The 115,343-nt window shown below is 71.8% G+C and carries 70 protein-coding genes and 1 pseudogene (2 of these 71 only partly in view); 31 read left to right on the top strand and 40 right to left on the bottom strand.

Annotated elements, in window-relative coordinates; genetic code table 11:
• On the top strand, window positions 1-2,248 hold the 3' portion of the coding sequence (locus tag WME89_RS28780) for a cyclic nucleotide-binding domain-containing protein (protein WP_438002890.1). 2 nt of this gene lie to the left of the window's left edge; the window shows 2,248 of its 2,250 coding nt (coding positions 3-2,250); only part of the start codon is in view: it crosses the left edge, with 1 base visible at window position 1; its stop codon occupies window positions 2,246-2,248.
• A 126-nt stretch (window positions 2,249-2,374) separates the two neighbouring features.
• On the opposite strand, the gene WME89_RS28775 is transcribed toward WME89_RS28780, so the two are convergent.
• Together WME89_RS28775 and WME89_RS28770 are read right to left on the bottom strand one after the other, a co-directional pair.
• Complete coding sequence (locus tag WME89_RS28775) at window positions 2,375-11,374, bottom strand: beta-ketoacyl synthase N-terminal-like domain-containing protein (protein ID WP_438002889.1); 9,000 nt, start codon at window positions 11,372-11,374, stop codon at window positions 2,375-2,377.
• Window positions 11,371-18,315 (bottom strand): SDR family oxidoreductase, encoded by a 6,945-nt coding sequence (locus WME89_RS28770; protein WP_438002888.1) that lies wholly within the window; start codon window positions 18,313-18,315, stop codon window positions 11,371-11,373. The genes WME89_RS28775 and WME89_RS28770 overlap by 4 nt, the downstream gene beginning before the upstream one ends.
• 865 nt (window positions 18,316-19,180) lie before the next feature.
• Here WME89_RS28770 and WME89_RS28765 point away from each other — a divergent pair.
• The 3 genes from WME89_RS28765 to WME89_RS28755 all read left to right on the top strand — a co-directional run bounded on the left by WME89_RS28765 (window position 19,181) and on the right by WME89_RS28755 (window position 25,157).
• Complete coding sequence (locus tag WME89_RS28765) at window positions 19,181-21,718, top strand: lipase maturation factor family protein (RefSeq protein WP_438002887.1); 2,538 nt, start codon at window positions 19,181-19,183, stop codon at window positions 21,716-21,718.
• Window positions 21,719-22,062: 344 nt separating this feature from the next.
• The gene (locus tag WME89_RS28760) at window positions 22,063-23,706 is read left to right on the top strand and encodes a lipoxygenase family protein (RefSeq protein WP_438002886.1); all 1,644 of its coding nucleotides are present in this window, start codon (window positions 22,063-22,065) and stop codon (window positions 23,704-23,706) included.
• 20 nt (window positions 23,707-23,726) lie between these two features.
• Window positions 23,727-25,157, top strand: coding sequence for a cytochrome P450 (locus tag WME89_RS28755; RefSeq protein ID WP_438002885.1), 1,431 nt, complete (start codon window positions 23,727-23,729; stop codon window positions 25,155-25,157).
• A 71-nt stretch (window positions 25,158-25,228) separates the two neighbouring features.
• Here WME89_RS28755 and WME89_RS28750 read toward each other — a convergent pair whose 3' ends face one another.
• The 7 genes from WME89_RS28750 to WME89_RS28720 all read right to left on the bottom strand — a co-directional run bounded on the left by WME89_RS28750 (window position 25,229) and on the right by WME89_RS28720 (window position 35,132).
• Window positions 25,229-27,478 carry a cyclic nucleotide-binding domain-containing protein gene (locus tag WME89_RS28750; RefSeq protein WP_438002884.1) on the bottom strand — a complete coding sequence of 750 codons (2,250 nt, stop codon included), beginning with the start codon at window positions 27,476-27,478 and terminating at the stop codon, window positions 25,229-25,231.
• Between the two features lie 412 nt (window positions 27,479-27,890).
• Window positions 27,891-29,015: an alpha/beta hydrolase family protein gene (locus tag WME89_RS28745; protein WP_438002883.1), complete on the bottom strand. Its 1,125-nt coding sequence runs from the start codon at window positions 29,013-29,015 to the stop codon at window positions 27,891-27,893.
• Window positions 29,016-29,131: 116 nt separating this feature from the next.
• Window positions 29,132-30,154 carry an alpha/beta hydrolase family protein gene (locus tag WME89_RS28740; RefSeq protein ID WP_438002882.1) on the bottom strand — a complete coding sequence of 341 codons (1,023 nt, stop codon included), beginning with the start codon at window positions 30,152-30,154 and terminating at the stop codon, window positions 29,132-29,134.
• A 112-nt stretch (window positions 30,155-30,266) separates the two neighbouring features.
• Window positions 30,267-30,683, bottom strand: coding sequence for an Mpo1-like protein (locus WME89_RS28735; RefSeq protein ID WP_438002881.1), 417 nt, complete (start codon window positions 30,681-30,683; stop codon window positions 30,267-30,269).
• Window positions 30,684-30,865: 182 nt separating this feature from the next.
• Window positions 30,866-33,115 (bottom strand): cyclic nucleotide-binding domain-containing protein, encoded by a 2,250-nt coding sequence (locus WME89_RS28730; RefSeq protein WP_438002880.1) that lies wholly within the window; start codon window positions 33,113-33,115, stop codon window positions 30,866-30,868.
• 359 nt (window positions 33,116-33,474) lie between these two features.
• Complete coding sequence (locus WME89_RS28725; protein ID WP_438002879.1) at window positions 33,475-34,275, bottom strand: crotonase/enoyl-CoA hydratase family protein; 801 nt, start codon at window positions 34,273-34,275, stop codon at window positions 33,475-33,477.
• An 89-nt stretch (window positions 34,276-34,364) separates the two neighbouring features.
• Window positions 34,365-35,132, bottom strand: coding sequence for a patatin-like phospholipase family protein (locus tag WME89_RS28720; protein WP_438002878.1), 768 nt, complete (start codon window positions 35,130-35,132; stop codon window positions 34,365-34,367).
• A gap of 435 nt (window positions 35,133-35,567) precedes the next feature.
• Between WME89_RS28720 and WME89_RS28715 the strand changes: the two genes are divergently transcribed.
• The 5 genes from WME89_RS28715 to WME89_RS28695 all read left to right on the top strand — a co-directional run bounded on the left by WME89_RS28715 (window position 35,568) and on the right by WME89_RS28695 (window position 40,500).
• Entirely contained in the window at window positions 35,568-36,356 is a 789-nt protein-coding gene (locus tag WME89_RS28715) for a 1-acyl-sn-glycerol-3-phosphate acyltransferase (RefSeq protein ID WP_438002877.1), read from the top strand.
• 91 nt (window positions 36,357-36,447) lie between these two features.
• Window positions 36,448-37,488: a zinc-dependent alcohol dehydrogenase gene (locus WME89_RS28710; RefSeq protein WP_438002876.1), complete on the top strand. Its 1,041-nt coding sequence runs from the start codon at window positions 36,448-36,450 to the stop codon at window positions 37,486-37,488.
• 388 nt (window positions 37,489-37,876) lie between these two features.
• Complete coding sequence (locus tag WME89_RS28705) at window positions 37,877-38,770, top strand: ferritin-like domain-containing protein (RefSeq protein ID WP_438002875.1); 894 nt, start codon at window positions 37,877-37,879, stop codon at window positions 38,768-38,770.
• Between the two features lie 65 nt (window positions 38,771-38,835).
• Complete coding sequence (locus tag WME89_RS28700; protein ID WP_438002874.1) at window positions 38,836-39,501, top strand: hypothetical protein; 666 nt, start codon at window positions 38,836-38,838, stop codon at window positions 39,499-39,501.
• Between the two features lie 87 nt (window positions 39,502-39,588).
• Window positions 39,589-40,500 (top strand): fatty acid desaturase, encoded by a 912-nt coding sequence (locus WME89_RS28695; protein WP_438002873.1) that lies wholly within the window; start codon window positions 39,589-39,591, stop codon window positions 40,498-40,500.
• Between the two features lie 56 nt (window positions 40,501-40,556).
• On the opposite strand, the gene WME89_RS28690 is transcribed toward WME89_RS28695, so the two are convergent.
• The gene (locus tag WME89_RS28690; RefSeq protein WP_438002872.1) at window positions 40,557-42,119 is read right to left on the bottom strand and encodes a serine/threonine-protein kinase; all 1,563 of its coding nucleotides are present in this window, start codon (window positions 42,117-42,119) and stop codon (window positions 40,557-40,559) included.
• Window positions 42,120-42,480: 361 nt separating this feature from the next.
• On the opposite strand from WME89_RS28690, the gene rpsO reads away from it, so the two are divergent.
• The 5 genes from rpsO (at window position 42,481) to WME89_RS28665 (ending at window position 50,352) form a co-directional block, all read left to right on the top strand.
• Window positions 42,481-42,747 (top strand): 30S ribosomal protein S15, encoded by a 267-nt coding sequence (rpsO, locus tag WME89_RS28685; protein WP_438002871.1) that lies wholly within the window; start codon window positions 42,481-42,483, stop codon window positions 42,745-42,747.
• A 569-nt stretch (window positions 42,748-43,316) separates the two neighbouring features.
• Window positions 43,317-45,587 carry a polyribonucleotide nucleotidyltransferase gene (gene pnp, locus WME89_RS28680; protein ID WP_438002870.1) on the top strand — a complete coding sequence of 757 codons (2,271 nt, stop codon included), beginning with the start codon at window positions 43,317-43,319 and terminating at the stop codon, window positions 45,585-45,587.
• A gap of 295 nt (window positions 45,588-45,882) precedes the next feature.
• Window positions 45,883-47,310: a pyruvate kinase gene (gene pyk / locus WME89_RS28675; RefSeq protein WP_437617803.1), complete on the top strand. Its 1,428-nt coding sequence runs from the start codon at window positions 45,883-45,885 to the stop codon at window positions 47,308-47,310.
• Window positions 47,307-49,202, top strand: a complete 1,896-nt coding sequence (locus WME89_RS28670) for a serine/threonine-protein kinase (RefSeq protein WP_438002869.1) — start codon at window positions 47,307-47,309, stop codon at window positions 49,200-49,202. The genes pyk and WME89_RS28670 overlap by 4 nt, the downstream gene beginning before the upstream one ends.
• Window positions 49,203-49,287: 85 nt before the next feature.
• Window positions 49,288-50,352: a hypothetical protein gene (locus WME89_RS28665; protein ID WP_438002868.1), complete on the top strand. Its 1,065-nt coding sequence runs from the start codon at window positions 49,288-49,290 to the stop codon at window positions 50,350-50,352.
• Between the two features lie 19 nt (window positions 50,353-50,371).
• On the opposite strand, the gene WME89_RS28660 is transcribed toward WME89_RS28665, so the two are convergent.
• A complete protein-coding gene (locus WME89_RS28660) occupies window positions 50,372-51,130 on the bottom strand; it encodes a class I SAM-dependent methyltransferase (RefSeq protein WP_437662713.1) in 759 nt (252 codons plus the stop codon).
• A 78-nt stretch (window positions 51,131-51,208) separates the two neighbouring features.
• On the opposite strand from WME89_RS28660, the gene WME89_RS28655 reads away from it, so the two are divergent.
• Window positions 51,209-51,706, top strand: coding sequence for a hypothetical protein (locus WME89_RS28655; RefSeq protein ID WP_438002867.1), 498 nt, complete (start codon window positions 51,209-51,211; stop codon window positions 51,704-51,706).
• A gap of 23 nt (window positions 51,707-51,729) precedes the next feature.
• Here WME89_RS28655 and WME89_RS28650 read toward each other — a convergent pair whose 3' ends face one another.
• Together WME89_RS28650 and WME89_RS28645 are read right to left on the bottom strand one after the other, a co-directional pair.
• Window positions 51,730-56,811, bottom strand: coding sequence for a translocation/assembly module TamB domain-containing protein (locus tag WME89_RS28650; RefSeq protein WP_438002866.1), 5,082 nt, complete (start codon window positions 56,809-56,811; stop codon window positions 51,730-51,732).
• Between the two features lie 133 nt (window positions 56,812-56,944).
• A complete protein-coding gene (locus tag WME89_RS28645; protein ID WP_438002865.1) occupies window positions 56,945-58,651 on the bottom strand; it encodes a protein kinase domain-containing protein in 1,707 nt (568 codons plus the stop codon).
• Window positions 58,652-58,819: 168 nt separating this feature from the next.
• Between WME89_RS28645 and WME89_RS28640 the strand changes: the two genes are divergently transcribed.
• Window positions 58,820-60,370 carry a phytoene desaturase family protein gene (locus WME89_RS28640; RefSeq protein ID WP_438002864.1) on the top strand — a complete coding sequence of 517 codons (1,551 nt, stop codon included), beginning with the start codon at window positions 58,820-58,822 and terminating at the stop codon, window positions 60,368-60,370.
• Between the two features lie 52 nt (window positions 60,371-60,422).
• Here the strand turns inward: WME89_RS28640 and WME89_RS28635 are convergent, their stop codons facing one another.
• Together WME89_RS28635 and WME89_RS28630 are read right to left on the bottom strand one after the other, a co-directional pair.
• A complete protein-coding gene (locus WME89_RS28635; RefSeq protein ID WP_438002863.1) occupies window positions 60,423-61,658 on the bottom strand; it encodes a hypothetical protein in 1,236 nt (411 codons plus the stop codon).
• A 562-nt stretch (window positions 61,659-62,220) separates the two neighbouring features.
• Window positions 62,221-62,814: a hypothetical protein gene (locus tag WME89_RS28630; RefSeq protein WP_437617794.1), complete on the bottom strand. Its 594-nt coding sequence runs from the start codon at window positions 62,812-62,814 to the stop codon at window positions 62,221-62,223.
• A 520-nt stretch (window positions 62,815-63,334) separates the two neighbouring features.
• Here WME89_RS28630 and WME89_RS28625 point away from each other — a divergent pair.
• The 3 genes from WME89_RS28625 to WME89_RS28615 all read left to right on the top strand — a co-directional run bounded on the left by WME89_RS28625 (window position 63,335) and on the right by WME89_RS28615 (window position 65,655).
• Window positions 63,335-63,844 carry a GNAT family N-acetyltransferase gene (locus WME89_RS28625; RefSeq protein ID WP_438002862.1) on the top strand — a complete coding sequence of 170 codons (510 nt, stop codon included), beginning with the start codon at window positions 63,335-63,337 and terminating at the stop codon, window positions 63,842-63,844.
• Between the two features lie 103 nt (window positions 63,845-63,947).
• A complete protein-coding gene (locus tag WME89_RS28620; RefSeq protein ID WP_438002861.1) occupies window positions 63,948-64,556 on the top strand; it encodes a TetR family transcriptional regulator in 609 nt (202 codons plus the stop codon).
• A gap of 91 nt (window positions 64,557-64,647) precedes the next feature.
• Complete coding sequence (locus WME89_RS28615) at window positions 64,648-65,655, top strand: Rieske 2Fe-2S domain-containing protein (protein ID WP_438002860.1); 1,008 nt, start codon at window positions 64,648-64,650, stop codon at window positions 65,653-65,655.
• A gap of 69 nt (window positions 65,656-65,724) precedes the next feature.
• On the opposite strand, the gene WME89_RS28610 is transcribed toward WME89_RS28615, so the two are convergent.
• From WME89_RS28610 to WME89_RS28515, 20 genes are all read right to left on the bottom strand, one after another.
• Window positions 65,725-66,141 carry a RidA family protein gene (locus WME89_RS28610; RefSeq protein ID WP_438002859.1) on the bottom strand — a complete coding sequence of 139 codons (417 nt, stop codon included), beginning with the start codon at window positions 66,139-66,141 and terminating at the stop codon, window positions 65,725-65,727.
• Entirely contained in the window at window positions 66,122-67,096 is a 975-nt protein-coding gene (locus WME89_RS28605; RefSeq protein WP_438002858.1) for a DMT family transporter, read from the bottom strand. The genes WME89_RS28610 and WME89_RS28605 overlap by 20 nt, the downstream gene beginning before the upstream one ends.
• A complete protein-coding gene (locus WME89_RS28600) occupies window positions 67,093-68,028 on the bottom strand; it encodes an ATP-grasp domain-containing protein (protein WP_438002857.1) in 936 nt (311 codons plus the stop codon). The genes WME89_RS28605 and WME89_RS28600 overlap by 4 nt, the downstream gene beginning before the upstream one ends.
• A 362-nt stretch (window positions 68,029-68,390) precedes the next feature.
• On the bottom strand, window positions 68,391-69,938 hold the full coding sequence (asnB, locus tag WME89_RS28595) for an asparagine synthase (glutamine-hydrolyzing) (RefSeq protein WP_438002856.1): 1,548 nt from the start codon (window positions 69,936-69,938) through the stop codon (window positions 68,391-68,393).
• Window positions 69,938-71,131: a hypothetical protein gene (locus WME89_RS28590; protein ID WP_438002855.1), complete on the bottom strand. Its 1,194-nt coding sequence runs from the start codon at window positions 71,129-71,131 to the stop codon at window positions 69,938-69,940. Before WME89_RS28590 ends, asnB begins: the two co-directional genes overlap by 1 nt.
• A 655-nt stretch (window positions 71,132-71,786) precedes the next feature.
• Entirely contained in the window at window positions 71,787-72,599 is an 813-nt protein-coding gene (locus WME89_RS28585) for a ferritin-like domain-containing protein (protein ID WP_438002854.1), read from the bottom strand.
• A gap of 120 nt (window positions 72,600-72,719) precedes the next feature.
• Complete coding sequence (locus tag WME89_RS28580; protein WP_438002853.1) at window positions 72,720-73,622, bottom strand: hypothetical protein; 903 nt, start codon at window positions 73,620-73,622, stop codon at window positions 72,720-72,722.
• 224 nt (window positions 73,623-73,846) lie between these two features.
• A complete protein-coding gene (locus WME89_RS28575) occupies window positions 73,847-74,554 on the bottom strand; it encodes a hypothetical protein (RefSeq protein WP_438002852.1) in 708 nt (235 codons plus the stop codon).
• A 318-nt stretch (window positions 74,555-74,872) separates the two neighbouring features.
• Window positions 74,873-75,208, bottom strand: a complete 336-nt coding sequence (locus WME89_RS28570) for a cytochrome C oxidase subunit IV family protein (RefSeq protein WP_437662731.1) — start codon at window positions 75,206-75,208, stop codon at window positions 74,873-74,875.
• 15 nt (window positions 75,209-75,223) lie between these two features.
• Window positions 75,224-75,904 (bottom strand): cytochrome c oxidase subunit 3 family protein, encoded by a 681-nt coding sequence (locus WME89_RS28565; RefSeq protein WP_437617785.1) that lies wholly within the window; start codon window positions 75,902-75,904, stop codon window positions 75,224-75,226.
• Window positions 75,876-77,564, bottom strand: coding sequence for a cytochrome c oxidase subunit I (locus tag WME89_RS28560; protein WP_438002851.1), 1,689 nt, complete (start codon window positions 77,562-77,564; stop codon window positions 75,876-75,878). The genes WME89_RS28565 and WME89_RS28560 overlap by 29 nt, the downstream gene beginning before the upstream one ends.
• A complete protein-coding gene (gene coxB / locus WME89_RS28555) occupies window positions 77,561-78,652 on the bottom strand; it encodes a cytochrome c oxidase subunit II (protein ID WP_438002850.1) in 1,092 nt (363 codons plus the stop codon). Before coxB ends, WME89_RS28560 begins: the two co-directional genes overlap by 4 nt.
• Window positions 78,649-79,494 carry an SCO family protein gene (locus tag WME89_RS28550; protein ID WP_438002849.1) on the bottom strand — a complete coding sequence of 282 codons (846 nt, stop codon included), beginning with the start codon at window positions 79,492-79,494 and terminating at the stop codon, window positions 78,649-78,651. Before WME89_RS28550 ends, coxB begins: the two co-directional genes overlap by 4 nt.
• Entirely contained in the window at window positions 79,494-79,886 is a 393-nt protein-coding gene (locus tag WME89_RS28545; RefSeq protein WP_438002848.1) for a hypothetical protein, read from the bottom strand. Before WME89_RS28545 ends, WME89_RS28550 begins: the two co-directional genes overlap by 1 nt.
• Complete coding sequence (locus tag WME89_RS28540; protein ID WP_438002847.1) at window positions 79,883-81,070, bottom strand: hypothetical protein; 1,188 nt, start codon at window positions 81,068-81,070, stop codon at window positions 79,883-79,885. The genes WME89_RS28545 and WME89_RS28540 overlap by 4 nt, the downstream gene beginning before the upstream one ends.
• Complete coding sequence (locus WME89_RS28535) at window positions 81,067-81,717, bottom strand: c-type cytochrome (protein WP_438002846.1); 651 nt, start codon at window positions 81,715-81,717, stop codon at window positions 81,067-81,069. The genes WME89_RS28540 and WME89_RS28535 overlap by 4 nt, the downstream gene beginning before the upstream one ends.
• The gene (locus WME89_RS28530; protein WP_437617778.1) at window positions 81,714-82,247 is read right to left on the bottom strand and encodes a DUF3341 domain-containing protein; all 534 of its coding nucleotides are present in this window, start codon (window positions 82,245-82,247) and stop codon (window positions 81,714-81,716) included. The genes WME89_RS28535 and WME89_RS28530 overlap by 4 nt, the downstream gene beginning before the upstream one ends.
• A gap of 1 nt (window position 82,248) precedes the next feature.
• Window positions 82,249-83,592: an NrfD/PsrC family molybdoenzyme membrane anchor subunit gene (gene nrfD / locus WME89_RS28525; RefSeq protein ID WP_438002845.1), complete on the bottom strand. Its 1,344-nt coding sequence runs from the start codon at window positions 83,590-83,592 to the stop codon at window positions 82,249-82,251.
• Complete coding sequence (locus WME89_RS28520; protein ID WP_438002844.1) at window positions 83,589-86,633, bottom strand: TAT-variant-translocated molybdopterin oxidoreductase; 3,045 nt, start codon at window positions 86,631-86,633, stop codon at window positions 83,589-83,591. The genes nrfD and WME89_RS28520 overlap by 4 nt, the downstream gene beginning before the upstream one ends.
• Window positions 86,634-86,714: 81 nt before the next feature.
• Window positions 86,715-87,365 carry a cytochrome c3 family protein gene (locus tag WME89_RS28515; protein WP_438002843.1) on the bottom strand — a complete coding sequence of 217 codons (651 nt, stop codon included), beginning with the start codon at window positions 87,363-87,365 and terminating at the stop codon, window positions 86,715-86,717.
• A 354-nt stretch (window positions 87,366-87,719) separates the two neighbouring features.
• On the opposite strand from WME89_RS28515, the gene WME89_RS28510 reads away from it, so the two are divergent.
• Window positions 87,720-89,093 (top strand): PQQ-dependent sugar dehydrogenase, encoded by a 1,374-nt coding sequence (locus WME89_RS28510; RefSeq protein ID WP_438002842.1) that lies wholly within the window; start codon window positions 87,720-87,722, stop codon window positions 89,091-89,093.
• A 40-nt stretch (window positions 89,094-89,133) separates the two neighbouring features.
• On the opposite strand, the gene WME89_RS28505 is transcribed toward WME89_RS28510, so the two are convergent.
• Window positions 89,134-90,249, bottom strand: coding sequence for a hypothetical protein (locus WME89_RS28505; protein ID WP_438002841.1), 1,116 nt, complete (start codon window positions 90,247-90,249; stop codon window positions 89,134-89,136).
• 10 nt (window positions 90,250-90,259) lie between these two features.
• Window positions 90,260-91,762, bottom strand: a complete 1,503-nt coding sequence (locus WME89_RS28500; RefSeq protein ID WP_438002840.1) for a serine/threonine-protein kinase — start codon at window positions 91,760-91,762, stop codon at window positions 90,260-90,262.
• 332 nt (window positions 91,763-92,094) lie between these two features.
• Between WME89_RS28500 and WME89_RS28495 the strand changes: the two genes are divergently transcribed.
• The 3 genes from WME89_RS28495 (at window position 92,095) to WME89_RS28485 (ending at window position 99,821) form a co-directional block, all read left to right on the top strand.
• Entirely contained in the window at window positions 92,095-92,718 is a 624-nt protein-coding gene (locus tag WME89_RS28495; protein ID WP_438002839.1) for a TetR/AcrR family transcriptional regulator, read from the top strand.
• Window positions 92,719-93,095: 377 nt separating this feature from the next.
• Complete coding sequence (locus WME89_RS28490; RefSeq protein ID WP_438011984.1) at window positions 93,096-98,438, top strand: trifunctional serine/threonine-protein kinase/ATP-binding protein/sensor histidine kinase; 5,343 nt, start codon at window positions 93,096-93,098, stop codon at window positions 98,436-98,438.
• A 90-nt stretch (window positions 98,439-98,528) separates the two neighbouring features.
• Window positions 98,529-99,821, top strand: coding sequence for a response regulator (locus WME89_RS28485; RefSeq protein ID WP_438002838.1), 1,293 nt, complete (start codon window positions 98,529-98,531; stop codon window positions 99,819-99,821).
• Between the two features lie 472 nt (window positions 99,822-100,293).
• Here the strand turns inward: WME89_RS28485 and WME89_RS28480 are convergent, their stop codons facing one another.
• Window positions 100,294-100,797, bottom strand: a complete 504-nt coding sequence (locus tag WME89_RS28480) for a hypothetical protein (protein ID WP_438002837.1) — start codon at window positions 100,795-100,797, stop codon at window positions 100,294-100,296.
• Between the two features lie 498 nt (window positions 100,798-101,295).
• Between WME89_RS28480 and WME89_RS28475 the strand changes: the two genes are divergently transcribed.
• The 4 genes from WME89_RS28475 (at window position 101,296) to lon (ending at window position 107,218) form a co-directional block, all read left to right on the top strand.
• Window positions 101,296-101,898, top strand: coding sequence for an RNA polymerase sigma factor (locus tag WME89_RS28475; protein WP_437617764.1), 603 nt, complete (start codon window positions 101,296-101,298; stop codon window positions 101,896-101,898).
• Window positions 101,895-102,767: a tetratricopeptide repeat protein gene (locus tag WME89_RS28470; RefSeq protein WP_438002836.1), complete on the top strand. Its 873-nt coding sequence runs from the start codon at window positions 101,895-101,897 to the stop codon at window positions 102,765-102,767. Before WME89_RS28475 ends, WME89_RS28470 begins: the two co-directional genes overlap by 4 nt.
• A gap of 47 nt (window positions 102,768-102,814) precedes the next feature.
• On the top strand, window positions 102,815-104,539 hold the full coding sequence (locus WME89_RS28465; protein WP_438002835.1) for an LA_2272 family surface repeat-containing protein: 1,725 nt from the start codon (window positions 102,815-102,817) through the stop codon (window positions 104,537-104,539).
• A gap of 276 nt (window positions 104,540-104,815) precedes the next feature.
• Entirely contained in the window at window positions 104,816-107,218 is a 2,403-nt protein-coding gene (gene lon, locus WME89_RS28460) for an endopeptidase La (protein ID WP_438002834.1), read from the top strand.
• 879 nt (window positions 107,219-108,097) lie between these two features.
• Here the strand turns inward: lon and WME89_RS28455 are convergent.
• A complete protein-coding gene (locus WME89_RS28455; protein WP_438002833.1) occupies window positions 108,098-108,349 on the bottom strand; it encodes a hypothetical protein in 252 nt (83 codons plus the stop codon).
• 544 nt (window positions 108,350-108,893) lie between these two features.
• Here WME89_RS28455 and WME89_RS28450 point away from each other — a divergent pair.
• The 4 genes and pseudogenes from WME89_RS28450 to WME89_RS28435 all read left to right on the top strand — a co-directional run bounded on the left by WME89_RS28450 (window position 108,894) and on the right by WME89_RS28435 (window position 114,479).
• Window positions 108,894-109,901: a DUF2167 domain-containing protein gene (locus tag WME89_RS28450; RefSeq protein ID WP_438002832.1), complete on the top strand. Its 1,008-nt coding sequence runs from the start codon at window positions 108,894-108,896 to the stop codon at window positions 109,899-109,901.
• A 220-nt stretch (window positions 109,902-110,121) separates the two neighbouring features.
• Window positions 110,122-110,550: pseudogene (locus WME89_RS28445) on the top strand (DUF4150 domain-containing protein); the annotation flags it as partial.
• A gap of 79 nt (window positions 110,551-110,629) precedes the next feature.
• Window positions 110,630-111,823, top strand: coding sequence for a DUF6531 domain-containing protein (locus WME89_RS28440; RefSeq protein ID WP_438002831.1), 1,194 nt, complete (start codon window positions 110,630-110,632; stop codon window positions 111,821-111,823).
• Window positions 111,732-114,479 carry an RHS repeat-associated core domain-containing protein gene (locus WME89_RS28435; RefSeq protein ID WP_438011983.1) on the top strand — a complete coding sequence of 916 codons (2,748 nt, stop codon included), beginning with the start codon at window positions 111,732-111,734 and terminating at the stop codon, window positions 114,477-114,479. The genes WME89_RS28440 and WME89_RS28435 overlap by 92 nt, the downstream gene beginning before the upstream one ends.
• Here WME89_RS28435 and WME89_RS28430 read toward each other — a convergent pair.
• Window positions 114,457-115,343, bottom strand: the 3' portion of a protein-coding gene (locus WME89_RS28430) for a hypothetical protein (protein WP_438002830.1). It continues 211 nt past the right edge of the window; the window shows 887 of its 1,098 coding nt (coding positions 212-1,098); the start codon falls outside the window, past its right edge; the stop codon is at window positions 114,457-114,459. The genes WME89_RS28435 and WME89_RS28430 overlap by 23 nt on opposite strands.

Genomic DNA, 115,343 nt, shown 5'->3' with positions numbered 1-115,343 from the left:
GACGCTAAATGCAGCAAGGACGGACGACTCGAAGGGCAACGCCTCCACGTCATCGACGAGCTCGGACGACAGGACCGAGCTCCAGGAGGTGGTAGCGATCGCGCCGAGCCTCCGCGCGTTGAGCGGGCAGTACGTCGATGCGCTGCTTCGAACGGCCCGGATCGAGCGCTTCCCCGCCGAGCACACGATCGGGACCGAGGGGGCGAAGGCCGAGAACCTCTACCTCGTCTTGAAGGGCGAGGTGTGCGCCTATCTGGGGAGCTCGATGCGGGAGGTCTCCGGGATGCTCTCGCGCGGGGGGATCTTCGGCGGCAATTTGCTGGTCGGCGAGCCGAATCTGTTCTCCTACAGCGCCGAGCGGGACACCCTGGTCGCGAGCTGGAGCGACGAGGCGCTCCGCCGCGCCGACGCCGAGGCGCCCGGGCTGCGCAAGCAGCTCTCCGTCCGCCTCTCGAAGGACAGCCGGATCGTCGATCTGGCCGACATCCTGCAGCACGCTCCCCTGCTGCGGAACACGAGCTCGGTGCTCCGTTACCGGCTCCTGCAGGAGACGACGCTGATGCGGTTCTCCGCGGGAGCTTTCCTCTATCGAGACGGGGAACCGTCGACGATGTGTTACATCGTCGTCAGCGGCGAGGTGGAGCTCACCCGCACGACGCCGTCGGGCGAGCGGGAGACGACGGTCGTGCTCGGGCGAGGCGGCATGTTCGGCGAGACCGACCTCCTCGCGTCGACGCCGCGCTCCGAGTCGGCCGAGGCGAAGCTCGAGACGGAGGTCCTGGCCATCGCTCGCATCGACCTCGAGGCGCTGAAGCGCGCCGATGGCGCGTTCCGCCTCGCGGTCGCCGCGCGGCTCGGGTCGAACAAGCCCCTGTCGAAGCCGCAGGACATCATCCTCCTGGTGAACGGCACGCGCTGCGACGCCCGCGCCGCAGCGTCGCTGATCCAGGCTTCGCTCGCCTCGATCGGCGAGAAGCGGGTGGTCGTCCTGGAGGTCGCGCCCGAAGGGGCCGGCGGCGACGCCGGGGACGATCTGCGCCTGCAGGTCCCGAGAGACCCGGCGCGCGGCATGGAGGTACTGGACGAGCGCGTGCGGTCGCTCGGGGCCAGGTATGTGATCCTGTACTCGAGGATCGATGATTCGCTCCGGTGGCTCGCCGAGCCGGTGTGGGACACGATCATCGACAACCGCGTCTCGTCGACCGTCTATTTCACGGAGGACCTGAAGCGCTCGTTCCCGATCGAGACCCCCCAGCTGACGTCGGTGCAGTACGTCGAGCTCCGGCCGGCGGGCAGCAAGGAGGAGCAGCAGACCGTGCGGAGCGGCGCGATCCGCCTGAGGATCGACCAGATCTCCCAGGAGATGCGCTTCGAGTCGCTCACGCAGGCGAACCGGACGGCGCTCCACCGGCTCGCGCGGACGCTCACACACCAGTCGGTCGGGATCGCCCTCGGGGGAGGATCCGCGTGGGGCTTCGCGCACGTGCCGCTCGTGCGCGCGCTCGTCGAGGCGGGCATCCCGATCGACATGCTCTCGGGGACCAGCATGGGGAGCGTGGTCGCCGTTGGCTACGCGAGCCGAGGGCTGGAGGCGCTGGACGAGCTCCTGGAGAGTGGGCCGGAGTTCGCGTGGCGGCTCGCGTTCTCGCCGATCACACGGAAGCCCCTGGGTGCCTTGTGCAATCGCATGGTCCCGCACCGGCGCCTCCAGGACCTGCCGATCCCGGCGTTCCCCGTGGCGGTGGACATCCAGACCGGCCGGGCGTGCGTCTTCCGTCACGGCTCGGTGCTCCGCGCGCTGTATGCGAGCACCGCGGTGCCCGCGGCGATCGTCCCGGAGATCGTGGACGGGATACGCTACGTGGACGGCGGCATCATGAACAACGTGCCGGTGAGCTGCCTCGTCGAGGAAGGGGCTGATTTCATCATCGCGTCGAACGTGATCCCCGCGCCGGCGCGGCTCCCTCGGGAGACGCACAAGTGGTCGGTCACCGAGATCCTGTCGCAGATTTCGCCGCTCGGGCGGTTCCAGGACGCGCTCCGCTCGATGTTCCTCATGATGCGCGACGCGGGCACACGTCAGGCCGCTTCCGCCCAGGTCACGTTCGCGCCCTCGGTGAGGCAGTACAACCTGGTCGAGATCCAGGCCGCGAGGAAGATCGCCGAGGCGGTGGAGCCGGAGATCCCGGCCTTCATCGAGCTCGTGAAGGAGAAGTACAAGGCGTTCTGCCGGAATCGGGATCACTGAGGTCTCGCGCCGGTCACACGAGGTGTGGCCGGCGCGAGATGGGCAGTCCCACCCATCGCTCACCGGTCTTCTGCTGGCGCGCGCGCCCCGCTGCCCTCGGGTACCGGGCAGAGGGCGCGCGCCGGTTCACGGCGCCGGCGGGGCCTCCGGCGCGCCGCCGGCGGCGAGCAGCCACCGCGCGAGGCCTGCGAGCCAGCGCCCCTCGGGGGACGCGTCGCCCGCGATCTGCCCCGCGCGCGCGCCCTCGACGAGCCGCCGCGTCGCTTCGGAGCGGTAGTCGGCCTGCGCGTCCAGCGTGGCGAGCAGCGCGGCGTGCTCGGGGCTCGCCCCGGTGCGCGCCACCCATGCGTCCACGCGCTCCGCGAAGGCCGGATCCGGCGGGGTCGGCTCCTCGTGGAGGGGCGCGGGACCGAGGCCGTTGATCGCGTCGATCACCACCTGCTTCCGCTCCTTCAAGGGCAGCGCGGAGAGCTCTTCCGGGAGCATGGGGCGGCCGATCCAGAAGTCCTGGCGCCCGAAGCCCACGGGGAACTCGAGCCGGCGCGGGAGCTCCTCGACCGGGAGCCCGCCGGCGAACCGGACGGGCACGATCGGCGCGCCGACCGCCAGCGCCATGTCGATGAACGACGAGCTCATCTTCACGACGGGCTTCCGGCACGAGAGCGCGCGCGTGCCCTCGACGTGCACCATCACGTTCTTCCCCCGCTGCGCCATGTCGATCGCGAGGTCGCCGATGATCCGCATCAGCGAGTCGCGGTCCTCCCGGTCGAAGAACGTGATGAGGCCCGGGTCGGTGATCCCCGGATACGTGAAGCTGTGCCGGATGAGCTCGCCCACCCACGTGCCCCGGTGCTCCGCCTTCGCGAGCGTGACCGTCGAGACGCCCGAGAGCGCCGAGACGAGCACCGAGAAGAGGAGGGACTCGACCGCCACCTGGTGGTTGGCGAGGTAGAGGCAGCTCCGCCCGCGCGCTCGGTCCCACGCCTCGGGATCGGCGATCACGACGTCGCCGACGAAGCGCTCGATGAGGCCGTAGTAGAGATCCTCGACGGGCCACGCGCCGATGCCGAACCACGCGCGCCAGTGCGCCTCGACGGGCGAGAGATCCATCGCCGGCGGGCGCGGCTCCGTGACGCGGACCGCGTGCGCGTCGCGCGCGACGCGCAGGGCGTGACGGCGCAGCGGGCGCATGGTCGCCGTGGCGCTCGTGAGGTCCGCGCTCGGGCGCACCGCGCTCGGGTGAACGAAGGCGCGCCGCGCCACGTGGTCGCGCACGGCCACCTCGGCGACGAGGTCCCCGCCGGGCGCGGCGCCGTAGATCCGCGCCACGTTGCCGGGGAGCCAGTCGCTCGGCTTCACGTCCTCGAGCGCGGCCACGGTGGCGTCGTCTTCGACACGCGCGAGGCGCACCCCCGGGACGAACCGGCGGTCGCGGAGGAACGCGCGCCGCTCCGCGCGGCTCGCGCGGCCGATCGGCCCCTTCGGGAGGAGCACGTCGACCAGCGTGAGCGCCGCGCGCACGGCGCCCCCGACGAGGAGCTGGACATCGAACCTGGGGAACCGAGGCTCGCCGTCGAAGCCGGCGAAGCGGACCTCCACCCGAGCCTCCCCCGACACGGGCAGCTCCCCGAAGAAGCGGATCGACGGGATGCGATACGGGTATCCGACGTGATCGTCCGGGATGTCCGGAGACCAGCGCGCGAGATCGTCGTGCGGGATCGCGTGGGTGAGCGCGTCGAGGAGCCCCTGGTGCAGCGCGCCGCGCGGGACGCCGCGCTCCGCCGCGTCGAGGAGCGCGGAGGCCCCGCCCGCGCCGAGGCGCAGCGACCGCACCATCTGGAAGGACGGGCCGTGGAACAGCGCGCCCGACGCGTACGGGTCTTCCATCTCGACCGCGTCGAGGAGCGGCGGGAACGGCGCGGGCGGGGAGGGGAACTGCGCGCCGAGGCGAACGAGCCCCGTCGCGACCGGCTCGAAGCGCGACAGCGCGGCGTCGCGCGCCTCCCGGAAGGCGAGCAGGGTGACGTGCCGGGCGCCGTCGCGCTCGCTCACCTCGGCGCGGAGGCGCTCGGGGCCGCCCGGGAACGGCAGCCATCGCTGCACCTGGACGTCGGTGATCTCGAGGACGCGCTGCGCCGTCCCGGGCGCGGCTTCGCGCGTCGCGGCGCCCGCGAGGCGGTCCAGCATCGACATCATCGGCAGCGCGGGGAGCGTCCACGTCGGGCGATGGTCGCCGAGCCATGTGTCGAGCGCCGGGTCGAGGATCTCCTCGCGCGGCGCCCGCGCGGCCTTCTCGCCGCCAGGCACGATGCGCATCGCGAGCTGACGGGCATGGTAGATGCGCTTCCCGTCCACCCACAGCGAGCCCTCGGCGACGGCGAAGCGGCCGCGCGCGTCCTCGCCTACCTCGAGGATGTCGATCTCGGTGGTGATGCGACGGTTCGCCGGGACGACCTGGCCGCGGTACTTCCAGACCAACGGGCGGTCGATGGCGATGGGCTCGAACCGGGCGCCCGGCACGCCGTCGCCCATGTTCCGCTCGATCATCGCGAACTGCAGCAGCTGGACGAGCGCCTCGATGCCGAGCGAGCCGGGCTGCACGGGGTCCTGGAAGAAGTGCGCCTTGAAGAACCACTCGGCGGGGTCGACGTCCTTCTCGCCGCGCGCCCAGCCGAGCCCCTTCTTGCCGCCGTCCGGCGCCCAGGCCGTGATCCGGTCGAGCATGCAGAGCATGGGCGCGGGCAGCCTCGGCGCGCCGTCGAAGTAGCGCGCGGGCCGGCGCCGGAGATCGAGCAGGAACGACGAGGCGCCGTCGATGCGCGCGCGGTCCTCGGTGCTCACGGGCAGGCCGACCTGGTTGTCGAAGGCCTCCTTGGGGAAGAACCCGAAGACGGTGTTCATCCGGAACACGACCGTCTCGCCGATGAAGCTCTCGACCTCGAACGACTCGATGATCATCCCGGCCGATCGCGAGATGTCGACGATCTTCACGCGCGTGCGCAGCGTGCCCGCGGTGGGGAAGATCTCGGCCGGCATCGTCGCGGTCCCGTCGAGGTTGCGGAACAGGATATCCGTGTCGGTCGTGAGCGCGCTGCCGACGTAGCTCGCGAGCCACCCGCACGGCTGGAGCGTGGCCTCCATGAGCACGCAGCAAGGCATGGAGGGGTGCCCGCTCTCGTCGAAGTACCAGGCCTCCGCGGGGATGTCGTACTCCGCCTCGATCGTGACGCCGACGCGGAACTGCCCCGGCGGCGCGTCCGTGTGCGTGATCCGGGACATGAAGTGATACGGCGGGCCGGGGAGGCGCGCGACCTTGCGCGGCCCGTCGAAGGGCGCGTACATGGGGCCGAACGCGGCGGAGGGGCGCCCCCACGCGCACGCGAGGAGCGAGGGGTAGTCGAAGGGGAACCCCTCGTGCGACGCCGGAGGCTTGCTCGCGGCGAAGCCGCGGAGGCCCCCGAGGCGGCGCAGGTCCAGCGCGGCCGCGTGGTGCGCTGGATCCGCCGCCGAGGCGAGCGGGAGCCGGCTCCACTCCTCGAGCGGCCAGCCGGGGACGAGCTTGAGCCCGGCGCGGCGCGCGTGGAACGCCTTCAGGCCATCCACCGTGCAGAGGAGATCGGCGTAGACGGTGGGCACGGGCCCGGCGACGACCTCCTCGACGAAGACCTCGTAGACGAGCCGCCGCGACGAGGGGATCGCCTGGCCGCGGCAGCGCATCGCGATCTTGTGCCCGGTGACCGGCTCGAACCGCCAGCCGTCGCGGTCGACCGCGAAGCCCATGCCCGCGAGGTAGAAGGCCATCGCCTGCAAGCAGCCCTCGAACATGAGCGTGCCGGGCATGCAGGGGTCGTTGAGGAAGTGGCCGGTGAAGTACCAGTCGTCGGGCGAGATCGGCGCCTCGGCGCGAAGGTAGCCGCGCCCCCACGGGCCCCCGCGCGGGTCGAGCTCCGTGACCTCGCGCAGGAGGAGCATCGGCCCGGACTGGATCCGCGGCGAGCGCACGTGCGTGCGGGCCCTCTCGTAACCCGGCCCGAAGCAGTCGGCGGCGCGGCCGTCGGCGAACGCGCGGACGTCGTCCGCCGTGAACGAGCGCTTCGTGCACGCGATCGCGGGCGGATCGAGCCTGGCCGCGGCGTCGTGCTCCGCCGTCGCGGCGTCCCACAGGACGCCGCCCGAGGCCGCGAGCTCCGCGTCCGTGAAGAAGCCGGCCTGGCCGCTGCGCACCGAGAGCCGCAGCGCCCCGCCGATGCGGCAGTCGTAGTGGAAGAAGAAGAGCCGGATGTTCTCCTGCTTCGCGTGGCCGTCGACGTGGATGTCGTACGCGAGGGTGTCGCCGGGCTCCGGGAGCTCGCCGTGGTAGGTGAGCTCGCAGCCGAGCAACCGGTAGACGCGCTCGCCGCGGTTCAGCCGGTCGGCCCCGAGCCACGAGATGAGCAGGAGATCGGCCTGGCCCGACTCGATCATGATCCCGGCGGGCATGCGGCCCTGGTGCAGGTACCAGCTCTCCTCCGTGACGTCGGTCTCCGTCCAGAGGGCGCCGGTGCCCATCGAGCCCGGCGTGGCGTCGATCCCGGTGACGCGATCCGCGAGCAGGAGCGGCGGCATCGGCATGCGGACCTGACGGTGGAACCCGTCCTGCTCGGCGAACGCCGGCCCGAACACCGAGGAGATCTTCCCCGAGGCGAGGACCTCCAGCTGCGCGCGATCGAGCTTCGGGCCGGGCAGGAGGGGCCGCCCTCCGACCGGGCCGCTGGCCGCCGACACATCTCCTGAGGCCGCCGGAGGGACCGGCGCGGGCTGGAGGAGAGCCATGGCTTCGCCGGCGCCTCCAGGGGGCGGCGCGGCCGGCGGGAGCGAGGGAAGGGGCGGCGCGACCGACGGGAGCGAGAGAAGGGGCGGCGCGGCCGGCGGGAGCGAGGGAAGGGGCGGCGGGGGAGGAGGGCTCGCCTGGTGCTCGTACGCGCGCAAGAAGCGCCCCAGCAGGCCCTGCTGGAGCGCGAGGAACTGCGCGTGCGCGGTGGCCTGCGACGCCAGGAACTCGCGATGCAGCGCGCCGAGGCGCGCCTGCTGCTCCGTGGCGCGCGCGACGATCTCGCCCGCGGGCGAGCTGCTCGAGATCGCCGGCGACCTCGCGGCGAGCCGCGCCTGTGCGGGCGCGGCGGCCTGCACGAAGGCGGGCGCGGCGGCCTGCACGAAGGCGGGCGCGGCGGCCTGCACGAAGGTGGGCGCGGCGGCCTGCACGAAGGCGGGCGCGGCGGCCTGCACGAAGGCGGGCGTGGCGGCCTGCACGAAGGCGGGCGTGGCGGCCTGCACGAAGGCGGGCGTGGCGGCCTGCACCGGCGCGGGCGCCGGCGCCTTCACCGGCGCTGCCGCGGCGTCGCCGAGCACCGGCACGAGGCGCGGCGCGGGCGCCATCCATTGCTCGAGGGGCGGCAGGCGGATCGCCGGCGGATGCGCCGGGATCTTCAGCGTCGCGCGCTGCGGAGCAGGCGGCACGCCGACCGCACCGAGCGACCGCTCGAGGGCGCCGCGGTCCACGGGCACGCCGGCCGCGATGAGCCACGCCGCCGCGTTCGCGAGCTGCTGCACGCCGCTCCGGCCCGCCACGTCGAGCGGCACGGCCACGTGCTCGCGCTCCCCAAGGATGCGCCTGATCCACCCGCTGCACAGCCCGCGCGGCCCGTGCTCCAGGAACACGCGCACGCCGTCCGCCCACGCCCGCTCGATCATCCGCGGGAAATCCAGCGTCCCCAGGGCCTGCGCCGTGATCGCCTCGGCGGCCGCGCCGGACGTCGCCTGGAACGCCGTCGCGCGCCCCGCCGAGTAGTGGCGCACGCCCGGCACCTCCCACGTCGCGCGGTGGTGCAGGTCGTACCACGCCTCTCGGATCTCCTCGATCTCCGGGCAGTGCGCCGCCATCTCGTAGCCGAGCGGCATCGCGCGCCCGCGCCCGAGCCGCTCGACGACCCGCTCGCACGCGGACGCCTCGCCGCCGATCACGCAGTCCTCCGGCGTGTTCACGATCGTGAGGTGCGCGAGCGGCTCGCCGCGCAGCGCCTCGCGCACCGCCTCGACGGGGGCGGCGACGCTCCACGCCTTCCACGCCTCCCGCGCCCCGCCGCCCCCGAGCTTGCGCCAGGCGCGGCGCGCGGCCGCGAACTCGCCGACGAGCTCGGTGGTGAACACCGCGCTCTCCGAGCAGTCCCGGATCATCGCGTCGAGATCGCGCCACGCGCCCGTCGCGAAGAGCGCGTTGCTCTCGCCCGACGAGTAGCCGACCGTCGCGTCGGGTGTGAGCCCGAGCACGCGCCGCGACACCTCGGCGTGGAGCTGGCAGAGGAACGCGCTCGCCCAGAGCTGATCGAGCGGGTGGCTCGGCGCCTCGGGCGGGTCGAAGATCCACCTCGCCGCCTGTTCCATGGAAGCGAACCGCTCGCCGAGGCGCGCCGTCACGTCCGGCATCGCCAGCGCGAGCTCGCGCCCCATGCCCGCGTACGACGCCGCGGCCCCCGTGAACACGAACGCGAGCTGGCCGCCGGCCGGCGCGTCCCGGTACGCCACGCCCTCGGGCGCCGGGCCACCCTGCTCGAGGTGCAGCCGCGCCTGCGCCGCGCGCGCAGCGCGCTGCTCCTCGCTCGTGGCGACCAGCACGAGCCGGGCCGGGCCTCCCTCCGACGGGCGCCCCTCCGCGAGCGCGCGCAGCACGGACGCGCGATCCGCGCCGCCGTACACGAAGAGGCGCGGCGGCGGCTCGAAGCCGAGCGGCGCCGCGGGCCCCCGCGCCGAGAGCCGCACCGACGCGTCCGCGCCCCCGAGCACCCGCGTCCGGGTCTCCGCGGTGCGCGCGCCGAACCAGGGCGCGGCCCCGCGCGCGCCGCCGTGGGGCGCGGGGCGCGCGCCGTGGTGCACGCTCCACGCCGCCGCGGCGACGTGCAGGAGACCCGCCGCCGCGTGCGCCGCGCCGCGCGCGAGGGGGTCGACGGCGCCGTCGCCGTCGCCGACGCGCAGCGCCGGCGCGCCCTCCTCGTCCAGCTCGGCGAGCACGCGATCGCCGTCGCGCCGCGCGTCGTCGAGGCGCTTGAGCACGAGCGCCACGGCCGCGTCGCCCGTCGCCGTCTCGAGCCCCAGCGCCGAGAGCGCCGCGCGGTGCACGGGCTCGTCCGACAGGTCCACGGCCGCCACGACGACAGCGTCGAGCTCGCCCTCGCGCAGCGCGCGCGCCGCGATCTCGAGCGCCACCACGCCGGACGCCTGCTCGGCGGAGACCGTGTACCCCGGCCCCCCGAGATCGAGCTGGCTGCTGATCCGGTTCGCGGGGATGTTCGGCATCGTCCCGAGGACGCCGACCGCCGTGAGCTTCGGCAGCACCGCGTCGCGCGCCCGCCCGAGCCAGTCCGGCGGCGCCTCGTGGCCCCCCCGCGCGCGGGATGATGACCACGCGTCGGCGAGGTCCGCGAGCCGCCAGCGCAGCCCGTAGCGCGCCACCTCGGGGTCGCACCCCATGCCGACGAGCACGCCCGTCCGCTCGCGCGGCACGCTGATCCCCGCGGTGGCCTCGCGCGCGGCCTCGAACACGAGGAGCTGCTGCGGCAGCGTCTGCTCGAGGTCGCGCGGCGGGAAGCGCAGCCCTTCCTGCGCGACGGTCACCTCCGCGCGCCGGGGGTTCCAGGGCTCGCCGCCGAGCACGGCGCGCGCCGCCTCGGGCGCGCCGGTCGTGTCGCCGAGCAGCGCGCCGATCCCGACGATCGCGACGGCCGGCCTCGGCCGCGCCGGCACGAACGACGCCGGCGCGGTCCCCGGGTCGTCCTGCGAGACGAGCAGGTGGGCGTTGTTGCCGCCGAACCCGAACGCGCTGACGGCCGCGACGCGCGGGCGGTCCGAGGGCCAGGGCTCCTCCTCGGCGAGCAGGCGGAAAGGAGAGCCCCGGAGCGCCTCGATCGGCGCTTCCGCGTGCAGCGTGGCGGGGCGCACCCCGGCCTCGAGCGCGCCGAGGACCTTCATCAGGCCCGCGGCGCCGGCGGCGGTGATCAGGTGCCCCAGGTTGGATTTCAGCGAGCCGATCGGGACGTCGCGCTGCCCCTCGAAGACCGCCGCCGTCGAGCGCACCTCGGTGGCGTCCCCCACGAGCGTGCCCGTCGCGTGGCACTCGATCAGCGACACGTCCGCCGGCGTCAGCCCCGCCGCCGCGTACGCGAGGCGCATCGCGCGGATCTGGCCCTCCTCCGAGGGCGAGAGGAGCCCCCGCCCGCGGCCGTCGTTCGAGAGCCCGACCCCCCGGATCACGCCGAGGACGCGATCACCCGCCGCGCGCGCGTCCGCGAGGCGCTTGAGCGCGACGATCGCCGCGCCCTCGGCGGGGACGAGCCCGTCCGCGTCCCGGTGGAACGGGCGGCTCGTCCCGGAGCGGCTCATGGCGGCGAGCGCGCAGAACCCCATGTGCAAGAAGAGGGGATCCGCGGCGTTCACGGCGCCCGCGAGCATCAGATCGGCCGTGCGATCGTGGAGCCTGTCGCAGGCGAGCTTGATCGCGTACAGGGAGGAAGCGCACGCCGCGTCGAGCGCGAAGCCGCCCCCGCCGAGGCCGAGCGCCTCGGCCGCGAGCGACGCGGGCAGCCCCGACATGAAGCGGCTCCGCGGATCCGGGCGCCCGGACGCCGCCATCCCGCGCGCGGCGCCGTCGAGGAACGCCGCGCCCTGGGCGTCGAGCCAGACGCTCTCGGCGTAGCGCGCCATCGCCGGCGTCGGGAACGAGAGGTTCCCGAGCACGAGGCCCGCGCGCGCCGACGTCCGGTCGTGGCCCAGCGGTCGCAGCGCCTCGCGCGCTGCGTGCAGCACCCACTGCAGCGATGGATCCAGCGCGCGCACGGCGCCTTCGTCGAGCCGGAACCCCGCCGGGTCGAACGCGGGATCGAAGCCCTCGACGTAGCCGCCGGCGTCGCTCCACATGCGGTCGCCGGCCTGATCGGCCGGGCCCATCGCGTGCGCGGCCGAGAGCCGGAGGCGGCCCTCCGGCGCGCCCGTCACCGCGCAACGACGCGCGCGGACGGCCTCGTGGAGCGCCCGGGGCGAGAGCGCGCCGGGCAGGACGCAGCCTTGCCCGACGATCGCGATCGGCTCGAACCTCACGACGCGACGCCCGCCTGCGCGCCGTTCCGGGCGGCTGCCTCGCCCGGGCGGAGGATCGTCTCGACGCCGCGGAGCGCCGCGATCGGGCGGCCCGAGGCGTCCTCGAGCGTCATGTCGCACACAGCGCGCGCCTCGAGCACCTGCCGCCCGTGCACGACGCAGCGGATGGGGCCCTCGGGGAGCACGTCGACGAAGCTCTCGAGCGCCGCGATCGACATGGGCAGCGAGGCCCCGCCGAGGACGTCCCGCGACCACAGGAGCGCGAGCTGCAGCGCGCCGTCGAGCGCCGCCGCGTCGACGCGCCACGCCTCGGGCCAGCCCCGCTCGCGCGTGCCCGTGAGGCTCCCGACGATCCCCTCCCGCGAGACGCCATCGACGCGCCGGACCACCTGGAAGCTCGGGCCGTGGAAGAGCACGTGGCCGTCGTACACCTGCCCGTGGCGCCACGCGCCGAGCGAGGGGTCGGGCGCGCGCTCGGGCAGGCGCCGCGGGCGGGAGGAGACGTCGGCGGTGGCGCTGTAGTGCAGCGCCCCGTCGCGCCCGCGCAGCTCGACCGAGAGCTCGTCCCCGCCGTCGCTCACGCGCGGCGTGCAGAGCACCGTGAGGCGGTCGCCGCCGTTCTCGAAGTGCTCCAGCTTGATCCCGCGCAGCACCTTCAGGTCGCGCAGCACGAGCGGGCCGGCGTCGTGGCGGAACGACCGCGTCGCGCGGGCGAACCACTCGATGGCCATCGCCACCGGCACGACGGGCCTGCCGCCCACGCGGTGGTCGCCGAGGTACGGGTGCGACCGCCCGTTCACGGCGACCTCGACGGACATCGCGGCCGCGGAGGCGGCGCCGAGCGGGCCGCCTTCCATCGCCCCGCCGATGACGGTCTCCACCTCGTCCGGCGAGCCTTCGATCTCGTCGACGAAGCGCCGCGCGCCCTCCTCGATCGGGAGGAGCGCGACGCTCATCTGGTCGAAGCGCGCCTTGAGCTCGGGCGTCACCATCCCGCCCTCCCACGGTCCCCACCCGATCGCCTTGGCGACGAGCTGCCCGCCGCGCGCGCGCCGCGCCGCTGCCGCCACCTTGTTGAGCACCTCGTTCGCCATCGCGTAATCGCACTGGCCGAGGTTGCCGGCGCGCGCGGCGACCGAGGAGAACAGCGCGATCCACCGCAGCGGGTCGCCCTCCGTGGCGTCGAGGAGCGCGCGCAGGCCCGCGACCTTGGTGTCGAACACGCGATCGAACTGCTCGGGCGTCTTCTCCGCGATGAGCTTGTCCGCGAGGACCCCGGCGCCGTGGACGATCCCGGTGATCGGGCCCCAGCTCTCTCGCACCTCGTCGAGCGCCTCGCGCAGGCGGCCCGCGTCCTTCACGTCGACCGGCACGTAGCGCACCTCGGAGCCCGCGGCGCGGATCGCGTCGAGCGTCGCGCGGATCTCGCGGTTCGCGAGGACGCGCGCGACCATGGCGCCGAGCTCCGCGGGCGACGGCGCGCTCCCTCGCGCCCTGGCCTCGGCGAGCAGCGCTCGCTTCAGGCCCGCGTCGCCCTCGACGCCGCGGCACGCGGGCGGCTCGTCCTCGAGGCGCGAGCGGCCGAGCAGGACGATGCGCTGGGGCGCGCGGCGCGCCAGCGCGACGATCGAGGCGGCCGTCACGCCGCGGCCGCCGCCGGAGACGACGACGACGTCGCCGGGCGCCGCGATGGCGCCGCCGGGAGCGACCTCCCGCGGGACGCAGCGCAGCGTGGTGCGCGACCCGTCCGCGTGGAGCCCCACCTCGCGCGTCGCGCCGCCGGTGAAGAGCTCGTCGACGATCGCGCGCGCGATCTCCTCCGGGCCGCGCTCGCCGCGCTCGACGTCGATCGATTTCACCGAGGCGCTCGGCCACTCGAGCGCCGCCGTCCGCGCCAGCGCCGAGACGCCTGCGAGCCACGCGCGCCGCGCGTCGCGCCCCGACAGGCCGAAGTCGCCGCCCGTGTCCTGCACGGTCACGAAGACGCCGCCCTCCGCCGTGAAGCGCGGCGCGATCGCGCGGGCGGTCATGAAGGCCTCGCGGTTCACGGCCACGGCGTCGTCGACGGTCGGCGCCCGGCGGAGCCCGCCGAGGAAGATCACGGCGTCCGGCTCGCCGGAGACCGACGCCACGACGTCGGCGGCGACGCCGCGCTCGGAGAGCGCGAGCGCGACGTGCGGCGCGACGCCCCCGCCGTCGTCGGTGACCACGACGCGGCGCGCGCCGAGGAGCCCGGACATCGTGAGCCCCGGGGCCGGCGCGGGCTCCTCGATCAAGACGAACCGCTCGATCGCGGCGTGCTTCGGTGGTGCGGGTGCCTCGGCCCGGGGCGCGGGTGGAGCGCCCGAGCGCTTCCGCAGGTAGTCGACGGTCTGTCCGAGGGTGCGCAGGGCGGCCATCTCGGCGGGGTTGACCTCGGGCAGGCCGGGGGCGCGCTCGCGGACGGCGGAGAGGATCTCGACGCGCTTGATGGAGTCGACGCCGAGGTCTGCCTCGAGCTCCATGTGGAGCGCGAGCATCTCGGCGGGGTAGCCTGTCTTCTCGGCGACGACGGCGAGCATGAGCGCCTCGAGCTGCGCCGGGGCGAGCGCGGGGGCCGCGGCGGGAGCTGCCGCTGCTGCTGCGGTGGGCGCTGGCGCCGGAGCGGCCTGCGGGGCGCGGGAGCGGAGGTAGTCGACGGTCTGTCCGAGGGTGCGCAGGGCGGCCATCTCGGCGGGGTTGACCTCGGGCAGGCCGGGGGCGCGCTCGCGGACGGCGGAGAGGATCTCGACGCGCTTGATGGAGTCGACGCCGAGGTCTGCCTCGAGCTCCATGTGGAGCGCGAGCATCTCGGCGGGGTAGCCTGTCTTCTCGGCGACGACGGCGAGCATGAGCGCCTCGAGCTGCGCCGGGGCGAGCGCGGGGGCCGCGGCGGGAGCTGCCGCTGCTGCTGCGGTGGGCGCTGGCGCCGGAGCGGCCTGCGGGGCGCGGGAGCGGAGGTAGTCGACGGTCTGTCCGAGGGTGCGCAGGGCGGCCATCTCGGCGGGGTTGACCTCGGGCAAGCCGGGGGCGCGCTCGCGGACGGCGGAGAGGATCTCGACGCGCTTGATGGAGTCGACGCCGAGGTCTGCCTCGAGCTCCATGTGGAGCGCGAGCATCTCGGCGGGGTAGCCTGTCTTCTCGGCGACGACGGCGAGCATGAGCGCCTCGAGCTGCGCCGGGGCGAGCGCGGGGGCCGCGGCGGGAGCTGCCGCTGCTGCTGCGGTGGGCGCTGGCGCCGGAGCGGCCTGCGGGGCGCGGGAGCGGAGGTAGTCGACGGTCTGTCCGAGGGTGCGCAGGGCGGCCATCTCGGCGGGGTTGACCTCGGGCAAGCCGGGGGCGCGCTCGCGGACGGCGGAGAGGATCTCGACGCGCTTGATGGAGTCGACGCCGAGGTCTGCCTCGAGCTCCATGTGGAGCGCGAGCATCTCGGCGGGGTAGCCTGTCTTCTCGGCGACGACGGCGAGCATCAGCGCCTCGAGCCGCGCCGCCGCTGCGGGAGCAGGCGTCTCTGCGACGGCGGCGGCGAGGGGAGGGGGCGCAGGCGCCGCGAGGGGCTGGAGCGATGCGGGCGCCGCTGCGGCCGGGTGCGGCACGGGAGCGGCGAGCGGCACGGGAGCGGCGAGCGGCGCGGGAGCGGCGAGCGGAACGGGAGCGGCGAGCGGCGCGAGGGCGTGCGCCGGCGGCGCGAACGATGGAGCGCCGAGCAGCGGCTGTCCGCCGACCAGCGCGCTCAGATCCGAGAACGACGTCTCCACGGTTCGCAGGAAGGTCGCGTGGGTGTCGGCCACCGACTTGAGGTAGGCCGCGTGCGTCTCCGCCGCGTGGCGCTGGTACTCCTCGTAGGCGCGCACCCACGGCGGGAGCGCGTCGCTCGCAGCGGCCTGCGTGTGCGCAGCAGCGGGCGCGGCCGTGTACGCCGCCGCGGGTGCAGCCGCGTGCGTGGCCGTGTACGCCGCCGCGGGCGCAGCCGCGTGCGCGGCCATGTGCGCAGCAGCCGGCGCCGCCGCGTGCGCCGCAGCGGGCGCGACCACCTGCGCCGAGCTCGTCGCGGCCGGCGGCGCGGCGGGCGTCTCCTTCGGGCGGGGCGGGTTCGGTCTCGGCAGCGCCGCGGCGCCGCCGGGGGGCGGATACGGCTTGGCGTAGTTCGCCCCGTTGATGGGGACGGTCATGGCGGGCTTCTTCTTCGGCGCCGCCTCGGGCGCGTAGCCGTCCCACAGCGGCGCGAAGTCGACCGCGACGCCCGCCACGGCGAGCCGACCGAGGCCCTCCTGCAAGCTCGTGACCCCGTGCTTGCCCTTGCGATCGAGCGCGATGGCCGCGTGCGGGCGGTCCTGCAGGATGCGGCCGACGAGCTCGGTGAGCACCGACCCCGGACCGACCTCCACGAACGTCCGCGCGCCGCGGGCCCACATCCCCTCGATCTCCTCGACGAAGCGCACGGGCCGCGCGATCTGCTCGGCGAGCAGCGCGCGCATCGACGCGGCGTCCGTCGGATAAGGCGCCGCCTCGGCGTTCGACCAGACCGGCGTGGCCGGCGTCGCGAAGGGCACCCCCGCCAGGAACTCCGCGAAGCGCCCGCTCGACGGCGCGACCAGCGGGCTGTGGAACGCGGTCGCCACCGGCAGGCGCTTCGCGGTCACCCCCTTCGCGGCGAGGTGCCGCTCGACGCGCGCGATCTCTTCCTCGCCGCCGGAGAGCACGACCTGCGCGGGGTGGTTGTGGTTCGCCACGACGACGGGGCTCTCGAGCTCGACGAGCAGCGCGCGCACCTCGTCGATCGGCCGCGCGACGGCGGTCATCGCGCCGGGCGTCGTCGACGCGTCGCGCATGAGCTCGCCGCGCCGCCGCGCGATCCCGACGAGGTCCGACGCGGCGAGGGCGCCCGCCGCGCACAGCGCCGTGATCTCCCCGAAGCTATGGCCGCCCACGTGCTCGGGGCTCACGCCGGCCCCGCGCAGGACGGCGAGCAGCGCGAGGCTGGTCAGGCCGATCGAGGGTTGCGCCCACTCGGTCGACGTCAGCCGCTGCGCCTGCGCCTGCCCGTCCGCGTCCGTGAAGCCGGGGCGCGGGAAGACGACGTCGTGGACGCCCTGGCCCTCGAATCGCGTCGCGGCGGCCTCGTCCCACACCGCGCGCGCGGCGTCGAAGCCCATGGCCACGTCCGCGCCCATGCCGACGTACTGGCTGCCCTGCCCCGGGAAGAGGAACGCAACGGAGCCCGCCGGCGCGCCCGCGCCGTAGTGGATCCCCGTCGGCGTCGAGAACGCGGCGTCCGGCTGCGCGGCGGCGCGGGCGCGCGCCTGCTCGAGCTTCACGCGGAGGTCGTCGGCGTCGCTCGCCACCACCGCGAGGCGCGCCGGATCCGACGCGCGGAACGCCGCCTGCGACGCGCGCGCCGCCGCGGCGAGCCCCGCGTCCGCCGCCTTCCGGGCGGCCTCTTCGCACCTCGCCGCGAGGCCCGCCGCGCTCTCGGCCGAGAGCACCACGAGCTCCGTCGGGCTCGTCCGCAGGCGGAACGCGCGCGCGCCCGGCCCCGTGTACTCCTCCAGCGTCACGTGGAAGTTGCTCCCGCCGAACCCGAAGCTCGACACCGACGCGCGCCGCGGGTGCGACGCGCCGCGGATCCACGGCCGCGACCGTGTGTTGAGGTAGAAAGGGCTCTTCTCGATATCGAGCTTGGCGTTCGGGCGATCCACCTTGATGGTCGGCGGGAGCACCTTGTGATGGAGCGCCATGACCGCCTTGAAGAGCCCCGCCGCGCCCGCGGCGGACTTCGTGTGTCCGATCTGCGATTTCACCGACCCGAGCGCGCACCACTGGCGGTCCGCCCGGCCGCTCTCGCCGAACGCGATCTGGAGCCCCTCGAACTCCGCCACGTCGCCGGCCTTCGTGGCCGTGCCGTGCGCCTCGACGAGCTCCACCGTGTCGGGCCCGTAGCCCGCGGCCTCGTAGGCGCGCCGGAGCGCGCGCGCCTGGCCTTCCGGCAGCGGCGCGTAGACGCTCTTGCTCCTGCCGTCCGACGACGACCCGATCCCGCGGATCACGGCATAGACGCGATCGCCGTCGCGCTCGGCGTCCGCGAGGCGCTTGAGCGCCACCATCGCCATCCCCTCGCCGAGCAGCGTCCCGTCGGCCGCGTCGGCGAACGGGCGGCAGTCGCCTGACTTCGAGAGCGCGGGCGTCTTGCTGAAGCACATGTACATGAAGATGTCGTTCATGGTGTCGACGCCCCCGGCGATCACCAGATCCGACTGCCCCGTGGCGAGCTCCGCGAGCCCCATCGAGAGCGCGGACAGCGTGCTCGCGCAGGCCGCGTCGGTCACGCAGTTCGTGCCGCGCAGGTCGAAGCGGTTGGCGATCCTGCCGGCGACCACGTTGCCGAGGAGGCCGGGGAACGTCGATTCCTGCCAGGGCACGTACTCGCGTCCGATCCGGTCGCAGATGCCCTTCGCCTCGTCCTCGGGGATGCCCGACTCGCGCAGCGCCTTGAGCCATATCGGCCGCTGCAGCCGGCTCACCATCGTGCTGAGCAGCTCCTGCCCCGAGGTCACGCCGAGGATCACGCTCGCGCGCTCCCGGTTCATCGCCGCGAACTGCCCCTGCGTCGCGTCGTCGAGCACCCGCTGGGCGACGATCAGCGCGAGCAGCTGCGACGTGTCCGTGGCCGGCAGGATGCTCGGCGGGACGCCGAACTCCATCGGATCGAACGGCACGTGCGACAGGAACGCTCCGCGCTTCGCGTAGGTCTTGTCGGGCGCCGAGGGATCGGGATCGTAGTAGTCCTCCACGAGCCAGTGCGAGGGCGGCACATCGGTGATGAGGTCGCGCCCTGCGAGGATGTCTCGCCAGAATCCCACGGAGTCCGTGGAGCCGGGGAAAAGGGCGCTTGCGCCCACGATGGCAACGGGAGTGTGCGGCATGTGGTACCCAACGAGCGGTTTATGAGGAAAAACGAGGCTCGAGATCGTCACGGAGCGCGCCGGGAGATCATGGCTGTCCGCGCGCCCGCCCGAGCCGCCTCGATTGCGCCGTCTTTCGCCCGTGGCGCGCGCGGCGCGCGCTCGACCTCGGTGCCCGCGCGCAGCTCGCCCTCGCCTCCGCCCTCACCCGCGCGCGGAGCATCACGCCGGCAGCCCCCGAGGGCTCTCGACTTCCAGCGACTCCGTCGTCAGGCCGCCTCGCGACGCCGTGGCGCCACCCAGCGGCAGGGACGTGGCCTGAGCTTGTAAAGAGCACGGCCTCGTCGGTTAGCCAACCATTCCGCCTACGACAATCAGATCCGTCAGAGGCTTACAAAAATATGACATAAGGTAGATGGTTGTAATATAATTCACAACCCAGATCGCGCTCTGGCTGGAAATATTACGTTTGGGACGTTAATTGTACGCACTGGGTGAGACCTTCCGCGGGAGATCGCCCCGTAAGGTCATCGGGTAGATCCGGAGAGATCGAGCGCGATATCCCGGAGCCTGGAGCGACGTGCAGCGCGCCCGCGCCGGCCCGTCGAGACGTGGCGCGCTGCGCGGCATTTCGACGGGAAATGTGGCTTCGGGAGAGCAGGGCGCGCTCCCGCACCGGGGCCATGCGGCACCGCCAGCGCGCCCGGCGGTCCCGCGGCGCGAGCGCCCTGCGCGCCGGGCCTCTTTGCAGCATCGATCGCGAGCTGAATCATCAGAGGCGTGATTTTCCGCAAAATCCTGTAATGTCTCGCCGCTGGCCGGTGGCGATTGCCGGCCCTTCGGATCGTCTCGGGGCCCGTGGCTCCCGTGGATACGTGAGGGAAACATGATGGTGTATGAGCACCTGACATCCGACGACGGGCTGCGCGTGCTATGGGGCTGCGTCACGCGCGGCGTCGGGCTCGTCTATCTCGCTTGCTTCGTGTCGATGTACATGCAGGCGATCCCCTTCGTGGGGTCTCGCGGGATCGCGCCGATCACGGCGCAGCTCGATCGGATGCGGCGCGATCTCCCCTGGTATCGCTGCCTGCAGCTCAACCCCAGCCTCCTCTGGCTCGCGCGCAGCGACACGGCGATCCGCGCCTTCGTGCTCTCCGGGATGGCGGCGTCGGTCGCGGTGATGATCGGAGGCCCCGCCACGCCCTTCGCCCTCCTCGTGTGCTGGGCTGTCCAGCTGTCGTTCCAGCTCCCGCTGCGGCTGCATTACCCCTGGGACGCTTCGATCCTGGAGCTGGGCTTCCTCGCCATGTTCCTGCCGCCGCTCTCGCTGCTGCCGGAGGTCTCGGCCGCGGCGGTGCCGCACCCGCTCCTCAGGTTCGCGTTCCACTTCCTGCTCTTCCGCATCGTCTTCGGCTTCGGGAAGGAGAAGTTCGCCAGGTTCAACCTCCGGATGACGCTGTATACCCGCTTCTTCCTGATCAGCCTGCCGAGCACGAGCCCGATCGGGTGGTGGGCCAGCAAGCTGCCGAATTTCATGCACCGCTCGATGATCGGGTTCGTCGCTTTCGCCGAGCTGCTCTGCCCGCTGCTCGTGCTGGTGCCGGGGCCGACGCGCCTCGTGGGCGCGGCGGGCATCATCGGGCAGATGCTCGCGATCCAGATCACGAGCAGCTTCGGCTTCTTCAACATGCTCACGATCGTCCTCTGCGTGGCCGCGTTCGATCACTCGTCGAGCCTCTCCGCAGCGCTGGCGCGCCCGGACCTCCTCAGCCCCGAGCACCTCCCCTTCACGCTCGTCTTCCCGATCCTGTTCTTCGGGGCATTCCTCTACATCCCCTTCGACAGCTGGATCTCGGCCGGCTACCTGTACTGGCCGGCGTTCCGCCGGGTCCCTTGGCGGCCGCTCCGCGCGCTGCTCGCGCTGCTCCGGTTCATCGCGCCGGCGCGCGTGCTGAGCTCCTACGGCGTGTTCGGCGCGCACCCGGCGCCGCCGCTGCGCTGGCTCCCGGTGATCGAGGGGAGCCTCGACGGACAGGAGTGGCGCACGTACCGCTTCCGGTTCCAGATGACCACGGAGGACGACGCGCCGCAGTTCGTCGCGCCGCACCACCCGCGCCTCGAGGGCCTCTCGTTCTACGAGGTATTCGGCGTGGAGGCGTGCGGCTACCTCTCCAGCGTCAACTTCAACAACCCCTACTGGTTCACGCCTTCCTCGATGATGCTCGACCGCATGGCGCAGCGGCTCCTCGAGCGGGACTCGGCGGTGCTGCCGCTCCTCAAGAACAACCCGTTCCCCGACGAGCCGCCGCGCCAGATCCGGGTCGCGCTCTACCGCGTCTCCTCCACGACCATCGAGGAGAAGATGCGCACCGGGAACTGGTGGCGCCGCCAGCACGTCGGGTATCACATCCCGGCGACCGGCCGGGATGACACCGTGTGGACCGAGTGGCTCCCCACGCCGGAGCTCTTCCATTTCGATGCGACGGTGTTCCGGCGCGCCGCCCGCCACTGCACCGGCGTCTCCAGCGAGGAGTACGAGCAGCTCTGGGAGACCTTCCTCCCCTTCGTCCGCGACGCCGCCGCGGCGGCCGCCGCGGCCGGCGATCGCGGCGGCGATCCCCATCAATGGAAGAACCTGCCGGACGTGGCGCTGGCGGTTCGGCGCCGGTTCAGCCGCGACGAGGTCCGCGGCTTCCAGCTCACGCTCGCCCGCCTCACCGTGCACCTCCTCGTCCGCTGGGAGGCGGTGTTCGAGCGGCCGGCGAGCCACTTCCTGCGCGACGTCGTCGGCGTCGGGTCGAGCTCCGACCCGGCGCCCGATCCCCGCGCGCTCCCCGACGGCGCCGACCCCGAGACGGTGCTCCAGGCGCTCGCGGCCTTCCCGCGCGGCCCGCTGCGGTCGCCGTTCCAGCTCGGCCTCGCGGTGCACCGGCTCATGCTGATCGAGGGCCGCGAAGCGTGGGAGCGCATGACGGCGGGGAGCTTCGTGCCCGGCGCGCCGATCCCGACGCGCTTCGCCCTCTCCCGGCGCGGGCGGCGCTCGATGGCCGCGGCGGCGGAGGAGGTCGGCCTCGACATCGCCGTACTGCGCCGGATCGCGCAGGATCTGACGCTGGAGAACGGGCTCTTCCTCGAGGGCGCCGTCAACTACGGCGTGGTCGCGCGCCACGCCAACCGGTTCCACGTGCTCTTCTCGTTTCCGAAGGTGGTCGACCCGCCGAACCTCGGCATCATCCCGCCCGTCTTCTCCCTCGCCCGCGAGCTCGCGAACCACCCGGAGCTCCGCCTCATCAGCGGGTGGGGCGAAGAGACGCGCCTCGCGCCGCAGCTCCGCCTCCCGCGCATGGTGTTCGGCGAGGACGGTATATGGCGAGAGGAAGGCGAGGCGCTCGTCAGCGACGACGCTCGCGTACCCTCATCCTAGAGCCCCGATCAGCTTGAAACGCCCGGGAATGAAGAGATTTGAACCACAGAGGCACAGAGGACACAGAGGAACAACAACAAAACTCTGTGCCCTCTGTGCCCTCTGTGCCTCTGTGGCTCATTTTCTCGGGGTTTCAACCTGTTCGGTGTCCTGGGAAGGTCCTCGAGCCGCGCCCACTCGAGGCGGCTGAGCGCGTCAATGGGTCAAGCACGACCACTGCTGATTTGTGACACGAGTGTTTCTACAGCAGCGCTCCGCGCGCAGCAGCGTCCGCTCGCGTCCGGCGGTGCAATGGATGCTTGACGGTCCGAGCGGCTGAAATGTAGGCTTCGCATCCAATCGTCATGGTTTCCGTACCCTGCCTTCCGCGAGCGGATAAAGCTCCCGCCCAGCGCGCCGCGGCGATTCAAGCGGCTCGGAAGACCTACGAATGGACCCACGACCTCCTGCCGGGCGTCGCGCTGTCCACGGTCGTCCCTCCCCGGAACCGGCCGCGCCTGCGCTGGATCCTCGCGCACGTCTTCCACTTCTACCTGACGAAGCTCAATCAGCTCCTCGGCTGGCTCGTCGGCGCGCCGCGGGTCGGCCAGGCCTCGTCGATCAGCGATTACGAGCGGATGTTCGTGTGTCTGCCGGTGCCTCCCATCGCCAGGACGTTCCGGGATGACGCGACCTTCTCGCGCCTGCGCGTCGCCGGGCTCAACCCCATGATCATCCGGCGCGTGACCGCGCCGAATCCGAGCTTCCCGGTGACCGACGCGCACCTCCGCGCGGTGCCCGGCTTCGAGGCCGACAGCCTCGCGGCCGCCCGCGCGGAAGGGCGCCTCTACCTCGCCGACTACAGCATGGTGGCGCCCAAGAACGCGGACGACTGGCCCGATCCCGGCAAGTTCTCGCACGCCCCGCTGGCCCTCTTCGCGGTGCCCAGGGGGTCGGGCTCGCTCCGCGCCATCGCCATCCAGTGCGAGCAGCAGAGCAGCCCCGATGCGCCCATCTTCACGCCGGCGGACGGGTACGCCTGGATGATGGCGCGGACCATCGTGGAAGTCGCGGACGTGGCGCACCACCAGCCGGCATACCATGGCATCACGCACCTCGTCGCAGGGGCCTTCAACGTCGCGATGTACCGGAACATGTCCGAGCGACATCCCCTGTACGTCCTGCTCGATCCGCACTTCGCCGGGACGCTCTACATCAACGACATGGCCGTCGACGGCCTGCTCGCGCCGGGGACGCTCGTCGACGACATCATGTCGGGGTCGATCCGGGCCACGCGACGGATCGCCGCCGAGACGGTTCACGGGACATCGCTCCGCGACCTCATGCTCCCGCGCGCCTTCGCGCTGCGCGGCGTGGACGACGCCGCCGCCCTCCCGGATTACCCGTACCGCGACGACTCGCTCCTCGTCTGGGGGGCGATCCGGCAGTGGGTGTGCTCGTACCTCGCGCTCTATTACCGGAGCGCGGCGGACGTGCTCCTCGACGGCGAGCTCCGCGCATGGCTCGCCGACGCGACCTCGTGGGAAGGGGGCCGGCTGCGCTACGAGCCCGAGAGCCTCGCGACCGTCGAGGATCTCTGCGACCTTGTCACGTTGATCATCTTCAACAGCAGCGCTCAGCACGCGGCGCTCAATTACCCGCAGGGCCCGATCATGAGCTTCGTGCCCGCGTCCCCGATGGCGGCATACCTCCCCGCGCCCACGACGAAGGAGGACGTCACCGAGGCGGAGTGGCTCGCGATGCTGCCGCCCTTCGAGCGCGCGGAGCAGCAGCTCGAGCTCGGCTACCGGCTGGCCGCCGTCGGCCACACGCGGCTCGGGTACTACCCGCGCCGGCACTTCCGCGACCCGCGCGTGGCGCCGCTCCTGGGCGAGTTCCAGGCCCGCCTCCGGGACGTCGAGTCCGCGATCCACGAGCGAAACGCGACGCGCGACGTGCCGTACGAGTTCCTCCTGCCGTCGAAGATCCCGCAGAGCGTCGATATCTGACATCGCCGCGAGGACCACCCATGTTGACCACCGTACCTCCCGCCGCGCCAGGCCCGCTCGGGCGGCTCTTCCGGTTCTTCTTCGCGCGCAAGGCGTCGATGCTCGCCGGGCTCCCGGGGCCGTCGCCGACGTTCCCCTTCGGCAACACCCTCGAGCTGGCCCGGGGGGAGCCTCATCACGTGTTCGCCCGGTGGCACCGCGAGTACGGCGACTACCTCGTCTGGTGGTTCTTCGGCAAGCCGAGCCTCCTCGTCAACGACCCGGCCCTGATCCGCGAGATCCTCGTCTCGAACGCCGACGACTACCACAAGAACGTCCCGCGCGGCGCGACGGCGCCCATCATGGGCCGCTCGGTGTTCCGCGCGATCGGCGGCGCGGACTGGCAGCGCAAGCGCGCGCACCACCCGTTCGAGGGGCCCAATATCGATGACTGGTACGAGGGGATCCTGCCGATGATCGGCGATGTGGTCGCCGCGCACATGGAGGCGCTGCTCTGCGGCTCGGACTCCGTGGAGACGGATCTGTTCGAGGACTGCGTCCAGATGGCCTTCCAGGTCTTCGGCCGCGCGGTGCTCGGGACCGGCCTCACCTCCCGCCAGTATGTGCATCACCAGGCCATGTTGAAGGAGATCTCCCGGCGCGGCGGGTTGCCTGTCCCGTTCTCGCCCGATCCGGTCTTCTGGTACCACCGCCACCGCTGGCTCTCGTTCGTGGCGCAGCGCGTCCGCGACGCCATGCGCTTCGGAGGCGATGGGCCGGATCTCCTCTCGTACATGGCGAAGCACCGGATGTTCCGGATGCCTTTCAAGAACATCCGGGACGAGGTCTCCAACGTCTTCTTCGCGGGCATGCGGAACGTCGGCATCTCTGCCTCGCTCTTCCTTTTCTCGTCGTGCAAGCACCCGGACGTCGGGCAGCGCCTGCGGAGCGAGATCGACGCGCTCACGGCCGAGGTAGGCTCCAGGATCGATCTGGCCCGGCTCCGCGGGCTCACGGTGCTGGATCGCGTGGTCAAGGAGGCCATGCGGCTCTACTCGGTCGTCCCCGGCTTCGTCCGCGAGGTGAAGCCGGACCGGACGGTGATGCTCGGGGGCCACCGCCTGCCGGCGTCGACGCAGATCTTCATCCTCCCCTTCACGGTGCACCGGAACCCGAGGGTGTGGCCGGATCCGCTGCGCTTCGACCCTGATCGCTTCCTCGTGGAGCCGCCGCCGGGCCACTACATCCCCTTCGGCTTCGGCCCGCGCACGTGCGTCGGCGACGCGTTCACCCTGATCTGCTCGAAGATGATCTCGGCGAGCATCCTCGCGAGCTACGACGTCGAGCTGCTCCCGCCGGCCGAGTACGCCACCAAGGTGACCGCGGGCACGATGGCCCCCCGCAACGGCATTCGGGCGCGCGTCACCCGGCGGTGGCGCAGGCTGAGCATGCCTGCACGAGAGGCTTCGTAGCTCTCCTCCCCGGTGCCGCGCCTCGGGTGGATCTGCGCCACCCTCGACGCTGTCGACGCTGGCATCAAGCCTCAGAAATCGCGGTTCCGGCAGAACGCCGTGTACTTGTTCTTCACGGACTCGATGAAGGGCGGCAGCGTCGGCTGCACGTGCTCCACGATCTTGGCCGCGAGGTGGCTGTCCACCATGGTGAACTTTCCCATCGAGGGAGCCCACGTGATCTGGGCGGCGGTGGCCTGGCGATTGCCCGCCTCATGCATCAACAGGAACATCGCGCGCAGGCCGTCCTTCGTCCGCCCGAGCGGCGAGAGCTGGGAAAGGATCCGCGTGAGGCCTGACTTGTGGAGCTCGCGCGCCTGCCGGTTCGGCGGCGGGATCACGTTCGACGCGATGATGAAGTCGGCCCCTTCCTCGACGAGCGCGCTGACCGGCACGTTGTTGGCGATGCCTCCGTCCACGTACCGGGCCCCGTCCTGGATCTCGGGGATGATGAACGTCGGTATCGCGGTGCTGGCGAACATCGCGTGGACCGCCCGGCCGTGACGAAAGACCCGCGCCCTGCCCCGCTGGATATCGACCGCGACGGGGAGCGTCGGCAACGGCATGTCCTGAAGGTACTTGTGCGCGATGAGCTTCTTCTCGACCAGGCCTTCAAGGGGCTTTCGTGTGATCGGCGCGATCGCGTGCCAGATCGCGAAATCTTTCCCGAGCTTGACCATCGAGTCCAGCCCATCGAGCCCTCGGCTCGCGTAGGCGCAGGCGACCACGGCCCCGATGCTGGTCCCCGCGACCATATCGATCGGGATCCCCGCGTCGTGGAGCGCGCGCAGGAGCGCCACGTGCGCGTAGCCCCAGGCGGCGCCGCCGCCGAGGGCCACACCCACGACCTGGCGCGAGAGCGTCCGCGCGAGGCGCTGCAGCGCGGTGCGGTTCTGCGCTGGCAGCGACGTGTACAGCAGATCCGAGCCGGGCTTGCCGTCGACGACGAGCCGGATCGAGCCGCTCCGCACCATGTGCACGTCCTTCTCGCTGCCCGGCGAGCGCACCTCGATGTATTGCACCGGGGAGAGCTGGGGCGTCTCGATGGGGAACGGCTGCCGCAGGTCGTCGGTGAAGTAGACGGCCGAAGAGATGCGGTTGTCGATGATCTTGTCCCAGACGGGCTCCGCCAGCCAATCGAGCGCGCCCGGGGTGGTGGTGTACAGGACCAGGTACCTGTGGCCCATCCGCCGCGCGGCATCGTCCAGCACCTGGAGCGCGCGGGTCGGATCGCTCGGGATCCTGAGCACATTGTCCGTCGCGGTATCGGCCTTCTCGGGGGCGACCTCCAGGATGGCGACGTTCCTGTCCCCGGCGTCCGCGAACGCGGCCGGAATCAGGGCGGCGACGGAGCGGGTGGGGTACGGCGTGCGGTTCACCACGAGGACCAGATCCTGCGGCCTCGTCGCGGCCGCGGACGACCCCGATCGCGCCACGACGGCGCGGCGGAACGAGCCGCAGGCGCGGCGAAGCGCCTCGATGTCGATACGATTGATGGCGAGCGCCTCGGTGTCGCTCAGCGCCACGGCCGACTCCGTGCGCTTGCTCGAGGTGAGGAGATCCGAGTCGCCGAACACGGCACCTCGCCCGATGACGGTGATCTTCTCCACCTGGTCCTCTGGCACCAGGTGCTTCGCCTCCACCTCCCCGCTGACGACGAGGTAGCAGGTGTCCGCCGGCTCGCCCGCCTGATAGATCGTCGTCCCGGAGGGGAATTCGAGCAGCGTCATCTCCTGGAGGAGCCGATGACGGAGGACGGAGCTCGAGTTGCGGAACAGGGGAGCGTGCTGCAGGAGCTCGGCGAACTCCGCCAATCGCGCGCCGATCGAGAGGCGCTTGAGGAGCTGAGCGTGGAGCCCGGGTGCCTTGAGCTCCGCGCGTTGGAGCGCGTCCTTGTCCCAGCTCGCCACGAGCGTCTCGCGGCTCGTGGCGAACGAGTACATGTTCTCCTCGTCGAGGAGCACGCCGCCGCCGAAGACGCCCCCGCGGTTGTAGTTGAGCATGACCTCGCGCAGCGCCTCGCCCCAGAAGGCGTCCACGTCTCCTTTCAGGACGAGGAAGAGGCGCTCGGACCGCTCGCCTTCCCGCCCGATGAGGGTATCGGCGGCGATCCGCTCGATGCGCGCCGCGCGGAGCAGCGCGTCGACGTGCTGCTGGCTCAGCGCTCGAAAAGACGGAGAGATCGCGAGGACCTCCTGCAGCTCGGCCTGGTCCTTCGCGTCCACCGGTGTCGCTCGGACGCCGGGCTGTCCACCGTTCGCTGTCGTGGTTTGAAGCGTCATTACAGTAACCTCATGGGGTGTCGATTCAGACAAGGAGAGCGAAGGAGATCTCCTGTCGCCATCCGATGCTGCACTGCGTGGTGCACGCTACCGTAGCGCCGCCGACAGCCTCAAGGAAAATATCCTCGTGAGCCGACGTGATCGTCGCGTGTGTGCGACGCCTGGGCAAGTGTGCGAGATCGTGGAGAGTGACGAGCGTTCGAACATGACCGTCATGGACGAACGCGGCATCAGCAGGTACGTTCGTGCGGAAGCTCGGCCCTTCTTCCTTCGCAGATCCGGGCGTGTTCCCGGTGTCGTGGCTGAGGCGGCCGGAAGCGCTGCCCGCCGTGATGGAGGTGCTCTGTGTCTTCCCCGAGGGCACCGAAGGCGATGGCAAGTCCCTGGTGCAGGCGCTGCGCAGGGCTCCTGATCAGCGTCCTTTCTGGCTGCCCGCCCGACGTTCGATGAAGGACCAAAACCCCCGCAGCGCGCCCTCCGTCGCCGTGGGGGCGCGCCGAGCCGGCTGCGGTGCAGCGATCGCCCGGCGCAACCGCGCCATCGCCTCCACCGCGGCCCACCGTAGCGTCGGGCTGTGCTGTATCAGCGCCCCGGCGTGCCCGGTGAGCAGCCACCTGAGCTCGCTGCCCTTCCAGAGCTCGTGGAGCCGCTGCACCTCGTCCGGGACAACATAGCCATCGTGTCGCGCCCCGACGATCACCGCGGCCTCGGGACACCGGGGCACCGGGTGTCGATCGATGTCCAGCATCGCGACGTACTCGCCGATCTTCTGTCGGGCCCCGTCCGCGCCGCCCTCACCGCGCCCGAGGCGCTCGAACTCGACCGAGCGGGACAGGAGATCTCGCGTGAACACCGGCACCGCCGATCGGCCGGCGCAGAGGATCGCCGCGGCGAGCGGCCTCGGCCAGCGGGCCGCCACGAGCGCCGCCACGGTTGCGCCCATGCTGAAGCCGGTGATCCCGAGCTGGGTGTGACCGTTCGCGGCGAGCCACGCGAGCAGGGCCAGGCCTTCCTGCATCATCCCCATGCTCATGAGCATGAGCTCGGCGAACGTCCGGAGAGCGGTGCCCTGCTGGCCTGGAGGGCGACGGAGGCCGTAGAACGGGCTCTCGAGCAGGAGGGCCCCGATCCCCGTGGACTCCACCATCGGCCTGAGGAGGCGCGTGCGCGTGGCGAACCCTTCATCGCCAGACGCGGCGAGCATCACGTACATCGGCTGTTCGGGCGCGGGGCGCCGGACGCGCGGGGAGAGCTCGCGCACATGAGCGACGCGCGACGCCGGAGGGAGCTCGGCGATCGGCGAGCGAAAGGTGCCGTCACGGACCGAGAGATCTCCCACGACCCGCGGCGGCGCAGCCCAGGAGATGGCGATGGGCTGGGGTTGCGCTGCGAACCAAGCATCGGACACGCGCGACGCGATCTGCTCCGCGTCGCCGAACCCTCCCGTGAAGAGCCGGCGCCGGATCGAGGTCAAAGCGTGGAAGTGGTCGATCCAGTGAACAGAGCCCGTGTTCGTCGCAAGCAAGGTTGGCATCATCGTGGGATCCGTCGGAAAAGCACGTGCCGGCGTCGGTTCCATCGACCTCTGGTGGAGCGTGTCCACCAGCGCTCGACAGGGGATCGCCGCTCCTGCGGGGCGTCGGTCGCCTTCTGTCACCGCCGCGCCGATCGCTCTCCGGCGGTCGCCCGACCGAGGCGCTCCATCGCCTCCACCGTGGCCCGCCGCAGCGCCTCCGCGTGCCGCACCACCGCCCCGGCGTGGCCCGTCAAGAGCCACCGGACCTCGCTGCCCCTCCAGTGCTCGTGGAGCCTTTGCACCTCGTCCGCGGAGACATATCCATCGTGCCTCGCCCCGACGATCACGGCAGCGGCGGGGCACCGGGGCAGCGGGTGACGATCGAGATCGATCACCTCGATGTACCGGGCGAGCATTTGCCGGGCCTCCTCCGCGCCGCCATGGCCGCGGCCGAGCTGCTCGAAATCGACCCAGCGGGACAGGAGCCCCCGGACGAACACAGGCACCGACGAAAGGCCGGCGCCGAGGACCGCCGCGGCGAGCGGGCCGGGCCACCGAGCGGCCACGAGCGCCGCGATGGTCGCGCCCATGCTGAAGCCCGTGGTCCCGAGCTGGGTGTGCCCCCGCGCGGCGAGCCACGCGAGCAGGGCTCGGCCCTCGTCGATCATCCCGATCGTCATGAGCATCTGTTCGCCCACCGTCCGGACCACCGTGCCCCTCTGGCCCGGAGGTCGACGGAGGCCGTACAGCGGATTCTCGAGCAGGAGGGCCCCGATACCCGTGGACTCCACCACGGGCCGGAGCAGGTGCGTGCGCGCGGCGAACCCTGCCTCGCCGGTCGCGCCGAACACCACGTACATCGGCTGCTCGGCCGCGGGGCGAGCGACGCGCGGCAGGAGCTCGCGCACATGGGCGACGCGCGCCGCCCCCGGGAGATCTGCGACCGGCGAGCGGAACGTGCCGTCGCGCACCGCGAGGCGACCGACCACGCGCGGCGGCGCAGCCCAGGTGATCTCGACGGGCTGGGGGGCCGCTGCGAACCATTCGTCGGACATGCGCAGATGGATCCGCGCCGCCTCGCCGAAGCCCTCGACGAAGATCCGGCGCCGGCGCGAGGCCACGGCACACACCCGGTCGATCCAGTGGATGGGAGGATCCATTCGTGCGACGACGAAAATAGCTGAGCCGGAGAAGACCGCCAGAGAACAAGGGAGCTACGCCCCCATGGCTCCCTGGCCGTTCACATCGAATTCACGCGGGCAGGGCTCAGCGTCAGTTGACGCTCGCCTGCTCGCGATACGGCTCCGCCGCGACCTCCGTGACGGAGCTCCCGTTCGCGTGCTCCGGGCGTTTGCCGTCGCTGGCCATCGCCCGCTCGACCTCGGCGTCCATGGTTCCGTCGAGCATCTTCATGCACATGATGAAATCCGCCCGGAGCGACCAGAGCGGGTACTTGAAGGTCGCCGGCCGGTTCTTCTCGATGAAGAAGTGAGCGGCCCACGCGGGTCCGTAAGCAGCGAGGGGGACGAGGGGGAGGAGCGAGCGCCTCCGGAAGAGCAGCCCGCCGGCCAGGCACGCCATCGCGACCGTCGACCCGACGAAGTGCAGGGTGCGTGTCGTCTTGTGTGCGTGCTGCCGCACGTAGAACGGCCAGAAATCATCGAACGTCTTGATTCGCTCTTCATTCATCGGGGCGACCTCGCCGGCATAGAATGCCAGACCTTCAGGCAATTCGACAAGCCTGGCCTGCTCCGCCAGGGCGGACCCCGTGCCTCACGGCCGGGCGGGGGAGGGTGAGCTCGGCGCGCCTGGCCCGGGCGCGCCCTCGACGTCTCGCACAAGCTCGAGGCTGTCGACGTTGGCGTCAGGCCTCAGTAATCGCGGTTCCGGCAGAACGCCGTGTACTTGCGCTTCACGGAGTCGATGAAGCGCGGCAGCGTCGGCTGCACATGCTCCACGATCTTGGCCGCGAGGTGGCTGTCCAGCATGCCGAAATTCCCCATCGAGGGAGCCCATGTGATCTGGGCGGCGGTGGCCTGGCGATTGCCTGCCTCGTGCATCAACAGGAACATCGCGCGGAGGCCGTCCTTCGTCCGTCCGAGGGGCGAGAGCTGCGACAGGATCCGCGTGAAGTTGGATTTGTGGAGCTCGCGCGCCAGCCGGCTCGGCGGCGGGATCACGTTCGACGCGATGATGAAGTCGGCCCCTTCCTCGACGAGCGCGCTGACCGGCACGTTGTTGGCGATGCCCCCGTCCACGTACCGGGCCCCGTCCTGGATCTCGGGGATGAACAACGTCGGTATCGCGGTGCTGGCGAACATCGCATGCACCGCCCGGCCGTGACGGAAGACCCGCGCCCTGCCCCGCTGGATATCGACCGCGACGGGGAGCGTCGGCAACGGCATGTCCTGAAGGTAGTTGTGCGCGATGAGCTTCTTCTCGATCAACCCCTCCAGGGGCTTGCGCGTGATCGGCGCGATCGCGTGCCACAGCGCGAAATCGACCCCCAGCCTGATCATCGCGTCCAGCCCATCGAGCCCTCGGCTCCCGTAGGCGCAGGCGACCACGGCCCCGATGCTGGTCCCCGCGACCATGTCGATCGGGATCCCTGCTTCGTGGAGCGCGCGCAGGAGCGCGACGTGCGCGTAGCCCCAGGCGGCGCCGCCGCCGAGGGCCACGCCCACGACCTGGCGCGCGAGCGTCCGCGCGAGGCGCTGCAGCGCCATGCGGTTCTGCGCTGGCAGCGACGTGTACAGCAGCTCCGAGCCGGGCTTGCCGTCGACGACGAGCCGGATCGAACCGCTCCGCACCATGGGAGCGTCCTTCTCGCTGCCCGGCCCGCGCACCTCGATGTATTGCACCGGGGAGAGCTGGGGCGTCTCGATGGGGAACGGCTGCCGAAGGTCCTTCGTGAAATAGACGGCCGACGAGATGCGGTTGTCGATGATCTTGTCCCAGACGGGATCCCCCAGCCATGCGAGCGCGCCCGGGGTGGTGGTGTACAGGACCAGATACCGGTGGCCCATGCGCCGCGCGGCGTCGTCCAGCGCCTGGATGGCGCGCGTCGCATCGCTCGGGATCCTGAGCACGTCGTCCGCCGCGGCATCGGCCTTCTCGGGGGCGACCTCCAGGAGGGCGACGTCCTTCTCCGCGGCGTCCGCGAACGCAGACTGTATCAGGGACGCGACGGAGCGGGTGGGGTACGGCGTGCGGTTGACCACGAGGATCAGGTCCTGCGGCCTCTCCGCGATGGCGGACGACCCTGCCCGCGCTCCGACGGCGCGGCGGAACGAGCCGCAGGCGCGCCGGAGGGCCTCGATGTCGATGCGATCGATGGCGAGCACCTCGGTGTCGCTCTGCGCCACGGCCGTCTCCGTGCGCTTGCTCGAGGTGAGGAGATCCGAGTCGCCGAACACGGCACCTCGCCCGATGACGGTGATCTTCTCCACCTGGTCCTCCGGCGCCAGGTGCTTCGCCTCCACCTCGCCGTCGACGACGAGGTAGCAGGTGTTCGCCGGCTCGCCCGCCTGGTAGATCGTCGTCCCGGAGGGGAATTCGAGCAGCGTCATTTCCTGGAGGAGCCGGTGACGAAGGACGGAGCTCGAGTTGCGGAACAGGGGAGCGTGCTGCAGGATCTCGGCGAACTCCGCCAGCCGCACGCCGATCGAGAGGCGCTTGAGGAGCTGAGCGTGGAGCTCGGGCGCCCTGGCCTCGGCGCGTTGGAGCGCGTCCTTGTCCCAGCTCGCGACGAGCGTCTCGCGGCTCGTGGCGTACGAGTACGCGTTCTCCTCGTCGAGGAGCGCGCCGCCGCCGAAGACGCCTCCGCGGTTGTAGTTGAGCAGGACCTCGCGCAGCTTCTCGCCCCAGAAGGCGTCCACGTCTCCCCTCAGGATGAGGAAGAGGCGCTCGGACCTCTCGCCTTCCCGTCCGATGATGGTGTCGGCGGCGATCCGCTCGACGCGCGCCGTGCGGAGCAGCGCGTCGATGTGCTGCTCGCTCAGCGCTCGGAACGTCGGAGAGATCGCGAGGACCTCCTGGAGCTCGGTCTGCTCCTTTGCATCCACCGGCGTCGCTCGAGCGCCGGTCTGTCCACCGTTCACTGTCGTGGTCCGAAGCGTCATTGCAACAACCTCATGCGGGCCGATCACAGGGGAGGGGACCGCACGAGATCCCGTCTCACCAACCGATACTGCGTCGCGTGATTCACACTAACGTGGCGCGGCCGATATCCTCAAGGAAAATGAGCGGATGAGCCGACGCGGACGTCGCGTGTGTGCGCTGACCGGTCACAGGCGCGCGTCGCGCGTTTCGCGCGTTTCGCCTTCGCGTCTGCCGAGATGGACGCCCGCGCGAGCATCGCCGCCGTGGACGAACCTGGAGCCCCAGGCCTGTTCTCGCGCGCTGCTCACGGATGACGGATGACCCATGATCCGGGGGCAGCGCACGGCGCCCTGTACAGCGCCGTGCGGAGGGCTCCCGATCAACGCCCTTTGAAGTTGCCGGCGCGGCGCTCGATGAAGGACGCGAGCCCCTCCTGCGCGTCCTCGGTGGCCATCAGCTGCCGCAGCTCCGGCAGCAGCGCGTTCATCGCGGCGTTCTCGCCCTCGACGACGGCCGTGCGCGCCGAGCGCATCGTCGCCGCCACCGCGAGCGGCGCCTGCGCCGCCACGCGCTCCGCCAGCTCGATGGCCCTCGGCAGCGCCTGGTCCGGCTCCACGACCTCCTGCACGAGCCCGAGGCGGAGCGCCTCCCGCGCGTCGAACTCGTCGCCCGTGAGCAGCCAGCGCATCGCGTTTCCCCAGCCCGCCTCGGCGACGAAGCGCACGGTGGCGCCGCCGAAGGGCACGATGCCGCGCTTCACCTCGATCTGGGCGAACCGGGTGTCCGAGCTGGCCACGCGGATGTCGCAGGCGAGCATCAGCTCGATGCCGAGCGTGAGGCACAGGCCGCGCACGGCCACCACCACGGGCTTCAATCGGCCCTGGCCGTGGGTGCCCCACGGGTCGACCGCCTCCTCGGAGATGATGTGCTGTGCTTGCGCGAGATCCTGCGCGACGCTGAGCAGGTCGAGACCGGCGGTGAAATCGGGGCCGTGCGAGAAGACCACGCCACAGCGCAGCGCCGGGTTCCGCTCCAGCTCGGTGAACGCGTCGGAGAGCGCGACGATCATCTCCCGGTTGAACGCGTTCTTCTTCTTCGCGCGATTGATGCCCATGAGATGGAGCGGGCCGCGCACTTCGCGTGTGATGTAGCTTTCGGCGACGGACGTGGAATCAGACATGGGTACCCCCGGTCGGCTTTCGCCTTCCACTTGCTGAGACGGTTTGTTAAGGGTCCTGGATAAGCTGAGGTCTACGGTGGGCGATGGCCTCAGACCGGCGACTCGAGCGCTCGCCGGGCCATCGCGCGGGCGAGCTCGTAGGCGCGCGGCCCGTGCTCCAGCCGGAACGGCGATACGGGCGGCAGCGCCGGCTCGGTCAGCACGTGGAGGCCGGCGCGGGACGGCGGCTTGCTCTGCGCGCCGTCGATGACCGTCCACGGAGGCCGGACCGGCAGGTGGTGGAAGAGGACGCGCGCGTCGGGGCTGGCCGCGAGGATGCCGGGGCGGTCGGCGATGCCGCCGTCGAGGTAGCGGCGCCCGCCGATCGCGACGGGCTGAAACAGGACGGGCACGGCGCACGAGGCGCGGACCGCGGGCATCAGATCGCCGCCGTCGAGCACCACGCTGCGCCTGTGCGCCATGTCCCAGGCCACGAGCCGCACGGGAAAGCGGCAATCGGCGAAGGAGCGCACGCCTCTCGACGAGAGCGCGTCGTCGAGGAGCCGCTCCAGCAGCCGTCCGCGCAAGAGGCCCGGGCCCGGGCCGCGGCGGGAGAAGATGCCGAAGGTCGGATCGGGATCCCAGAAATCCTCTCGTCGCAGCGCGAACAGGCGAGCGCGCATGTCGTCGGCCGAGAGGCCGGCTCCCCACATCGCGGCGACCATCGCGCCGGCGCTCGAGCCCCCCGCGAGCGAGGGCGAAAGCCCCGCCTCCTCCAGCGCGGCCACGACGCCCACGTGGGCGAAGAAGCCGAAGAAGCCCGATGAGAGGATGAGCTCGAACGGCTCGCTTCTCAAGTGCTCAGCCAGCGTCGTCACGGGGGCATGCTACCGCAGCGCGTCGCGCAGCGCTACAGGTCCCGCCGCGACGCCGCTGGGCCTGTCAATCGGCCTCGCCGCGGCCTCGCCGCGGTCTCGGCGCCGCGCGGACAGCGCGGATAGCGCGGATGGCCAGCAGCCAGCGTGGATCATCGCGCGGATCACGGCTGTGGCATGCTGGCGAGCTGGGCGGCAGCTGAACGCCGCCTGAGCGCCGGCTGAGCGCCGCCTGAGCGCCGGATCGACGGCGAGTCGAGGGGAGGGGAGGTCACCTCCGACAGCTCCTGTCGCTCCGGCGCCTTCAAACCGAGCGTGAATGCGATTGACTTGGTTCTCTCGCAACGATACTGGTAGGGACACTCCCCACATTCCGCAGCGCGAGCGCTTACCTCAAGGAGTCTCTGTAGAATGGATCACACGGGACAAGAAATTACGATGTTCCCCCTGCGGCATCGGAACTTCAAGGCGTTGAAGAAGACGGTGTTCCCCGCGCTGCGATCGCTCATCGACCTGGGGTATTTCTCGCTGAGCGTGGAGGGCGCAGAGCACGTCCCGCGGAGCGGCCCGGTGGTTTACGCAGGAAACCACGCCGGGTGGTTCACGATTGACTCGTTCTTCGCGGCGCTCGCCGTGGCGGATCACGTGAGCTTCGATCGCATCCCCTGGGTCGCCGGCCAGGATCAGATGCTCATGATCCCGGAGCTCGGCCCCTTCTTCGCGGATTCAGGCGTGTTCCCGTCGTCGTGGCTGAGGAAGCCCGAGGCGCTGCCCCCCGGGATGGAAGTCCTCTGCGTCTTCCCCGAGGGGACCGAGGGCAACTGCAAGTCGTTCGTGCACGCGTACCAGATGCGAGAATGGAAGACGGGCTTTCTCCGCCTCGCCCTGGCGCGCGGCGCGAAGGTCCTGCCGGTGGCGGTCCTCGGCAGCGAGGAGTGCTTGCCCTCCATCGCGCCGATCCGCTTCCTGAAGCCCATCGTGGGGACGATCCTGCCGCTGCCGCTCTCCTGGATCCCGCTCCCGTCGCGGTGGAAGTTCATCTTTCATGAGCCCGTGGACGTCCAGGGCGCGCTGCCCGGCTTCGAGAGCGACGACCCCGAGACGCAGAAGCGGCGCCTCCGGGACCTCGCCGCGAGCATCCGGGAGACCGTGCAGCGCACGCTCGATCGAGAGGCAGCGGATCGCGGCCTCGTGCGCCTCTCGAAGCTCCTGAAGCAGTCCGGATGAGCCGCGGACGCCGCTCTGTCCCCGGGCCGCCCGCGACGACCTGAAACAACCCGACGACCATCGCCCGAGCGCGCGGGCACCGAGGAGGGGTATGCGTGTACTGAGCTACGTCAAGGCGGGACTGCTGGAGTGGCGAGAGGCGCCCGAGCCCCGCGTCGACGGCGATGGTGTGGCGATCGTCCGTCCGGTGGCGGCCAGCACCTGTGACGCGGACTGGGCGATCGTGGCCGGCAGGACGCCGCTGCCCGGTCCTTTCGCGCTCGGGCACGAGGCTGTGGCGGAGGTCGTGGCGATCGGCGACGGCGTGACCCGGGTCGCCGTGGGGCAGCTCGTCGTCGTGGCGTGGCAGATCTGCTGCGGCACGTGCGATCGCTGCGCGGCGGGGCTGACGGCCCAGTGCCGCGCGGTGCCGAGGGGCGCGATGTTCGGCTCGCCGCTGGGCGGCGATTTCGGGGGCCTCTTCTCCGATCTGGTGCGTGTGCCGTTCGCGGACGCGATGCTGGTTCCCCTGCCTGCCGGCGTCTCGCCCGAGGCGGTCGCCAGCGCCGGCGACAACCTCACCGACGCGTGGGTCGCGGCCAGCCGGGCGCTCGCGGCATGGCCGGGCGCCAGCGCGCTTGTCGTCGGCGGCTCCGGCGGCCTCGCGCTTTACGCGGTGCAGGCGGCCCTGTGCGCTGGCGCGTCCGCGGTCGATTACGTGGATCGCGACCCGGGACGGCTGGCGCTGGCCGCCTCCCTGGGCGCTCGGCCGATCGCGCGCGCCGAGGCGGCGGACCTCGGTGAATACCCCGTGGTGATCGAGTCCAGCGGAAACCCCGACGAGCTGCAGCGAGCGCTCCGCGCGACAGCGCCGGGGGGCACCTGCCACTCCAGCTCGATCTTCTTCGGCGACGTGCCGATGCCGCTCCTCGACATGTTCATGAAGGACATCTCCTTCCGCATCGGCCGCTGCAGCACGCGCCCCTTCATCCCGTCGGTGCTGCAGCTGGTCGCCGAGGGCAAGCTGCACCCGGAGCGCGTCACGAGCGCCGTGTTCCCCTGGGACGAGGCGCCCGCGGCGCTCTCCCAGCGGAGCACCAAGCCCGTGCTGGTGCGCCCCGCCGTCCTCGGCGGCGCTGCGCAGGGCGCCTGAACAGCGGGACTCCACCATGGGCCGGAGGAGGCGCGTGCGAGGCGGACCCTTCCCGGCCTGACGCCGCGAGCACCACGTACCTCGGCTGATCGGCCGCGGGCGCCGGGCGCGTGTACGTGGTCAATCCAGTGAACAGAGCCCATGGTCGCCGTGAGGTGAGCACCCGGGTGCGATCCCCTGCGTACGTCCATACCGGCACCGCCGGTGCCGCGGCGAAGGGCGACGCCGACGCGGTGCGCTCAGATAGATGGCGGAAAATCGGGCAATCGTGTATAAAAGCGCACCGGGGCGCGGTGCGACACCCCATCGAGAGCGCAGCATCGCACGGGTCGACGCGGCAGTCACCATTTCCTCACGCGGATCGTTGAAGGAGAACATGATGGATCAAGTGGAAACGCCTCTGGTGATGCCCGAGCGCGCCTGGCTGAAGAGCATCGATTTCGGTGCCGTCGATGCTGCGCAGGTCTCGCAGGACCCTCTCCTGTTCTCCCTGCTCGCGACGGCCTCCTTCACGGAGACGACGTCCCACGTCTACACGCGGAACCTGGTCGAGTACTACACGGGCGAGTCGGAGATCGTGCGCTGGCTCAAGGAAGAATGGGAGCCGGAGGAGCTGCAGCACGGGCGCGCGCTCCGGTCGTATGTCCAGACAGTATGGCCCGACTTCGATTGGGAGCGGGCCTACGCCGCGTTCTTCGCCGAATATTCACGGCATTGCAGCATGGATGGGATGCAGCCGACGCGCGCCCTGGAGATGGTCGCTCGCTGCGTGGTGGAGACCGGCACCTCGACCTACTACCGCGCGGTCCACGAGTACGTGGGTGAGCCGGTGCTGCGGCAGATCGCCGCCAACATCAGCCGAGACGAGGCCCGTCACTACAGCCACTTCTACAACTTCTTCCGAGGGCTCGATGAGCGCGAGAAGAACAGCCGGACGGCCATCCTGAGGACGATCTTCCGCCGGCTCGCGATGATCCGCAAGGACGACGGCTACATCGCGTTCCGCCACGTGTTCAAGGTCCGCTTTCCGGAGACCCCGTTCACGAACGCGCACTACATCCGTTTCAACGACCAGATGCGGTCGATGTACCGCACCTTCTATCCGTTCCCGATGGCGAGCCGGATGCTCGTCAGGCCGCTCGGCCTCCCGCCCCGCCTCGAGCGCGCAGCCGCGGCCGCGGTCGCGCGCGGCGGGAACGTGGTGGCGCTCGGGATGGTCGCCTCGACGGCCATCACGTTGATGCTGGAAGGCGAGCCGGACGCGGCGATGGCCGCAGCGTGACATCAGTGACGTCGATCACGTCAGCTACCCTGAAGACAGGAGCCCCGCGAGTGAAAAAGAACGCCATGAACCCTGTCCAGCAGCGACTCCTCTGGGTGGTCCCGTCGCTGCTGATGGCCGTCCATTTCCTTTACTGGCCGCTCGTGCGAGGGACGAGCGTCGCGTTCCCCGTGTTCGTCGCCGTCATCCCGTTCCTGTTCGGGCTGCTCATGGTGGGGACCGCCACGCGGATCTGGCACCTGTGGTCCTGGACGATCCCGATGCCGCACGTGTGCTTCCTCTGGGCGTCCTACACGACGCTTGGCCCCCTGGTCCTCAACGACACCATCTCCATGCCGTTCAGCGCGATGGGCGTCGTGAAGATGAGCCTCCTGACGGGGTTCATCAGCGCGGTGACCGGGACCGTGATCGACACGATCAGCATGGATGAGCGCCTCTTGACGGTGCACAGCCGCGTGGCGGCGCTGGGCGTCGGCACCGTCAAGACGGTCATCTCGTACAGCTTCCTTTTCTTCGGCGCCTTCGGCCTCTTCATCGGGCCGATCACGAAGGTGGGACACTACTACCTGGTGGAGCTCGGCGACACGAGCCGGATCTGGCTGCTCATCGTGCTGACCATCTTGCCGACCTGCGCGATGTTCCTGGCCTACTTCGCCCTCGCGTCGAACCCGCGCGGCGCGCCCGACGCGCTGGCCGCGAAGCAGCAGCCCGACAGCGCCGGCTCCTCCTGAGCGTCGCGCCCGTGTCGTGCAGGTGAGCGCTTCAGGTTCGTCGCGACGTCCCGGAGCAGTGAGACGAGGAGCGACGCTCGGAGGGTTGTGACCACGGCAAAAACGTCCTTCGCACTGGCGCAGTCCCTCTCCCGGGAAGCCGGCGAGCCCTCGGCCCCCGGCGACGGGCCAGGCGAGGCCTCGCTCTTCAAGGTGCCTCGCGTCGCCTGGGGCACGGTCGCGCTGTTCGGCGGCCTGTTCACCGGGTGGAGCGTGGCGCTGATCGGAGGGGTGCTGGGGTGGCTCCCCCCTCCCGCGGCCATGGCGCTCTCGGGCGCGAGCGTCTTCGCCGCGTTCACGGTGATGCACGACGCCTCGCACAGCGCCGTGTCGCGCGTCCGCTGGCTGAACTCTCTGCTCGGCCACGCGAGCGCCAGCCTCCTGTTCCTGACGTTCGTCCACTTCAAGAACGTCCACCTGCGCCACCACCGCTTCACGGGCGATCCGGAGCGGGACCCGGACCGCTTCACCGGCGAGGGGCCCTCGTGGACGCTGCCCCTCCGCTGGGCGACGGCGGACGTGCACTACGCCCTCGCCTACGAGGCGCCCGAGGGCGGCATGTCGAAGCGCGACGCCCGCGAGACATGGCTCTCGCTCGCGGTCGTCGCGGCGATCGCGCTCGGGCTCTGCCTGTCAGGGCACGCGATCGACTTCGTCCTCTTCTGGCTCCTGCCGGCGCGGGTCATGCTGTTCTGGCTCGCCTACAGCTTCGACTACGTGCCCCACCAGCGGCCCCACTGCCGGTCGCGAGACGAGAGCCCTTATCTCGCCTCGTTCGTCGTCGGTGGACGCGCGATGACCGTGCTGATGCTGTGCCAGAACTACCACCTCGTACACCACCTCTACCCGTCGGTGCCGTTCTACAGGTACCCGCAGATCTGGCGGGACCGCCGCGCGGTGCTCCTGGCCCGGGGGGCCCGGCTCGTCCGGCTCTTCGCGCGCCCGCGCCCGGCCCCGTGACCGTCGCGCCGCGCGTCGCGGCGTCGAACCAGCGAATTCGCTCTTGACGCCGCGGCTCAGCGCTGCTCGCTGCGGAGCAGCAGGTACGCGCCGGCGGCCGCGACCGCGCCGATCCCGAACAGCACGACGTCCCACATGGGCCACGCGACGCCGGCCGCGCGCCGGAGCACGACGGCCTCGACGACCCGCACGAGCAGCGACGCGAAGCCGTACGCGCACAGCCCGACGACGACCGGCCGGCGCAGGTTGTCGGAGAGATCGACGGCCTTCATGCTGTTGTTCCACACGCTCCGGCGCACGTGGCGCGCGCCGATCAGCGCGGGGGTGATCAGCGCGAAGCCGATGCCGGACGCGAGCAGGACCGCCTCGAGGCCCGTCAGGTTGTCGGTGACGCCGCCGCCGCGCGAGAGGCGGATGATCGCGGTCACCAGCGTGATCAGGCTGCCGGCGACCCAGAACAGGCCGAGCAGCGAGAGCAGCAGGATGAGCGGCCTCGCCATGCTCACCTGCTGCGCCTGGCGGAGCTGCATCGTCGGCGCGGCGCGCGGCGCCGACGGCAGCGACGTGCGCGGCCCGGCCAGGCCGGGGGAGGTCGGCTCCCTCGGCTCGGGCTCGTTCGAGTCGTAGAGCCCGAGCTCCGCGTCGAACTCCTCCATCGTCTGGTAGCGGTGGTGGGGCTCCTTCGCCATGGCGCGCTGGATGATCATCTCCAGCGGCTCGGGGATGCTCGGCTCGAGCGAGCGCGGGCGCGGCGGGTCCTCGGTGAGCACCGCGGTGAGCGTCGCGGTCGGATCGTTGCGGTCGAACGGGCGGCTGCCGGTGAGCGCGCAGTAGAGGATCGCGCCGACGGCGTAGATGTCCGCGCGGTGATCGACGCGCTCGCCGCGGGCCTGCTCCGGCGCCATGTACGACGGCGTGCCCATGATCATGCCGGTCTGCGTGAGCGCGGCGCCCGGCGCGTCGTCGACCTTGGAGATGCCGAAGTCGATCACCTTGGCCGTGGGCATCGTGAGGTCGCCGGTGAGGAAGACGTTCTCCGGCTTCATGTCGCGGTGCACCACGCCCTTCGCGTGGGCCGCGGAGAGCGCCTTGCAGATCTGCCGCACGATGCGCACGGCGGGCCCGATCTTCATCTTGCCGACCTCGTTGAGGTAGTCGGCGAGCTCCTTGCCCTCGAGGAACTCGTTGACGAGGAACGGCCGCCCCTCCGCGGTGCGGTGGACGTCGAAGACGGTGACCACGTACGGGCTCTGCACTGCAGCCGCGGCCTCGGCCTCGCGCTGGAAGCGCGAGATCACCTGCGGCTGCCGCGCGAACTCCGGGTGCAGCATCTTGATGGCGAAGCGCTTGCTCGCGATCCGGGTGTGGCGCGCCTCGTAGACGCGCCCCATGCCGCCCTCGCCGACGACGCGCACGACCGTGTACGTCTCGTTCAGCGTCTTGCCGACGAGATCGTCGCGGAGCGCGTCGTCCTCCGACTCGTCGAGCGTCGTTGCGTCGCGTGGACACACCCTGAACTCGGCCGGGTACCGGACGCCGCAGGTGGGGCAAACCTTCGGGGTCGCGTTGTCGCTCCCGGGGGTCGGGAGCGAGCTGGCCGAGGTGGAGAGGCTCGTCATCGCGGTCGCGATATGCAGGTCCGACTGCGAGCCGCGTGCGTCCGACTGCGGTCGGGACTGCGGTCGGGAAGCTTCTTCAGGGGGCCGGATGGTGCCGGGCATCGCTGACCGAGGGTAGCCAATCGGCCGTTCTGGGGGTGACAAATCGCGCGGCCATGTCGACTGCGTTGACGGACGCGTTGACGGACCGGTGCGCCTGCGTATACTCGCGCGCTCCTCTGCTCACTGGCCTGAACTTCGTGGGCTCCCGCCGCTCCGGGCGTGGGCTCGCCTTCAGGCGTCGCTTGGCCATTCGCTGGCGCGTCGGACGCGCCGGCCCGGACGCTCGGCAGCGCACCGGAAAGGCCATGGAGAGCCAGCCATGCTGCATTCTGTTCAGAAGACGGACATCATCACGAAGTACGCGATCCACGACGGGGACACCGGGTCGCCCGAGGTCCAGATCGCCCTCCTCAGCGAGCGGATCAACCAGCTGCAGGAGCACTTCCGCACGCACCAGAAGGACCACCACTCCCGCCGGGGCCTGCTGAAGCTGGTGAGCCACCGCCGCCGGCAGCTGGACTACCTGAAGCGCGTCGACATCGAGCGCTACCGCAACCTCATCAACCGCCTCAACCTCCGCAAGTAACGCATCGCCCGGGCCCCGCGCGCCGGTCCCGCCGGCGCGCCGCGCTTCGACGGCGCCTCGCCAGGCCAGCCTCCGAGCAAGCCTCGGGAAAGCCTCCGGAGAGCCTCCGGAAGGGCAGCGCGGCGCTCGACGTGCCCTGCGCATCGCCCCCGACCGCCGGGCTTGCCCGCCCATCCTGCCGCGCTGCCCTGCTGCAACGCGTTGCGGCAGTCCGTTCCAGGTCGCTCCTGGATCCCTCCAACCGCCGTCATTCGCCCTGGGTTGCTCGATTCGTTTGGGCTCCACCGGACCCTTCCGTTCGGGAGGTTTCGCGGCGCGCACCCCTGAACGTCTGCTTTTTGCGCTGGCGAGAGCGGAGCGGACGCTCTAAGGAGGTCGTTCACTGACCATGGAACGGCGGGGCGACCGGCCTCGTGGTTCCCGAGCGCGGGCTCCGCGCGTCTTCGTCTTCGCTTCGTGCGCAGCAGCCCGGCTCCTGCGCAGGGACCGAGGAAGAAGAGCAGCCCCTCGCGCTCGGCGTAGCGCCGCACGCAGCGGCCCTTGCGAACGCGAGAGAGAGCTGAAATCCAATGTTTGTTCGTGAATCCGTCATGGTGGGCGGCCGTGCCCTCACCCTCGAGACCGGCCGCCTGGCCAAACAGGCGCACGGGGCCGTCCTCGTCACCTACGGCGATACCATGGTGCTCGTCACCGCCGTCTCCCAGGACGAGCGGCCGGGCCTCGACTTCTTCCCACTCACCTGTGAGTTCGTCGAGAAGACGTACGCCGCCGGCAAGATCCCCGGCGGCTTCTTCAAGCGCGAGGCGCGCCAGCGCGAGGAGGAGATCCTCTCGAGCCGCCTCATGGACCGCCCGCTCCGCCCGCTCTTCCCCGAGGGCTTCAAGCGGGACACGCAGATCATCGCGACCGTCCTCTCCAGCGACAAGCAGAACAAGGCGGACGTCCTCGCCCTCACGGGCGCGAGCGCCGCGCTGCACATCTCGGACATCCCCTGGCAGGGGCCGGTCGTGGGCGTGCGCGTGGGCCGGCTCGACGGCGAGTTCGTCGCGTACCCGACGGTCGCGGACATCGAGCGCTGCGACATCGATCTCGTCGTCGCCTGCTCGCGCGACGCGATCGTGATGGTCGAGGGCGGCGCCGCGGAGGCGACCGAGGCCGAGATCATCGACGCGCTGATGTTCGCGCACGAGACGGCGCAGCCCGTCATCGATCTGATCGAGAAGATGCGCGCCGCGGTGGGCAAGCCGAAGCGCGAGTTCGTCGCCCCGGCGCTGCCGGACGACGTGAAGCAGCGCGTCGCCCAGATCGTCGACCAGGACCTCAAGGCCGCGACGAAGGTGACCGACAAGAAGGCGCGCTACGACGGCTACAGCGCGCTCAAGAAGAAGCTGACCGAGACGCTGGCCGCCGAGCTCGGCGCCGAGAAGCTCCTGCCGATCCAGGGGCTCGTGAAGGCCGAGTTCGAGGAGCGCAAGGCGCACGTCGTCCGCACCTACGTGATCGAGGAGGGCCGGCGCATCGACGGCCGCGACGGCAAGACCATCCGGCCGATCATGTGCGAGGTGGGCCTGCTCCCGCGCGTGCACGGCAGCGCCCTGTTCCAGCGCGGCGAGACGCAGGCGATCGTCACGACGACGCTCGGCACCTCGACCGACGAGCAGAAGATCGACGGCCTGATGGGCGAGACGTGGAAGCGCTTCTACCTCCACTACAACTTCCCCCCCTTCTCGACCGGCGAGACGAAGCCGCTGCGCGGCCCCGGCCGCCGCGAGATCGGCCACGGCGCGCTCGCCGAGCGCGCGATCTCCCGGATGATCCCGGCGCCGGATCAGTTCCCCTACACGATCCGCATCGTGTCGGAGACGCTGGAGTCGAACGGCTCGTCGTCGATGGCCGCGGTGTGCGGCGGGTGCCTGTCGCTCATGGACGCGGGCGTGCCGATCAAGTCGCCCGTCGCCGGCATCGCGATGGGGCTCATCATGGAGGGCCAGCGCTACGCGGTGCTCTCGGACATCCTCGGCGACGAGGATCACCTCGGGGACATGGACTTCAAGGTCTGCGGCACGGCGCGCGGCGTGACCGCGATCCAGATGGACATCAAGATCGCCGGCCTGAGCCGGCAGATCCTGATGCAGGCGCTGGATCAGGCGCGCGAGGGGCGGATCCACATCCTGAACAAGATGCTGGAGACGCTGCCGACGACGCGGCCCGAGCTCAGCCAGTACGCGCCGCGGATCACCACGGTGCGCGTGAAGCCCGACCAGATCCGGCTCATCATCGGCCCCGGCGGCAAGACCATCAAGGGCATCGTCGACCAGACCGGCGTCGCGATCGACGTCGAGGACGACGGCACGGTGAACGTCGCGTCGGCCGACTCCGAGGCGGTGAGGAAGGCGCTCGACATCATCAAGGGCCTGACGGCGGAGCCCGAGGTCGGGGCGACGTACAAGGGGACCGTCAAGCGCATCACCGACTTCGGCGCCTTCGTCGAGATCCTGCCGAACACCGACGGTCTGCTGCACATCTCCGAGATGGCGCACACGCGCGTCGAGCGCGTGGAGGACGTCCTCAAGGAGGGCGACTCGCTCGACGTGAAGGTGCTGAGCGTCGATCGCGACGGGAAGATCCGGCTGAGCCGGCGCGAGCTGCTCCCGCTCCCCGAGGGCGAGGAGGGCGAGCGGGCGCGCGAGCGCATGGCGCAGTCGCGCGACGCCGGCCCGCCGCCGCGGCGCGATGGGCCCGGCGGAGGGCGCGGCGGCGACCGCGACCGCGGATCGCGGCCCGGCATGGAGCGCGACCGCGGCGGACCGCCGCGGGAGCGCCGCGAGCGGCGGTCCTAGTCACAGGCTCTCCAGGCAGGGGGAGGCGATGCCGCGCTGCGGCGCGCCGCTGGGCCTCCCCCTCGCTCACTCCCGTCACGAAGATCACCTGATCCGCAGCGATTTGCGGCCATTCGCGGCGATCGCTGCCCGCGCGCGGACCTGCGCGCCCGGCTGCTGCGTTGACGCGCGCGGGCGCGCCGCGCGTCGCGCCTGGGCCCTCCATCCAGCCGCTTTGTTGGAATCCGATGAAGTCCGCATGGCTCGTTCACAATCAGGGTAGTGTCGAGACCCCTGCTCGTGGCATGCTCCGCCCGTGCTCGTACGCAGAGCGAAAATCGTCTGTACAATTGGCCCTTCGTGTGACTCTCAAACGACGCTGGAGCAGCTTATCCGCGCCGGTATGGATGTCGCTCGACTCAACTTCTCTCACGGCTCGCATGAGGATCATGGCAAAGCAATCGCCACGGTCCGTGCGGCTGCGGAGGCCTGCGGAAAGCCAGTGGCTATCCTGCAGGACCTCTGCGGCCCGAAGATCCGAGCCGGTCGCTTCCCCGGCAACACCTTCGAGGTCGCTGACGGGGCTTCCGTTTGGCTGGTAGAAGCGAACAAGGACAGCCCTGTCGCGACGCCGGGCGAGATCCCGATCCTCTATGAGGGGCTCGCCTCCGACCTGCAGCCGGGCGACGTTGTCCTGATCGACGACGGCCGCGTCGTCGTCACCGTCACCAAGGTCGACGGGGACCGCGTCCAGGCCGGCGTGACGCAGGGCGGACGCCTGCGCGATCGCGTCGGCGTGCACCTGCCCGCCAGGCGCGTGCGCATCTCCTCCCTCACCGAGAAGGACAAGGCCGACCTGAGCTTTGGCCTCGCGCAGGGTGTCGATTACGTCGCCCTCTCGTTCGTGCGCAACGCGGACGAGGTCCGGCACGTGCGCGACATCTGCGAGGCGTGGGGCAGGCCGACGCCGATCGTCTCCAAGATCGAGACGCCAGGCGCCATCGACAACCTCGAGGCGATCATCCTCGCCTCGGACGGGGTCATGGTGGCGCGCGGCGATCTCGGCGTGGAGTTCAACCCCGAGCGCGTGCCGATCATCCAGCGCGAGATCCTCGGCCTCGCCCGCGTGCACCAGAAGCCGGTCATCGTCGCGACCGAGATGCTCCAGTCGATGGTGACCGCGACGCGCCCGACGCGCGCCGAGGCGAGCGACGTGGCGACGGCCGTCTTCGACGGCACCGACGCGGTGATGCTCTCGCAGGAGACCGCGACCGGCGCGCACCCGCCGCTCGTCGTGCGGATGATGGCGCGCATCGTCACCGAGGCGGAGCAGAGCTCGTTCTACCGCTACCTCTCGAGCGAGCAGCCCGGCCAGCGCGCCAACGTCCCCGAGGCGACCGCGCGCGCCGCGTGCGACATCGCGAAGGACATCGGGGCGAAGCTCATCATCGCGTTCACCGAGAGCGGCCTCACCGCGCGGTACGCGTCGAAGGCGCGCCCCGTGGTGCCGATCGTCGCCTTCTCGCCGAACGACACGACGCGCCGGCGGCTCGCGCTGCTCTGGGGCGTGGTGCCGTTCCCCGTCGACGCGCTCCGGAACTCGGACGAGATGGTCGAGCGGGCCACCGGCCAGCTGCTCGCGAGCGGCCTCGTCTCGCCGGGCGACAAGCTCGTCACCATCTTCGGCGCGCCTGTCGGCGTCTCGGGGTCAACCAACACGATTCGGGTGAAGGTTGTTGAATGAGCCTGCCCGCCCGCGATAGGGGCTCGACGGGCGAGCAGGATCCCACCTCCAGGAACGCGGGCGCAGAAGGCCTCCCGAAGCTCGACAAGTACGAGCTGATCGAGGAGATCGGCCATGGCGGCATGGCCACGGTCTACCGCGCCCGCGATCCGCGGCTTCGACGTGAGGTCGCGGTCAAGATCATCCACAGACACCTCCGGGAGAACGCGGAGGTCGGCACCCGCTTCGTCGCCGAGGCGCGCGCGGCGGCGAAGCTGCGCCACCCCGGCATCGTCGAGGTCTACGACGTCTCCAGCGAGCAGGACCGCGAGCGCTACCTCGTCGTCGAGCTGCTCCGCGGCGCCACGCTGCGCAAGATCCTGAGCGACCACCGCGACATGCCGGCCGAGATCGGCGCCGCCGTGGTGCTCGAGCTCTGCGACGCGCTGGAGCACGCGCACGCGTCGGGGATCATCCACCGCGACGTGAAGCCCGAGAACGTGCTGGTCGAGCTGCCGTGCGATCGCGCGGGCGCCAGCTGGGACGGCGCCGGCGTGGTCATCAAGCTGACCGACTTCGGCATCGCCAAGCTCCTCGATGCCCAGGGCGTCACCTCGACCGGGCAGGTGCTCGGGTCGCCGGCGCACATGGCCCCGGAGCAGATCGAGGGGGGCGAGGTCGACCCGCGCACCGACGTCTTCGCGCTCGGGGTGCTGTTCTACGAGTGCCTCGTCGGGCACCTGCCGTTCGAGGGCAAGAACCCGGCGCAGGTGCTCCGCAAGGTGCTCGAGGGGGCCTACCCGGAGGCCGACCGCGAGCGGCCCGCCGTGGGCGCGCGCTGGAGCCGGATCGTCGCCGGGGCCCTCGCGCACGACATCGCGGCCCGCGCCGCGAGCCCGAGGGCGCTCGCCGAGCTCATCCGGGCCGAGCTCACGGAGCTCGGCGTCGTGGAGCCGCGCGTCGAGCTCGCCGCCTACTTCGCCGACCCGCCGGGCTACACGGAGCGGCACGTGGCGCGGCTCGTCCCGCGGCTCGTGGCGCGCGCGGAGGCCGGGCGCAAGCGCGGCGACGTGCCGGGCGCGGCCGCCGACTACAACCGCGCCCTCGCCCTCGCGCCGGACGATCTCACGATCCTCAAGCGGATCGCGAAGCTCAACGCGAGCCGCAGCCGGCGGGCGCTCGCGCGGCGTGCGCTCGGCGTGGCGCTCGGGTCGGTGGCGCTCGGCGTCGCCGCGTTCGCGATCGCCCGCGCGCTCCGCGAGCCGCCGCCGCAGGTGGACGCGCCCGCGGCGGTCGAGCCGCCCCCGGCGCCGCTCGACGCGCTGATCCCGCTGCCGAACCTGCGCGCTGTCGCGCCCAGCGCCACGGACGCGGCCGTCGCGCCGCGCCCCCGCTCGCGGCCCCAGCCGGCTCCGGTGACGCCCGCCGCGCCGCCGGCCGAGGCCTCGGACGTCCGCGATGTCGCCTTCCAGATCGTCCCGAGCGGCGCCAAGCTGCTGATCGACGGCGTCGAGATCAACTGGTTCGGCGCGAACAAGGTCACGTCGCTCAAGGTCGGCGCCCACAGCGTCCACATCAGCGTGCCGAGCTCGCGGTGCTGCAAGCCGTACTCGGGCGTCATCTCGGTCGTCGCGCCCAAGGCCGGCGTCACCGCGCCGCAGCGGATCGTCCACAAGCTGGAGATCCTGCCCAGCACGGTGGTCCTGAGCGGCGCGCCGCCGAGCGGGCAGTACGCGTGCCCGCAGATCGGGCTCATCGGCTATGCGGGCAGCCCGCAGACCGTGACCTTGAGCGACGTGTTCTGGAGCGGGCGCTGCATGTTCACGCCCCCGACGCCGGGCGCCGCGCCGCGCGTCGGCAACGTGACGCTCGTGGCCGGCGAGTCGAACACCGTTTCCTGGCCGTCGGGGTGAAGGCATCGCCTTCATTCCGGCGTCCGCTCGTGAAATCTCAGCATCCCCGGCGAAACTCCGCTACACAACGGCGCACCCCCTCCGCATGGCTGCGCGAACTCCAGGCGGGAAATCTCCCGGCGCTCGCTTCCCATCGGTCGGGAGCAGCCGCGCCCTGCTCGCGCCGCGGCGCCTCGTCGCGGCGGTGGCGAGCGCCCTCGCGCTCTGCGGCGCGGGCGGCCTCGCGCGGGCCGACGACATGCAGCAGTTCGAGGTGGCCAAGACGCGCTTCGACGCCGGGCACTACGAGGAGGCCGTGACCCGCTTCGCGGCGATGCTCGATCCCGCGAACGCGCCCTGCGAGCGCGGCGCGACCGACGCCGCGAGCAAGCCGTGCAGGCTCTCCGAGCCCGACCTCGTCGAGCGGGCGCGCGGCCTCGCCGCCGCGGCGCTCGTGGCGCTGCGGCGCACGAGCGAGGCGGACGCGTACATCGAGCAGATCCTCCTCGACAACCCGGCGTACGCGCCGAACCCGGCGGTGTTCCAGCCCGAGGTCATCGATCGGTTCTCCTCGGTGCGGGCGCGCATGCGGGCGCGGATCGAGGAGATGACGCGACAGAAGGCCGAGGCGCAGCGCGCGGAGCGGCTGCGGATCGAGCGGAGCCGCGAGGACGAGCGCCGCTGGATCGCCGATCTCCAGCGGCTCGCCGGGCGCGAGCGGGTCGTGGAGCGGAACTCCCGCTGGGTCGCGATGCTGCCGTTCGGGGTCGGGCAGTTCCAGAACGGCGACGCTGGGCTCGGCTGGTTCTTCCTGGTCAGCCAGGCGGTCGCGGGCGGGACGTCGATCGTCTCGGCGCTGGCGCTGTCCAGCTACGAGAACGTCGACGTCACGCCGGCGCCCCCGGCAGACGGCGGCGCCCGTGGGCAGAGCGTCGACATCGAGGCGCTGAACCGCCGGATCGGCACCGCGGCCGCGGTGAACCGCGTGGCCTTCGGGGCGTTCGCCACGCTCGTCGCGGCCGGGATCGCCCACGCGCAGATCACGTTCATCCCGCAGACGGTCGCCTTTCGCTCGCGCCCCGTGCCGCGGCCGCCCCCGGGCTTCACCGCCGCGCCGTCGATCTCCGCGGTCCCCGGCGGCTTCTATGCGGGGCTCGTCGGCCGGTTCTGACCCGGGGGCCTCGCGCGGCTCACGCCTTCTGCGCGGCAGCGATCCAGAACCCGCCGAGCTGCGCGAGCGGCGAGTCGCACAGCGCCCACTCCGCCCTGTGCAGGAGCCGGCCGAGGCCCGGCACGCGCATCGCGGCCGCGAACGGCGTCACGATGCGCACGCCCCGCGAGGCGACGACGCGCACGCTCGCCGGCATCAAGGCGGCGGCGGCGCGCGGCGCGTCGAAGCGCGTGAAGACGGCGCTCTCCCGGGTCCTGTCGCTGATGGCGCCCGCCGGGCCGAGCTTCTTCACGAGCCCGCGCAGGCTGTAGGGGTTGTAGAACTCGGCGATCAAGTGCCCGCCGGGCCGCACCACGCGCGCCATCTCCGCCAGGGCGCGGCGCACGTCCTCGACGTGGGCGAGCACCTTGAACGAGCAGGCCACGTCGAAGCTCTCGTCCGCGAACGGCAGCGCGGTGGCGCTGCCCTCCTCGACGTCGAGGCCGCGCTCGCGGGCGCGCTCGAGCATGCCGGGCGAGAGATCGACGCCGCGCGAGGTGCGCGCGAACTCGCGGATGCGCGCGAGCAGGAGCCCGGTCCCGCACCCGACCTCCAGCACGTCGCGGCCCTCGCCGAAGCGCCGCACGAAGTCGACCTCGAGCGCGTCGACGAGGTCGTGGTAACCCCCTCGGTCGCGCCCGCCGCGCCGGGCCTCGTAGCGCGCCGAGAACTCGTCGTAGTACGCGCGCGTCGCGCGCAGGTGCTCGTCCGCCTTGGCCTCTTCCGTGTGGGCTCCCATGGGCTCGCTATAGTACTCCCTGGCCCGCGCGGCTTGCGCGGCGCCGCGCCGGGCCGCATCTCTCCTGCGAGGTGACCCATGAAGCCCGGCGACCATCCCGATTTCTTCCGGTTCGCGCCGCCCCCCGGAACCTCTCGCGAGAGCTCGATCCGGCTCGATCGCGAGGGCCGCTTCTGGCACGACGGCGCGCGCGTCGACCATCCGGCGCTCGAGCGCGGGCTCCGGTCGTGGATCGCGCGGCACCCGGACGACGGCCGTCCGATCCTCACGAACGGCTATGACTGGTGCTACTTCCAGGTAGACGCCGCCCCGCTCTTCGTCGACGCGCTCCGGATCGGGGACGACGGCGCGGTCACGCTGGTCCTGTTCGACGGCGCGGAGGAGCCGCTCGATCCGGCGACGCTCTCGGTCGGCGACGACGGCGTCGTGTACGCCCGCGCCCGGGGCGGCGCCCTCGAGGCCCGCTTCTCGCGGCACGCGCAGTCGCAGCTCGCCCCGCTGCTCGTCGAGGCCGAGCCGCCCACGCTCCGGATCGGCGGGCGCGAGGTCCGGCTGCCCGCGCGGGAAGCCCGCTAGCCCCGGCGCAGGCCGCCGCCGGCTCAGTAGCGGTACTGCCAGAGCAGGTCGAGCACGCCCGAGGTCGTCTGGCGCTCGTCGACGCCCACCGTGCCCCGGAGCGTCCAGTGCTCGTCGAAGCGCCAGTCGACGGTGACCTCGGTCCGCGTGCCGCGCTCGTTCGCCGTGCCCCCGGGGGTCGCCCCGCCCGCGCTGGTCGTGGCGCTCGGCGCCGCGCCTTCCTGGAACGTGGCCTGCGCCGTGAGGTCGTCGTTCAGCCGGTAGATGAGGCTCGTCCGCAGCGAGCCCTCCGACGTCGTCCCGAACCGCGTCGACAGCCCGCGCAGCGGCGCGATGCCGCTCAGCAGCGCGTTGAACTGCGCCGCCGCGAGCTCGCTGCCGACCGACGCGGCGACGTTGCCCGCCGCCTGCCGCGCGGGCGTCTGGGCGCCCGCCGCCTGCGCCCCCTCGGAGAAATCGGCGCCGAAAAGGAGCCGCGCGAGGATGTCCTGCTGCGAGCTCGGCGGGCTCGAGGTGAAGCGAAGCTTCGTGTTCGTGATCGGCCGGAGCGTGCCGTTGTAGGCGGCGTAGATGCGCGTGCCGTCGGGGGCGTCCCAGCGCGCGGTGACGTTCAGGTGCGGGTTCGACGGCTCCTCCTCGCGCAGGCGCACGCGGCCGCCCTCGATCTCGAACGTCTTGCCGTAGATCTCGAGCTCGCCGCGCTGGATCACGATGCCGCCCGACACCCGCACTTCCTCGGCGATCACGACCCGGGGCGGCGCGTCGCTGGCGCTCGTCAGGCGGAGCCGTAGCCCCCCGCCGGTGACCTGCGCGTCGTCCACGTAGAACGTCATCGCGTAGCGGAGCGCGTCCGACGCGCGCCGCTGCTTCTCCGGGCCGAGCGGCTGGGAGACGGCGATGTCGGGGTTGTCGTCGAGCGGCTGCACGTTCCGGCTGCTCGTCGCCGGCAGCGACAGGCGCAGCCTCGGCACCGTCGCGTACAGCGCGAGCTCGCCCGGCTTCTTCTCCGCGATGAACGACAGCGCCCCGGAGGCCGTCCCGAGCGGCACCCCCTCGAGCGTGAGCGGCAGCGCCTGGTCGTCGGCGATGGTCAGCGCCCCGGCCCCGTCGCGCAGCGCGAGCCCGTCGAGGCGGAGCAGCGCCCAGCCCTGCGCCAGCCCGGTGATGCCCGCCGCGCGGAAGCCCTCGATCCGGACGACGCCGTCGGCGGCCGTGATGCGGGCGCCCACCCCGCGCAGCTCCTGGCCGAACTCCGGGATGTGCACGACGCCGTCGCTGACCTCGAGCTGGGCGCGCAGGCTGCCCGCGCCGGCGCCTGGCTCGCCGCCGAGCTCGACGCGGAGGTCGCCGTCCAGGTAGCCGTCGACCTTGCTGAGCAGCCGTCCGACCAGCGGCTGCAGCGCCGCGAGCCGGAAGCGCTCCGCGGAGATGGCGAGGTCGGTGCGCTCGCCGTCGGGGACCGGGATGAGCCCGCCCTCGAAGCGCACGCTGGCGTAGGCGTTCGCCTGGAGCTTGCCGCCGCTCGGGCCCTCGAGCGCGAGCTCGGTGACGCGCAGGTCCCCGCGCGCGCCGCCGGGCCTGGGGTCGATCCGCAGCGAGAGCACGCCGCGCTTGAAGGCGACGTCGCCCCCGAGCGAGAGGTCGGGGAGCGTGAGGTGCGCCGTGAGCTTCGGCGCGACGTTGAGGTCGCGCATCTCGATCTCGCCGCTCACGTGCCCGTCGATGCCGTTGTCGCCGAGCAGCGGGACGTCGCCGAGCGGCACCTCGCGCAGCGTCGCGCGGAGGGCGCCGGTCCACGCGGGGAGCGGGCGCGCGCCCTTCAGCGCGCGCGGGGACGGGTCCGCGAGCAGGCGGCCGAGCGGCGCGACCACCTCGGCGCGCACGGTCGCGATCTCGGCCGCGCCGCGCGCGACGTGCGCGTCCAGCGTGGCCTTCTCGCTGTCGTACGTGAGCCACGCGTCGACGTCGGTGGGGAACAGGAGATCCCTCATCTCCGGGGCGCCCTCGGGCGCGTACATGAAGCCCCAGAGGAGGGTGCGCGCCGTGAGGACCGGGCGCGCGACGGTGCCGCTCGCGTACGCGTCGACGCGCAGCTCGCCGCCGAGCGGCGGGATCGCGTCGCGCACGAACGAGGGCAGGGTGGAGAGCTCCTCCAGCGAGCGCCGCGGGAGGGAGGCCGTCGCGGTGACGGGCGAGCGCTGGAGCGACGCCCACCGGCCCGCGGGCGGCCCGGCGAGCGCGGCGAGATCGAGGTCGATCGTGCCGGAGGCGTCGGCGAGCAGCCCGCCGTCGTACAGGGTCAGCGCGGCCTCGGCTCTGCCGGTCGTGCCGCTGAGCGAGCCCTTGAGCTGCGCGTCGATGAAGCGCGACTCCCAGGCCGGGCGCTCGGCGCCGAGGCGGTGCGGCCCGGCGAGCGCGAGGCCCTGCGTGCGCACGAGCACGTCGTGCAGCGAGGGGAACGGCTCGCCGGCCGCGCGCGACAGCCGGAAGCGGGTCGTGAGCTTGCCGCGCACCTCGCTCACGATGTGCCCGATCGGCATGAGCTGCGCGAGGCACCCGAGGTCCCAGTCGTCCGCGGCGACCTCGACCTTCCCGATCAGGGCGGTCCACGTGTCCGCGCGCAGGAGCGGCCCCTTCAGCGTGCCCTCGGCGCCCGACACGCGCACGCTCGCGAGCGGGCCAGCGCACCGGGGCGCCACGCCCTCCCGCGCCTGTCCTGCGGCCGCCGGCGGCGCCTTCCCGTCGATGCGCACGAGCGCGTCGGCCTTGACCTGATCGCGGTCGAACGTCGCCGCGAGCTGCGCCGAGACCCCGGAGAGGAACGCGACCTCGCCGCCCGCGAGATCGAGGCGCACGTGGCCCGAGCGCCCGGCCTTGCGGTCGTGAGCGAGGGCGACGTCGACCTTCGCGCGCCCGCGCACGCGGAGCGGGACCCCGAGCATCCGCGCGATGCGGCCGACGTCGATGTCCTCGCCCTGGAGGCGCCCGGTGACGTCGTCGCCGCGCACCGCGAGCTGGCCCTTCAGGGAGCCGAGCTGCGCCGAGGTGAGCTCGAGCCCCTCGACGGCGAGCCCGCCGGCCGAGGGGGTGATCGCCGCGATCTTCCCCGCGATCTCGGCGCCCTCGCGCTTCAGCTGGAGATCGATGTCGCGGAGGCCGCCGGTGGCGGAGCTCAGCCGGGCCGAGGCGCTCAGCGCGTCGTCGCCGTCGGTGACCGTCGCGCGCAGCTGCGGCGAGGCGAGCGGGCCGGTGACGCGCGCGGTGACCTCGTCGAACGTCTGGCCGCCGGCGAGCGCCTCCTGCCCGGAGAGCGAGGCGTCGAGCGCGAGCGCGTCGAGCGGCCCGGAGACCCGCCCGGCGAGGCGCGCGCTGGCGAGGCTGACGTCGGGGCCGACCCGGAGCCCGGCGAACGCGCCCTCGACCCGCGCGTCGAGCGCTCCGTCGCGCCAGGTCCCCTCGACGCGCACGCGGCCGGCCCCGTCGACGGCCCCGGCGAGGCGCGGCGTCGCGGCGATCGCCGCGATGTCGGCCGCCGCCGCGAAGCGGACGCCCTGGCCGCCCGGCAGGAGCGAGATCTCGGCGTCGATCGGCGCGCCCGGCTCGTGGAGGTGCGCGCGCGCGTGGAGCTCGCCGCGGTCGAGCACGAGGTGGACGTCCGCGGCTGGCACCGGCTGGCCGAGCAGCGCGGTGGGCTCGGTCCGCGCCTCGACGACGAGCCTGAGCTCGTCGCCGAGCTCGACGTGCGCCCGGCCCTCGGCCGTGATCAAGGGCGCCTCCTCCGCCGCCTCGCGGCGCTGCTCCAGCGGGGCCTTCGCCCCGGTGGCGCCGATCCGGGCGAGAGAGGCGCCGATCCCGGCGGGCACGGGGGCGGGCGGGGCGCCGATCCGGGTGGTCACGGCGCCGGTCCGGGCGGGCGGGGCGCCGGTCCGGGCGGGCGGGGCGCCGATCCGGGCGGGCGGGGCGCCGATCCGGGCGGGCGGGGCGCCGATCCGGGCGGGCGGGGCGCCGATCCGGGCGGGCGGGGCGCCGGGGTCGCCGCCTGCGTCGGCAGGCGTGAGGTTCACCCCGAAGAGCCGCAGGTCGACGTCGCGCGCCCGCACGTCGGCGTCGAGGCGAACGGGGCCCGTCACGTCGAGCCGCCCTGCGAGCGCGATGTTGCCCCCGGCCGGGCCGGGAGGGTCCGCCGATACAGAGGCCACCACGTCGAGCTGCGGGAGATGGCCGTCGAGGGCCACCCGCACGGAGACCGTCTCGGTGAGGGGGTGATCCGGGAGGAGGCTGCGCAGCTGCTCCGGCGTGGCGCGCGGGACGCTCGCGTGCGCCTCGACGTGCTCCTCGTCGAGCACGGCCCGGGCGGTGATCTCGACGTCGGCGAGCCGGCCGGCGAAGCTGCTCCACATCCGGACCTTGTCCCCGGCGCGGAGGTGGTAGTTCGCGGTGCCCGCGGTCCTGGCCGGCAAGAAGGCGCGGTCGACGAGGCCAGTCTGGTCGACGTCGACCGCGACGCCCTCCGGGCCGACGTGCACCGACCCGACCAGCCGGGTGACGTCGGCGTCCAGCGCGCGGGGCGGCGCGAGCTGCCCGTGGGCCCAGCCGCGCCCGATCTCGATGTGCGACAGGGCCACGACGACGTCGCGCGGCGGCCCCTCGGGCGCGGCCGAGGGCGGGCGGCTCGGCGGTCGCGGCGTGAACGTGTCGCCGAGCGTGACGCCGCCCGCGCCGCTGCTCTGGACCAGCACCTCGATCTGCTCGACCCGGATGTACGGGACCTCGATGCGCAGCGCGCCCGTCCCGAAGAGCGCGCCGCCGAGGATCGGGAGCACGTCGGCCCGCGCCTCGAGGCCACTCGCGCGGATCACCGGGTTCCCCCACGGATCGAGCGCGACAGCGGCGCGGATCCGCACGCCGTCCAGGCCGAGCGCGTCGATCTCGTCGGCGACGATCCGTCCCTGGAAGAGGGAGCCGAGCAGCCGGTTCGTGGCGTCGCGGGCGACGCGGCGCGCGGCGGGCGTGTCGAGGTGGAGCGCGACGCCGACAGCCGCGGCGCCGGAGAACGTCAGCGCCAGCCCGATCGCCGCCGCGGCGGCCGACGCGGCGCGGCGCATGCGTCCCGGCGCGCGCGGCGGCGAGCGCCGTGGCTCTGGTGCGGGGTCGGGCGTCACAGCGGGTAGCTTAGTACGCACGAGGCGCGGCGACCGTGCTGCCGCGATCTCGAATGCAGGCGGTGGAGGTGTGAGCTCAGCCGGCGAGCCGCTCGAGCTCCACGAAGAGCGTCCCGAGCTCCGGCTTCGACCGGAGCGGCGCGCAGAAGCGGCTGGCCAGGTGCAGCAGCTCCGCGTCGAGCTGATCGGCCCGGCGCCCCATCTCGGCGATGCGCTCCTGGGACTCCCGCCGCCGCGCCTCGAGCTGCCGGTCGAGCTCCTCGAGCCGCTCGCGCAGCTTCTTGATCTGCGCGTCCACCTCGGCCACCTCGTGCTCGCGGGCGATCGCCTCGCTCTCCGCCTCGTAGTCCGCCTTCCGCGACGCGTACCAGCCCTCGACGAGCTCGGCGAGCCTCCGGTAGCTGGCGGCGAGCTCGAGGTACGGCTCGGCGAACCCGCTCCGGCCTTCCCAGCGCACGGCCTCCTTGTGCGCGCTCAGCACCGCGGGGATGAACGCCTGCGTCGTCGCGGTGAGCGGCGCCACCCTGGCGCGGAACGAGCGGGCCTCGTCGCGCGTGAGCGAGGCGTCCACCGTGAGCGCATCCATGGCGCGCCCGATCTGCAGCCGGCCGTCGCGCCACTCCTCGGCGACGCCCTCGAGGCGCCGCTGCTCGTCGAGGGCCCGCGAGCGGAGCTCGGCGTGCTCCCGCACGAGGCCGCGCAGCCCCTCGAGCTGCCGCTGGCTCTCCGCCGGCGCCGAGGCGCCGAACGCGCGGGCCGTCATCCGCTCGAACAGGTCGAGCCGGCTGACCCAGGGGTCGCGCCCGGCGCCCCTCGACCGCACCGCCGAGTCGCGGGGCATCGCCTCCGGCGGCGGCGGGAGCGCGATCATGTTCGCGGCCGCGATCTCCTCGAGCTCCGCGAGCACGCGGTAGGCGTCGACGGGGCGCTCCGAGGGCTCCTTCGCCATCAGCGCGCTGACCAGCCGGTCGAGCGCGTCGGGCATCTCCGGGGCGAGCTCCTGGAGGCGCGGCGGCTGCTCGTTCATGTGCTTCAGGATCCAGCTCGCCGGATCGGGCGCGTCGAACGGCAGCCGCTGGGTGATCATCTCGAACATGATGACCCCGAGCGAGTAGAGGTCGGCCGGGGGGCCCGCGTCGATGGTCGTGCTGCGCTCGGGCGCCATGTACTGCGGCGTGCCGAAGATCTCGCCGAGGTTCGTGAGCCGCGCGTCCTGCGCGCACCGGGCGATGCCGAAGTCGAGCAGCTTCACCCAGTCGCCCTTCAGCAGGAACACGTTCTCGGGCTTGAGATCGCGGTGCACGACGTCGAAGTCGTGCGCTCGGCCGAGGGCGCGCGTCATCTGCACCCAGATGGGCAGCGCCCGCGCGAGCGGCACGCGGCTGCGCTCCACCAGGTCGGCGAGGCTCGTCCCCTGGAGCAGCTCCATCACGAGGAAGGGCAGCCCGTCGTCGGTGTCGCCCTGATCGAAGATCTCGATGATGTTCGGGTGCGCGAGCCGCTGCGCGTGCCGCGCCTCGCGACGGAAGCGCTCGCGGGTCGTCGTGTCCTGCGCGAACTCGCGGTTCAGGATCTTGATGGCGCACGGGGTGCCGATGAGCTTGTTGTACGCCCTGTAGACCGTGGCCATCCCGCCGATGCCGAGCGCCTGCTCGATGACGTAGCGGCCCGCGATCGACATCCCGATGCGGGGGTCCTTCTCGGAGACGAGCGACGAGCCGTCGATGAAGCAGAAGGCGCTCTCGGCCGGATAACGCTGATGGCACTGCGGGCAGGTCTTCATAGCGGGCACGTCGGCTGCAAGGCTACACTCTACGGGGGGCCGCTCTCGAGGGTCAACGCTCGGCGCGCGCCGCGGCGCTTTGTCCTCGCCGCCTCGCCGCCTCGCCGCGCTCGTCAGCACGACGCGGCGTCAACATCCGAGCTCGCCGCGTTATGTTCTCGCGACGTCATGGACGAGCTCCCCTTGCGCGCGGTGGTGATCGGCTCGGGCATCGGCGGCGCCGCCGCGGCGCTGCTCCTCTCGCACGCCGGCGTCCCCACCCTGCTCGCGGAGAAGGAGCGTCGCCTGGGCGGCGCCGCCGCGGCGTACGAGAGGGATGGCTTCCGTGTCGATACAGGCACGCACATGCTCTGCCGCGGCGAGGAGGGCCCGCTCGGCGACGTGCTCCGTCGCGTCGGCCAGGGCGACGCGATCACCTTCCGGCAGAGCAGCGAGCCCGCCGCGCTCTGCGTCGCGGACGGCGCGCGCGGGGCCCGCGCCGGGGCCGCGCCGCGCGCGGGCCGCGTCGTCCTTCAGGCGGAGCTCTGGCGGCTCGCCGGCGCCGCGCGGGCGCTCGCGCGCGGCCTCGATCTCACGCCCCTGGAGGCCGCGCGCGCCGCGCGCCTCCTCGCGCACGCGGCGGCGATGCGCGACGTGGACATGGCCGCGTGCGACGACGCGACGGCCGAGGCCTACGCGGCCCGCTTCGTCCCGCGCGCCGCCGCCGCTGCCGGGCTCGGCAGCCTGCTCGGCTTGCCGCTGCTGCTGCCCGGCGCCGAGGCGTCGGCGGGCGAGGCGCTCTTCTGCTGGCGCCGGATCGCCCGCTCCGGGCAGCAGCGCTACCCCGAGGGCGGCGCGTCCCGCGTCCCCGAGGTGTTCTGCCGCCTCGCCCGGGAGCTCGGCGCCGCCGTGTGGACGGGCGCGGGCGTGCGGCGCGTGCTGGTGAGCGATCGGCGCGTGCGCGGCGTGGAGCTCGAGGACGGGACCGCGCTGCCCGCGCGCATCGTGGTGAGCACGGCCGGCCTCCTGCCCACCGTCTCGGGCCTCGTCGGCGAGGCGCACTTCCCCGAGGCGTACCTGGCGCGCGCCCGCGCGCTCGCGCCGCAGCCGCGGCAGGTCCAGGTGAAGATCGGGCTGCGCAGGCGGCTCGTCGCGGCGGGCGCGCTCGCCGGCCTCGGCGGTGAAAGCGCCGGCGACGGCGCGCCGGCCCTGCCGTTCTACTGCCTCGTGCCGACGCGCTTCGACCCGTCGCTCGCGCCGCCCGGGCACGAGCTCCTCTGCGCGTGCGCCGTGTCCGGCGGGCGCGGCGGCGCGTCGCGCGGCGCTCCCCCCGCGTCGGTCGACGGGCTCTTGCGCGCGCTCGCCGGCGCGGTGCCCGGGCTCCTCTCCGACGCGATCTTCGTCGACGGCGCGCCCGCGGACGGGCGCGGCGAAGCTTTCGCTGAGGCGGGCGAGCGCGCGGCGGGGACGGCGCAGACGCCCGGCCAGGTCGGCCGCGCGCGCCCGGCGGTGTACACGCCCGTCCGAGGGCTGTACCTCGCGGGGCGCGCCGCCGGCGGGCGCGGCGCGGGGATGGAGCTCGCCGCCTCGAGCGCGATCGAGTGCGTCGATCGCATCCTCGTCGACATGGGCCGCGATCTCGGCGCGCCCGCGCCCCCCGCGCTGATCGACATCGCCGGCGATCTGCTCGGGCGCGCGGCGGCCTCGACCGTGACGTGGGCCGCGCGCCCGCGCGGCTAGGCTCGTACCCGCCGACGGCGCTGCGCCGCGCGCGCGGCGCAGCGGGGGCGCTTCAGCGCGGCGTCGAGCCCCGGTTGCCGCGCGCCAGCGCGTCGAGCGGCAGGTTCTGATCCTCGAACACGGCGTCGAGCTCCTCGCTGCTCCGCTCTCGCACGCCCGAGCGCGGCGACAGCTCGGGGCGCACCGAGGACGGCGGGGCGAGGCGCGCTGACATCGGCGGCATCGTCCGGATCGAGGGCGGGGGCTCGGTGCCCGAGGGCGTGCCCCGCGGGACGGCGCGCGCCGAGGGAGGCGGGCTCGACAGCGTGCGCATGGAAGGCGGGCTCGGCAGGCTCCGCGCCGAGGGCGGCGGAGGGATCTGCGTGTTCGACGCCGGCATCGGGGTCGTCCGGCGCAGCGGGCCCCCCACCAGCGAGCGCGACGACGGCGGCGGCGTGCTCGGCTGCGCGCGCACCGAGGGGGGAGGGACCGACAGGTGCTCCGCCCGCGTCGAGGAGGGCGCCGCGCGCGTCGACGCGGGCGGCGGGCTCGACAGGGGACCGGTCGCGGCGGCCGCCGGGTGTGCCGGGAAGCCCGAGAGCGGGCGCACGGACGGCGGGGGCACCGAGCGCGGCGCGCCTGGAGCGGCGTGCACGCCCGGGCCTGCCGGCAGGCGCGTCGACGCCGGCGCCGTGGAGCGCAGCGACGGCGGGGACCGGAACGACGGCGGCGCGCTCGACGGAGGCACCGGCGTGGGCGAGCGGCCGCCGGTCATCCATGGCGTCCGGACCGAAGGCGGGGACCCGGAGCGCGACGACGGCGGCGGCATGGTGCTCTGGCTCGACGACGGGTCGCCGCGCCGCGGCGCGAACCGCGGATCGGCGCTCGCGCCCTGCTTCTGCGCGGCGCGCGGGTCGGCGCCCGCGGCCCCCTTGGCCCCCACGGTCTCGCTCCGCTGCGCGCCGATCAGCGTGTAGCGACCGCTGCCCTCGTCCCGCCGCCCGGCGTCGCGCTGCGCGCTCATCTCGCGGGTGTCGCGCAGCGCGCCGTTCAGCATCGCCTCGAGCTCGCGCTCGCTGACCTCCTCGTCGAGCCGCACCAGCGTCGAGCGTACGTCCCGGGCGAGCGCGTCGAACTCGGCCGGATCCATCGCGTAGACGCTGTTGGACATGATGATCGCGAGCGGCCGCCGCTCGGCGGCGATCGTCGCAGCGGTGGCCGCATCGCAGCGGTGCAGGAGCACCCCGCAGCCAGGCGCCACCGTGAGGCACAGGCTGAAGAGCGCCGGCCACGCCGGATCAAGGACCACAAGAATGCTCGGTACGTGAAGCGGGGTTGCAGTGATCTGCGCGCGGCGGTCCATGGCAGATCGAGGATAACTGAAACTGCCGGGTAGATCGTAGTTCTCTTTCTCTAGATCGGTCATTTTCACTCTGGTTATGCGTGCAGCTGTGCGTGCTGCTGTACGTGCAGCTGTGCGTGCTGCGATGAGGACAGCGGCGTAGATCTCCTACAGCTTCATTGTCTGTGCGCCGCGCGTTCCTGCTGCTCCTGCTGTTCGTTTCTACCGCGCGTCTCTCTGCCGCGCGTTCCTGCGGCGCGTTCCAGCCGCGTGTTCCTGCGGCGCGTTCCAGCCGCGCGCGGCGCGCGGCGCGCCGCGCCCCCTCCCGGCCCTCGCGTCCGCCCGGTGCGAGGTGGCGCGCCGGGCGAGGCGCTGCGCGCCGCGCGCCCTCCGCCGGGATGAGCGGCGGAGGGCGCGCGGCGCAGCAACGCGGGTGTCGCGGTGGGCGTCGTGCCCCCGGTGAGCGCCGAGAGATGACGTGGTGCGACGTCCGCGCCGCGCGGGGCCGCTTCCCTCGGCGGCTCGAGGATCACAGCCCGGTGTAGATGGTGGCGAAGGAGGCCGCCTCGCCGCGGAGCAGCAGGTTGAGCCGCGGGTTCGGGACCTTGAAGGTGTGGATTTTTGCGTTCCTCACGTCGAGCACCGCGAAGGCGCCGCCCGGCGTGCTCTCGGCGAGGCCGTTCATGAGCAGGTTCAGCACGACCGAGACGCGCTTCGACGACAGGGGCTCGCCGCGGAAATACATCTTGATCACGTGAGGCGTCCCGTCGATGACCAGCCCGAGCTCCGGATTCACGTTGATCTCGAGATCGCCGAGGCGGTACGTCGACGCGGGCGGCTCGAACCACGTCATCTTCGACGAGGCGAGGAACTTTCGGTAACCGTTCACCACCGCCGGGTAGATCCGGCGGCGCCGCTCGTCGTGCTGCGCGGCGAGGAAGCCGTCGAGCACGCTTGTGGGCTTTGCGCTCCTGTGCATGTCGACGATCGCCTCTCGCACCTGCCTGTAAAAGTCCGTGTGGAGCTCGTCCTTCCGCTCCTTGAACTCCCTGACGCCGGTCAGCTTGGGCGTCCCGGCCTTGAGAACGAAGTCGACAAAGTACGTGAGCGAGATCTTTTCCATGAAGTCTCCTCCAAAACGAAGCATTCTGGCGCGCCATTTACACGCGTCGTGCGAGAGACACGCCGTCGCGCCGCGTTCTTGATGTCTACCATGGATAGCCATCTTGGACCCGTCCGGAAAGGGATCGATCGGACGGACATTGTCCCAACCTGTCAGGGGCGGACGGCGGGGGCGTTGCTCGAGAAAACCTGTGTGATTTCGGGTGCTTGCGCCGGTCGGAAGAGTCCTTCGCGCCCGGCCGCGCCGGGTCCGGGTAGGCTCCGCGGGGCCATGACAGGAGCGAGGCGCGAGCCGCGATGGTAATCGACAGTATCCAGCTGTTATGCGGTGGTTTTCCTGTGGAGAAACGGAGAGGTCGGGGCGACTCGATGCGTCGGCGAGGTCGGACGTGGTCTGTCACAGCCAGGCGCTCGACAGCGCTTGACGCTCCCCGCGCGCGGGCGAAGGCGAAGGCGCCCGTCCCCGCGCAGGCGAATGGGCGAACCGCAGAGGCACGTTGGCGCGGAGAGGAGCGGGGAGAATGAACATCAGGCCTGAGCGCGCGGGCGACGAGGCAGGGATCCGCGCTGTCCACCTCGCGGCGTTCCCCTCGGCGAGCGAGGCCGATCTGGTCGACCGGCTGCGGGACGCGGGGCGCGCGGCCGTCTCGCTCGTCGCGGAGCGCGACGGCGTCGTCGTTGGGCATGTCCTGTTCAGCCCCGTGGCGATCGCCGGCCCCGGCGCGATCGACGGAGGGCTCGGCCTCGCGCCGCTCGCGGTCGCGCCGGAGCTCCAGGGCCGCGGCGTGGGCTCCGGGCTGGCGCGAGCAGGCATCGCGGCGTGCAGGGCCGCCGGCTTCGCCTTTGCCGTCGTCCTCGGGTCGCCGGAGTACTACGCCCGGTTCGGGTTCAAGAAGGCCAGTCTGTTCGGCCTGGGCAACGAGTACGCGGCGGACGAGGCGTTCATGGCCACGGAGCTCGCCCAGGGGGCGCTCGACGACGCCCGAGGCGTCGTGATCTACAGCCCGGAGTTCGGCGTCTTCAAGGGCTGATCTCTCACCGAGGCGAGCCGGGACGACGCCCGCCACGCGGGCGCCCGGCGCGACCTCGACGAACGGGCTTGCATACATACATTCGTGAATGTATAGACGAGGGGTGCGACGGACCAAGGAGGAAGCGGCGGCGACCCGCGAGCAGATCCTCGACGCGGCGCTGCGCGTGTTCAGCCGCAAGGGGTACTCGGCGGCGACGCTGCAGGACGTCGCCGCCGAGGCCGGGCTGACGCGGGGCGCTGTCTACTGGCACTTCAAGGGCAAGGTGGAGCTCTACACGGCGCTCGTCGGCGAGCGCTTCGCCCGGGCGAACGAGGTCTTCGCCGAGGCGCTGTCCCCCCGGTACTCGCCGCTCGAGTCGATCGAGCGCCTGCTCACGCGATCGCTCGAGTACCTGGAGGAAGATCCGGAGTACCGCGCGGTCCTCTCGATCTCGCTGTTCAAGACCGAGCTCACGCCCGAGCTCGAGCCGGGGTTCCAGCAGAAGGTCGCGAGCATGCGCCGCCTCGTCGACGCGGTCGCCGACCTCGTCCGCAAGGGGATCGCGGCCGGCGACATCGACCGCGCCACCGACCCGAGGGCCGCGGCGCTCGCGGCCGTCAGCCTCGTGAACGGCGCGACGGCGCTGCACCTCATGGACCCGAAGGTGCTGGAGTCCAGGGCCGCCGTGCGCCGCATGGTCGCCACGTTCGTCCGCGGCCTCCGGCGCTGAGACAGCCAGTCTTCCTCCGCGGCCGTCTCCGGCCTGTCGGTCTCGTTCGTCGATTTACATACATTCGTGAATGTTTGCTGGAGGTGAAGCCATGTTTCTCAGGCAGTACTGGTATGTTGCCTGTGCGTCCTCGCAGCTCGGGGCGGCGCCCCGCGCGGTCCGGGTCCTCGATCAGGACATCGTCGTGTTCCGCGAGGGCGGCGGCCGTCCGCGCGGGCTGGCCGATCGCTGCTGCCACCGCGGCGTCAAGCTGTCGCTCGGGCGCGTGACCGGGGGAGCGCTCGCGTGCGGATACCACGGCTGGAGGTTCGGCGGCGGCGGCGAGTGCGTGCATATCCCCTCGCTCGCGCGCGGCCGGCGCATCCCGGAGAGGTGCGGTGTCCGCTCGTTCCCGTGCGCGGAGCAGGACGGGTACGTGTGGGTCTGGCTCGGCGGCGACGGGGACGGCGCGCCGCCGGCCGCCCCCCGGATCGACGGGTTCGCGGCGCACCGCTGGGATCAGGGCTCCGTGGAGCTAGGGTGCGCCTCGCTCAGGGGCCTCGAGAACAACCTCGACTGGTGCCATCCGGTGTTCGCGCACCCGTGGACGCACGGGCAGTTCTACATCGCGCTGCTCCGTGGCCTGCGCGAGCAGCTCCTGGAGATGCGGCCCACGGCGGATGGGATGACGCTGAGAGGGCCTGTCCGCGGGGACGGCGCGGCGCCGGATCCGCGGTCATCGCAGACGCTGCTCTCGTTCAAGCTCCCCGACCGCGTCGAGGTCCGCTCGCTGGGCGGGCCGTCGCGCCGGATCGTCCTGCACTTCGTCCCGACCGCGCCCGATCGGTGCCGCATGGAGTGGCTCGTCGCGCGGGCGCTGCCCTTCGGCGCCCGCGTGCGCTTTCGCCAGGAGGAGCCGGCGATCCTCCGGCAGGACAGGCTCCTCCTGGAGAGCGCGGAGCAGGCCTCCGCGGGTCAGGGCGACCTCCGGGAGCACCACGTCGAGGCGGACGCGCCCACGCTGCTCCTGCGCCGCATCGTCGCGTGGGCGGCGCTGGGAGAATGGGAGAAGAAGCGCGCGAGCCTGCCAGAGCGGCGGGTCATCCGGGTGACGTCCTAGTATCGCGAGTCAGAAGTCCTGCCAGGGTTTCTGTGATGACGAGGCGGAAACAAACGAAATTACGCGCCTTTACTGCTGCTCGAGGATCGCGATCGCCGACATTTCGACGAGATGATCAGGGTTGACCAACCGCGTGCACTGGACGGTGGTGTTCACCGGCTCGATGTCGCCGAAGTATCCGCGATGCACCTCTGCGTAGGAGTCAAAGTCCGCGAAATCCACCAGGAATGTGTCTGTGCGTACGACGTTGTGAAGATCCGCGCCCAGCTCCCGGAGGGCCGCGCGGATCTTGTTGATGACATAGTCGGTCTGCTCAGTGATGCTCCGCCCGATCGTTCTGCCATCGCCGTCCGCGGCGACCGTGCCGGCGACGAAGACCAGGTGGCCGACCCGGACCCCGCGGGCGTACCCCATCTTCGGCTCCCATGCCGACGGGCTGAAGACGGATTTGCGATTGCCCGAGGTCTTAGTTCTCATGTTGATCATGTCTCTTGAACTCCGTTTGTGTATTGACGCGGTACAATCCGTACAGCACGAGCGCGACGCCGGAACCTTTGACGATCGTCAAGCTCTCCCCGAGGACCACGACCCCTCCGACCACGGAGATGATGGGTATCGCGTAGAGGGAGATCGATAATGTAGAGGGCGACAGGAAGCGTAAAGCCCAATACCAGATCGTGTACCCCATCACCGTGCCGGGCAGGACGCAGAACGCCAGCGCGCCCCAGTGCCGCGCGCTCATTTGCAGGATCCTGGGCATGCCGTCGCTCTGCGAGAAAGGGAGCAGGAGCGCCGAGCTGATGAGGAAATTGAGAACGATGATGACGATCGGCGACTCCTTCTCGACGAGCCCCTTCGAGATCACCGTGTTCACCGCCCAGACGATCGGCGTGACGAAGACGGCGAGCAGGCCGACCCAGAAGGCGCCGCCGCCGATGCCGTCAGCCGCCATGGTCACCGCCAGGCCCGCGAGGCAGAGGAGGATGCTCAGCACACGCTGCAGCTCCCACCGCTCCTGGCCCATGGCGACGGCGATCACGTACGTCAACATGGGCTCGAGCGCTATGACGAGCGCCGCCAGACTGATGGCCACCGTTCGAACGCCGAAATTGAACGACACCATCGCGAGGAGCGGTCCGAGGACGCTGCTGAGCAAGATCCCCCACGGGTTCCTGCGGACGACGCCCGAGAGCTCGCGAGGACTACGGACGAGGACCACCCCGAGGAGGACGAATCCACTCACGAAGAACCGTACGAAGGTGAGCTCGACGGCGCCGAACACCTCCAGCAGCTGTTTCTGGAATACCGGTACCAGACCCCAGCAGACGATGGTGAGAGCCAACCCGACGTAGGCCATTTTCATGGGGTTGCGGCCGGAGGCCGCAATCCGTTCGTGCTCCGTCGAGTCAGACAAGGCGCATTTCGTCGTGCTCGTCGTCATGGTCGTTCAACATCGGAGACGACCGCCCTGAGCGTGCGGTGCACGAAGCTCGCGTCGCGGCGCAAGGTCAGCGGGTCCTCGTGGACGAGGAGCACGAGGCCCCAGGTCGAGAGGAGGTCCGTCGTGCGCGCGATCCGGTCGCCAATGTCACCGAAGAGCTTGACGCCGTCGAAGGACGGGAGCCGACGCACATCGCGCAGGCCTTCAATGTCGGCGATCTCGCCGCTGACGTCGCTGATCAGGCAACAGACGCAGAAGTGCTTGGCGTAATCGATCGAGCGCACCTCCGGTGTCTCCCCCAGGAAGAGACGGAGGTTCTCCTTGTAGCAATTGAACCCGGTGCACCGCTGGATCACGTCGGGGGTCATGGCCCCTGGAAGACGGTTGTTCAACTCGATGAAGCGAGGCCCGTCGCGGGTCAGCTTGAACTCCACGTCGTTGATGCCGAGCCGGACGTCGAGGGCGGCGTTCACCCAACGCACGTAGTCCGCCGCGGCCGCTGCCTCGGGCGCGTTCAGCGGCAGCGACCAGATGTTTTTATAGATGCCCGCCGAGTCCGATGTTTGAATCTTCTCGTAGCGAGCGAAGCAGATGAGCTCGCGCCGGTCTCCACTGTGAATGAAGTCCATGAAGTACTCGTCCCCGTCGAGGTACTCCTCGACGAGCACCCCACGTCGCTCACCGTGATAGAGCGCGGGCAGCCCCATGATGCATTCGAACGACGCCGCCAGATCCTGACCGCCTCGGCACACGCGGACCCCCTTCGTGGCTTGCCCCTGGGGTGGCTTGGCCACGACGGGATATCCGTTCGCCTCGCTCCAGCTCAGGAGATCATCCAGGCAATCGCTCTCGATGAACGCAGCGCAGGGCACGCCTTGCTCGCGCAGCCGCGCCTTCATCAGCCCCTTCGCGAGGCGACAGGGAGACGTCATCAGCGGATTACCTGGGACCCCGAGCCGGTCCGCGACGGCGTCCACGAGGACGACCGCGGGCTGGGAACCGGGTAGAATCGCGCGGATGTCGCGGGCCTGAAGCCAGAGCGCAGTGGCATCCATGTCTCGGTGTTCGAGCACCGCTTCGTAGTCCCCGCGTCGGAACGTGCTCAGGTAGTAACCCGGCAGGGCCGGCGTGGAGATCACGGCATAAGGCCGCATTCCGAGCCGTCGCGCTTCCTGCCCATATGCGGCGCCCGGGCCGAACGGGTCGATGATGGCGACGTTGTCGAGCGCGGTCGGTCGAAACCTTGAAGGCGGATATCCCTGTGCCGGGGCGGGCACATCTCCCAATGATAACTTCATATTTGCCTCGGAGGTGGAGTCACGAAGCGGAAATACCCGTCCGTGTTGTAGTCCAGCCCCGGCCTCCTGAAGCGCTCCTTGGGAACGGGCAGCCCGGCGGCAAGGTACAATTGAAGGAAATAGGCCTGCTGCCTGTTCTCGATCCCGAGACGGACCTCGAGCGACGGGTCGACTTGCGCCGTCTGCTGACCAGCGTGGTCGTATAGAAGACGATGCAAACCCGTGCCGTCCGGCATGCGGACCTTGGGCCGACGGAGGATGTAATCGGGCAGCTCGCCGCGGAACGCTTCGCGAAGCACCCACTTCGAGGTGCCGTCCCTCAGCTTCATGCTGGCGGGCAGGTGGTAGCAGAAGCGCAGGAATTCGATGTCGAGGAAAGGTACCCGCGCCTCGACACGATTGAGCATGGCAGCGCGATCTACGCGCTGCACATCGGTTCGATGCAGGTTAGACACGCGGTATCGCATCAACGCGTCCGGGTCCGCCTGCTCGAGGAACAGATCGTAGCCCATGAGCACTTCGTCAGCGCCTTCACCGCAGAGCGCTACTTTGAAACCATGTTCGTGCGCCTGCTGGTAACCGAAGTACGCCAGGCAGGCGTCCATCGCATCGATCCCCTCAAAGAATTCTGCGCCTTGCGCGACGCGCGGGAGGAGCGCGATCGTCTCGTCCTCGCGGAGCGGGCAGATGATCTGCGGAATATCGAACTCTCGGCAGAATCGAGTCGCGACCTCGAGATCCGTGGCGCCAGGAAACCCGAGAGTGAACGCGGTCACGTTGGGGTGGAACTTCCTGGCCAGGTAGAGGACCGTGGTGCTGTCGATGCCGCCGCTGAACATCACAGCCACGGGGAGGTCGGTGTCCACGCGCTTCCTCACCGCCTCGCCCAGAAGACGGCGGCATCTCGCGACGGGCTCCTCGCGCTCGGGGGATCGCTCCTCGATGTCGAAGTAACGATGCGACCGCCCGTCTTCGAGATAGTGACCGGGAGCCAGCGTGCACACTTCCTGTGCGTGAGGCGCGAGACACTTCTGCTCCGATGCGAACAGGAGCGCGTCGTTGCCGCTACCAGTGGCCAGGCTGGAGCCTCCGACGGCCCAATAGAGCGGCTTGATCCCCATGGGATCTCGCGCCGCGAACGAGGACTTCGACTCGGCGTCGAAGATCACGAACGCGAACGAGCCGTCGAGGCGACGGACCACCTCTGGTCCCCATCGCTGATAGCCCTGAACGATCACTTCGGTGTCGCACTCGGTCGCGAACCGGCAGCCGAGCTGCCGGAGCTCCTCGCGGAGAGCGGCGTGGTTGTAAATTTCGCCGTTGAAGACGACCCAGTATCGACCGTTCGTTGATGAAATTGGCTGCCGCGCGTTGTCACGGTCGACGATGGCCAGGCGGTTCGTCCCCATCGCGCCGGTGGGGAACGCCTTGATCTCACCGAAATGCCCCACGTCGCCCCGGTGCTCGATCTTGCGGAGCATGTGCAAGAGCAAGTCGGTGTGGTCACGCTTGTGCGCCGAGATTACTGCCGCAATGCCGCACATCAGAGGTTCCGCTCCTTGAGTCGAGGGGCCGACGTCCTCGGGTCTTCGCTTGCGATCCGGTACATCACGTCTATGGGCGTAGCGCTGGCGTACTTGCATTCCGCTTCGATGCGGCGCACCAGGTACGAGATGACGGAGCTGACCACCTGATGAGCGAGCGGCTTGTTGAACGGCTGACCAGGACGGCTCTGGCGCCAGAACCATTCCAGTCGGCTGGTGAGCGCACCGCCGAGGGTGAGGACCTGGCCCGGGTAGGCTTTGACGCCCTGCGCCTGCAAGCTCCGCATCAACTGTATGCCCGTGGCGCCCGGCGGAACCGCCAGGTTGTGCGCCAGGAGGAGCGCTGTGTCTTTGGGGATGGCTCCCCACGAGGAGTTCTCCAGCTCGCGGCCGACCGTCGTGGCGATGATCGTCCCGTTGCGCGCCAGCGCCTCCCTCGTAAAGCGCCCCTGCTCGGACGGCAGGTGGGTCATCCCCGCTGGCGCCGGCACGGCGTCTTCCGCCCTGTCGTAGGCCAGGTCGCAGACGGCCACGTCCGAATGACCGCTCTCCCTGACGTAACCGACGAGGTCAGAGCCCATGGCGCCGGCCGAGCCGATCAGCGTGATCGGCAGGCCGCTCTCATGAAGTCCGAGGGCCTCGAAGGCGGCCACGACGCCGGTGGTCGAATACGATGACTTGCCCCCGCAGCCGCCAACATCACACTTGATGCCGAGCACATGCGGTGTGTGGCGATACAAGAGGTCGGCCAGGCCGGCGTAGCGGCCGAAGTCTGGCGTCAGCTTGATGCGCCCGTCGCGCTGGTTGAGGTGGTCACCGATCGTGGAGAAGACGGTCGCGAGCGTCGCCTCGAGGTCGTCGCCCCTCGTGTTGCTGATCGTATGGGCTGCGCCGGGATCGGACGGGCGCAGGATGCAACGCGCACCGCCGACCCGGCTCCCGAGAAAGTTCTCGGGGAAGAGCGCTTGGTCGATGGCCGACAGCGCTCCTTGTGCCAGGGCGACGTTGATCAGCGCGTTCTTGAGGCCGCTCTCGTCGCGTTGCAGGCGATGCAGCTCGTCGAGCACGCTCTCGTCGGACGTCGAGTAAGGGACCGCGCGTGTCCCACCATAGTAGTAATCGACGCCGTCTTGAAGATCCTCAGAGGCGATGAAAATGTCAAAACGCTCGACATTGAGTCTCGTGACTTGCATATATTTGCCTCCTTGTTCCGTTTGTCTCGAGACTGAGGCCCGAGGAAGTCGCGGGTTCTGCCCTCCCGCGCTTGCTCGTGACGCACACTCCTCCCGTCGCCGCGCGGCCTACGGCTCGCGGTGCTTCGTCGGAGAGGCAGCGACACATCCTCAAGCCATGTGCCGGTCTTCGCTACACCCCCTCAGCAAGGCAGGTGCCAGCCGGTTCGGCCACGAAATCGGCCGGCGCCCGGTCCTCCGCCTCATCGGATTGCTCATTCGCGCAAAGAGTTGCACGATCTGAAGATGGCGATCGCCTCCCACGAGCGACCTCTCGTTCGGCAGAGTCCGGCGCGCCGCCACGATGCTCGCCGCCGTGCTCGGGCCATGGATGGGATGGCGCGCCTCGGTGCTTCGTGGTCACGAGGGGCAGCGCCTGCGCCCGGTCCCGCGGCATCGCGCCGCCCAGCGGGCTCGTCCCACACCCGCAGGACGTCCCGGAATATCAGACCTGATCAGGACTTGCCAGAGAGCCTGGCGAAAGCAGCGCCATGCGCGTCCTCTTCTTGGTTGCTCGTGCGACCCACCGCCTCCTGAAAAAGGGCTCTCGGTGGTGGGAGTGCGAGCCGTCGTCACGCTGTGAGGGGTGGAACCAACGGCCGCTGGCGGGGCTGGATCAGGCCGGGGTGGGCGTCCGGTCGGGTGGGGCCGCCGAGCGCCGCCACGCGGCGAGCGCGTCGATGCCGTGCTCGCCGAAGCGGGGCACGTAGTCGCGCTCCACGGCGCGCTCGAGGATCTCGCCGTAACGGGCCACAGGCATGAGGCCCCAGGCGCGGTCGTCGTCGGAGATCGCCGCGCGCCGCGCGCCGCCCGCGGGCATGTAGCTCCTGCGCAGCCGCGAGAACATGGCGTGGAGCTCGCGCTCGACCAGCTCGCGCACGGCCGGCGCGCACGGCAGCTCGAGCAGGTAGCGGAGCAGCGTCCAGCCGAAGTCGCGGTGCCGCACCTCGTCGCGCAGGATGCGGTCGAGCGCCCGGCGCGCGACCGGGACGGTGCACCCCTCGCGGAGCACCTTGAAGAGCGGGACCGCGACCGTCTCGCCAAGACAGAAGATCTCCACGCCCGCCCGCGCGACCGCCAGCTCGAGCGGCTCGTCTCCGCCGCTCCTGAGGCCGAGGGTCTCGCGGCGGAGCGCCGACAAGGCGCCGCCGCCCGCGAGGACGTGGACGCGATGGCTGAGGCGCGCATGCGCGAGCTCGTCCTTGACGATGCGCAGGCCGTCGTCGATGAGATCCGGCGACGCGCCGATCTGGATGAGCCAGAGCGTGAGGTGCTGCGTGATCGCCGCCGAGCGGTACTCGGCCTCGATGCGACGGCCCCACTCCGCGCGCACCGCGTCGCTCGCGGGAGGGAGGGGCGATCGCTGCTCGCGCGGCGCCTGCTCCGCGGCCGCGGTGCTGTCCTGCTTTGCGTCGGGGGCGTCCGTCATGGGGTCACGCTATGCGCGGGGTCCGGGTGCGGCAAGACGGGAGGCGGAGCGCGCCCGCCGCGGAGGCGCTCGCCCCGCCGCGGCAGGCGGGAGGCAGGCGCGCGCACGCCGCGGAGGCGCTCACCCCGAGGTCGTCGCCGCGGAGGGCGGCACGCAGACGTTCTTGTACTCTCCGCACGCGGCACAGGTCACCCCGTCGGGAGACGAGGCAACGCAGGGGTTGACGACGACCTCCTGGCAGAGCGTCCCGGCCGGACACGCCTTGTCGGTCTCGCAAGGCAGGCTCGGGAAGCAGCCCACCGCGGCCAGCGCCGGGGGCCCCGGTTCATCGGCGCAGCCTGGCACAAGCCACTGACACGTCGGCCCGAGGCTCGCGCACGCGTCCGCGGTGGCGGCCCTGAGGCACTCTTCCGGCGGCGGCGGGTTGCAGAAGAGCTCGTGCACCTGCCATCGCCAGGTGTCGCCTTGCAGGACGCACTCCCCGTCGACGGGCAGCGGACCGCAGCCGGTGGGCATCATGAAGCTGCATGTCCCGATCCCTGCCTCGCAGGGATCCCCGTCGGCCGGCAGCTCCTCCGGGCACGCCGGCGGCGGCGGGTTGCAGGACACCGCGACCGTCACCGACCACGTGCCGTCTTCGCCGCAGGTCACGATGGTCGGATCGGGGCAATCGGGAGGGCCGCCATAGGCGCAGCCCGCCCCGATCTGCCAGCACGCGCTGCCGGTCGCCGGCATCTCGGCGGGGCACTCCGGGGGCGGCGGCGGGTTGCAGGACATCTCGCTCTCCACCTGCCACGCCCCGTCCACGCACCTGTAGCCGATGGGGTTGTCGCAACTGTCGGTGTAGTCGCAGGAAAGATCGTCCGCCTCGCAGCTCGATCCCGTCTCCGGAAGCTCCTCGGGACAGCTGCCGCCCTGCACGGTGGGGTCGCACCCCGGCAGGGCCACGGCGCCCGCGAGCGACGCCGCCGCGGCGACGGTCACGATGAAGGGAGCCCGGAGCACCTTTCGCTTCTTCTGCATGGCCATGAGTTGCTAGGTCCTTTCTACGGCACAACATGGCGCAAGTCCTGTCCTTGCGCGTCCTGCAGCTGGACTCAGCAAGCGAGGTGCCAGAGCGAGCGGCGGGCGGCGATCGCGCGTGCCCGGGGCGAGATCCCGTCAAGGCGGTAAATTATCAGGAACATTGATTTTTTGTTCTACCGCGCTCCCGCCCCGAGCCTCCCCGGTCCAGCCCCGGCCACCGCCTACCGGCAGGCGCTGATCTGCACGTCGTCGATGTTCCAGCCCGACGTGGGCGCGCCCCCGAAGGCGATGACGGCGCTGTAGCCGAACCGCACCCGCAGACTCCCGCTCTTGTAGGGGGTGAGATCGTACGTGACGCGCTTCCACGCGGACTCGACGATATCGTCGTGGGGAGACTCGTAGACGATCCTCCAGCGCGAGCCGTCGAAGACCTCGACGCGGGCCTTGTTGCGGTACGTCGCGTTCAGCCAGCGCCAGAAGGACAGCGTGACTCGCCCGCGGACGGCCGCGTCGACGGGGGGGCTCGTCAGGTAGCGCTGCGGGTGCGGCGCGGTGACGCTCGGGCTGCCGCCGAGGAGCACGCCCGCGACGCCGTTGTCGCCCGTGGGCGTGTGATCGCTCGCCGGGTCGGGGGACCCCGCGCGCTGGTCGCTGGACGTCCGCGCGGGGCCGATCTCCCAGCCGGACGCGAGGCTCCACCTGGCGGCGTTGTCGGCGAAGCCGTCGGCGAAGAGGACCGCTGCGGAGCACGGCGCGACCGGGCCGTCGTTCCCGGGGGCGCCGCGGAACGCCGCCGGAGCGCGCGCCGCCCAGTCCACCACCGGATACACGTCCCGCTCCGCGAGCCACGGCTCGTCCGCCGGGACGGAGGTGCACCCCGCCGCGGCGAGACCGCACGAGGCAGCGGCCCGCACAATCCACCTGTTCATGGTCGCTCCTACGAACGTGCAATGCCTCTGGCGCAGGCACCATTCCGCCGGGGCCGTCGCGCAGCGCCGAGAGCACGTGTTTGTAGGACCGAAACGGGGCGGTGGATAGCCCATGTGAGCGGCGCCCGATGCCGTGAGAACGGCGTCATGCGCCCTCTGACAGGGCCATTCCTCAGCGGCCTTGCCGAGCTCGAGCGCACGCGGAGGGGACGGCGCGGCGCGCCCGTGTCCATCCCGGGCCGAGGAGACCCCGGCGCCGGGCCATCCCCGGCCTCGGCTCGCACCTGCGGCAGCCCGGGCGATCTGGCGGTGGACGGATCACCGCGGCCTGGCCGCGGCCTCGGGCGGAGCCGGCGGGATCGGCCCGCGCGAGATCGTCTCGCGCGACATCACGTCGGAGATCATCAACGTGAGCAGCAGGCCGAGGAGGAGGGCCGACACGATCATCGGCAGGGCGTTCGCGAAGCGCTGCTCGATGAGGTGCATGAAGAAGAGCAGCACCAGCACCGTCTTCGCCGTGGCGATGAGCAGCGCCGCGACGACGTCGGCCCCGCCGAGGTGGGCCAGCGAGAGGAGGTACGAGGCCAGCGTGAGCGCCATCAGGACGAGCCAGACGATCACGTAGGTCCGCGAGGAGAGGTGCTTGACGGTCATGGGAGCAACGTGCCCTTAGCGGTGCATCAGGTAGAGCATCGGCCAGAGGAAGATCCAGACCACGTCGACGAGGTGCCAGTAGAGCCCGCCGAGCTCGACGTGCGTCTCGTTTCCCGCGCCGTACCGGCGCCGGAAGCACCCCCACGCGAGCCAGCCGAGGACCACGAGCCCCGCCGTGACGTGGATGGCGTGGAGCCCGGTGGTCACGTAGTACAGCGTGAAGAACACCCGCGCGCCGGCCTGCGGGAGCTCCCCGAAGCGGTAGGCGGCGCCGGGGAAGATCCCCTCGTGGAAGTGCTCGGTGTACTCGATCCCCTTCAGCGTGAGGAACGCGGCCCCGAGCGCGATGGCGCCGAGCAGGAGGCGGCCAGCCCGCACCGGCCGATCGAGGCGCACGGCGTAGACGCTCAGCGCGACGAGCAGGCTGCTCGTCAGGAGGATCGCCGTGTTCGCCGTGCCGATGACCGCGTTGTTGTGCGCGATGCCGGCGGCGAACTCGGCGCCGAACATCGCGCGGTAGGCGGCATACAGGCCGAAGAGCCCGCCGAACAGGAGGACCTCGCTGGCGAGGAAGATCCACATGCCGAAGTGCGCGGCGTGCGTCTGCTTCTCGAGATCCTCGAACTGCATGACGAGCCGCGCCGGGGCGAGCGGCTGCGGCTGCGGCTCAATCAGCGGCGGCTGAGATTCGTGCATGGGCCTCCTCGTCGGTCAGGTGGTAGTCGTACGGGCCGCGCTCGATGATCGGAGTCACCGTGAAGTTGTGCTTCGTCGGGATGGGCGCCGTCAGCCACTCGTAGCTCCGGGACCGCCACGGGTTGGCCGGGGCGCGCGCCCCCCAGCGCAGGGCGATGAGGAGGTTCACCAGCGTGAGCAGCAGCGCGCCGGAGAGCAGGTAGGCGCCGCCGGTCGAGAGGACGTTCAGCCACTGGTATTGCTCCGGGTAGCTGTAGTAACGGCGCGGCATCCCGGCGTTGCCCAGCAGGAACTGCGGGAGGAACGTCAGGATGAAGCCCGCGAACACCCCGAACGACGTGAGCAGCCCCATGGACTCGGAGTACATGCGGCCGAACATCTTCGGGAACCAGTAGTGCGCGGCCGCGAGGAACGCGGTGAGCGTGCCGCCGACCATGATGAAGTGGAAATGGGCGACGACGAAGTACGTGTCGTGCCAGTGCACGTCGAGCGACTGGGTCGCGACGGCGACGCCCGTCATGCCCCCGAAGACGAAGAGGAACAGGAACCAGAAGAAGTAGAGCATCGGGGTGCTGAAGTGGATGGCCCCCTTCTGCAGCGTCGCCACCCAGGTGAAGACCTTGATGGCGGAGAAGATCGCGACGAACATCGAGAGCGCGCCGAAGATGCCGGCGTCGAGCTCGCTCATCCCGGCCACGAACATGTGGTGGCCCCACCCCGTGAACCCGATGAACGCGATGCCGAGCGACGAGAGGGCGATCGCCCAGTAGGACGCCGGCTGACGCTGCGAGAAGGTGCAGACCACCTCGCTGATGACCCCGAGGGCCGGGAGCACCATGATGTAGACGGCAGGGTGGGAGTAGAACCAGAACAGGTGCTGGAACAGCACGGGATCTCCGCCGAGCGCCGGGTCGAAGATGCCGAAATGATAGACGTTGTCGAGCCCGACGAGCAGGATCGTGAGGCCGAGGACGGGGGTCGCGAGCAGCATGATGATGCTCGTGCTGTAGATGGCCCACGTGAAGAGCGGGAGCCTGCCCCAGCCGAGCCCGCGGGCGCGCATCGTGTGCGTCGTGGCGATGAAGTTCACCGCCGTCATGATCGACGAGACGCCGAGGATGAAGATGCCGATCACGACCGGCATCACGGCCGCGGGGGTGACCGTGCTGTACGGCGGGTAGAACGTCCACCCGGTGTCCGCGCCCCCGGCGATCGCCGCCCCGAGCGTGACGACGACGCCGATCGCGTACACGTAGAGGCTCGCCAGGTTGAGCCGCGGGAACGCGAGATCCTTGGCCCCGATCATGATCGGGAGGACGAAGTTCCCGAAGATGTTCGGGATCGACGGGATCATGAAGAGCCACACCATGACCACGCCGTGGAGCGTGAACATGCGGTTGTAGGTCGACGCGTCGATCACGGTGGGCCCGGGGGTCAGGAGCTCTGTCCGGAGGACGAGCGCGAAGGCGCCGCCGAGCAGGAGCATCGGCACGATGATCGCGTAGAACATGAGCCCGATCCGCTTGTGATCGGTCGTGAGCAGCCACGAGCGCACGCCCGCGTCGGCCCGCAGATAGTCGCGCTCGTGCGCGCCGTGCGCGCCGTGCGCGCCGTGCGCGCCGTGCGTCGGAGCTGTCCCCTCGATCTCCTGTGCGATCATGGCCTCACCCCTCCCGGCGCCGGGGCGCCGCCCCCGCTGACCCCGCCGTCCCACGGCACCACGGGGCCGTGGGGCACGTCGCGGATCGATTTCATGAGCTCGATCATCGCGGCGATGTCGGGCGGCGTGATCTGCCCCAGATACGACGGCATGACCGCCGGGAACCCGCGGTGCAGCACGGCGAGCGGATCCATGATCGACTCGGTGATGTAGACCTCGTCGGCGACGCGCTCGCCGCCTGCCTCGAGCGGCACGACCGAGCGGTAGAGGCCGGCCCAGGTCGGGCCGACGTGCTGCGTGCCGTCGAGGGTGTGGCACCGGAGGCAGCCGTGGCGGGCGGCGGCGTGCTCGCCGCGGGCCGGCATCGTCGGCTGCGCCGCGGCGAGCTCCTCCTCGGCCCGGGCGGCCGCCTCCTGCGCGAACGCCGGGGTGCTCGCCGCGCCGCCCGCGAGCCAGCGATCGTAATCGGCCGGGTCGAGCGCGATCACCTGGCCGCGCATCCCCGAGTGGCTCGTGCCGCAGTACTCCGTGCAGAGGATGGGGTACGCGCCAGGCTGGCTCGCCTCGAACCAGGCCGTCGTGTACCGGCCCGGGAGGACGTCCTGCTTGATGCGGAACTCGGGCACGAAGAAGCTGTGGATGACGTCGCGCGACGTCATGATGAGCCTGACCGGCCTCCGCACGGGGACGTAGAGCACCGAGATCTCGCTCTCTCCCTCCGGATAGCCGAACTTCCACATCCACTGCTTGGCGGTGACGTAGACGTCGAGCGCGTCGTCCGGCGCCGTGCGCAGGTCGACGAACTGGCGCGTGCCGATGTTCCAGAAGGTGAGGAACAGGAAGCCGAGGCCGAAGAGCGACACCGTCTCCAGGAAGAGCGCCGGCCTGGCGAGGGTCCCGGCGTGAGGACGCGCCGTGTCCTGGATCCGCCGGCGGTAGCGGAGGAGGAAATACCCGCCGATCAGCGTGATCAGCGCGGCGCCCCCCATCGTCACGCCGATGACGAAGTAGTGCAGCCCGTCGATCTCGCGGGCGAGCGAGGAGCGCTGCTCGGGCAGGAAGAGCAGCTGGCGCAGGAGCTCGTTCATCGCGCGCCCTCCTGCATGCGGTGCCGCCACCCGCGCCACCCGAAGAAGGCGAGCAGCGCGACGACCCAGGTCAGGATGCCGGCCGCGCCGAGCCGCAGGAAGCCGGCCACGTAAGGGCCGTAGCGGCGGCTCGCGGGGTCGTAGCGATAACACGTCATGAGGACGCGATCGAGCGTGGTGCCCACCTGCCCGCGGCTCGCCTCGAGGAGCGCGAGCCGGAGGTCGAGGGCGGAGAACTCGATGCCATAGAGATAGCGGGAGACGCGGCCGTCCGGCGTCAGCACGAAGACGGCCGCCGGGTGCGCGTACTGGTCCGTCTGCGCGTCGTACGCGGCGCGGAAGCCGAGATCTCCGGCGAGCGCGCGGAGCTCGGGCGGCTCGCCGGTGAGGAACGGCCAGACGTCCGGCGCCGGCGCGCCTGCCTTGACGAGGGCGCCCAGGGAAGACAGCGTGGCCCTCCGCTTCCGCGCCGCGGCGTCCGGGGTGTCCCGGGGATCGAAGCTCACCGTGAGCGCGCGGTAGTGCTCGCCGAGCCGGTAATCGAGCTTCGCCATGCCGGAGACGAGGCCGCGCAGCACGAGGCCGCAGAGCGTCGGGCAGCGGTAATAGGCGAGGACGAGGAGGACCGGCCGCACGCCGTCGAAGTGCTCGGCGAGCGGCGCGCTCCGGCCATCCATGTCCGTGAACGGGAGCGACGTGTCGATGGCGCTCCCGGGGCGCTCGTCGATGCCGGCCTCGCGCGCGGCGGGCGGGAGCGCGGGCGCGTCCGCGGCGGCCGCGAGCGGCGCGCGCGAGAGCGAGAGCGCGAGCAGCGTCGCGGCGGACAGGGGGCTCGGCCTCATCAGCGGCTCTCCTCCGCGACGAGGCGCATCGCTTCCTCGATCGGGATCTGCACGAGCCCGCGCTCCCGGTCGACCCAGCCGAAGCGGCCGAGCTCCTCATGCTTCCTGCGATTGAGCATCTTGCCTAAGCCCTCCTCGCCCATGGCCTTGCGCTGGAAGATCCGCTGATCCACCCCGGCCACCACGCCGCGCGGCTGGAAGCCCTCGCGCATGGCCTCCATGCTCCTCCGCGCCGGGCGGAGCTCCGCCTCGCGATCGCGCAGGATCATCCACGACCAGATGCCCAGGATGAAGAAGATCGCGATCACGGCGAACGCGATGGCCAGGATGCGCCGCCAGGGGACGATATCGTCTTCCTGGCGCACGTCGGGACGTCGGTAGTGGGAGGTCATACGCTCTCGTAACGGAGTGCGGCCGGCAGCGCCGGGTCGTTGACGGGGACGAGCGGCTTGCCGCGCTGCCGGAGCGCGGCGAACGCGACGCACGGGCCGACGACGGCGAGGAGCGCCGCCAGATCGAGCCAGTGGTACGGCGCGCGGGCGCCGGAGGCCTCGGGCACGACGAGCCAGTGCATGTCGAGGTAGTGCGCGACGAGGACCCACGCGGCGACCGCCGACAGCCAGGCTGGCCTCCGCTTGATCCCGTAGTTGAGCAGGATCACGAACGGGATCACGAAGCGCGCGAGCACCATGACGAGGGTCGCTGTCCCCCACGGGCCGTGGTAGCGGCGGAGGTAGAACTCGACCTCTTCCGGCTTGTCCGCGATCCACATCAGCATGAACTGGAAGAACGCGGCGTAGGCCCAGAAGATGGTGAACGCGAGGAGCAGCCGGCCCAGCGCGTAGTAGTGCGACGCGCGGAGCCCGGGCAGGAGCCCGGCGCGATCCGCGGTGAACGCGAGGGCCGTGAGCAGCGCTATCGCCGCGACGAAGCCGCCGGCGAAGACGTACACGGGGAACATCGTCGACACCCACGTCGGCGCGAGGGACATGAGCCAGTCGAACGAGGCGAACGAGAGCGCGAGCGCGACGGGCGGCAGGCCGGCGACGCTCAGCAGACGGAGCCGCCCGCCGCCCGCGAGCGCCGGGCTGGCGTCGCCCCGGAGCGAGCCGCGGCGGAGCAGGGCGCCGAGGGCGAGCCACACGGCGAAATAGACGCCCGTCCTGACGAGGAAGAAGGGGAGGTTCAGGTACGGCTTCTTGTGGAGCAGGAGCGTCCGGACGTGCTCGTCGTGGACCGACTCGGGATGGAGCCAGTCCCCGTAGAGGGCGTCGAGCCCGAAGAGGAGCGGGAGGAACAGCAGGGCGAGGACGGGCAGCGTCGAGACGATCGCCTCCGCGAGGCGGCGGACGGCGACAGGCCACGTCGCGCCCATCGCGTGGCAGATCATCAGGAAGATGAGCGCGCCGACCGCGGTGGTCACGGCGTAGGCGTAGGCCGCGAGGTACGCGTAGAAGACGCGCTCCCGGTCGACGAACCCGCCGGCGACGAGCAGGAGGGCGCCGAGGAGCGCGAGGCCGAGGGACCGCGAGATGAGCGCGCGGCCCCCGCGGAAAATGGGAATGCGCCGGTTCACGGGAGCTCCTTCCGGGCGCGCTCCTGGAGAGGTTGGGGGAGCGCGTCGAGCGCGGCGGCGCGGCTCCTCCCGAGCGCCTTCACATAGGCCACGATGGCCCAGCGCTCCCGGAGCGGGATCTGCGGCTCGTATGAGCGCATGAGCCCGTAGCCCTCGACGATGGTCTGGTAGATGCGGCCGGGCGGGAACGCCTGCACGCGCGCGTCGACGAGCGACGGCGGGCGCCGCTGCGTCATGTTTCGCGCGACCTCCGACTCGCCATCTCCGGCGATCCCGTGGCAGGCGGCGCAGAAGATCTCGAAGCGCCCCTGGCCGTACCGGATCAGCTCCAGCGTGACCGGGACGGGGATGTGCGCGACGTACGCGCCGCCCGCGACGCCCCGCGTGAGCCCGGGATCGCCGGTCACCCGGTCGTTCGGCACCGTGCCCTCGGGCGGGTGGCGCATGACGGCGCCGTCGTGAAAGAGCTCCGACGGCTCGTAGGGGGCGTAGCGCTTCTGGCGGATCATGCGCTCGAGATCCAGCGTGTCGGACTCGCCGGGCTCGGCTTCGGTCGGCGTCGCCGGGGCGCACGAGAGGCAGAGCGCGCAGAGCGCGCAGTGCGCCGCCGAGAGGCAGGAGAGCGTCGCGAGCCGGCCGCGCTTCATGAGCGCTCCCTCCCGGCCCAGGCGACGGTGGTGGCGCCGAGATCGGTGAGATCGCGCTCGGCGATGGGCCTGATGAGCGCAGGGTCGCGGACGTCGATGCCGATCCAGAACCGATCGATCGAGGCGCGCTCGAACCCCGGGACGTCGAACACCGGATTCCAGAGCTCGGGCAGCCGCGTGAGGGCGAGCAGCACGACGAAGCCCATGAGGGCGGCCGAGAGCACCATCATCTCGAAGGTGATCGGCACGAACGCCGGCGCCGCGTGCTGCGGCCGCCCGCCGACGTTGAGCGGGTAGTCGTACGCGCTGTTGTGCCACTGGACGAGGTAGCCCCCCGCGGCGCCCGCGAGCGCGAAGGGCAGGACGAGCCAGGTGAGCGGCGACCGGCCGAGGCCGAGCGCCGCCTCGGCGCCGTGCACCGGGTAGGGCGTGAACGCGTCGAGCCGCCGGTATCCGCGGCTCCTGAGCTCCGTGAGCGCCCGGAGCATCGCCTCGGGCGTCTCGAACTCGGCGAGCAGTCCTCTCTTCATCTCAGTGCTCCTCCTTGCTGAGCTCGTGGTTCAGCTCCTTGACCTCGGCCACGGGGATGAACGGGAAGAGGCGCAGGAAGATCAGGAAGAGCAGCAGGAAGAAGCTGATCGTCCCGGCGAACATCGAGAGATCGACCCACGTCGGGCGGTAGGCGTGCCACCCCGACGGGATGAACTCGCGCTGCAGCGACATGACGATGATCACGAACCGCTCGGACCACATCCCTACGTTCACGAGGATCGAGATGATCCAGAGCAGGGCCATGTTCCTCCGGACCCGCGAGGACCAGAGCAGCTGCGGGACGGCCACGTTGCAGACCATCTGCGCCCAGAAGACGGAGGCGTTCGGCCCGCTGGGGCGCGCCACGAAATACTGATAGATCTCGTACTCCGATCCGCTGTACCAGGCGGCGAAGAACTCGATGATGTACGAGTAGATGACGATCCACGCGGTGACGAGCGTCAGCTTGCTCAGGTTGTCGATGTGCCGCTGGGTGACGACGTTCCCGAGGTGGAAGACGCGGCGCGCCGGGATGAGCAGCGTCAGCACCATCGCGAAGCCGGAGAAGATGGCCCCGGCGACGAAGAACGGCGGGAAGATCGTCGCGTGCCAGCCCGGGACGAGCGCCATCGCGAAATCGGTGCTCACGATCGAGTGGACCGAGAGCACGAGCGGCGTCGCGAGCCCGGCGAGCAGCCCGTAGAGCAGCCGGTAGTGGCGGAAGTCGCGCGCGGAGCCGCGCCAGCCGAGCGACAGGATGCCGTAGGCGATCCGGCGGCGGCGGTCGGGGGCCCGGTCGCGGAGCGCCGCGAAGTCGGGGATGAGCCCGAGGTACCAGAAGACGAGCGAGACGGTGAAGTACGTGAAGATGGCCGCGGCGTCCCACGGCAACGCGCTCTTGTACTGGGGCCAGACCGCGAGCGTCGAGGGGTAGGGGACGAGCCAGTAGGCGAACCACGGCCGGCCGAGGTGCAGGAGCGGATAGAGGCCCGCCTGCATGACGGCGAAGAGCGTCATCGCCTCGGCGAACCGGTTGATGCTCGTGCGCCAGCGCTGCTCGAGCAGGAGCAGGATCGCGGAGATGAACGTCCCCGCGTGGCCGATGCCGACCCAGAAGACGAAGTTGATGATCCCGAACGCCCACCCGACAGGGATGTTGTTGCCCCAGACCCCGATGCCGGTGACGATGGTGTAGGTGACGGTGATCGCGAGCAGGGCGGTCCCGGCGCCCGTGAGGGCGAACGCCGCCCACCACAGCCTGGATCGCGGCTTCCACACGACCGACAGGAGCTCGTCCGAGAGCGCCGCGTCGGTGGGCCGCCCGAGGAGGAGGGGCTCGGTCACGGCTCGTCGAGCTCCGGGTTCGTGTTGTCGATGCGCGCGAGGTACATGGTCCTCGGCCGGGTGCCCTGGTCGTGGAGCACCTCGAAGCTCCGCGGCTCGCCCCGCCACGCGACCATCTCCGTCTCCTTGTGCTCGAGCGCGCCGAACTGGATCGCCCGCGTCGGACAGGCCTGCTGGCAGGCGGTGACGACCTCTCCCGGGCGGATCGCGCGCTGCTCGACGCGCGCCGCGATCTCCGCGCGGCGGATCCGCTGCACGCAGTACGTGCACTTCTCCATGACGCCGCGCTCCCGCACGGTCACGTCGGGGTTGCGCTGGAGCCGCGCGAGCCCGTCGTTGTAGGCGTGGAGCTCGGTATAGTCGAACCAGTTGAACCGGCGGACCTTGTAGGGGCAGTTGTTCGAGCAGAACCGCGTCCCGACGCAGCGGTTGTAGGTCATCTCGTTGAGGCCGTCGGGGCTGTGCGTCGTCGCGTTGACGGGGCACACGTATTCACACGGCGCCTTCTCGCAGTGCTGGCACAGCATGGGCTGGTGCACGACGCCCGGGTCGCGCGGGTCGCCGGAGTAGTAGGTGTCGATCCGGAGCCAGTGCATCTCGCGGCTCTTCATGACCTCCTCTCTCCCCACCACGAGGACGTTGTTCTCGGCCTGACACGCGACGACGCACGAGCTGCACCCGGTGCAGATCGTGAGATCGATCGTCATGGCCCATTGCGCGAGCGGCACCCCGGGGGCGCGCACCTCGGGCATGAGGGACGGCTGCGGCCCCTTGTGCGCCTCCGTGAAATCGGGGTGCTCGCGGTAGACGGCGAGGGGAACCGAGAGCGCGATGGGGCGCCCTTGCAGGCTGAAGTGCCGCTGCGTCAGGGCGAGCGGGTGCTTCTGGCCCGGCCGCTTCTTCACCGACGCGCCCGCCGCGAAGAACGGCGCGTCCGTGGTGCGCAGCCGGTACGCGTCGAACCCCACGCCGGCGGCGATCGACTCGGCGCCGCTCCGCCCGTAGCCGAGCTTCAGCGACACGGTCCCGTCGGCGTGGCCCGGCGCGACGAGCACCGGTATCGAGAGGCTTCGCCCCCGGAGCTCCAGTTCGACCATGTCCTCGCTCTCGACGCCGAGCGCCCTGGCCGTCTCCGGGCTGAGCAGCGCGGCGTTGTCCCAGGTGAGCTTGGTCGTGGGATCGGGCAGCTCGAGCAGCCACGGGTTGTTGGCGAACCGGCCGTCATAGACGTTCGCGTCGGTCGAGAAGGCGACCTCGATGGTGTCGGCCGGCGCCGGCGCCGGGGGCGCCGCGGCGAGCTGCCCGAGCGCCGCGGCGATGCCGTCGGGCCGCAGCGCGGTAGTCTCGCGCGGGGCCGCGGTGCCCTCGACGAGCCCGCGCCGGAGCGCCTCCTCCCAGAACGCGTCGAAGTCGGCGCCGCCCCGGCGCGCCCTCCAGGCGTCGCGGAGCAGCTCGCGCGCGCTCCGGCGCGGCTCGCCCGCGAACACCGTGAGCACCTCGGCGGCCGTCCTGCCCTGGAAGAGCGGCTCGATGAGCGGCTGGACCAGCGAGATCGTCCCGTCGTAGGCGCGCGCGTCACCCCAGGCCTCGAGCTCGTGCGCGGCGGGCACGAACCAGTCGCAGCCGGCCGCTGTCTCGTCCTCGTAGAGCCCGAGGTAGACGCGGCTCCGGACGGCGCGCAGCAGCGCGGAGAGCTCGAGATCTGCCGGCGCCGTGTACGCCACGTTGTTCTCGAGGATCACGAGGGTGTCGACGCCGCCCCCCCGGATCTCGTCGGCGAGCGCGGCGAGGTCCTGCTCCGCGGCGCCGGCCGAGATCAGCGTCCCCGGGGTGGCCCACGCCGCGCGGTCGCCGCCGAGCGCCGCGTTCATGACGTGCGCGAGCGCGTGGACCGGCGGCGGTTGCCGCTCCCCGGCGACGACGACGCTCGCCGCGGCGCCGCGCGCGAGATCGCGCGCGAGCGCCTGGATGAACGGCCGGTCCTCCGCGCGCACCTGTGCCCGGAGCGGCAGGAGCGCGCCGAGCGCCTCCGCAGGGACGGCCCCGGGGCGCGCGCCCTCCGCGAGGAGCAGCTCCGCCGCGATCGCCGCGGCGATCGCCGGCACCTCGCTCGGGCGCCGGCGCAGGCGGTGATCGGCCATGGTCCCGGTCGGGGTCAGCCCCGGCTCGACGACGTAGAGCCGGCTCATCGTGCCCGTCGGCGAGCCGATGCGCCTGCGCTCCGCGAACTGGCGCGCGTACCGCAAGCTGAACGGCATCGACGCGAGGAAGTCCGCGTCGAGCGAGAGGATGACGTCCGCTGTCCGGAGGTCGTACTGCGCCTGGAGCGGCGCGCCGAAGGCGAGCTCGGCCCCGCGCGCCGGGTGCGGCGACCGGGCGGGCGCGTGGAACGTGAACCGGGCCGCCGGATGGCGCTCCTGGATGCGGCCGATGAGGTCGAGCACGAGCGGCGAGCCGGTGGGCCTGAGGACGAAGCGGAGCCCGGCGCCGCGGTCGTCCCGCGCGCCCGCGAACTGCTCGACGAACGCCTCCCACGCGGCCGGCCCCGCGCCGCGCCGCGCCCCGCGGGCCCGGTGCTGATCGTAGAGGCCGAGCACCGACGCCTGCTCGTGGACGCCGGTCGCGCCGAGGCTCGCCGGGTGCTCCGGGTTGCCCTCGACCTTCGTCGGCCGCCCCTCGTGGTTCTCGACGAGGACGCCGGTGGCGAACCCGTCGAGCTCCAGGCTGGTCGCGTAGTACCGGAGGAGCCCCGGGGTCACCTCCGGCGGCGTGCTCACATACGGGACGATCTTGTCCGCGGGCCTCGCGTTGCACCCGGACACGCCGGCGAGGGCCATGCTCGCGCCGAGGAGCTTGAGCCAGCCCCGCCGGCTCAGCGCGCCGGGGCTGTCTTCGGCGGCGAGGAGCGCGCCGGGGAGCGCGCGCGCCGCGGCGTCGCGGAGCTCCGGTGTCTCGAGGAGCTCCGCGAGGCTGCGCCAGTACGCCTTGCCGGTCTTGCCGTCGAGCGCGGGGCTCCATGGGGTCTGTGTTCGATCAGCCATCATCCCTCTTCAGGTCATCGGTGGATCGGCGCCGCCGCCGGTGCTGCTCTCCCCTGCTCGCCGCGCGTCCGTCTCTCCTGCTCACCTGTGGCAGGTCGAGCAGTGCAGGAGCCGCCGCACGCCGAGCTCCTGCGCGATCTGCCGGCCGATCCGCTCCGCGTCGGGGCCGGCGTCCCAGTCCATGTCGGTGATCGCGGAGGGCGGGCGGAGGTGCCGCTCCGGCGCCCTGTGGCAGTCGAGGCACCAGCCCATCGTCATCGGAGACGCCTTGTGGACGTCGGGCATCTGGTCCACGCGGCCGTGGCAGGTCACGCAGCCGACGCCCTTGCTCACGTGGATCGCGTGGTTGAAGTAGACGAAGTCCGGGATGTCGGTGACGCGGTTCCAGGGGATCGGCGTGCCCGAGAAATAGCTGGTCCGGACGAGCTCGAGCTTGGGGCTCTGGTTCCAGATCTGGCTGTGGCACCCCATGCAGAGCGCCGTCGACGGCATCCCCGCGTTGCCCGCCCGCTCGACGGTGTAATGGCAGAACCGGCAGTCGATGGCGTCGTCCTGCACATGGTGCCTGTGGTCGAACTGCACCGGCTGCTGCACGGGTACGTTCTTCCCGGTGTTCCAGTCGGAGCGCACGTAGATCATCGGCGCTGCCACGGCCGCCGCGCCGCCGAGGAAGACGGCGGCGATGGCGAGTCGAAAGGCGGTGTTGCTCCAGCGCGGAAAAACGGATGCCATGATCTCGTGTGGCCAGCCTCGCCCACCGGCAACGCGGCCGTCTCCATCGATGCGGCGATCGGGGGCTTCGTTTCGCGATCTCGCTCCCTCTCGCGCGCCGGGGGCCGCGAGCTCGGGTGATCCCGGAGCGGCGCCGTCCGGCGTGCGCCTCTACCGCTCGCGCCCGATTGCGTGCGACGTGCGCGCTCGCCTGACGGCGATCACTCGATCTTCGCCGATCAGGGCGGAGATCTGCGATATCTTCCCATCATGAGGCCATCGAGCTCGACCTTATCGCCCCTGCTTGTCATCGCCCTTCCCGTGGCGGCCGGGATGGCCCTCTTTGCGTGTTCGCGGCAGGAATCGATATCGCCGGTGCCGACGAGCGCGACGGGCGGCGGCCCCGCGGCCAGCAGCGGGGCGGGCGGCCGCGGCGCCGCGAGCGCGAGCGGCGGCGGGAGCGCCGCCAGCGCGAGCGGCGGCGGCGGGAGCGCCGCCAGCGCGAGCGGCGGCGGCGGCAGCGGCGGCGGGGAGAGCGGCGGCGGCGGCAGCGGCGGCGGGGAGAGCGGCGGAGGCGGCAGCGGCGGCACGCCCGCAGCGCGGTTGAGCTGCTCGCCGCCGAGCGAGGACGACGAGGAGGGCCCGCTCGAGCTCACCCCGGTCGTCTCAGGCCTCCAGTTCCCGCTCCTCGTGAAATCCGCGCCGGGCGACCCGGCGCGGCTCTTCATCGTGACGCAGCCAGGCCGGATCCTCGTCCTCGACGAGGGCGCCGCCGAGCCGACGACGTTCCTCGACATCCAGGAGCTCGTCATGTTCACGGGCGGCAACGGCGAGCGCGGCCTCCTCGGGCTCGCCTTCCACCCGGGTTACGAGAGCAACGGCCGCTTCTTCGTCCACTACTCGGACAAGGCGACGGGCGGCGACACGCGCGTCGTCGAGTTCAAGCGGGGCGAGCGCCCGGACGTGGCCGATCCAACCCCGGTGGCCACGTACCTCGAGCAGGCGCAGCCGCAGCGCAACCACAACGGCGGCTCGCTCGAGTTCAGCCCGGTGGACGGCTTCCTCTATCTCGGGCTCGGCGACGGCGGGAATGGCAACGATCGGGGCCCCGGCCACTCGGACATCGGCAATGGTCAGGATCTCACGACCCTGCTCGGGAAGGTCCTCCGCTTCGACGTCTCGACGCACCCGTACAGCATCCCGGAAGGCAACATGACCGGCGAGGGCGTCCGGCCCGAGATCTGGGACCATGGTCTGCGGAACCCCTACCGCTTCAGCTTCGACGCGTGCACGGGCGATCTCTACATCGCCGACGTAGGCCAGGGGCTGTGGGAGGAGATCGACATCGAGCCGGCGGGGCAGGGCCGGAAGAACTACGGCTGGCGCCTCATGGAGGGCGCGCACTGCTTCACGCCGGCCAAGGACTGCGATCCCCAGGGTCTCACCACGCTGCCCGCCGCCGAGTACGCCCATGCCGGGAGGGTCATCGAGGATTGCTCGGTCACCGGCGGCTACGTCTACCGGGGCAGCCGGATCCCGTGGCTCCGGGGGAGCTACTTCTACGGCGACTTCTGCAGCGGCAGGGTCTGGACGCTGAGGTACGAGGGCGGGGCGGCTTCCACGCCCGTCGACCGGACAGACGATCTCGGGTCGTTCGGGTTCAGCATCTCGAGCTTCGGGCAGGACGGCGCCGGCGAGGTGTACGTCGTTGATTTCAGCGGGACCGTGTACCGCGTCGACGCGGAGTGAGCGCGAGCGCCGGCGGCCGCGGCGCGCGCTACGCCGGGGCTCACATCGACCAGCGGAGCCCGGCGTAGCGCGGGCCGAGGACGAGCTCGGGCGAGCGCGCAGGCGCGGAGGCGGCCTTCTTCTCCGGCTGAACGGGCACCTGGCGGCCGCCGATGATGGCGAGCGGGATGCCGACGCCGGCGAAGACGAGCCCGCCGAGGATGAGCGCGTACCCGGCCTCCTCGTCGCTGTCCTCCTGATCGATGTAGTCGAGCGAGTCGTCCTCGAGCGGGTCGTCGAGCGAGTCGGAGTCGCACTCGGCGCCCGTGCACGCCGAGGCGAGGGCCAGGCCCCCGCCGAGGAGGGCGACGGCGCCGATGCTCGTCAGGACGATGCCCGTGACCATCATGCCCTTGCTGCGCCGCCGGGTCAGCGGCCGGGCCGGGGGCGCCGGCGCGCGTCCAGCGACAGGCGCGAGGGCGGCGCCGCCGGTCGTCGGCCGCGCGGCGGCAGCACCCGCCGGCGCAGCGGCAATACCCGCCGGCGCCGCGCCGCTGGCCGGCGGCGCGGCGGCGCGGGCTGGCGCGCCCGCGGGCAGCGGCGGGACGGCCACGGTCTCCGTGGCGCCCGCCCGGGCGAGGTCGACGGTCCTCGCGAACGGCGCCCTGCCGGCGGCGGAGGCCTCGATCGTGTGCTTCCCGGGATCCACGGGCACCGGCGTGCCCCACTGCGCGCGCCCCACGAGGGCGCCGTCGCGCTTCACCTGGAGGTCGGTCGGGGCGTCGGCGGGGGCCGTGATCGTCAGCCGGATGAGCTTCGGCTCCAGCGCCGTGGCGCGCTGCCGCGCGACCTTCTCCCGCTCCAGCTGGCCGGCGGCCTTCGCCGCGCCGGCCACCTCGAGGAACGTCGACCACGCGCTCGCCGTCCGGCCGAGCTGCTCGTAGCAGGCCGCGAGGTTGAACTGCGTGCCGATCCCCGGGTCGAGCCGCTGGCTCTCCTCGAGCTTGGGGCACGCGTCGGCGTACTTGCCCTGGGCCATCAGCTGCCTGGCCGCGTCGAAGAGCGCCTGCGCCGCCGCTGTGTCGGCCCTGGCGTCGCGGCCGCCGCCCACGAGGGCGGCAAGGAACATCGCGAGCGCCAGCAGGCGCCCGAGGTGCTGCATCGGCAGGCTCGTCATGGTGGTGTCCTCACTTGCGATCGTCGAACAGGTTGCCGTTGGCCGGCGCCGCGGGCGCCGCGGCAGGCGGCCGGGCGGCCCGGGGCGGCGGCGCCGGCGCGGCGCCCGCGGGCCGCGGCGCGGCGCCCGCGGCCCGCGGCGCGGCGCTCGCCGGGCGCGTCGGCGCGGGCTTGCCGCTGGCGGGCGCCGCGGACGCGGCAGCGGAATCGGCCGGCGCCGCGCCGCCGGCTGCGCCGTCCACCGGCGCGGGCGCCTCGACGGCGCCGGGCGTGACGGCCGGCGTGAGCGCGGCGGAGGCGGCCGGCAGCGTCGCGGCGCCCACGCCGGCGGACAGCGGCGGGCCCGCCGAGGCGCCGGCGGACGGCTCGGTCGCGGCGTCGCCGACGCGCGCGCGGGCGTTGAGGAAGGCGAAGACAGCGATCGCGGCGACGAGCGACAGGCCGATGCCCGCCAGCGCGACGGCGAGCCCCACGGGCCGCTTTCGCCGCACGACCGTCCCGCTCCACGACGGCGAGGTGCCCACCAGGGTCGGGGCGGTCGTCCCGCTCCCCGACGCGAGCGCCGGCCGCGGGGGCCCCCAGCTCCGCGAGATCCCGCTGATCCGCTCGACGGAGAGCCGCGCCCGCCCGGCCGCGAAGGGCGCGAGCGCCTCGGCCAGCTCCCCGATGTCATGGAAGCGCCGCTCCGGCGTCTTCTCCAGGCACCTCAGCACCACGGCCTCCAGCGCCGGGGGGACGTCGGCGCGGAACGCGGCGAGCGGGCGGGGGACGCCCTGCATGATCGCCACGCAGAGCTGCGGCATGGTCGCGCCGTCGAACGGCGGCTCGCCGGCGAGCAGCTCGAACAGGATGACGCCGAGCGACCAGATGTCGGTGCGCGCGTCGACGTCGCGGGAGGACTTCAGCTGCTCTGGCGACATGTAGAGCGGCGAGCCCATCACGGCCTTCGTGTCGGTGATCCGCGGGTCGGCGCCGCCGGTCGCCACCTTCGAGATCCCGAAGTCGAGCACCTTCACGCACGGGGAGCCGTCCGCGCGCCGCGTGAGGAACAGGTTCGCCGGCTTGAGGTCGCGGTGGACGATGCCCGCGGCGTGCGCCTCGGCGAGCGCCTCGCACGCCTGGAGCACGTACTCCACCGCGGTCTGCGGGGGAACCGGCCCGCCCGCGCGGAGCGCGTCGGAGAGGTCGCTGCCCGACAGGTACTCCATCACCATGTACGGCGTGCCCGACTCGAGCGTCCCGACGTCGGTCACGCGCGCCACGTGCTCGCTCTTCACCTTCACGGCGGCGCGCGCCTCGCGCACGAAGCGCTCCGCGAGCGTGCGCGAGTGCGCCGCCGCGGGCAGCAGCAGCTTGATCGCGACCCGCTCCTCGAGCTGGAGGTGCGTCGCCGCCACGACCACGCCCATCCCGCCGGCGCCGATCACCCGCTCGACGCGGTATTTGCCGGCGAGCACCTGCCCCTCTCGAACCAGCCCGTCGGCTTCGTCGTGCGTCGGCGCGGTGCTCGTCATGGCTCGGTCCCTTCGACGCGCCGGGTCGCGGATCGCGTGAACGCGCGAACTTCGAGGAAAACCCGGCGCAAAGCCAGCCCACGATAGCCGCCTGACGGACGGCGATCAATCGTGGGGCTGGGCCCCCGCCGGGGCGCCGCTGTCCCCCCGGCGCGCCCCCTCCCGCTCCTCCTCCCGCGCTCCTTCTGTGCTGCTTTCGTGCTTCTTCCTTCCGCCCTCCCTCGCGCGGCGCCGGCCGCCTCCTCCGCGCCCGCCCCCTGCCGCCCCGACCGCTCCGGACGCGGCCTGGGCGCTTCCCCCGGGCGTGGATCCGGGAGAAACTCGCTCGCGTCATGGAGCACGATCCCCCCGGCAGCGCGAGCGAGCGGCGCCAGCGGATCCTCGAGGCGACGGAGCGGCTCCTGCGCCGGTACGGGCCCGCCAAGACCACCGTGGCCGACATCGCGCGCGAGGCCGAGATCGCGGTCGGCGCCGTGTACCTCGAGTTCGCGTCGAAGGACGCCATCGTCGAGGAGCTCTCCCAGGGCCAGCACCGCGCTGTCATGGCCGCCATGCGCGCCGCGGCGGCCACGGACGGCCTGCCCTTCTGCGACCGGCTGCGCGCCGTGTTCGACGCCCGCGCGCGCGCCTTTCTGGAGCTCGCCGGCTCGGGCGCGCACGCGTGCGACCTCGTGCACTGCCAGAGCCGCGCCGTGAAGGCGGCCCACGCCCGCTTCCTCGACGAGGAGCGCGCGCTGCTCCGCGACCTCATCGCGCGCGGCGCCGGCGCGGGCGAGCTCGACGCGGCCGACCCCGAGCTCGCCGCGCGCGCGCTCCTCAGGGCCTACGCGAGCTTCTCTCCCCCGTGGCTGTTCCAGAGCTCCCGCGACGAGGTGGAGGCGATGCTGTCCGCGGTCCACCGGATCGTCCTTTACGGCCTCGCCGGCCGCGGGCCAGCTCGCGCGCCGGGGCGCTGACCCTCGCCGGCGTATCCCCGCTTGCGCGGCCAGCTCGCCTGTCGCCGCGGCCGGGCTGCCCCGCGTCGGACATCCCTTTTCGTCGCCAGCGCTCGACCGGGCCAGCGAGGCTGTTTGACGATCCGCGTTGAGCGCCCACACGGCACGATCCAGCGCATCTCGCCTCGACCTCAACGCGCTTGGCCCGCCGCCGGGGCGCTCGCCGACAGGCCTGCTCGCGCGCGGGCTGGCTCCCGACGATCTCCGGCGCACGAGCGCCGGCGCGCCGGGATTTCCGATAATTTCTGTGACAGCGGCCGACCGCTCGCCTACGATGCGGCTCTTGCCGGCGGTCAGTCGGCGCATCGTCAGAACGGAGCAGAGCTTTGCACGCGACTGTGGGCTATCGAAGCGAAGAGGTGTTGCAGACGACAAACGAGCGGTGGAGCATCGTACGTGCTGTGCGCGAGAGCGACGAGCGGCGCGTGCTGCTCAAAGCTCACCTCGACTCACCTCGTCACACGGCTGCTCCGGCCGCGGGCGCGCTCCTCAACGAATTCGAGATCACCCGCTCTCTCGGCGCCTCGCAGGTGCTGAGCCCCACGCTCCTGGAGCTCTCCGGCGAGGCGCCGGTGCTCGTCTTCGAGGACCACGACCTCGTGCCCCTCGACGGGCTCCTCGCGCGCTCTCCGCTCCCGATCGAGCAGCTCCTCGCGCGGGCCGCGAGCATGGCCGACGCGCTCGCCGAGGTGCACAGGAGCGGCGTCATCCACAAGCACATCCAGCCGCAGAGCTTCTTCGTCGACACGGCGACCGGCGCGGTCCGGCTGACCCACTTCATGTTCTCGACGCGGCTCCGGAAGGAGCACCCCCAGGCGCAGAGCACGGTCGAGGAGGGCAGACTGCCTTACATGTCGCCGGAGCAGACGGGCCGGATGAACCGGTCCCTCGACTGGCGCACGGACCTCTACTCGCTCGGGGTCGTCTTCTACGCGATGGTCGCGGGGCGCCTGCCGTTCGACGCCTCCGGGCCGCTCGAGTGGATGCACTCCCACCTCGCCCGGCCCCCCGCGCCGCTCCCGGAGGACTCCGTGCCTCCGGCCGTGTCCGCCATCATCATGAAGCTCCTCGCGAAGGACGCCGAGGAGCGGTACCAGAGCGCAGAGGGCCTGTCGAAGGACCTCCAGCGGTGCCAGGGCGCGCTCCGCGAGACCGGGCGAATCGACATGTTCCCGCTCGGCGAGCACGACGTCTCCGGCCAGTTCCGCATCCCGCACCGCCTGTACGGGCGCGAGGGGGAGGCGCAGTACTACCTGTCGATCTTCGAGCGCGTGCTCGGCGGCAGCCGCGAGGCGATCATGATCACGGGCTACTCCGGGATCGGCAAGACGTCGCTCGTGCACGAGATCTACAAGCCGCTCACCCGGGAGCACGGCTATTTCATCTCGGGCAAGTTCGACCGGCTCCACCGCGGGATCCCCTATTCCGCCGTGATCCAGGCGCTCCGGAGCCTGCTCCAGCAGGTCCTGGCGGAGAGCGCGGAGCGCGTCGAGGAGGCGCGGCGGTCGCTGCAGAAGTGCCTCGGGAGGAACGCGTCGTTGCTCCTCGACGTGCTGCCCGAGGTCGAGATCGTCCTTGGCGCCGGGAACATCCCGCCCGCGCCCACGGAGCTCGGCCCGGCGGAGGCCCAGCACCGCCTCATGCTCGCCTTCCGCGGGGTCCTCAAGGCGTTCTGCGGCAGCGAGCGGCCGCTCGTCCTCTTCCTCGACGACCTGCAGTGGGCCGACGCCGGCACGCTCTGGCTCCTCGAGGGGCTCCTCGGCGGCGAGGAGCTCGGGCCCTTCCTCCTCGTCGGGGCCTACCGCGACAACGAGGTGAACGAGAGCCACCCGCTGCTCATGACGTTGAAATCCGTGCAGGCGAGCGCCGTGCGGGTGAACACGATCCAGCTCTTCCCGCTCGCGTTCGCGTCGCTGATCCGGCTCGTGGCCGACACCCTGCGGCAGGACCCGTACGCGGTGGAGCCGCTCGCGCGGCTGGTCATGCACAAGACGGAGGGGAACCCGTTCTTCGCGCGGCAGTTCCTCCAGGCGCTCGACGCCGACGGGCTCGTCTACTTCTCCCCGGACGAGCGCCGCTTCCGCTGGGACATCGAGAAGATCGAGGCGCGCGGGTTCACCGAGAACGTCGTCGAGCTGATGAGCGGGCGCGTGCGCACCCTGGAGGCCGCCACGATCGACCTCCTGACGCTGGCCGCGTGCATCGGGAACACCTTCGATCTGGAGACGCTCGCGGTGATCGCCGGCCTCGACAGGGCGGAGATCGCGCGCCGCCTCGAGCCGGCGATCCGCGACGAGTACATCCTCGGCAGCGGGGGCGAGCTCGCGAGCGCGCCCGGCGAGGCGGCCGCCTCGAGCCGCTTCCGCTTCCTCCACGACCGCGTGCAGCAGGCGGTCTACGGGCTCATCGACCAGCAGCAGCGCGAGGCGGTCCACCTCCGGATCGGCCGCCGGCTCCTCGAAGGCGCCGCGCCGGACGAGCGCGCCGAGCGCGTCTTCGAGATCGTCGAGCAGCTCGATCAGGGCCTCGGCCTCGTGCGCGACGGCGAGGAGCGGCTCGCGATCGCCGAGCTCAACCTGGAGGCCGCCGTCCGGGCGAAGCAGGCGACCGCCTACGCGGCCGCCCGGCGCTACCTCGAGGCGGGCCGCCGCCTGCTCCCGGCCGGCGCCTTCGCGTCGCACTACGCGATCGCCTTCCCCTTGCTCCGGCATCTGGCCGAGGTGGAGTACCTGCTCGGCGCCATGGACGCCGCCGAGTCGCTCGTCACCGAGGCGCTCGGCTACGCGCGGACGCCGGTCGAGAAGGCCGATCTCCTGAAGCTCCGGATGGTCCAGTACACGATGCGCGGGCGCTTCACCGACACGGTGGAGGCAGGGCGCGAGGCGCTCGCGCTGATCGGCGTCGCGCTGCCTTCCCGCGCGGGCGAGGCCGAGCTCGCGGCGCTCGTGGACGCCGAGGCCGCGCGGGTGAAGCACCTGCTCGCCGGGCGGCCGCCCGCGTCCCTGATCGACGCGGACGAGATCGCCGACGAGGGCCAGCGGCTCGCCGTCGGCGTGCTCAACGAGCTGATGGCGCCGCTCTACATGCTCAAGCTCGAGAAGCTGAACTTCTTCGCTTGCTGCAGCATCGTGCGGATCTCGCTCGAGCACGGCCTCACCCCCGAGGCGTCCTACGGCTTCGCCATGTACGGCGGCCTGATCGGCCACTTCTACGGCGACTACCACGAGGGCTACGCGTTCGGGCGGCTGGCCGCCGACATCGGCCTCCGGTTCCGCATGCAGGGCGATTTCTGCCGCGCCTGTTACATCCTCGGCAACAACATCCAGTCGTGGGTGCGGCCGCTCTCGGAGACGGACACGCTGTTCCGGGACGGCTACCGCGCCGGCCTCGACGCGGGCGACCTCCAGTTCGCCGGCTACTTCCTCATCTACCTGCTCCTCAACCCGCTCTTCCGCGGCGCCAGCGCGCGCGGGCTGCTCGACGAGCTGCCCGGCTCGCTCCGCTTCGCGAAGCGGACCAGGCACACGGTCGCCACGCACAGCATCCTCGGCCTCTTGCTCGCGCTCCGGGACCTCACCGGCGACGACGCCGCGGTGGCCGAGGAGACGCTGACGGAGGAGCAGTTCCTCAAGGAGTGCGAGGCGCACCAGACGCGCTACGCGCTCTGCCACTACCAGATCCTGAAGACGATGTGCCTCTACCTGCACGGCCGCCCCGCGGACGCGCTGCGGGTCGCCGACGAGGCGGAGGAGAACCTCGGCTTCCTCGCCGGGAAGTTCCAGACCGCGGCGCTCAGGTTCTACCGCGCGCTCGCGATCGCGGCGGTCCTGCCCGCGGCGGAGGAGGGGGAGCGGGCGCGGCTGCGGGCCGACCTCGACGCGTGCCGCGAGCGGCTGCGCGGCTGGACGGCGAGCTGCCCGGCGAACTTCTCGCACAAGCACCTGCTCGTCGAGGCCGAGACGGCGCGCCTCGACGGGCGCCTCGACGACGCGGCCAGGTCCTACGAGGAGGCGATCGCGCTCGCGCGCCAGCACGACTTCCCGAACATCGAGGCCATCGCGTGCGAGCTCGCGGGCCGCTTCTGGATGTCGCGCGACAGGACGCGCGTCGCGCTCGACTTCCTCACGGACGCGCTCCAGGCCTACAGCCGCTGGGGCGTCGACCGCAAGATCGCGCACCTCACCGAGGAGTTCCCGCTGATCCGGCCGGGGCGCGACAGGGCCGCGCCGGGGGTCGTGCGGGCGGACGCCTTCGACGTCGAGACGCTGCTCAAGGCGGCGCGCGTCCTCTCCCAGGAGCTCGTCGTCGAGCGCCTGCTCGGCAGCATGGTGCAGGTGCTCGTCGAGAACGCCGGCGCCGAGCGGGGGACCTTGCTCCTCGTCCGCGGTGACGGGCTCGTGCTCGTCGCCCAGGGCGTGGCGCACCCGCCCGAGTCGAGGGCGCTGCCCTCGATCCCGCTCGAGGACCAGAGCGACGAGGTCTGCGCCTCCGTCGTGCGGCTCGCCGTGCGCACGCGCGAGAGCGTCATCTACGCGGACGCGTCCCGCGATCCCGCCCTGCGCGACGACCCCTACGTGAGCTCCCGCAAGGTGCGGTCGATGCTCTGCGCGCCGCTCCTGCTCAAGGGCCGGGTGCTCGGCGCGATCTACCTGGAGAACAACCTCTTCGAGGGGCTGTTCGGGCCCGAGCGGCTCGAGATCCTCCACCTGCTCGCCGCGCAGGCGGCCGTCTCGTTCAACAACGCGCTCGTCTACGAGGACCTCGAGCGCATGGTGGAGGAGCGCACGCGCGAGCTCACGAGCACGCAGCAGAAGCTCGTCGACGCCGCGCGCAAGGCGGGGATGGCCGAGGTCGCGGACAGCGCCATGCACAACGTGGGCAACGCGCTGAACAGCGTCATGGTCCTGCGGATGCAGCTCTCGGAGCGGATCGCCGGCTCGCGCGTCCCGCGGCTCGCCCAGGTGGCGCAGCTCCTCCGGGCGAACCAGGGCGACCTCGCCGCGTTCCTCGCCGAGGACCCGCGCGGCCAGCGGCTCATCGACTACATCGAGGAGCTCGCCCGGCACCTCGCGTCCGAGCAGGAGAGCGCGGCCTCGGAGCTCTCGGAGCTCGGCGAGTGCGTGAGCCGCATCCGCGACATCGTGTCCGATCAGCTCCGCAACGCCGGGATGAAGATCATCGTCGAGCCGGTCACCGTCTCGTCGGTGGTCGAGGACGCCCTGCGCGTCGGGCTGAACCGCGCCGAGCGCGCGCACCACGGCATCGAGGTGCTCTGCGAGCTCTCGGACGAGGCGCGGGTCGAGACGGACCGGCACCGGCTGCTCCAGATCGTCACGAACCTCATCACCAACGCGCGGCGCGCCGTGTGCCACGCGGTGGGCCCGGACCGCCGCGTCGTGGTCCGGTGCGCGCCGCTCGCGGGCGGCGGGTGCTCGGTCGAGGTCGAGGACACCGGCGTGGGCATCGCGTCCGAGCACCTGGCGCGGCTGTTCCAGCAGGGGTTCACCACGTGGCCCGAGGGCACGGGGCTCGGCCTGCACGCGAGCGTGCTCGAGGCGCGCCTGCTCGGCGCGTCGCTCCGCGCGGAGAGCGAGGGCGCGGGCCGGGGCGCGAAGTTCACGCTGGACCTCCCGGCCACCGCGCCCCGGAGCGGGAGGATCCACGCGGATGCCGTCAGCTGAAGCGGAGCCGGCCCAGGCGAGCAGCGATCTGCCGTGCACGGCAGCCCCGGCCCGCTCAGATCGACGAGCCGGCGCTGGCCGAGGTTGGACATGAACAAAGCGAGCGCGCTTTCCAGGACGAGGATCCTCGTCGTCGACGACAACGCCTCGATCCATAATGATTTCCAGAGGATCCTGAAGGCGGCTCCCTCCAGGTCCTCGCTCGAGGAGCACGAGGCCGAGCTCTTCGGCGACCTCGACGCGCCGAGGACCCTCCCGGTGGTCGAGCTCGACGTCGAGCTCACGCTGGCGCACCAGGGGGAGGAGGGGGTCGAGCTCGTGCGGCAGGCGCGGGCGCTCGGGGAGCCTTACGCCGTGGCCTTCGTGGACTTCCGGATGCCTCCGGGGATCGACGGGGTGGAGACGATCCAGCGGATATTCCGCGAGGATCCGGACATCCAGGCCGTGTTCTGCACGGCGTACACCGACCTTTCCTGGAAGGAGATCGCGAACCGGCTCTCGCAGGTGGACCGGTACCTGATCCTGAAGAAGCCGTTCGAGCCGATGGAGGTGCGCCAGATGGCGGCGGCGCTGAGCGCGAAGTGGCGGAACGAGCGGGAGCGCGCGAGGGCGCACGCCGCGCTGCTCGAGCGCGAGGTGCACCTCCGGGCGCTCGTCGACGCGCTGCCGCAGGGGCTCGTGCGGGTCGATCGGCACGGGCGGTGCCTGGAGTACCGGCCGCCGCAGGGGAGCTGCGCGGGCGCGGTCCCTTCCTCGCTCGAGGATCTCGTGCCGGCGGGCGACGCGGCGCGGGTGCTCGAGCTGGTGCGGCGCGCGATCGATCAGGCGGTGTCCCAGCGGATGGAGCTCTCCGTGGACGGCGACGAGGGGCGCCGGCACGTCGACGTGCGCATCACGGCCCTGGGCGGCGATCGTTCCGAGGCGATCGTCTCGCTGTCGGACGTCACCGAGCTCAGGCAGCGCCAGGAGGAGGAGCGCCTGCTGCGCGAGCGGGAGATCGCGCTCACGGCCCAGGTCGAGGCGCTCGGCGCGCTGTCGACGCCGATCGTGCCGATCTCGCGGCGCGCGGTCGTGGTCCCGCTGGTCGGGGAGTTCGACGCGCGCCGCGGCGAGAGCATGCGGTCGGCGCTGCTGGCGGGCATCGTCGCGCGGGGCACCCGCACGGCGATCATCGACGTCACGGGCGTGCCCAGGATGGATGAGCAGATGGCCACCGAGCTCGAGCGGACGGCGGGCGCGGTCCAGCTGCTCGGCGCCGAGCCGGTGCTGACCGGCCTCGGCCCGGAGGCGGCGCAGCAGCTCGTCGCGCTCGGCATCTCGCTGGCGGGCCTCAGGACGTTTCTCACGCTGCAGGAAGGCGTAGCCTTCGCCCTCCGCCGGTAGAGCGGCGGCCACCCGCTTCGGATACGGGCCCATCTCGACGTTTTCGGTGCTCAGCGCACTGGAGTGCGCTTCCGCGCCGAAAACGCCGATCTGGGCCCGTCTCCTGTGCGGGTGGCCGCCGCTCTGCGTCGCATGTCGCACCGTTTTCGGTGCTCAGCGCACTGGAGTGCGCTTTCGCGCTGTCGACGCCGATCTGGGCCCGTCTCCTGTGCGGGTGGCCGCCGCTCTGCGTCGCACGTGGCAGACCCGGCCGACGACCGTTGCGCTGAGAGAGGAGAGGAGGAGAAGGAATTTTTCTCTCTCTGTCTTCTCTTGGCGTACTTGGCGTCTTGGCGGTTTGTATTCTTCTCTTCTGATCACCGCATCAGAGGGAGCGACGCCACGACTGCATCACAGGTTGAGCCCTCTCCAGGCCAGCCGCATCACGTGCGGCTGGCGCGAGGCGTCGCGGCGCCCGGGAGCGCCGCGCAGCTCAGCTGCAGACGCCTTCCACGCACGCGCTGCCGCTCGGGCAGTCGCAGTCCACCTCGCAGGAGATGGCCGGCTCGGGCGGGGGCTCGCAATAGCCGCCCTCGCACGAATCGCCCTCGGCGCAATCGCACGACGCCGCGCACGGCGTCTTGCAGGCCCCCTCCACGCACTCGTTGCCGCTCGGGCAGTCGCAGTCCGCCTCGCACGCGGCCGACTCCCCTCCCGCGCCAGTGCTGCTGTCGCCGCCGTCGCCGTCATCGTTGCCGTCCGGGCGCCCGATGTCGGGCGCGTCAGGCGCGTCGGGCGCGTCAGGCGCGTCGGGCGCGTCAGGCGCGTCGGGCGCGTCGGGCGCGTCGGGCGCGTCGTGGCCGTCATCCCAGAAACACTCCTCGTCGTCGTCCCAGTCGCAGTCACGGTCGGTCTCGATGTAGCAACCGACCATCGTCGTCGAGAAGAAGCACAAAGAAAGGCCGAGGCCCCACTCGAAGCCCGTGCGCATATTCATGTTCATCGCTCCTGATCCGGGAGATGGACTCATGACAGCGGCGCCGCCCATCACCGCGGCGCCCTCTGCCCACCCGATGCTGCGTGCCCGCCGCCCCGCGCCCCGTTCAACGGCTCGCGCGCTTCGCACGATTCCGACGCCCGCCCCTCCGCCCCCTCCCGGCCGTCCCCCCCCGGCCCGGGGCGGGTCGACCCCCGCCTGCCGGTCTCGTTCGATTTCGCCCGCCGCGGTTGAACGATCCCGACCCGCCCGGGCACGAAATGGACGCGCGGCCATGAACGACCTCCTCCATGCCGGGCACGAAGCGGGGTGGCTCACGTCCTCCCTCGTCCTCCGGCGCCGGTCGACGGCAAACGGGCAGCGCCACGGAGCGCTTTCGGATGTAATCATGACAACGCACGAATGGATCGAGACGGGACAGAGCAGGCGCCGGGCTTTCCGCAGGGACAGCCAGCGGGGGCCGCTCCTCCTCGGCGCGCCGAGGAGAGGAAGGGGCCGATGAGGACCATCGCGCTCCTCATGCCGTTCCTCTTCACCCGCGGCGCGGAGCGCACGCAGGACGCGGAGGAGGCGCTCGTCGAGCGGCTGCGGCAAGGCGACCCCGCGGCGATCGGCGAGGCCTACGACAAGCACTACGAGGCGGTGCGCGCGTTCGCCCGGCGCCTCACCGGCGACGACGCGTCCGCCGAGGATCTGACGCACGACGTCTTCGTCAGCCTGCCGCAGGCCGCGCAGCGGTTCCGCGGCGGCTCGTCGCTGAAGACGTTCCTCATCGGCATCGCGGTCAACCACGCCCGCCACCACCTCCGCTCCGCCGGGCGCCGCCGCGCGGCCATGGAGCGGCTCGCCCTGGAGCCGGACGAAGAGAAGCCGACGAACCCCGAGCGGGAGGTCGGCCGCGCCGCCCTCGCCAGGGCCCTGAACCGCGCCCTCGACGAGCTGCCGGACGCGCAGCGCGCGACGTTCGTGCTGTGCGAGGTCGAGGAGCGCAGCGCGCGCGAGGTGTCCGAGATCCTGGGCGTGCCCGAGGCGACCGTGCGCACGCGGCTTTTCCACGCCAAACAGAAGCTCCGGACGCTGCTGGAAGAGAGGACCCCATGAAGGACGACGTGCTCCGCGACGCAGCGCGCGCGCTGCGCGACGAGGCCGACGCCTCGCGCGGCCGTCGCGACGAGACGCGCGCCCGCGTGATGAGGAGCCTGAAGGCGCAGCGCGCCCGCCGGCTCACGACCGTCCGCCTGGTGGTCCCGCTGGCCGCCGTCCTCGTCGGCTCTGCCGCGTGGGCCTCCGCCGCGCGCTGGTTCCCGGACGCGTTGAACGACATCGCCTCCCAGCTCGGCCTCACCGCGGCAGATCCGCCCGACGCGCCGCCCGGGCCGCCGACCTCCCGCGCGCGGTCCGCGCCGCGCCGCGCGGCCGAGGCGGACGCGCCCGCGCCGCCGCAGGCCGAGCCCAGCGTCGCGGAGCTCGCGCCGCCGCCGCTCGAGCCCACCGTCGCTGCGCCCGTGCCGCTCGCGTCGCCCACGGCGCCCTCCGCGAGCGCGCCGGCGCCGCGGCGCGCGCCGGTCGTGGCGGTCGCGCCGGCGCCGCAGGCCGCGCGCCCGGCCGCCTCGACGAGCGCGGCGAGCCCCTCGCCCGCGGCTCGCCCGCAGGCGAACGATCCGCAGGCCGTCCAGCGTCCGCCCGCCGGTCCCGACACCGACGCGCTCTACCAGGCGGCGCACCGCGCGCACTTCGTCGAGCGCAACCCGTCCGTCGCGCTCGGCGCCTGGGACGCCTACCTCGCCGCCGCGCCTCGCGGCCGCTTCGCCGTGGAGGCGCAGTACAACCGCGCCCTCTGCCTGGTGCGCCTCGGCCGCACGGACGAGGCGCGCCGCGCGCTCGAGCCGTTCGCGCAGGGCGCCCACGGCGGCTACAGGCAGACCGAGTCGCGCTCGCTGCTCGAGGCGATGAGCAGCGCGGACCGGTGAGCGACGGCGCGTGAACGAACGCGCCGCGAGCGGGCACTCCACGGTCGATGAACACACACGATACCGCTCCTCTCTCCGCTCCGCCGAGCGGTCCGCCGCGCTCCGTCCGGAAGCCCTCCGCGCGCGGCGCAGGCCTCCGCGCGCGCGCCCTGCTGCTGCGCGCCCTCGCCGCCGCGAGCGTCGTCGCGGCGGTCTCCGCGCCCCCCGCGAGCGCGCTCGCCGCCGAGCCGACCGGCGCCGGGATCGACCTCGTCGTCGACGGCGCCTCGTGGACGCTCGATCCCGAGGCCGTGCGCGCGGCGGTCGGGCGCGAGCTCGGCGGCCCCGTCACGCTCTCGCCCTCGGCGACCGCCAGCCGCCCCACGCTTGTCCTTCGCGGCGAGCCCGACGGCCGCGTCACGCTGACGTACAGCTCCACGGACGGCCGCCACATCGGCCGCACGATCGACGTCCCCGAGGATCCCGACCGCGCCGCCGAGGCGATCGCCCTGCTCGCGGGCAACCTCGTCCGTGACGAGGCGGCGGAGCTCGCCGCGGCGCTGGGCAAGCGCCCGCCCGAGGAGCCGGCCGCGAGCCCTACGCCGCCCGCTGCGGGCGAGCCGAAGCCGCCACGTGAGGCCGCGCGCTCCGCGAAGGCCGCGCCCCCGGAGCCTCCTCCGTGCGCGCTCCCCGGCGCGACGACAGTCCGTTTCGGCGGCGACGTCGTCCCCTTCGTCGGCTCGTCGAGCTTCACCGGCACGAACGTCGTCCGCCGTTACTCGCTGAACCTCGTCGGCGGCTACACGGCGGGCGTCACGGGCGTGGAGCTCAGCGCCGGCATCAACATCTCCTCGTCGTTCATGTGCGGCGCGCAGCTCTCCACCGCCGCCAACCTCGTGCTCGGCCCGGCGCGCGGCGCGCAGCTCACCGCTGGGCTCAACCTCGCCGGGTCGCTCCGCGGCGCGCAGGTAGGGCCGTTCAACGTCGTCACCGGTCCTGTCGACGGCGTGCAGGGCGGCGCGCTGAACGTCGCTGGCCCTGTCGACGGCGTGCAGGGCGGCGCGGTGAACATCGCGGCCGGCCCCGTGGCCGGGGCGCAGCTCGGCCTGACCAACGTCGCCGTGGGCGAGTCGACGGGAGTGCAGGTCGGCCTGCTCAACGCGGCCGTGAGCAAGTCGACGGACGTGCAGGTCAGCCTCGCGAACGTCGCCGCCGGCGAGTCGACGGGCACGCAGATAGGCCTCCTGAACATGGCCACCGGCAAGGTGAGGGGCGCGCAGATCGGCCTCATCAACTACGCCGACGAGTCGCCGTTCTCGCTCGGGCTCCTCAACATCATCCGCAACGGCCGCCTCGACGTGGACGTCTGGGGCCTCGAGTCCGGCATCGTGATGGCCGGCCTCAAGCACGGGAGCGACCACTTCCACAACGTCTACGGCGTCGGCGTCCGCCTCGTCGGCGACCGCCCCCTCGTGGCGTACGCGCTCGGCCTGGGCGGCCGCATCTCCGTCGGCAAGCGCGCCTTCATCGACCTGGACGCGCTCGGGTACTCGCTCCACGACCCCTCGTCGTCGTTCGAGCCAGCGGCCGTGCTGACGCAGGCGCGCGCGCTCCTCGGCCTCCGCCTCGCCCCGGAGTTCGCGATCTTCGGGGGCCCCAGCTACAACGTCGCCTTCGGCGACACCCCCGAGGACGCCAGGCTGAGCCCGTACGGCAGCGTCCCGCTCCGCCTCAACGACACGGACGCCCAGCGCGCCTGGCCCGGCGTCGTGCTCGGCGTCGAGGTCCTCTGACCGGCGCGCCTGGCCCGGCGTCGTGCTCGGCGTCGCGGTGCTCGACCTACAGGCCGTGCTCATCCGCAGCGGGTTGACGGGCGCGTGAACGAATTTACTTTCCGTTCATCGGTTCATGGAGCTCGCCCGAGCGGTCGCTCGAAGCGGTCTACGTGAGCGTCCCATCCGCGCGCCGCGCGCCGCCCTGACCGGCGGAGGCGCGGCGCACCTCATCGACAACCCGTCCACCGATTCCGGCACGGATGGCGCGAGCCGTCCGCTGCCACAGGAGTCCGCATGAGCCAGCTTCGAAGCGGCGCCAGCGCGCCTCGCTCTCCATTTCCCCTGCTCCCTCTCCGCACGGGCGTGCTCTTCCCCGGCACCGTGCTCACCCTCCCGGTGGGCCGCGCCCGCTCGGTGGCGCTGCTCAACGCGGTGCACGCCGGCGACGTGATCGGCGTCATCGCGCAGCGCGATCCGAAGCGCGAGGATCCTCAGCGCGAGGATCTCCACGACATCGGCACGTTCGCGCGGGTCGTCGACGTCACGCGCGTCTCGAACGGCTTCCGCCTGGTGATCGAGGGGCTCGATCGCTTCGCGCTCACCGCCCTCGTCGACACCGAGCCCTACTGGCGGGCCGAGGGCGCCGTCGCGCCCGAGTTCCTCGGCGACGCCGAGGAGGCGCGCCTGCTCGCCGCCTCGCTGCGCGATCGCGCCCGCGAGATCGGCCCGCGGACCTCGACCAACCTCGCCGAGATCGCCGCCGCGAGCCGGGCCGAGCCCGGGCTCTTCGCCGACCAGATCGCCGGCGCGCTCGGCCTCCCGACCGAGAAGGAGATGGAGGTGCTCGCCGAGCTCCGCGTCGTGCCGCGGCTCCAGCGGGTCGCGAGCCTGCTCGCGGAGGCGGCCACCCTCGCGGACCTGAAGAAGAAGATCGACAGCGACGTGCGGCGCGAGCTCGGCAAGGGGCAGCGCGAGGCGATCCTCCGCGAGCAGCTCCGGGCCATCCAGAAGGAGCTCGCGGGCGGAGAGCAGGGCGAGGACGATCTGTCGATCCTGCGCCGCCGGCTCGACGAGGCCGGGCTCCCCGAGGAGGCGCGCGCCGTCGCCGATCGGGAGCTCCGAAGGCTCGAGGCGATCGGCCCGCAGAGCGCGGAGCACAACGTGATCCGCACCTACCTCGAGTGGATCGCCGACCTGCCGTGGAGCGCGCGGGCGACCGTGAAGGACGACCTCGACGCGGTCCAGGCGAAGCTCGACGAGGACCACCGCGGCCTCGACGACGTGAAGCGCCGCATCCTGGAGCACATGGCCGTGCTCAAGCTGACGGGGCAGTCGCGCGCGACGATCCTCTGCCTCGCGGGCCCGCCCGGCGTGGGCAAGACCTCGCTGGGCCAGTCGATCGCCGACGCCACCGGCCGCCCGTTCGTGCGCATCTCGCTCGGCGGCGTGCACGACGAGGCGGAGCTGCGCGGCCACCGGAGGACGTACGTCGGCGCGCTGCCCGGCCGGATCGTGCACGCGCTGAAGAAGGCCAAGGTGAAGAACCCGATCGTGCTCCTCGACGAGGTCGACAAGCTCGGCGCCGGCTGGCGCGGCTCGCCCGAGGCGGCGCTCCTGGAGGTGCTCGATCCCGAGCAGAACCGGACGTTCGTCGACCACTACATGGAGCTCCCGTTCGATCTGTCGGAGGTCGTCTTCCTCTGCACGGTGAACGATCTCGGCGCGCTCTCCGCGCCGCTCCGGGACCGGCTCGAGATCATCGAGCTGTCCGGCTACACGCCGGACGAGAAGGTCGCGATCGCGCGGTCGCACCTCGTCCCGAAGCAGCTCAAGGAGCACGCGATCGAGCCGGCGTCGCTGACGATCACGGACGAGGCGCTCGCGGCCATCGTGCGCGACTACACGCGCGAGGCCGGCGTGCGGCAGCTCGGCCGCGAGATCAAGAAGCTGTGCCGGGCGATCGCGCTGGAGGTCGCCCGCGCCGCGGACGGCAAGGTCCCGCGCGTGGTGGTCGAGGCGCACGATCTCGGGAAGTACCTTGGCAAGGTCCGGTTCTTCAGCGACGTGGCGGAGCGGACGAGCGTGCCTGGGGTCGCGACCGGGCTCGCCTGGACGCCGGTGGGCGGGGACATCCTGTTCATCGAGACCTCGCGGATGCCGGGGAAGGGCAGGGTGGAGATCACGGGCCAGCTCGGCGACGTGATGAAGGAGTCGGCGAGGGCGGCGCTCTCTTATGTGCGCAGCCACGCTGGCGAGCTCGGCGTCGACACGGCGAAGCTCGAGGCGGAGGACCTGCACATCCACGTCCCCGCGGGCGGCGTGCCCAAGGACGGGCCGTCGGCGGGCGTGACGATGTTCACGGCGCTCACGTCGCTGCTCTCGGGGCGGCGGGTGCGGTCGGACACGGCGATGACGGGCGAGTGCACGCTGCGCGGGCGGGTGCTGCCGGTCGGCGGGATCAAGTCCAAGGTGCTCGCGGCGCACCGCGCCGGGATCACGCGGATCGTCCTGCCGCAGAAGAACGCGCGCGACGCCGAGGACATCCCGAAGGAGGTGCGGGCCGAGCTGGAGCTCATCTTCGTCGAGGACATGAGCCAGGTCATCGCGGCCGCGCTGGAGGAGGCGCCGATCGAGGCGGTGGCTCCGGCGGGCGAGGCGGCGAACGTGACGGCAGGCGAGCCGGCGGCTGCTGCGTAGCCGCGCAGGGTAGGGGAGGGGCGCCGAGCGGCGCGCGCGGTGGTGCCGAGCCGCGCGCGCCGGCGGGGGGCTGTGCGCGGCGGCGCGCGGGCGGGCGCTCGGCCATCCGCCAAGACCGGGGCCGGAGAGCTTGCGCCGAGAACACCGCCCGGCATGTCTCACTTCGGGCCACGCCTTCTGAGACGTCTCGTCGCGCGCCACACAAGGCGCGCCTGAGACGTAGAGCCTCCCGAGACCTCATGGCACCTCGTTCGGTGCTCGCCGCGCCTACCCGCGCGCCGCCGCGCGCAGCCCCCCGCCGGCGCTCACATGTCCTGGGGGCGCCGTCCAACGGGACGTCTCGTTGCGCACCGCACAAGGCGCGCCCCGACCAGCATGACCTACGACACGCTCTGAGCGCGCGGCCCCTCTGCGTGGCAGCGAGAGCGCTGAGCCTGCCCACGTGGCGAGGAGCGCCCGTCACGGCGACTGCACGCCTCAGGATCGTGAGATCCGAGGGCCGGCGGCGCTGCTGACGGCCTGCTCCGCCGCGCGGGGACGGATCCGGAGAAGAAAATTACGCCTGGTTCGATCTCGGCCTCGCGGGCGCCGATCTTGTGGGCTTGTCCGAGGGGCTGCTCTGGGTTGAACTCTCTACAGGATGCATGAGCTTGACTTGACAAGACTCGCCGCTCGCGCCGCGCTGACGCTGGCCGTGAGCGTCGCGGCGGTGAGCTGCCAGCTCGTTACGGGCCTATATGACATGCACGTCGACGACTCGATCGGATGCGGGCCGGCGGGGACTCCGTGCGGCGGGACGTGCGCGAGCGGGGAGGAGACGCCTCCGGGCACCTGCGGCGACGACGGCACGTGCTCCGCCGAGCCGAGGAGCTGCGCGCCCTACGCCTGCGACGCGAGCGGGACGGAGTGCGCCACGAGCTGCTCGACGTCCCGCGGCTGCAGCGACGCGGTGTGCGACACGTCCTCCGGAACGTGCCAGGCATGCGACTGGACCCCCGATGAATCTCTGCCCGCGGTCATCAGGAGGTGCGCTCCCGAGGGCGGCGGCACGTGCAACGAATTCGGGATCGACACGGCGAACCAGCCCGTGATGCTCGATGCGTCGGAGCACCCCGTGGTGCTCGTGTGCATCGGTGATCAGTGCAAAGGCGCTCTGGTGACGTGCAGGGGACCGTTTCCGTGCGAGGTCAACTGCAGTGACAACAGCTGCGAGGACCTGGATTTGCGGTGCAGCGACACCGGCCGATGCTCGCTCAAGTGCAACGGCTCAGGGTGTTCGGGCAACGTGAAGGTCACATGCCAGGCAAATTCTTGCAGTGTCGATTGCACAGGCCTCGGTGACGGTCCCACCCATCCCTCCATCCATCGGGAGTGCGGGAGCTCGTGCTCGTGCAGCGAGACGCCGGAATGTGGAGGCGGTGGGGGCGGCGGCACACCCTAGCAAGGAGACGCCCGGGATAGGGGTAGAGCCAAGACCACGCGTGTTCCGACACGCTTCCGCGGTCAGCGGGAGCGGGAGGGCGGCGGGACGGGAGGGGGACAGGACCGCCATGCATCGACGGGGCCGCCTTCTCCACAGCCTGCGGGAGCGCCCCCGTCGCGCTTGTGCGCCACGGGACATTCTGGTTGAATGCTCGGAATTTTTTCGGCAGGGTGTTCCGTCAGGAGGGGGAGTATGTCACATCGTCGACTCGCTTCGATCGCTTCGGTGGCCCTGGTGCTTGGCGCGAGCGCGCTCGCCGCGGCCGGGGACCCGAGCCCTGCCGGGCCCGCGGAGCCTGCAGGTCGAGCGGCTGGCGCCGCGCCCGCGGGGGCCGCGCAGCCGGCTGCGGTGGAGCCGTCCGGCGACGCAGAGCGGGAGCCGACGGCGGAGGAGATCGCCGCGGCGATGCAGAGGTTCGATGCCGAGCTGAAGCTCCAGAGCGGGAAGGTCACGGTCGGTGACAACCTGGCCGAGCTCGACGTACCGGAGGCGTTCCGCTTCACGGGCCCGGAGGGCGCCAGGAAGGTGCTAGAGGCCTGGGGCAACCCCCCGGGCTCCGACGCGCTCGGCATGCTGTTCCCGGCCGGCCTGAGCCCGATGGCGGACGACTCGTGGGGTGTCGTGATCAGCTATGTGGAGGAGGGCCACGTCGACGACGACGACGCGAAGGACATCGATTTCGGCGAGCTCCTGGCCGAGATGCAGAAGGATACCAGCGAGAGGAACCTGGAGCGCCAGAAGGCGGGCTTCCCCGCCGTGCGCCTGAGCGGCTGGGCCGAGCCACCTCACTACGATCCCGCGTCGAAGAAGCTGTACTGGGCCAAGGCGCTCGAGTTCGACGGCAACAAGGACGGCACGCTCAACTACTCGATCCGCGTGCTCGGGCGCAAAGGCGTGCTCGAGCTGAACGCCGTCTCCGGCATGAGGCAGCTCGCGACGGTGCGGAGCGAGATGCAGAGCGTGCTGAAGTTCGTCGAGTTCAAGCCCGGCAACCGTTACGAGGACTTCAACGAGGACATCGACCAGGTGGCCGCGTACGGCATCGGCGCCCTGGTCGCGGGCAAGGTGGCGGCCAAGGCGGGGCTGTTCAAGGGGCTGCTCGCCGTGCTGCTCGCCAGCAAGAAGCTCGTCGTCGCCGGCCTGGCGGCCGCCGCGGGCGGCGCCAAGGTGCTCTGGGACCGGGTCCGCGGGCGCGCCTGATCAGGCGGTCACCCCGCCCGGACAGTACCGCGTCTCGTCGTGCACCGGACGGTCATGACAATCATCGCGCTGTTTCGGCAGTGTACGGCTCCGCCACTGCTGGTCGAGGATCCCCCAAGGGAACGCCGGCTGGGAGGGCAGCGCAGAGGCGAGACGCCGGATCCCGCGATGGCGCGATCCGCCCCTGTGCAATCCCGCCCCGGTTGAGCTGTCAACCGGGATGCGGCGACAGCCCAGGTTGCGGGGTCATCCGCTCCTCGTGCGCCCCTTGGCGCCGATTGGTCGCGGTTGCTGCCCTTCGGTGACGTGTGCGAAGATCTGCTCCGCTATGGGCAAGGTCACTGCGCTCGGTATGGATACGATCACCGATAAATCGGGCCATCAGATGACCGGCATGGCCGTGAGCGTGTGCCTGACCCCTGCGGCCCCGTCACCCTTGCCCATTCCGTATCCGACGATGGGAACCGTCGCGGAGGGCATCACCGACCCGTGCATGCGCACGAAGATCGAAGGGGCCAAGATCCTCACCGTCGGTGGCTGCATGAAAGCATGCCACGGCAACGAGCCCGGCACGCTGAAGGAGGTCGTCAGCCTGAACACTGGGGGCCCGTGCTTCCCCTGGCTCGGCGCGCCCAACGTCCTCATCGAGCTCGGTATGGCCGGCATCACCGGCAGCATGGGTCAGATGAACAAGAGCATCACCGTCGGTGCTGGGGCCAACGCGAGCAATGCAGGCGGCAAGGGCGGCGGCGGCGGGCAGCGGCGGCGGCGGCGCGGGCGGGCCCGGCGGCCGGGGGCCGCAGGCGGCGAGCAACGGCGGCGGCGGCGGGAGCGGAAACAACTCGGGCGCAGCGCCGCCGAGCCCACCCGCGCCGCCGGGCGCCGAAGGGCAGGCCAGCGGCGGGCACCCGGTCGATGTCGTGACCGGCGCCATGTTCACGATCCCCTCCGTGGATTTCGAGCTGTTCGGTCCGTCCGCCGTCCAGTGGGTACGCCAGTACCGGAGCTCGGCGGTCGAGCGCAACTGCGGCCTGGGCTGGGGCTGGTCACACACGTATGCGTGGCGCGCCGAGGTGACCGCCAACGGCATCAACGTTATCGACAGCGAAGGCGCTGTCATCTCGTTCCCGCGTCTCGAGGACGGCGAGGTCGCGTTCGCCCCGTTCGGCAGGAAGCTATGGCGTCGCGGTAATGACCTGGTGCTCTCCCAGGACGATGACAGCGAGCACGTCCTGCGGCGGGACGCGACCGGCGTCCATCGCCTGGTCGAGGTGCGCGACCGCGCAGGAAACATCATCGATATCGAGTGGGACAACGGCGAGGTGTGCGCCGTCGTGGACAGCGTCGGCCGGCGTGCAGAGCGAGAGCGCCAGCTGGACCACGAACGCTGGTACCTGGTCCTCATCGGCGAGAACGGCTCCACGCACCGCCTGCGCGCCGTCAGCTATGTCTACGACCAGCGCGGAGACCTCGTCCAGGTCATCGACGTCGGAGGCGCCTCCTTCGAGTACCGCTACGACCGCCTGCCCGGCGGGCTCGTCTTCCACTTCCGGTACGAGGACGGCCCCGACGGCAAGCGCAGGTGTGTAGAGACCTGGGGCGAGATCCCCGGACGCGACATCCTGGCGGAGCTCGGCGGAGGCCAGCGCTACTCCCCCCTCGAGACCAAGGGCATCTACCACACGCGCTTCCGGTACGGCCCAGAGCCGTTCGAGACGACGATGATCGACGCCGAGGGGGGGCGTCCACCATTACGTGGGCAACGCGCTCGGGCTGGTGCGGAAGTACACGGATCCGATGGGGCGCTTCCAGCTCCTCGTCTACGATCGGATGGGGCGGATCGTCAGCACCCAGGACGCGCTCGGCAACCGCACCCACACGACGTTCGACGTCGAAGGACGGCTGACGAGCTACAGCGATGAGCTGGGGCAGCGGACCACGTTGACGCGGGACGCGTCTGGAAACGTGACGAGCCTCGTCGCCCCCGGGGGCCATCGCTGGGTGATGAAGCACGACAACAACGGGTTCATCACCGAGCGGACGGACCCTCTCGGCATCACCTGGAGCTGCGCCTACGACAAGCAAGGTCGCACCATCAAGCGGTCAGGGCCGAGCGGCGACGAGGTGATGAGCTACGACGCCCACGGCAACCTGGCTCAGTTCACGAACGCGCTCGGATCCACGTGGAAGTACACCCACGACCTGCTCGGCCGCATCGTCGCGGTCGAGGGGCCCGAAGGGCACCGTTACACGATGGAGTATGACGCTTACGGCAGGCTTGTCTGCGCCCGAGGCCCATGCGGCCAGCGCATGGATCGGGATCATGACGCCGCGAGCAACGTCGTCGCCGAGAGGGCATCGGACGGTGCTGTCGTCCAGTATCGCCACCTCGGTCCGGCGCTCGTCGAGCAGCGGCTCGCGGACGGCGGGGTCATCCGATCGGGGTACGACGCGCTCCTGCGGCGCCGCTGGACGGAGAACCCGGCAGGGGAGCGGTCCCTCGTCGACTACGACGCCGGCGGCCGCATCGTGCGTGAGCGCACCTTCGCCGGGCATGAGTATCGCTACGAGCACGACGACGCGAAGCGGTGGAAGACAAAGGTATGGCCGGACGGGCAGTGGCAGCGCTTCGTTCGCGACCCGGCCGGCCGCGTGGTGGCCGTCGAGCGGTCCGACGGACGGACCGACCATTTCGAGCGAGACGAGCGCGGCTTCGTCGTCCGTGCGAGCAACCAGGACGTCTCCGTCACCCTCGTGCGCGATGCGTTCGGCCGCGTCACGCGCGAGGTACAGAGCGCGGTCGGCTGGGAGTTCGGCGTCGAGCACCGCGCCGACCCGCAGGACGTGAACGAGATCCACCGCTACTCCACCGGGTGGAGCGTCACCCTCCAGCGAGGGCCGTTCCACGTCGTCCAGGAGATCGCCGTCGATGAGGGGCAGGACTGCCCGTCCGAGGCCATCGTCTTCGAGCGGGACGAGCGCCGGCGCGAGGTCCGCCGCGTCCGGAAGGGAAGGGCGGACGGCATCACCACGCGCCGCGACCCCATGGGTCGGCCCGTCGAGGTCGACCTCATCGACGCACGCGGCAAGGTGCTGCGCAAGCGCACCTACCGCTGGGCAGCAGCGCCCGGGCTCGCCGCCATGACGGACAGCGAGCTCGGAGAGCGGATCTATGCGCTGGATCCCCTCGGGAGGCCGCTCCGCGCCAGGGGCGCGCACGTGGACGAGGCCTTCCGCTACTCGCCCCACGGAACGCCGCTGCCCGAGCGGGAAGAGGGGAGCGTCGGCGCGGGTGGCAGGCGGCTCTCCGCCGGCGACACGCGCTTCGTGTGGGACGCGCGCGGGCGGCTGCACCAGACGGTGGCCGCCGAGCCCGCGCGCAGCTGGACATTCACCTACGACACGGACAACCGGCTCAGGGAAGCCCTCCGGGGGGACGGCTACCGCGCGCGGTTCGTGTACGACCCGTTCGGACGGAGGATCGCCATTGCCGGGTCCGACGGGAGCAGCACCTGGTTCGGCTGGGACGCGTCCGCGCCCGTCGAGGAGAGATCCTCGAACGGCGCAGTCGTGCGCCGGGTGTTTGACGATGACGAGCACACCCCCCTGCTCGAGAGCGTCGGCCCGGGCGCGTGGCGCATGGTGGCGACGGACGCGACCGGCACGCCCTTCTTCTTCCTCGGCCGCGACGGAGCGCACGGGGAGATCGAGCTGTCGACCTGGGGACGGGTCGCGTTCGCGCGCGGTGAGACGGGCGCGCTCAGGTTCGCGGGCCAGCGCGCCGACGCGGAGACGGGGCTCGTCTACAACCGGCACCGCTATTACCTGCCGGAGATTGGGCAGTACATCACGCCGGATCCGCTCGGTGAATACGTGTCTTTCCAGGACATCGGGTTCGTCCCCAACCCGACGGCCTACATCGACCCGTTCGGCCTGATCATCATCGTCGGCATGCAGCGACAGGGGATGGATCCAGAGGCGGACGCTGCCGCCGAGGCCCGCGCGCGCACGACCAACCCAGCGCAGCGGGTGGTCTACATGAACGACCTCTACAACCCGAACAACAAGGAGCACCAGAAGCCCGCGAACGCGGGCCGGGTCGGGCGCCTCGACAACCTGCCTCCCGGCGAGGGCGTCGAGGTCATCGCCCACGGCGCTCCTGGCGTGGTCCGGTTCGGTCGCGATGTGGTCGGCGGCGCCGACGTCGCCAAGCGCCTCCAGCACGCCGGGCTCAAGCCTGGCACGCCGGTGACGGTCGTCGCCTGCCACTCGGCCACGACGCCGGCCAACGGCGGCCAGAGCGTCGTCAATGCGTTGCACCAGGCGACCGGCGGGCAGAACCCGGTGACCGGCGTCGCCGCCAACGCAGGCTCTACCAACCCGAGGGCAGGCATCGCGGTCACCCGGCCGGGAGTCCCGGGCGCACGGCCGCACGCCGACGGCCCGACCGGTACGGTGGACATCACCGACGGGCACTGGGCGCGCGCGGAAGGCGGTAAACCAGCGGCCCCCATCGATCCCCCGCCGACGATGGGCGATCCGAGCGGCCCGGCGTTCACGCCGCCTGAGGGAGGATGAGCAGATCCGCCGTCTCGATCCAGAGCGCCAGCGTCGGGGTGAGCGCACCACGGCGGAGGATCATCACCAGGAAGGGGCCGTCGCAGCTCATCGCCCGCGGCGGCAGCGAGAGCCCTCCGAGCCTCGCCTCGGAGGTGAGCAGCGCTCCCCCCTCGTCCAGACGGAACCGGATCCGCTCGACGATCTCGCCGAAGGCCTGGTCCTCGAAGCCCGGGGTCGCGATCGCCCTTCCGTAGAGCTCGTCGTACCTGCGCGTCAGGTCGAAGTCGATGCAGGGCACCTCGAAGCGCTCTCGCTCGGCCAGGAACGCCCCGGGGTCGGCCTCGACGTCATCGCGCAGCTTCTGCGTCGCCCACGCGACCGTCGCGGCGAGCGTCGGCCCCGGGACGCACCGCGCGACCACGAGGCGATCGCCGCGGTCCTCGGTCATGAGCTCCACGACGAACTCCTCGGTCGGCTCGTCGTCCTCGGGCTCCCGTCCGAGCTCCGCGACGAAGAGATCGGTCGGGAGGAAGCGGTGGTGGTGCACGAGCACCTCGGCGGTGCGCGCGGCGTGGAGCTCCGCCGGCGTGGTCACCGACTCCCACAGACCGAAGCTCTCGACCGGCTGGCATCGAAATGCGAGCCGCCCGTGCTCCCGCATGAGCGGCGTCGGGAACGTCAACGCTTTTGCCAGGTACGCATAGGCGACGAAGAGCCCCGGCCGAGGTGCCCCAGCAAGCAACCGGGTATCCAGGCGGACCCCGAAGCGTTCGCGGAGCTGCCGTTCGACGCGGCGCACCCACTCCTCGGTGTGCGTCCCGGCTAGCGCCAGGCAAGCGCCCGGATCGACGGCGGCGCCGGTCACGGGGCTCCGGTTGAGCG

The organism is Sorangium sp. So ce321 (assembly GCF_051530195.1).
Classification (GTDB): domain Bacteria; phylum Myxococcota_A; class Polyangia; order Polyangiales; family Polyangiaceae; genus Sorangium.
This window is presented reverse-complemented; position numbering and strand designations above follow the sequence as displayed.

Excerpts from the sequence above, each read along its gene's own strand:
- WME89_RS28535 (WP_438002846.1), bottom strand. The coding sequence starts at position 81,717 with ATGAAGCGCGGCCGGCTCGCGACGCTCTCCTGCCTCTCGGCGGCGCAC.
- WME89_RS28505 (WP_438002841.1), bottom strand. The coding sequence starts at position 90,249 with ATGACGAGCCTGCCGATGCAGCACCTCGGGCGCCTGCTGGCGCTCGCG.
- WME89_RS28655 (WP_438002867.1), top strand. The coding sequence starts at position 51,209 with ATGAAGCCCGGCGACCATCCCGATTTCTTCCGGTTCGCGCCGCCCCCC.
- WME89_RS28610 (WP_438002859.1), bottom strand. The coding sequence starts at position 66,141 with ATGATCAACATGAGAACTAAGACCTCGGGCAATCGCAAATCCGTCTTC.
- coxB (WP_438002850.1), bottom strand. The coding sequence starts at position 78,652 with ATGAACGAGCTCCTGCGCCAGCTGCTCTTCCTGCCCGAGCAGCGCTCC.
- WME89_RS28665 (WP_438002868.1), top strand. The coding sequence starts at position 49,288 with ATGGCTGCGCGAACTCCAGGCGGGAAATCTCCCGGCGCTCGCTTCCCA.
- WME89_RS28465 (WP_438002835.1), top strand. The coding sequence starts at position 102,815 with ATGAACACACACGATACCGCTCCTCTCTCCGCTCCGCCGAGCGGTCCG.
- WME89_RS28615 (WP_438002860.1), top strand. The coding sequence starts at position 64,648 with ATGTTTCTCAGGCAGTACTGGTATGTTGCCTGTGCGTCCTCGCAGCTC.
- WME89_RS28565 (WP_437617785.1), bottom strand. The coding sequence starts at position 75,904 with ATGCACGAATCTCAGCCGCCGCTGATTGAGCCGCAGCCGCAGCCGCTC.
- WME89_RS28480 (WP_438002837.1), bottom strand. The coding sequence starts at position 100,797 with ATGAATATGCGCACGGGCTTCGAGTGGGGCCTCGGCCTTTCTTTGTGC.
- WME89_RS28550 (WP_438002849.1), bottom strand. The coding sequence starts at position 79,494 with ATGAGGCCGAGCCCCCTGTCCGCCGCGACGCTGCTCGCGCTCTCGCTC.
- asnB (WP_438002856.1), bottom strand. The coding sequence starts at position 69,938 with ATGTGCGGCATTGCGGCAGTAATCTCGGCGCACAAGCGTGACCACACC.
- WME89_RS28515 (WP_438002843.1), bottom strand. The coding sequence starts at position 87,365 with ATGGCATCCGTTTTTCCGCGCTGGAGCAACACCGCCTTTCGACTCGCC.
- WME89_RS28560 (WP_438002851.1), bottom strand. The coding sequence starts at position 77,564 with ATGATCGCACAGGAGATCGAGGGGACAGCTCCGACGCACGGCGCGCAC.
- WME89_RS28640 (WP_438002864.1), top strand. The coding sequence starts at position 58,820 with ATGGACGAGCTCCCCTTGCGCGCGGTGGTGATCGGCTCGGGCATCGGC.
- WME89_RS28450 (WP_438002832.1), top strand. The coding sequence starts at position 108,894 with ATGTCACATCGTCGACTCGCTTCGATCGCTTCGGTGGCCCTGGTGCTT.
- WME89_RS28670 (WP_438002869.1), top strand. The coding sequence starts at position 47,307 with ATGAGCCTGCCCGCCCGCGATAGGGGCTCGACGGGCGAGCAGGATCCC.
- WME89_RS28755 (WP_438002885.1), top strand. The coding sequence starts at position 23,727 with ATGTTGACCACCGTACCTCCCGCCGCGCCAGGCCCGCTCGGGCGGCTC.
- WME89_RS28545 (WP_438002848.1), bottom strand. The coding sequence starts at position 79,886 with ATGACCTCCCACTACCGACGTCCCGACGTGCGCCAGGAAGACGATATC.
- WME89_RS28725 (WP_438002879.1), bottom strand. The coding sequence starts at position 34,275 with ATGTCTGATTCCACGTCCGTCGCCGAAAGCTACATCACACGCGAAGTG.
- WME89_RS28660 (WP_437662713.1), bottom strand. The coding sequence starts at position 51,130 with ATGGGAGCCCACACGGAAGAGGCCAAGGCGGACGAGCACCTGCGCGCG.
- WME89_RS28435 (WP_438011983.1), top strand. The coding sequence starts at position 111,732 with ATGGGGCGGATCGTCAGCACCCAGGACGCGCTCGGCAACCGCACCCAC.
- WME89_RS28470 (WP_438002836.1), top strand. The coding sequence starts at position 101,895 with ATGAAGGACGACGTGCTCCGCGACGCAGCGCGCGCGCTGCGCGACGAG.
- WME89_RS28625 (WP_438002862.1), top strand. The coding sequence starts at position 63,335 with ATGAACATCAGGCCTGAGCGCGCGGGCGACGAGGCAGGGATCCGCGCT.
- WME89_RS28770 (WP_438002888.1), bottom strand. The coding sequence starts at position 18,315 with ATGCCGCACACTCCCGTTGCCATCGTGGGCGCAAGCGCCCTTTTCCCC.
- WME89_RS28710 (WP_438002876.1), top strand. The coding sequence starts at position 36,448 with ATGCGTGTACTGAGCTACGTCAAGGCGGGACTGCTGGAGTGGCGAGAG.
- WME89_RS28500 (WP_438002840.1), bottom strand. The coding sequence starts at position 91,762 with ATGACGAGCACCGCGCCGACGCACGACGAAGCCGACGGGCTGGTTCGA.
- WME89_RS28585 (WP_438002854.1), bottom strand. The coding sequence starts at position 72,599 with ATGACGGACGCCCCCGACGCAAAGCAGGACAGCACCGCGGCCGCGGAG.
- WME89_RS28455 (WP_438002833.1), bottom strand. The coding sequence starts at position 108,349 with ATGCACACGAGCACCACGGGGTGCTCCGACGCATCGAGCATCACGGGC.
- WME89_RS28600 (WP_438002857.1), bottom strand. The coding sequence starts at position 68,028 with ATGACGTCTCCCTGTCGCCTCGCGAAGGGGCTGATGAAGGCGCGGCTG.
- WME89_RS28605 (WP_438002858.1), bottom strand. The coding sequence starts at position 67,096 with ATGACGACGAGCACGACGAAATGCGCCTTGTCTGACTCGACGGAGCAC.
- WME89_RS28745 (WP_438002883.1), bottom strand. The coding sequence starts at position 29,015 with ATGATGCCAACCTTGCTTGCGACGAACACGGGCTCTGTTCACTGGATC.
- WME89_RS28740 (WP_438002882.1), bottom strand. The coding sequence starts at position 30,154 with ATGGATCCTCCCATCCACTGGATCGACCGGGTGTGTGCCGTGGCCTCG.
- WME89_RS28650 (WP_438002866.1), bottom strand. The coding sequence starts at position 56,811 with ATGCGCCGCGCCGCGTCGGCCGCCGCGGCGGCGATCGGGCTGGCGCTG.
- WME89_RS28495 (WP_438002839.1), top strand. The coding sequence starts at position 92,095 with ATGGAGCACGATCCCCCCGGCAGCGCGAGCGAGCGGCGCCAGCGGATC.
- WME89_RS28520 (WP_438002844.1), bottom strand. The coding sequence starts at position 86,633 with ATGGCTGATCGAACACAGACCCCATGGAGCCCCGCGCTCGACGGCAAG.
- WME89_RS28440 (WP_438002831.1), top strand. The coding sequence starts at position 110,630 with ATGCAGGCGGCAAGGGCGGCGGCGGCGGGCAGCGGCGGCGGCGGCGCG.
- pnp (WP_438002870.1), top strand. The coding sequence starts at position 43,317 with ATGTTTGTTCGTGAATCCGTCATGGTGGGCGGCCGTGCCCTCACCCTC.
- WME89_RS28735 (WP_438002881.1), bottom strand. The coding sequence starts at position 30,683 with ATGAATGAAGAGCGAATCAAGACGTTCGATGATTTCTGGCCGTTCTAC.
- rpsO (WP_438002871.1), top strand. The coding sequence starts at position 42,481 with ATGCTGCATTCTGTTCAGAAGACGGACATCATCACGAAGTACGCGATC.
- WME89_RS28530 (WP_437617778.1), bottom strand. The coding sequence starts at position 82,247 with ATGAAGAGAGGACTGCTCGCCGAGTTCGAGACGCCCGAGGCGATGCTC.
- WME89_RS28715 (WP_438002877.1), top strand. The coding sequence starts at position 35,568 with ATGTTCCCCCTGCGGCATCGGAACTTCAAGGCGTTGAAGAAGACGGTG.
- WME89_RS28570 (WP_437662731.1), bottom strand. The coding sequence starts at position 75,208 with ATGACCGTCAAGCACCTCTCCTCGCGGACCTACGTGATCGTCTGGCTC.
- WME89_RS28645 (WP_438002865.1), bottom strand. The coding sequence starts at position 58,651 with ATGAAGACCTGCCCGCAGTGCCATCAGCGTTATCCGGCCGAGAGCGCC.
- WME89_RS28630 (WP_437617794.1), bottom strand. The coding sequence starts at position 62,814 with ATGGAAAAGATCTCGCTCACGTACTTTGTCGACTTCGTTCTCAAGGCC.
- WME89_RS28580 (WP_438002853.1), bottom strand. The coding sequence starts at position 73,622 with ATGCAGAAGAAGCGAAAGGTGCTCCGGGCTCCCTTCATCGTGACCGTC.
- WME89_RS28730 (WP_438002880.1), bottom strand. The coding sequence starts at position 33,115 with ATGACGCTTCGGACCACGACAGTGAACGGTGGACAGACCGGCGCTCGA.
- WME89_RS28485 (WP_438002838.1), top strand. The coding sequence starts at position 98,529 with ATGAACAAAGCGAGCGCGCTTTCCAGGACGAGGATCCTCGTCGTCGAC.
- WME89_RS28765 (WP_438002887.1), top strand. The coding sequence starts at position 19,181 with ATGATGGTGTATGAGCACCTGACATCCGACGACGGGCTGCGCGTGCTA.
- WME89_RS28575 (WP_438002852.1), bottom strand. The coding sequence starts at position 74,554 with ATGAACAGGTGGATTGTGCGGGCCGCTGCCTCGTGCGGTCTCGCCGCG.
- WME89_RS28760 (WP_438002886.1), top strand. The coding sequence starts at position 22,063 with ATGGTTTCCGTACCCTGCCTTCCGCGAGCGGATAAAGCTCCCGCCCAG.
- WME89_RS28750 (WP_438002884.1), bottom strand. The coding sequence starts at position 27,478 with ATGACGCTTCAAACCACGACAGCGAACGGTGGACAGCCCGGCGTCCGA.
- WME89_RS28475 (WP_437617764.1), top strand. The coding sequence starts at position 101,296 with ATGAGGACCATCGCGCTCCTCATGCCGTTCCTCTTCACCCGCGGCGCG.
- WME89_RS28690 (WP_438002872.1), bottom strand. The coding sequence starts at position 42,119 with ATGACGAGCCTCTCCACCTCGGCCAGCTCGCTCCCGACCCCCGGGAGC.
- WME89_RS28590 (WP_438002855.1), bottom strand. The coding sequence starts at position 71,131 with ATGCAAGTCACGAGACTCAATGTCGAGCGTTTTGACATTTTCATCGCC.
- lon (WP_438002834.1), top strand. The coding sequence starts at position 104,816 with ATGAGCCAGCTTCGAAGCGGCGCCAGCGCGCCTCGCTCTCCATTTCCC.
- WME89_RS28700 (WP_438002874.1), top strand. The coding sequence starts at position 38,836 with ATGAACCCTGTCCAGCAGCGACTCCTCTGGGTGGTCCCGTCGCTGCTG.